Raw genomic sequence first — 115,343 nt, forward strand, 5'->3', positions numbered from 1 at the left:
GATCGAGCGTAACGACATCCTGCGCACCGGCATTCTGTGGGAAGGCCTGGATGAGCCGGTGCAAGTGGTGTTGCGCCAGGCGCCGCTGCACGTCGAGCGCCTCGACGTGCCGGCTGATGATGCGCTGGCGCAGCTGCAACAGCGCTTTGACCCACGCCATTTGCGCCTCGACCTGAGCCGCGCGTCGCTGATGCATTTCGGTTATGCGCAACAACAGGATGGCTTTGCAGGCATCCTGCTGCTGCACCATATCCTGCTCGACCACACCGCCCTGCAGGTGTTGGTGGAGGAGATGAGCGCCAGCCTGGCCGGCCACAGCGCGCAACTGCCGCCGGCGGTGCAATACCGCAATTACGTGGCCCAGGCGCGTTTGGGCGTGACCCAGGCGCAACACGAAGCCTTTTTCAGCGACATGCTGGGTGATATTGACGAGCCCACGCTGGCGTTCGGTTTGCAGGATGTCAACGGCGACGGCAGCGGCATCGTCGAGGCGCATTTGCCGCTGGCCCCGGCGCTCAGCCAGGGCCTGCGCGAACAGGCGCGACAGCTGGGTGTCAGCAGCGCGAGCCTGGTGCACCTGGCCTGGGCGCAGGTGCTGGCCCAGGTCTCCGGCCAGCAGGATGTGGTGTTTGGTACCGTACTGCTGGGGCGCATGCAAGGCGGCGAGGGCGCCGACCGGGCGCTGGGAATGTTCATCAACACCTTGCCGCTGCGCGTCAGCCTGGGCGCCACCAGCGTGCAGGCCGGCGTGCGCGCCACCCATGCGCGCCTGGCGCAGTTGCTTGGGCACGAGCACGCTTCGCTGTCCCTGGCCCAGCGTTGCAGTGGTGTACCGGGTTCGTTGCCGCTGTTCAGTACCTTGCTCAACTTCCGTCACAGCGCCCCGGACGAGGCACCGGGAGACAGCCCGTTTGCCACCCACGGTATCGAGATTCTCAGTTCCCAGGAGCGCAGCAACTACCCGTTGGTGCTCAACGTCGATGACCTCGGCACCGGCTTTGCGCTGACCGTACAAGGCGTGGCCAGCCTGGATGTGCAGCGCGTGGGCGACTACATGCTCACCGCGCTCAGCCACCTGGTGACCGCGCTGCAACAAGCGCCGACCACCGCGTTGCAGGCGGTGTCGATTTTGCCGGCGGCCGAGCGTCACCAACTGTTGGTCGAGTTCAACGCCACCGCGCGCCAATACCCGTCGCAGTTCACTGTGCACCAGCTGTTCGAAGCTCAGGCACTGGCGCGGCCCGAAGCCGTGGCGGCGGTGCAGGGTGCGTTGTCCTTGAGCTATCGTGACCTCAACCGCCGTGCCAACCGCCTGGCCCATCACCTGATCAACCAGGGCGTGCAACCGGGTGAGTGCGTGGCGATTGCGTTGCCACGCTCGCTGGATTTGCTGGTGAGCCAACTGGCGATCCTAAAGTGCGCAGCGGTGTATGTGCCGCTGGACATCAACGCGCCGCTCGAACGCCAGGCCTTTATGGTGCAGGACAGCGGAGCGCGGCATGTACTCCATACCCTGGCCGACCTGAACCTGGATAGCCTGTCGCCGCGCAACCCGGAGCTTGCGCAGTCTTCGGACGAGGTGGCGTACATCATGTACACCTCCGGTTCCACTGGCGCGCCCAAAGGCGTGCAAGTGCCGCACCGCGCCGTCTCGCGGCTGGTACTCAACAACGGCTATGCCGATTTCAACGAGCGCGACCGCGTGGCCTTCGCCTCCAACCCGGCGTTCGACGCCAGCACCCTGGATGTGTGGGCGCCGTTGCTCAATGGCGGTTGCGTGGTGGTGGTCGAGCATGCGGTGCTGCTGTCCCAGGCCGCATTTGCCGAGCTGTTGCAGGAACAGGCCGTGAGCGTGCTGTGGATGACGGCAGGCTTGTTCCATCAATACGCCGACGCGTTGCTGCCGGTGCTGCGCCAGTTGCGCTACCTGATCGTCGGCGGCGATGTGCTTGACCCGCTGGTGATCGGCCGGGTGCTCAAGCACGGCAAGCCGCAACACCTGTTAAACGGCTACGGGCCGACCGAAGCCACCACCTTCTCGACCACGTTTGAAATCACCACGCCGGGCGCGGGCGCTGTGCCTATCGGCCGACCTATCGCAAATGCACAGGCCTATGTGCTGGATGCGCGCCAGCAGCCGCTGGCGTTGGGTGTGGTCGGCGAGCTGTACATCGGCGGTGCAGGCGTGGCCAAGGGGTACTTGAACCAGCCGCAACTGACGGCCGAAAAATTCATCCCCAACCCGTTCGGCGAAGGCCTGCTGTACCGCACCGGCGACCTTGCCAGCTGGCAGGCCGACGGCACCTTGCTGTACCAGGGGCGCAATGACTTGCAGGTGAAGATTCGTGGTTTCCGCATCGAGCCCGGCGAAATCGAGAGCTGCCTGGCGACCTTCCCAGACGTGCGCGACGTTGTGGTAGTGGCCCGCGAAGAAGAGCCCGGCGACAAACGCCTGGTGGCGTACTACACCGCCTCGGCAGCGTTGCCAATCGAAGCCCTGCGCGGCCATCTGCAAGGCCAGCTACCGGATTACATGGTGCCGTCGGCTTATGTGTGGCTTGAGCTGTTACCGCTTACCGCCAATGGCAAGCTGGACCGCAAGGGCCTGCCGGTGCCGGATCAGAGTGCGCTGCTCAGCCGTGGCTACGAAGCCCCGGAAGGTGAAGTGGAAACCGTGCTGGCGCAGATCTGGCAGGACGTGCTCAAGCTTGAACGCGTCGGGCGCCATGATCATTTCTTCGAGTTGGGCGGGCACTCGTTGCTGGCGGTCAGCCTGATCGAACGCATGCGCCAGGTCGGCCTGAGCGCGGACGTGCGCGTGCTGTTCAGCCAGCCGAGCCTGGCGGCACTCGCGGCGGCAGTCGGCAGTGGGCGTGAAATTGTGGTGCCGGCCAATGGCATTGTGCCGGGTTGCACACAGATCACGCCGTCGATGCTGACCCTGGTGCAGCTTGATCAACCGGCAATCGAGCGCATCGTCGCCAACGTGCCCGGTGGTGCGGCCAATGTGCAGGATATCTACCCGCTGGCGCCGTTGCAGGAAGGCATTCTTTATCACCATATCAGCGCCGAACAGGGCGACCCATACCTGCTGCAATCGCGCATGGCGTTCGATAGCCTGGAGCGTTTGCACGGCTTTATGGGCGCGCTGCAACAGGTAGTAGCGCGTCACGACATCCTGCGCACCGGCGTGGTCTGGGAAGGGTTGGACAGCCCCGTGCAAGTGGTCTGGCGCGACGCGCAACTGAGTGTGCAGGAGGTGATCCTGGACCCGGCCGAGGGCGGCATCATCGAGCAATTGCACGCACGTTTCGATGCTCGTCACTACCGCCTGGACATTACCCAGGCGCCATTGCTGCGCATGGTTTACGCCCAGGACCCGGCGAATAACCGAGTCGCAGCGATCCTGCTGTTCCACCACCTGGCGCTGGACCACACGGCCATGGAAGTGGTGGGCCAGGAGATGCGCGCGTTTCTGTTCAACCAGGCGGACGCGCTGCCCGTGGCGGCGCCGTTTCGCAACTACGTGGCCCAGGCACGCCTGGGCGTGAGCGTGGCCGAGCATGAACAGTTCTTCGGCGCCATGCTCGCCGATGTGGACGAACCGACCTTGCCGTTTGGCGTGCAGGACGTGCAGGGTGATGGCCGTGATATCGAAGAGGCCGAGCAGCACCTGGACGCGGCGCTGGCCATGCGCGTGCGTGAGCAGGCGCGCCTGTTGGGCGTAAGTGCGGCGAGCCTGATGCACCTGGCCTGGGCGCAAGTGCTGGGCCTGGTGTCCGGGCGTGATGACGTGGTGTTTGGCACTGTATTGATGGGGCGCATGCAGGCAGGTGAGGGCGCCGATCGGGCGCTGGGCATGTTTATCAACACCTTGCCGCTGCGGGTGAATGTCGCGGCGGGCGCCGCCGTGGCGGTCAAGGCCACCCATTCGCGCTTGAGCGCCTTGCTCGGGCACGAACACGCGTCCCTGGCGCTGGCCCAGCGTTGCAGCGGCGTGCCGACCAGCGTGCCGCTGTTCAGCGCCTTGCTCAATTTCCGCCACAGCCGCCCCGACGAAATGGCCCGCGATGGCCACGGCATCTGGGAAGGCGTGCAACTGCTGGGCGGTGAAGAGCGCAGCAACTACCCGCTGACCTTGAGCGTGGATGATTTTGGCGCAGGCTTTGGCCTCAGCGTGCTGGCGCTGCCGCAGATCGGCGCCCAGCGCCTGTGCGGCTATATGCATAACGCCGTGGAGCAACTGGTCGAGGCCTTGGAAAACGCCGCCGATACCGCGCTCAACCGCCTGCCGATACTGCCGTCGGCCGAACGCGACACCCTGCTGCGTGAATTCAACACGACGGCTGCAGATTTCCCCACCGGGCACACCCTGCACGGTGCCTTTGAAGCCCAGGTCGAGCGCCAGCCCCACGCAATTGCGGTGCAGCAGGGCGAACGGTCGCTGACCTACCAGCAACTCAATCAACGCGCCAACCAACTGGCCCATCACCTGCTCGCGCTCGGCGTACGGCCCGACGATCGCGTGGCGATCTGCTGCCGTCGTGGCCCGCAGATGCTCATCGGGCTGCTGGGCATACTCAAGGCCGGCGCCGGTTATGTGCCGATCGACCCGGCCTATCCCGCCGAGCGTATCGCCTATCTGTTGCAGGACAGTGCGCCGGTGGCCGTGCTGGCCGAGCCCAGTACGCAAGCGTTGCTGGGGGCGTTCGCCACAGTCGACCTGCTGGGCGAAAGCTGGCAGCACCACGCCGTCAGCAATCCGCAGCTCGCAGCGCTGACCCCGGCGCACCTGGCCTATGTGATCTACACCTCCGGCTCCACCGGCCAGCCCAAAGGCGTGATGGTGGAGCACCGCAATGTGGAAAACCTGGTGCACTGGCACTGCGAAGCCTTCGGCCTGGATGCGCGCAGCCATACCAGCAGTGTCGCCGGTTTTGGCTTCGACGCCATGGCCTGGGAAGTCTGGCCGGCGCTGTGTGCCGGTGCGACCCTGCATTTGCCGCCTGTCACGGTGGGCAATGAAAACGTCGACGAACTGCTGGCCTGGTGGCTGGCGCAGCCGCTGGACGTCAGCTTCCTGCCCACGCCAGTGGCCGAATACGCCTTCAGCCAGCACCTGCAACACCCGACCTTGCGCATCCTGCTGATTGGCGGCGACCGCCTGCGGCAGTTCACCCAGGAGCGACGTTTTGCGCTGATCAACAACTACGGACCGACCGAGGCCACGGTGGTCGCCACCTCCGGCCGTGTCCGCGCCGGGCAGGCGCTGCATATCGGCCGGCCGGTGGCGAATGCCAGCACCTACTTGCTCGATGCACAGCTGCGCCCGGTGCCGGTGGGCGTGGCCGGTGAGCTGTATGTGGGCGGCAGCGGCGTGGCGCGCGGTTACCTGAACCGTGCGGACCTGACCGCCGAACGCTTCCTGCAAGACCCGTTCAACCCGGGGCGCATGTACCGCACCGGCGACCTGGCGCGCTGGTTGCCCGACGGTAATATCGAGTACCTGGGCCGCAATGATGATCAGGTCAAAGTGCGTGGCGTACGCGTGGAGCTGGGCGAGATCGAAAGTCGCCTGGCGGCAGTGGAAGGCGTTGGCGAGGCCGTGGTGCTGGTGCGCGAAGGCCGTTTGCTGGCCTGGTTCACGGAAAACTACCCGCTGGCGATTGAAACCCTGCGTTCGCAGCTACAAGCACAACTGCCCGACGCGCTGGTGCCGGTGGCCTACATCAAGCTCGACGCATTGCCCCTGACCGCCAACGGCAAGCTGGATCGCAAGGCCTTGCCGGAACCTGACCAGGCGGCATTGCTCAGCCGCGACTTTGAAGCGCCCCAGGGCGCAGTGGAAACCACCCTGGCGCGGATCTGGGCCGAGGTGTTGCAGGTCGAACAGGTCGGCCGTCATGACCACTTCTTCGAGCTCGGCGGCCATTCGTTGCTGGCCGTGAGCCTGATCGAACGCATGCGTCAAGCGGACCTCAGCGCGGATGTCCGTGTGCTGTTCAGCCAGCCGACCCTGGCCGCGCTGGCGGCTGCCGTGGGCAGTGGCCGCGAAGTGCAGGTGCCGGCGAACCGGATCGCAGCCGATTGCCTGCGCATCACGCCGGACATGCTGCCCCTGGTTGATATCGACCAGTCGACCCTCGATCACGCCGTCAGCCGCATCCCCGGTGGCGCCGCCAATGTGCAGGATATCTACCCGCTGGCGCCGTTGCAGGAGGGCATTCTTTACCACTACCTCACCGCCGAACAGGGCGACCCGTACCTGCTGCAATCGCACCTGGCCTTCGACAGCCTCGAGCGCCTGCAGGCCTTCGCCCATGCGCTGCAACAGGTGATCGACCGCCATGACATCCTGCGCACGGGTGTGGTCTGGGAAGGCCTTGCGCAACCGCTGCAAGTGGTGTGGCGCCAGGCCCGATTGCCGCTTGAAGAGCTGCAGTTGCAGGGCGATGTACTCGCCGGCCTGCACGCGCGTTTTGATGCGCGGCGTTATCGCCTGGACATCAGCCAGGCGCCGCTTATCTGCCTCAAGTACGCCAAGGACCCGGCCAACCAGCGCGTGGTGGTGGTGTTGCTCTATCACCATATTGCGCTGGACCACACCGCGTTCGACGTGGTGCTGCGTGAAATGCAAGGGCATTTGTTGGGGCACGCCGCCCCGACGGCGGCGCCGATGCCGTACCGCAACTACGTGGCCCAGGCGCGATTGGGCGTCAGTGAGCAGGAGCACGAGGCGTTCTTTCGCGAGATGCTCGCCGATGTCGATGAACCGACCTTGCCGTTCGGCTTGCAGGACGTGCGCGGCGACGGCAGCGCGATTGAGGAACACAGCCTGCACCTGGACAGCGACCTCAACCGCCGCCTGCGGGCCCAGGCACGTTTACTCGGTGTGAGCACGGCGAGCCTGTTCCACCTGGCCTGGGGCCAGGTGTTGGCGGCCACTTCGGGGCGCCACAGCGTGGTGTTCGGCACCGTGCTGGTCGGCCGATTGCAAGGCGGTGAGGGCGCTGATCGTGCGCTCGGGGTGTTTATCAATACCTTGCCGCTGCGCCTGGATATCGACGCGCAAGGCGCACGCGATGCCGTGCGTGCCACCCACACGCGGCTCACCGCGTTGCTCGGCCATGAGCACGCGTCCCTGGCCCTGGCCCAGCGTTGCAGCGGGGTGGCGGCCCCGGCGCCGTTGTTCAGCTCGATGCTCAACTATCGCCATCGCGGCGCCGCGACGCGTTCTGCCGAGGCGCAACACGCCTGGGAAGGCATGCAGACGCTGGTCAACGATGGCCGCACCAACTACCCGCTGACCCTCAACGTGGATGACTTGGGCGATGGTTACGATATCACCGCCCTGGCGCAGGTTGACGCGCAACGGGTGTGTGGTTACCTGCAGAACGCCCTGGCCGGGCTGGTCGAAGCCTTGGAGCAGGCACCGCACCAGGCGCTCAATCGCCTGCCGATCCTGGGCGCCGAGGAACGCCAAAAACTGCTGGTAGCGTTCAACGCCACCGAGGTCGCTTACAACCTCGACCAGACCCTGCATGGCCTGTTCGAGGCTCAGGTCGAACGCACCCCTGATGCGGTGGCGGTCAAGGCCGGTGACCAGCAGTTGACCTACCGGGCACTCAACGAACGCGCCAACCGCCTGGCCCATCACCTGCGCGAGCTCGGCGTGCAGCCGGATTCGCGCGTGGGTATTTGCGTCGAGCGTGGCCTGGACATGGTGGTCGGCCTGTTCGCGATCCTTAAGGCGGGTGGCGGTTATGTGCCGCTGGACCCGGCGTATCCACTCGAACGCATCGCTTACATGCTGCAAGACAGCGCGCCGGTGGTGGTACTGGCGCAAGGCGCAACCCGCCAGTTGTTGGGTGACGTGCCGGTGCTGGACCTGGATCACCTCACCTGGCAACACCACAGCACGAGCAACCCGCTGGTGCCAGGCCTTACCGCCCGGCACCAGGCCTATGTGATCTACACCTCCGGCTCCACCGGCCAGCCCAAAGGCGTGATCAATGAACACGCCGGCGTGGTCAACCGCTTGCTGTGGATGCAGGACGCCTATGGCCTCAAGGCCCATGACGCGGTGTTGCAGAAAACCCCGTTCAGCTTCGACGTGTCGGTGTGGGAATTCTTCTGGCCGCTGTTTACCGGCGCACGGTTGGTGATGGCCCGCCCGGGTGGGCACAAAGAGCCGGAGTACCTGTGCCAGGTGATCGAGGCTGAGCAGATCACCACCTTGCATTTCGTGCCGTCGATGCTCGATGTGTTCCTGGCCCATGGTGATGTCAGCCAGGCCATAGGGCTGGCGCGGGTGATGTGCAGCGGCGAAGCCTTGCCGGGCAACCTGGTGCGGCGCTTCAAAGCGCAACTGCCGGGGGTTGGCCTGTACAACTTGTACGGCCCGACGGAAGCGGCGGTCGACGTCACCGCGTGGAACTGCGCACGGCCCGACGTGCCGGACAATACGCCGATCGGCAAGCCGATTGCCAATACACGCATGTACGTGCTGGACGCCCAGTTGCAGCCGGTGCCATTGGGGGTGGTGGGCGAGTTGTTCATCGGCGGCGTGCAAGTGGCGCGCGGGTATCTGAACCGCCCGGAACTGACCGCCGAACGCTTCCTCAAGGACCCGTTTACCGACGGGCGCATGTACCGCACCGGCGACGTTGGCCGTTACCTGCCCGACGGCAATATCGAGTACCTGGGCCGCAACGATGACCAGGTGAAGATCCGTGGCCTGCGCATCGAACTGGGCGAAATCCAGGCGCGCTTGCTGGAGCATCCGCAGGTCAACGAGGCCGCCGTGGTCGCCCGCGAGGACCGTCTGGTGGCGTACTACACCGGCGCACACACCGACATCGACCGCTTGCGCGCCCACCTGTTGCAGCACTTGCCGGACTTTATGGTGCCTGCGGTGTTTGTGCACCTCGACGCATTGCCACTGAGCCCCAACGGCAAACTCGACCGCAAGGCACTGCCGGTGCCGGGCATGGACGCGCTGAGTGTGCGCGAATACGCGGCGCCCGAAGGCGACACCGAAATCCTTATGGCAGCGCTGTGGGCTGAACTGCTCAACGTTGAGCGCGTTGGGCGCCATGACAACTTCTTTGAGCTGGGCGGGCACTCGCTGCTGGCCGTGAGCTTGATCGGACGCCTGCGCCAGGAAGGCCTGGAAGCCGATGTGCGGGCGCTGTTCGAACAGCCGAGCCTGGCCGGCTACGCCGCTATTACCGAACGAATGGAGATCGTCCTGTGAGCATTTCTGAGTTATTGAGCACGCTGAAAACCAAGGACGTGCAACTGGCGCTCAAGGGCGAGCAGTTGTCGGTGCAAGGCAACAAACAAGCGCTGAGTGACCCTTTGATCCTGGCGGCGTTGCGCGAGCACAAAGCGGCCTTGATCGAACTGATCAAGGCCGGTGAATACTCGGCCTCCAAGGCCGGCGAAGTGCAGGTGCCGGCCAATGGCATCCCGCTAGGTGCCGAGCACATCACCCCGGCCATGCTGACCCTGTCGATGTTAAGCCAGGACGAGATCGAGCGCATCGTGGCCACGGTCGACGGCGGTGTGGCGAATATCCAGGACATTTACCCGCTGGCGCCGTTGCAGGAAGGCATTCTGTTCCACCACGTCAGCGCCGAGCAGGGCGACCCGTACGTGATGCAGTCGCAGTTCGCGTTCGACAGCCTGGAGCGTTTCGAGGCCTTTGCCCAAGCGTTGCAGCGCGTGATGGACCGCCACGATATCCTGCGCACCGGGGTGGTCTGGGACGGTTTGCAGCAACCCTCGCAAGTGGTGTGGCGCCAGGCACGCCTGCCGGTGCAGGCGCTGCAATTGAACCCGGCCGACGGCGATATTGCCGCTCAACTGCACGGGCTGTTCGATGCCCGCCACTATCGCCTCGACGTGACCCGGGCGCCGCTGCTGCGCCTGGTGCGGGCCGACGACCGGCTGAACCAGCGCATCGTCGCCACCTTGCTGTTCCACCATATGGCCCTCGACCACAGCGCCCTCGAAGTGGTGTGCCATGAAATGCAGGCATGCCTGCTGGGGCAGGGCGCGGCGCTTGGCCAGGCCGTGCCGTTTCGCAATTATGTGGCGCAGGCACGCCTGGGTATCAGCGAGCCGGAACACGAAAATTTCTTCCGCCAGATGCTCGGCGATATCAGCGAGCCGACCCTGCCATACGGCTTGCAGGACGTGCAGGGCGATGCCCGTGGCATCAGCGAAGTCAGCCTGCCTTTGCCCGCAGCACTCAGCCGGCGGTTGCGCGCGCAAGCCCGGCAATTGGGCGTGAGTGCCGCCAGCCTGTTCCATATGGGCTGGGCGCAGGTGTTGGCGGTGCTGGCCGGTAAAGAGCAGGTGGTGTTCGGCACCGTATTGATGGGCCGCATGCAAGGCAGCCATGACACGGATCGGGCGCTGGGCATTTTCATCAACACCTTGCCGTTTCGCGTCGACGTGGACGCCCAGGACCTACGCACCGGGGTCAAGGCCACCCACGCGCGGCTCACCAGCTTGTTGCGCCATGAACACGCGCCGCTGGCCCTGGCCCAACGCTGCAGCGGGGTGGTGGCGCCGACGCCGCTGTTCAGCGCCTTGCTCAACTATCGCCACAGCGCCCCGGCCGCCAGCGCCGAAGCCGTGTCGGCCTGGCACGGGATCGCCGCGCTCAGCGCCGAAGAACGCACCAACTACCCGCTGACCCTGAGTGTGGATGACCTGGGTGAAGGCTTTGGCCTGAGCCTGCTGGCCAGCCAGCGGGTCGATCCGCAGCGCGTGTGCAGCTATCTGCAAACCGCCCTGGAGAACCTGGTGACGGCGCTGGAGCAAGCACCGCACACCGCGCTCAATCAGCTGTCGGTGCTGCCTGCCGCCGAGCAGCAACTGTTGCTTGAGCAGTTCAACGCCACCCACGCCGATTTCCCCCAGAGCAGTACCTTGCACGGCCGCGTCGAAGCCCAGGCCGCGCTCACGCCGGACGCGATCGCCGCCGTGCAGCAGGGCCGCCAACTGACTTACGCCGAACTCAACCAGCAAGCCAACCTGCTGGCCCATCACCTGTTGGCGCTGGGGGTCAAACCCGATGACCGCGTAGCCATCGTCGCGCGGCGTGGCCTGGACACCCTGGCCGGGTTGCTGGCCATCCTCAAGGCCGGTGCCTGCTACGTGCCGGTGGACCCATCGCACCCGGCCGAGCGCCTGAGCTACCTGCTGAGCGACAGCGCCCCGGTGGCGGTGCTGACCCAACAGGCACTGCTCGAGCGCTTGCCGGCGCTGGACGTGCCGGTGATCCAGCTGGACCGCTACACCTGGCAGCACCATTCAGCCAGCAATCCAAAAGCCGCCGTCAGCCCTTCGAACCTCGCCTATGTGATCTACACCTCCGGCTCCACCGGCCTGCCCAAAGGGGTGATGGTGGAGCACCACACGGTGGCCAACCTGGTGGACTGGCATTGCCGCGCCTTTGACTTGTGCGCCGGGCGCCACACCGCCAGTGTTGCCGGCTTTGGTTTTGATGCGATGGCCTGGGAAGTGTGGCCGGCGCTGTGTGTCGGCGCGACCCTGCACCTGCCGCCCGCCACGGACGGCGCCGAAGATATCGACGCGCTGCTGAGCTGGTGGTGCGCGCAGCCACTGGACGTGTGCTTCCTGCCCACGCCGGTGGCCGAATACGCGTTCAGCCAGCACATCGAACACCCTACATTGCGCACCTTGCTCATCGGCGGTGACCGCCTGCGCCAGTTTGCGCGGGCACAGCGATTTGAGCTGATCAACAACTACGGCCCCACCGAAGCCACGGTGGTTGCCACTTCCGGCAAGGTCGAAGCAGGCCAGCCGTTGCATATCGGCAAACCGGTGGCCAATGCCACGGTGTACCTGCTCGATGAACAACAACGGCCGGTGCCATTGGGGGTAGCCGGTGAGCTGTACGTGGGTGGCAAGGGCGTGGCGCGTGGTTACCTCAACCGCCCGGACCTGACCGCCGAGCGCTTCCTGCAAGACCCGTTCAACCCGGGGCGCATGTACCGCACCGGCGACCTGGCGCGTTGGTTGCCGGACGGTACGCTTGAATACCTGGGGCGCAACGATGATCAGGTGAAGATCCGTGGCATGCGTATCGAGCTTGGCGAGATTGAAACCCAGCTCGGCCAACTGCCTGGGATCCAGGAAACGGTGGTGCTGGTGCGCGAGGAGCGACTGGTCGCCTATTTCACCGAGAGCCCGCAACTCGACCCGCTGGCGGTCGGTGATATCCGCGCCCACCTGGTTGCGCATCTGCCGGACTACATGGTCCCGGTCGCCTATGTGAAGCTCGAGGCGTTGCCACTCACCGCCAACGGCAAGCTCGACCGCAAGGCCTTGCCAGCGCCGGACATGGCCGCGGTGTTTACCCGCGAATACGCAGCGCCCGAGGGCGAGATCGAAAGCGTGCTCGCGCAGATCTGGGCCGATGTGCTGCAGGTGCAGCGTGTCGGGCGGCACGACCATTTCTTCGAACTGGGCGGGCACTCGTTGCTGGCGATGCGCATGGTCTCGCAAGTGCGCCAGCGCCTGGGGGTGGAACTGGTGCTGGGCGACTTGTTTGCCAATGCGGAGCTGGCGGCGGTCGCCGCAGTGCTGGCGCAGTCAGGGCGCAGCACCTTGCCGGATATTCTGCCGGCCAATCGTGATGAGCTCGTGCCGTTGTCGTTCGCCCAGCAGCGCCTGTGGTTTCTGGCGCTGATGGAAGGCGCAAATACCGCCTATAACATTCCCATCGGCCTGCGTTTGCGTGGCCAGTTGCATGTCGAGGCGCTGCAACGGGCGCTGGCGCGCATTGTTGCGCGGCATGAAACCCTGCGCAGCCGCTTTGCCCAACAGGGCGACCAAGCCCAGGTACTGATCGTACCGGCTGAAGACATGCTGCCCCTGCAAGTGCAGGATTTGCGCCGCCACCCGCAACCGCAGCAGGCGCTGGATGCCTTGATTCAGGGCGAAGCCTCGGCACCGTTCGACCTGGAGCGCGGCCCGTTGCTGCGTGGGCGCCTGGTGGTGATGGCCGACGATCACCATGTGCTGCTGCTGACCCTGCACCATATCGTTTCCGATGGCTGGTCGATGGGCGTGCTCACCCGTGAGTTGATGGCGCTGTATCAAGCCTTCAGCCACGGCATGCCTGACCCATTGCCAAGCCTGCCGATTCAGTACGGCGACTTCGCCGTGTGGCAGCGTTTGTGGCTGAGCGGCGAAGTGCTGCAGCGCCAAAGTACCTATTGGCAACAGGCACTGGCCGGTGCGCCGGCCTTGCTCACGCTGCCTACCGATCGCCCACGCCCTGTGCAGCAGGACTACGCCGGCAACAGCGTCGAAGTGCGCCTGGACGAACGCCTGACCGCCGGGCTCAAGGCCTTGAGCCAACGCCATGGCACCACGCTGTACATGACCTTGATGACGGCCTGGGCCTCCCTGCTGGCGCGGCTGTCCGGGCAACACGACCTGGTGATCGGCACGCCAGTGGCCAACCGTACCCGCAGCGAGGTGGAAGGGCTGATCGGCCTGTTCGTCAACACCCTGGCGGTGCGCATCGACACCTCGGGCGAGCTGAGCACCGAGGCCTTGCTGGCACGGGTCAAGGCGCTGACGCTGGCGGCCCAGGCGCATCAGGACTTGCCATTTGAGCAGGTGGTGGAAATCACCCGGCCGGTGCGCAGCCTGGCCCACAGCCCGCTGTTCCAGACCCTGCTGAGCTGGCAGGACAGCAGCGCGCCGACCCTGGCGCTGGGCGACCTGGCCCTGGAAGGCATCGTCGAGAACAGCCACTTTGCCAAGTTCGACCTGTCGTTGAACCTGGGTGAAGTGCAGGGCAGCATTCTCGGCGCGCTTGAATTTGCCGTGGCGCTGTTTGATGAGTCGACCGTGCAGCGGTACGCCGGGTATTTCACCCGCACCTTGCAGGCCATGGTCGATAACGACCAGGCGGTGTTGGAACATGCGCCGTTGTTGGATGAGTGTGAGCGTCAGCACCTGCTGGTCGATCTCAACGCCACCGCGGTGGACTACAACCTCGACCAGACACTGCACGGGATGTTTGAAGCGCAGGTGGTGCGCACGCCGAACGCGATTGCGGTGAAGGCGGGTGAGCGGCAACTGACTTACGCCGAGCTGAATGCGCAGGCTAATCAGTTGGCCCATCACCTGCTGGCGCTGGGTGTACAGCCGGATTCGCGGGTGGCGATCTGCGTCGAGCGCAGCCTGGAGATGGTCATTGGCCTGTATGCGATCCTCAAGGCTGGCGCTGCGTATGTGCCGCTGGACCCGGCCTATCCGCAGGAGCGCCTGGCCTACATGCTGCAAGACAGCGCGCCGCTGGTGGTGCTGGCCCAAGGTGCGACCCGTGGCTTGCTCGGCGAGGTGGCGATGGTCGATCTGGACCAGCCAAGCTGGCAGCATCTGCCCGCAGGCAACCCTCACGTCCAGGGCGTGAGCGCCTATGTGATCTACACCTCAGGCTCCACCGGCCAGCCCAAAGGCGTGATCAACGACCACGCCGGGGTAGTCAACCGCCTGTTGTGGATGCAGGACGAATACGGCCTGAACGCGCAGGATTCGGTGCTGCAGAAAACCCCGTTCAGCTTTGACGTATCGGTGTGGGAATTCTTCTGGCCGCTGTTTACCGGCGCGCGTCTGGTGATGGCGCGCCCCGGCGGGCACAAAGAGCCCGAATACCTGTGCGACGTGATCGAGGCCGAACAGATCACTACCTTGCACTTTGTGCCGTCGATGCTCGATGTGTTCCTGGCCCACGGCGATGTCAGCCAGGCCATAGGGCTAGCGCGGGTGATGTGCAGCGGCGAAGCCTTGCCGGGCAGCCTGGTACGGCGCTTCAAGCAGCAACTGCCGGGCAGCCAATTGCATAACCTGTATGGGCCGACCGAAGCGGCGGTCGACGTCACCGCCTGGAACTGTGCCGGTCTGGTAACCCCGGACAACACGCCGATCGGCAAACCCATCGCCAACACCCGCATGTACCTGCTCGACAGCCAGTTGCAACCGGTGCCGCTGGGTGTGGTGGGCGAGTTGTTTATCGCGGGCGTACAAGTGGCGCGCGGGTATCTGAACCGGCCGGAACTGACCGCCGAGCGTTTCCTTGACGACCCCTTCAGGCAGGGGCGCATGTACCGCACCGGTGATGTCGGGCGTTACTTGCCGGACGGCAATATCGAGTACCTGGGGCGTAATGATGACCAGGTGAAGATCCGTGGTTTGCGCATCGAACTGGGTGAAATCCAGGCGCGGCTGCTCGAGTATCCGCAGGTTAACGAAGCCGCCGTGATCGCCCGTGAAGAGCGGCTGGTGGCTTACTACACCGGCACGCCGAGCGACATCGACGCGCTGCGCGGTCATCTGCTGCGGCATCTGCCGGAGTTCATGGTGCCGGCGATTTTCGTGCATCTGCAGGCGTTGCCGCTCAGCCCCAACGGCAAGCTCGACCGCAAGGCGCTGCCGGCGCCGGGCCTGGATTCGGTGGTGGTGCGCGAGTACGAAGCGCCCCGGGGCGATACCGAAATGGCCTTGGCCAGCCTGTGGGCCGAACTGCTCAATGTTGAGCGCGTGGGCCGTCACGACAACTTCTTTGAACTGGGCGGGCATTCGCTGCTGGCCGTCAGTCTGATGGGGCGCATGCGTCGCCTGGGCTTGTCGGCGGATGTGAAGGTGCTGTTCGGCCAGCCGACGCTCTCGGCGTTGGCGGCGGCGCTGGGCAGTGGGCGCGAAGTGGCGGTGCCGGCCAATGGCATCGCCGAAGGCTGCAGCCACATCACCCCGGCTATGTTGCCCTTGATCCAGATGGACCAGGCTGCCGTCGACCGCATCGTCGCGTGCATTCCCGGCGGTGCGGCGAATGTGCAGGATATCTACCCACTGGCGCCGTTGCAGGCCGGCATCCTGTATCACCATCGGGCTGTGCTTGAAGGCGATGCCTACCTGTTGCGGGCACAGTTTGCCTTCGATAGCCGTCTGCGCCTGGACGCCTTTGCCCATGCATTGCAGGCGGTGATCCAGCGGCATGACATCCTGCGTTCCTCCTTCCATTGGGAGGGCCTGGAAGAACCGGTGCAAGTGGTTTGGCGTGAGGCCTCGCTCAGCGTTGAAGCCGGTGCTGTGCCGCAGCGCCTGGACCTGACGCAAGCGCCGTTGATGCGGCTGGTCTATACCGAGGAGCCGCAGCGCGTGGTCGCCACGTTGTTGTTCCATCATTTGGTGATGGACCACGTCGCGCTGGACATCCTGCAGCATGAAATGCAGGCGTTCCTGCTCGGTAGTCAGCACACCCTGGGCGCGGCCGTGCCGTATCGCAACTATGTGGCCCAGACCCGCCTGGGCGTTGACAATCACGAAACCTTCTTGCGCGAAATGCTCGGTGAAATCGACGAGCCAACCGACGTCCAATACCTGGGCGCCGATGAACACGCGCATCTGGCCGTCGACCCGCAGTTGAGCCAGCGTCTGCGCACCCAGGCGCGCCAGGCTGGAGTGAGTGCCGCCAGCCTGATGCACCTGGCCTGGGCGCAGGTGCTGGGCAAGGTCAGTGGCCGCGAACAGGTGGTGTTCGGCACTGTAATGCTCGGCCGCCTGCAAGGCGGCGAAGGCGCCGAGCGCGCCATGGGCGTGTTTATCAACACCTTGCCGTTGCGCGTCGACCTGGGCGAACACTCGGTACGCACCGCACTGCGTGCCACCCATGCGCGCCTGACCCAATTGCTCAGCCATGAGCACGCGCCGCTGGCATTGGCCCAGCAGTGCAGCGGCGTCCCAGTGGGTACGCCGTTGTTCAACGTGCTGTTCAACTACCGCCACAGCGCGCCGCACAGTGGTGGCGTGGCTGAGGCATGGCAGGGGATTGCGCTGCTCAGTGCCGAGGAGCAGACCAATTACGGGGTGTCGGTGAGTGTCGATGACCTCGGCGAGGGTTTCAGCCTGACCGCCATGGGGCAGGGCGCCCGGCGTTTGTGTGATTACCTGAACATTGCCCTTGAGCAACTGGTTGAGGCGCTGGAGCACCACAGTGATAGGGGCATCAGCCGCTTGCCAATCCTGCCGGCGGCCGAGCGTCAACAGCTGGCAGGTTTCAATGCCACCACCCGTGTGTTCCCCCGCGAGCACACGGTGCAGCGCTTGTTCGAAGCCCAGGCCCACGCACGGCCTGACGCGGTGGCTGCGTTGCACGCTGACGCGGTAATGAGCTACGGCGAACTCAACACCCGCGCCAACCGCTTGGCCCATCACCTGATGAGCCTGGGCGTACGCCCGGCCGATAACGTCGCGATCCTGCTGCCGCGTTCCCTGGACCTGCTGGTCAGCCAGTTGGCGATCCTCAAGTGTGCAGCGGCCTATGTGCCGCTGGACATAAACGCACCCGCCGAACGCCAGGGCTTCATGTTGCAGGACAGCGGCGCGAGCTGGCTGGTGACCCGCAGTGACGCGGCGCTTGAGTTCCCGGCGCGGCGCATGGACCTGGACACCCTGACCCTGGACCCGCAACCGAGCCACAACCCTGACCTGTCGCAGTCCTCGGACAGCGTGGCGTACATCATGTACACCTCCGGCTCCACGGGCACACCGAAGGGCGTATTGGTGCCTCATCGCGGCATCACACGGCTGGTGCTCAACAACGGTTACGCCGACTTCAACGCCGCCGACCGCGTGGCGTTTGCCTCCAACCCGGCGTTCGACGCCAGCACCATGGATGTGTGGGGCGCGCTGCTCAACGGCGGCCAGGTGCAGGTGATCGACCATTCCACGTTGCTCGACCCCGCTGCATTCGGCCGTGCGCTGCACGGTGCGACGGTGTTGTTCGTGACCACCGCGTTGTTCAACCAGTACGTGCAGATGATCCCCGAAGCCCTGGCCGGCTTGCGCATTTTGCTCTGCGGCGGCGAGCGTGCCGACCCGGCGGCGTTCCGCAGCCTGCTGGCGCAGGCGCCGGGCTTGCGCCTGGTGCATTGCTACGGGCCGACTGAAACCACCACCTACGCCACCACTTACGAGGTGCAGGCGATCGCCGCCGATGCTGACAGCGTGGCGGTCGGTCGACCGATTTCCAACACGCAGATTCATGTGCTGGATGCGTACTTGCAGCCACTGCCGGTGGGCGTGATCGGCGAAATCTGCATCGGCGGTGACGGCGTGGCCAAGGGTTATTTGAACCGGCCGGAGCTGACCGCCGAGAAGTTTGTCGACGACCCGTTCAACCCAGGCGCCTTGATGTACCGCACCGGCGACCTTGGCCGCTGGACAGCGGACGGCTTGCTGGAGTGCATCGGGCGTAACGACGACCAAGTGAAGATCCGTGGTTTCCGCATCGAGTTGGGCGAGATCGAAGCGCGCCTGGCGACCTTGGCGAGCATCCAGGACGTAGTGGTGCTGGCCCGTGAGGACGTGCCCGGTGACAAGCGCCTGGTGGCGTATTTCACCTGGGCTGGCGAGCCCGTAGACGTCGACAGTGTGCGTGCGCACCTGCACGGCCAGTTGCCGGACTACATGCTGCCGTCGGCCTATGTGCCGCTGGCGCAGTTGCCGCTGACGGCCAATGGCAAGATCGATCGCAAAGCCTTGCCGGTTCCGGCGTTGGAGGCCTTGCTCAGCCGCGACTTCGAGGCGCCGGCCGATGCACTGGAGCAGTCGCTCGCCGGCCTGTGGGCCAAGGTGTTGAAACTGGAGCAGGTGGGGCGTCACGACAGCTTCTTTGAGCTGGGCGGGCATTCCTTGCTGGCGATTCGACTGGTCAACCTGATGGAGGCAGCGGGCTTGCAGGTGTCGCTGGCCGAGCTGTTCCAGCACGTCAGCGTGGCCTCGGTGGCGGCGATGTTGCGCCAGCGCACCGGCGAGCCGGTGCGCGACACCTCGCTGATTACCGTGCGCAGCAGCGGCTCGCAGCCGCCGTTGTTTCTGGTGCACGAGTTCAGTGGCATGGACGTGTATTTCCCGGCGCTGGGTCAGCACTTGCCCGGCGACTATCCGATCTACGGCCTGCCGGGCGCTGCACTGGGCGAGCCGCACCTGAACACCATGGAAGGCTTGGCGGCGCGCATGGTCGGCCTGATCCGCCAGGTTCAGCCACACGGGCCTTACCGCGTGGCGGGCTGGTCGTTTGGCGGCGTGCTGGCCTATGAAGTGGCGATGCAATTGCTGGGGCTGGATGAAGCGGTAGCGTTCCTCGGCCTGATCGACAGCTACGTGCCGCGCATGACCGACCAAGGCAAGGCGCGCTGGAGTGGGCCGGATGCGCTTAAGCGGCATTTGCTGTTGCAGTGCACGGCGTATTGGAAAGCACAGGGAGGTGTGGATGAACTGGCGAGCCTTGAACAGCTTGAGGCGGGCATTGGACAGCTGGACTTTGCGGGTTTGCTGCAACGCTGTCGCGATCAAGGTCTGCTATACGCGCAAATGGCAGCGGCTACGGACGCGGACCTCTTGAGTTTTATCGAGCGTGAAGTCGGCCACGGGCATGCGCTGGCGCACTACAGCCTGTTCCCGCTGCCGGTGCCGGTGCTTCTGTTCAGTGCCCGTGAACGGCCGACCGAGCTGTCGCGGCGCAGTGAGTCGCTGGGCTGGGAAGACGCTTTGGCGCCTGGTCAATTGCGCCGGGTCGAGGTGCCGGGCGATCACCAAAGCATGATGCAGGCGCCGCATATTCAAGGCTTGGGCGCGGCGATGGCTGAGGCCCTGGCCGCGAGTGCGCCGGTGACGGAAGCGGTGCATCAACCGGTGCTGCGCATTCAGAGTGGGCGTGCGGGGTTTGCGCCGGTGTTTTGTGTGCCGGGAGCGGGTGACAGCGTCACCGGGTTTGTGGGGTTGGGCGAGGCACTCGGGCGCGACTGGCCGCTGTTCGGTTTGCAGCCGCGCGGGCTGGATGGCGAGGCGGTGCCCCATAGCCAGGTGGAAGCGGCAGCGCAGTGTTACCTGGCGGCGCTGGCGCACGAGTGTCCGCGTGGGCCGGTGCATCTGGTCGGGCATTCATTTGGTGGCTGGGTCGCGCTGGAGATGGCGCTGCGCTTGCAGGCGATGGGCCGTGAGGTGGCCTCGTTGACGGTGATCGACAGTGAATCACCGGGCGGTGCGGGCAAGCCTTATTCGACCACGGCCGCGTTGTTGCGCTTGATTGAGGCCATGCAGTTGTCGGCGGGCAAGTCGCTGGGCATTGACCGGGTGGAGTTTGCCGGGCGCGATGAGGTGGCGCAGCAGCAATGGCTGCATGCGGGGATGGTGAGCGTGGGTTTGTTGCCGGGGCGTGCCAGTGTGGATGCGATGGCGGGGCCGGCGCGTACTTATGCGGCGGCGTTGCGCACGGTGTATCGGCCGGCGCAGCGGTTCAACGGGGTGGTGCGGTTGGTGCTGGCGCAGGATCCGGCGTTGGATGCGGTGGGTAATCAGCGTGAGCAGGGGTTGATGGTGGAAGGGTGGCGGCGCCAGGGGAACGGGTTGCAGGTTTGGTATGGCGCGGGGAATCACTTTACGTTGCTTAAGGCGCCGAATGTTTTGGGGTTGGCGCGGTGGTGGCTTGAGGGGGTGGTGGTTGGGGAGGTGGTGTCGTGAGGGGGGAATGCCGGGTACATATCCGTTGTTTTTGTGATGGCGACTTAGGGTTCCGCTCTTACAGCGGGTCACTTTTGGCAAACGCCCCAAAAGTAACCAAAAGGTCTGTGCCCCACCACTCGGTGCCTCGCCTAGGCTCGGCATGCCCGCACTCCGGCTTGAATCCGTGGGCCGCCGCGATGGGCCATCCTTGGCCCAGCGCGGCTAACCCGGCGTCCTGCCGGGTTACCCACGGATTCAAGCCTGCGTTCGGCCATCGTGGTTAACGGGGCGCCTCAGATCAAAATCAAGATCAAAAGCAGAGCACGGCGGCCTAGTAGCCGACCTGAGTGGTTAGATCAAAAGCGAAAAGCGGATTTGCATACACCTGGGATCTGCTTTTCTGTGGGAGCTGGCTTGCCTGCGATGCAGACACCTCGGTGTGTCAGGCACACCGAGTTGATGTTATCGCAGGCAAGCCAGCTCCCACACTGGACCGTGCCGTTGTAGGCCCTCTTCATCTTTTTATGGTCATTTATGGAAAAGTCAAAGTTTCGCAAAATTGGAATGCTCGCGGTATTGGCTGTTGCCATTGGCCTGGTGGTGTACACGGTGCAGGCACCCGCCGATGCGCCGCAGTACCTCACTGCCACGGCTGAGCGCGGTGATATTGAGAATGCTGTGTTGGCCACCGGTTTGCTTGAGGGCATCAAGCAGGTCGATGTTGGCGCGCAGGTGTCGGGGCAGTTGAAGTCGCTCAAGGTCAAGGTCGGCGACAAGGTGAAGAAGGGCCAGTGGTTGGCGGAGATCGACCCGCTGATTCTGCAAAACACCTTGCGTAAAGCCCAGGTGGATGAGGAAAACCTGCAGGCCCAGCGCCGCGCCACGGCGGCGCAGCTCAAGCAGGCCAAGTCGGTGTATGAGCGCTATAAGGGCTTGCAGGTGGATGAGTCGGTATCGCGCCAGGATTTTGAAGACGCCGAGTCCACTTTCCAGGTGCAACAAGCCAACCTGTTGTCGCTGGATGCGCAGATCAAAAGCGCGCATATCCAGATCGATACCGCCAAGGTCAATCTGGCGTACACGCGCATCGTCGCGCCCATTGACGGCGATGTAGTCGGCATCGTCACGCAGGAAGGCCAGACCGTGATCGCCAACCAGTTGGCGCCGGTGCTGCTCAAGCTGGCCGACCTGGACACCATGACCGTCAAGGCCCAGGTGTCGGAGGCCGATGTGATCCATATCAGCCCCGGCCAGCAGGTGTATTTCACCATCCTGGGTGAAGCCGACAAGCGCTACTACGCCAAGCTGCGTGGCACGGAGCCGGCGCCGCAGAACTTCCTCGAAACCCAGACCGCCGGTACGCCCAAGCAGAACACCGCGGTGTTTTACAACGCGCTGTTCGACGTGCCTAACCCGGACCATCGTCTGCGCATCGCCATGACCGCCCAGGTGCGTATTGTGCTCGACACTGCCCAGGCGGCCTTGATGGTGCCGGTGGCGGCGCTTGGTGCGCGCAATAACGACGGCACTTACCCGTTACGGGTGCTGGACGCCAAGGGCAAAGCGCTGTCGCGGGATGTGAAGACCGGCATCAATAACAACGTCAAGGTGCAGATCCTGGAGGGCCTGGCCGAGGGCGACAAAGTCGTGATCGGCGACGCCAGCCCAGCTGTGGCGGGGAACTGAGCCATGACCCAACCCCTGTTGGAGCTCAAGGGCATTACCCGCAGTTTCATGGCCGGCGAGCGCGAGTTCATCGCACTCAAGGGCATCGACCTGACGATTCATGCCGGCGAAATGGTCGCGATCATCGGTGCCTCGGGTTCCGGCAAATCCACCTTGATGAATATCCTCGGCGGCCTGGACTACGCCACCGCCGGCAGCTACAAGATCAACGGCATTGAGACCCGCTCGCTGGGCGATGAACAGTTGGCGGAACTGCGCCGGGATTACTTCGGGTTTATCTTCCAGCGCTACCATTTGCTCGCGCACTTGAGCGCCTTGCATAACGTGGAAATGCCGGCGATCTACGCCGGTACGCCCGAGAGCCAACGGCACAGCCGCGCGCGCGACCTGCTTACGCGCCTTGGCCTGGCGGGGCACACCACCCACCGCCCGAGCCAGCTCTCCGGTGGCCAGCAACAGCGCGTAAGTATCGCCCGGGCCTTGATGAATGGCGGTGAGGTGATCCTCGCCGACGAGCCCACCGGCGCCCTCGACACCCACAGCGGCAAGGAGGTGATGCGCATCCTCGCCGAGCTGCACGCGGCGGGGCACACGGTGATTATCGTCACCCACGACCCCAAGGTCGCGGCGAACGCCCAGCGGATTGTCGAGGTGTGTGATGGCGAGATAGTCAGCGACAAGGCCAATGACAGTGTGGGGCTGGAGTTGCCCAGCGAAGCGCCGATTGAGCCCAAGCGCAGCGGCGCTCGGCGCCTGGTGGCGAGCCTGGGGTTGTTCAAGGAGGCCTTCAATATGGCCTGGGTCGCGCTGATTTCCCATCGCATGCGCACCTTGCTGACCATGCTGGGTATTGTCATCGGCATTACCTCGGTGGTGTCGATTTCAGCGATCGGCGAGGGGGCCAAGCGTTATGTGCTCAAGGACATCCAGGCGATTGGCAGCAACACCATCGATATCTTTTCCGGCACCAGTTTCGGCGACAGTCGTGCGTCGGCCATCGAGACGTTGATGCCGTCGGATGTGGAGGCGTTGAATCAACTGTATTACGTCGACAGCGCCACGCCGGTGGTAGGGCGCAACCTGTTGCTGCGCTTTGGCAATATCGACCTGGATGCGCAGGTGAATGGCGTCAGTGATCGGTATTTCAAGGTGAAAGGGCTCAAGTTCGAAGCCGGGATTGCCTTCAGTGAAAGTGATGCGCGGCGTCAGGCGCAGGTGGTGGTGATTGACCACAACACTCGGCATCGCCTGTTCGGGCCGAACGTGGACCCACTGGGGCAGGTGATCCTGGTTGGGAACCTGCCGTGTACGGTGATCGGGGTGACGGCTGACAATAAAAACATGTTCGCTGCCAGTAAGGCGTTGAACGTGTGGGTACCTTATGAAACGGCGGCGGGGCGGCTGTTGGGGCAGCGGCATCTGGACAGCATTACCGTGCGTATCAAGGATGGGCAGCCGAGCAAGGTGGTGGAAGACAACGTTAACAAGCTGATGCTGCAGCGGCATGGGACCAAGGATTTTTTCACCAATAACCTTGATAGCATCATGCAGACGGTGCAGAAAACCAGCCGCTCCCTGGCGCTGCTGTTGTCGCTGATTGCGGTGATTTCGTTGTTGGTGGGTGGGATTGGGGTGATGAATATCATGCTGGTGTCGGTGACTGAGCGCACCCGTGAGATTGGGATTCGCATGGCGGTGGGGGCGCGGCAATCGGATATTCGCCAGCAGTTTCTGGTGGAGGCGGTGATGGTGTGTTTGATCGGCGGGGTTATTGGGATTTCGTTGTCTTACGCCATTGGGTATCTGTTTTCGCTGTTTGTGAAGGAGTGGGAGATGGTGTTTTCCGTGGGGTCGATTGTGACGGCGTTTGCGTGTTCGACGTTGATCGGGATTGTGTTTGGTTTTGTGCCGGCACGGAATGCGGCGCGGTTGGACCCGATTGAGGCACTGGCGCGGGATTGATTGGCTTTTGGTGGCGGTTTGTCGGCGTGTATATCCGTTATTTGGGTAACGGCGGCTTATGGTTCCGCTCTTACAGCGGGTCACTTTTGGCAAACGCCCCAAAAGTAACCAAAAGGTCTTCGCCCCACCACTCGGTGCCTCGCTTAGGCTCGGCATGCCCGCACTCCGGCTTGAATCCGTGGGCCGCCGCGATGGGCCATCCTTGGCCCAGCGCGGCTAACCCGGCGTCCTGCCGGGTTACCCACGGATTCAAGCCTGCATTCGGCCATCGTGGTTAACGGGGCGCCTCAGATCAAAAGCAGATCAAGATCAAGATCTACAGCACGGCGGCCTGAAAGCCGACCTGAGTGGTTAGATCAAAAGCGAAAAGCGGATTTGCATACACCTGGGATCTGCTTTTCTGTGGGAGCTGGCTTGCCTGCGATGCAGACACCTCGGTGCTTCAGGTACACCGAGTTGATGCCATCGCAGGCAAGCCAGCTCCCACCTTTGACCGAGTATGGCTCTGCTGTTGCTGTTGCTGTTGCTGTTGCTGTTGCTGTTGCTGTTGCTGTTGCTGTTGCTGTTGCTCTGGCTCTTACATCCTTTTCGATGACGAAGTCAGCGGTCTTTTGATCTGCGCTTTTGATCTTGATCTGAAATCGCCCCGTCAAACACGATGGCCGGAATCTGACAGGGATTTGGGGGGGTAAACCGGCAGGGATGCCGGTTTAGCGGCGCTGGGCCAAGGATGGCCCATTGCGGCGGCCCCCCAAATCACTGGCGGATTGCGGGCATGCCGAGCCACAGCGAGGCACCGAGTGTTGGGGCGAAGACTTTTTGGTTACTTTTGTGTCTCTCTCTACAAAAGTGACCCGCTGTAAGAGCGGAACCATAGGCAGCCGTTACCGCAGCAACGGATATGTACACCACCAAAAGACAACCCACAGCCTGATCTAGAGAGCCGCGGCTACCCCCTCATCACCCGCATACATCCACCGCAACAACGAATGCCGCCCGCTGATCCCAAGCTTGATCGCCGCCCGCTTGAGGTAGCTTTCAATAGTGTTGACCTTCAACGCCAACTGCTCCGCCAACTCCGGTGCAGTCCGCCCGGCCAGCAAACCCACACACACATCCAGTTCTCGATTGGACAAGGTCAACCCCGATTGCACCAGACGTTCTTCAATGCGCCGACGCAAGGTTTCAAGCCCTTGATTTTCCGCGACCACAGGCGATCCGCCCTGGCGACACGGCTGGATCGCAGTGATGTGTTTCTCGACCATGGGCAGAAGCAGCGTCGAAAAATCCTCCAGCATGCTGCGTTCCTGTGGCGAAAAACTTTCCGACTGATGCGAGCGATACACCGACAACACATAACGCACATCGTCCTTGCGGCGTGTGAGGTGCAATTGGGCAGCGGGTTGTGCTTCGCCCAGCGCCGTCACCGAGTCGGTGTAGACCGGGCTGATCCGGCGTCGGGTGTGCCCTTCGGCACTGACCTGCAGTTGGGTGATATGGGTAGCGTCCACTGCCAGCTGGGTCAGGATCAAGTCATGCAGCATGCGCGGGAAATGGCGGCTGCCGGTGCTGGCGATGACCTTGCCTATATGAGGGAACAGGTGTGAGTTCATCAGTTCGTCCATGAATGTTGAGTGCAGGTATTCATCCTTATAGCGACGGGGTTTAACAAGGTAACCAATGTGAATAACCTACAGTGATAATGCACCCGCCGAGCACCTATGCTAGTACAGCCAGGGAAATGCATGGGGATCCAATCGGCAAAAAAAACAGATTAAAAACGCATAACGGCGGTCGGACCAGTCCGACCACCGTCTGTAGGAAAGGATTACCTCAACCGTAGGCCCTATTTCACGGCGTGTTCTTCCACCACGGCCCGGCGCGGTGCCGCACGCGTGCATTTGGCCAGGGCCTGGTGGATATCGGCCAACAGGTCGGCAATGTCTTCAAGCCCGACCGACAAGCGCACCAGGCCTTCGCTGATACCGTGTTGTGCGCGTTCTTCGGGGGTGTAGGTGGAGTGGGTCATGCTCGCCGGGTGCTGGGCGAGCGACTCGGCGTCACCCAGGCTGACGGCGCGGGTGAACAGGTTGAGGGCATTCATGAAGCGCCGGCCGGTGTCGATGCCGCCCTTGAGTTCAAACGCGATCATGCCGCCGGACTGCTTCATCTGCCGCGCTGCCAGGGCGTATTGCGGGAAAGAGCGCAGGCCCGGGTAGGTGACCCACTGCACAGCAGGGTGTGCTTGCAACGCTTCGGCCACCGCCTGGGCGTTGCTGCAATGGCGGTCCATGCGCAGGGCCAGGGTCTTGAGGCCGCGCATCAGCAAGGATGCGTCCTGCGGCGACATCACCGCGCCGGTCAAGTCCTTGAGGCCTTGCAGGCGAATACGTTGTGCCAGCGCCTGGTTGCTCACGGCGATACCGGCGGTGATATCGCCATGGCCGCTGAGGTACTTGGTGGCCGAGTGCACCACCACATCGGCCCCCAGTTCCAGTGGCCTTTGCAGGTAGGGGGTGCAGTAGGTGTTGTCGACCACCACGGTGACATTTGGCTGTTGGTGCGCCAGCTCGGCCACGGCGGCGATGTCCACCAGACGCAGGTTGGGGTTGGCCGGGGTTTCGCAATAGACCATGCGGGTGGCAGGGGACAATGCCGCGCGCAGGGCGGCCAGGTCGGTGAGGTCGACGTGTCGCACCCGGATGCCGAACTCAGCAAGGCCATGGTGCAGCAGGGCAAAGGTGCAGCCATACAGGGTCTGGCTGACGATCACTTCATCGCCCGGGCGCAGCAGGGTCCAGAACGTTGCGGCAATCGCACCCATGCCGGAGCTGAAGGCCACGGCAGCTTCGCCGTTTTCCAGGGTTGCCATGCGTGATTCCAACAGTGCCAGGGTCGGGTTGGAAATGCGTGTGTAGAAGTGGCCGCTGACTTCCCCGGCAAAACAGGCAGCGCCATATTCGGCGGTGGGGAACGCGAAGGTGGCAGATAAATAGATCGGCGGTACGAGGGCGCCGTGATGGTCCTTGGGGTCGTAACCATGGTGGATGGCGCGGGTAGAAAAGCCGAATGTATTGTGTTTGTTGTTCATGTCGGACGCTCCTTATTTCCTACAATGCTATGCTCATAACTAGAGTTGAACATTGCAAAAAACCCAGGAAAATCCCGGATTTCGGGGCGAATAATCGACAAAAACAACAAATAGAGGCACGTTATGCCCGTGAGTCTGGACCGCACCGACAAAGCCCTTTTAAACGCCTTGCAAGGTAATGCCCGCTTGACCGTGGCCGAACTTGCCGACCGCGTCGCCCTGACCACCTCGCCGTGCTGGCGACGGGTGCGCAACCTGGAGGAGAGCGGGGTGATCAGCGGCTATCAGGCGATTCTGTCGCCCAAGGCGCTGGGGTATGGCGTGACGGCGTTTGTCAGCATCATGATGGAAAGCCACACCCAGGAAATCGCCCGGGCATTCGAGCAACGGCTGCTGGAGATTCCCGAAGTTGTCGCCTGCCACAACGTGTCGGGGCGCTATGACTTTTTGCTCGAGGTGGTGGCCAAAGACCTGGAGTCGTTTGGCGAGTTTGCGCGTGAGGTGTTGCAGACGTTGCCCTGTGTTAAAGAAATCTACTCAAGTTTTTCCTATAAGTCGGTGCGGCCTTTACGGGTGATTCCGCTACCGGGCTGAAGCGGCCTCATGCACGCCCTCAGTCGACTTTCAAATACCCGCGTGGCGTGCTGCCGGTCATGCTTTTGAAGAAGGCGATCAACGCGCTGTCGCTGGCAAAGCCCAACTCGAACGCGCAATAGCCCTGGTTGCGTCCGATGGCAAGCAGTTCGATGGCCCGCATCAGGCGCCACTGCTGGCGCCATTGCTGATAGCCAAGGCCGGTTTCCCGCAGGAAAATCCGGCCGATGGTCTTGGTGCTGGCACCTATCTGTTTTTCCAGGGCTTGCAGGGTCGGCGGTAACCTTTCCAGATCGGCGAGCAAGGGCGCCAGGCGTTTGTCCTGGGGCAAGGGCAGGAGCATCGGTTGTGCGGTGGCCGCCTGGATTTCATCCAGGCACAACGCCAGCAAATGCGCGTAGCGGCCCGTTTGCCAATCGGTGTCGAAGGGCGCCATCGCTATGGGTTCCAGGACTGCGCGAAGCAATGGGCTGACCTCGATCACCCCCACCTGTGCAGGCAATTGATCGGCCAGTGCCGGGCTCAGATACACCGAGCGATAGTCCACGGTTTTGTGCATCACCGCGCGATGCGGCACGCCGCACGGGATCCACGCGGCGCGCGAAGGCGGCAGCAGGCACAGTTGGTTGTCCAGGGTGATACGGGTGCAGCCTTGGCGCGTGAACAGCAGTTGCCCGCGCTGGTGGCGGTGCAGGCCGGAGTCGTGATCACCGAGCAGGGCGGCAATGCCGATGACCGGCGCTGCCAGGTGGTCGGGATCGAAAGTAGCGTCGGTGGCGAGCCAGGCCATAGGTTGTCCGATTTGATGGGTAAATTGTCAAAGTCTGGATAATACTCCAATCGACAGTCCTTACACTTCTTGCGCTGTTTCAAGCAAAGGAGTTGGGGATGAAGGTTAAATTTTTTTTGCCACTGACGGTCGCGTTGCTGATGTTCCCGCAACTGGCCCAAACGCTCTACAGCCCAGCGCTGGAAGATATCGGCCGGGCGTTTGCGGTGGGGCCGGAGCGGGCCGGGCAGACGTTGTCGGTGTATTTCCTGGCGTTCGCTTTTGGCGTGGTGGTGTGGGGCCGGCTGTGTGATCGTTGGGGGCGGCGGCCGGTGATGCTGGCCGGGTTGGCTCTGTACGTGGCTGCCTCGGTGCTGGCCTTGGGCATGACCAGCTTCAACGGTTTGCTGCTGGCTCAGGCGTTGGCGGCGTTTGGCGCGGCGGTCGGTTCGGTGGTGACGCAGACCGTGCTGCGTGACCGTTTCAAGGGCGTGCAATTGGCCCAGGTATTTTCGCTGATGGGCATTGCCCTGGCCGCCAGCCCGGCCGTGGGCCTGTTCACGGGCGCCAGCCTGGTGCAGTTCTTCGGTTATCGCGGTGTGCTCAGTGGTTTGTTGCTGCTCTCGCTGAGCTTATGGGCGTGGTGCGTGTGGGCGTTGCCCGAGACGCGTCCAGCCTCGATGCCGACGGCCGCGCTGGGCCAGACGTTGCGGTTGCTGCTCAGGGATGCCGGGATCTGGCGTTCGGTGGGGCTGGTGGCGGCGTTCAATATTGCGCTGTTCAGCTATTACAGCGTGGGGCCATTCATCTTTTCGCGGCTGGGTTTGTCTGCCGCCGACTTCGGCTACAGCGGCGTCTTGCTGGCGCTGGGCTCCGGGTGTGGTGCGTGGCTGAACAAGCGACTGCTCAAGCGTGGGGTAAACGGCGAGCGATTAGTGCTGATCGCCGCCGGTGTCGCAGTGCTGGGTGGCTTGCTGGTCGTGCTGCTGCAACACAGCGGGTTATTTGTCTGGCCGATGCTGCTGGTGGTACTGGCATTCGGCATGGCCATCCCCAATGTGCTGGGGGCCGCGCTGGTGGCCTACCAAGATCGTCTGGGCACTGCCGCCGCGCTGTTTGGTTTGTTGTATTACCTGGTGATCGGCGCTGGGTTGACCCTGGTCGCCTGGGCCCAGGACCTGGGTTGGAGTCTGTTGGTCTGTGGTTTGGCGGCGCTGTGGCTGGCAGCGCCGCGCAGGCTCAGAAGTTAACCGAAGCACTCAGGCGCGCGGTCAAGGGCGCGCCCTGGAACAGGTAGTCGTCGCCCAGGTATTCACCCGCATCGCGCCAGTAGCGTTTGTCGAACAGGTTATCGACGCTGAGGCGGAACACGGTCTCATAGCCGTCGATTTTGGTGGTGTAGCGGCTGCCGACATTCACTACGGCGTAGTCGCCCACTTGCACATTGCCGGTGCGGTCGGCGTACTTCTTGGCGCTGTATTGCACGCCGCCCAACACGGCCAGCCCATTCATCCATGGCAGGGCGTAATCGGCATACAGGCTGGCGCGCAGTTTGGGGACGTTGAGCGCCTGGTGGCCTTCGTAGTCTGGCGTGCCGCTGTTGTTCACGCGGGCACGAATCGCCGCGACGCTGGTGGCGATCTGCAGGCGGTCGGTGGCCCAGCCGTTGGCGGAGAGTTCCAGGCCGGTGTTTTTTTGTTCGCCTTGTTGGACGTAGATAAACTCGAGGCCTTCGGGTTTTGCGTATTGATAGGCCTGGCGGGTCTGGAATACGGCGGCGGCGAAGCTGATGCGGTGCCAGTCGTATTTCACGCCGGCTTCGATTTGCCGGGACACGGTTGGGGCCAGGGTTTCATCGGGAATTCGGGCAAACCACGGTGCCGTGCCGCCCAATGACAAGCCCTTGCTGTAGCTGGTGTACAGCGAGATATTTTCCACGGGTTTATAGATCAACGAAGCTTGAGGCAGGAATACGTATTGCTGGGTGTGGCGCGCCTGGTTGCCTTGGTCATCGTAGGCTTTTTCATCCAGACGCACTTCGCGCCCACCAATGATGGTTTGCCATTGCTCGTTGAAGCGGATGCGGTCGGTGACGAACAGGCCGTACTGACGGCTGTCGAGGTTGCGATGGCTTGGGTTCAGCGGCTTATCAGTAGGCTCGAAGGTCGGTGCGTCTTGGTTGATATTACCGCTGCCGATGTATTCGTTGACGGACTTGCGCTTGTCGATCACCCGGCGAAACGCGCTGGTGCCGAAAGTCAGTTCATGGCCCAGGCTGCCGGTGTCGAACAGGCCTGTTATTGCCGCCTGTACTTCATCATCACGGCGGGTGTCGTCGGGGCTGCGGTAGTCGTAGACGTCGTAGTCGCCTTCCGGGCTGAAGGTGTTGGCGTTGCAGCTACCGACGTAGTAACAGCCCCAGGCAAACGAGCTGTAATCATCAATCACCACTTTGCTGTGGGCGGCACTGAGGCTGCCTTTCCACTGATCACTGAAGCGGTATTCAAACTTGCCATTGAGGTTCAGCGAATCGATGCCGACCTGATGGGAACCACTCTGGTGCCCCAGCAATTTCTTCGGTGACGCGTCATGGGGCACTTCGGTGCCGCCCAGCAGTTGATAACCCGGCACGGAGCGCTGTTGCTTGTTCTGGTATTCCGCGTCCAGTTGCAGCACCGCGTCGGGGCTGATGTTCCAGTCGAAGGCCAGAGACACAAAATCGCGCTGGCCATCGGCGTGCTCGACATACGAATTGAGGTCTTCGTGGGCGACGTTGGCGCGCAGGCCGAATTGCTGCTCGCTGCCAAACCAGCCACCCACGTCGGTGGCTATGTAACCGCTGCCTCGGTCATCGGTGGACACGGTAACCGAGCGCACATCTTCCGGGCGTTTTGTCACGTAGTTGATCACGCCGCTGGGTTCGGAAATACCGCTTTGCAAACCCGCCAGGCCCTTGAGCACTTCGACCTGCTGCTTGTTTTCCAGGGCGACGTTTTGCTCGCCAGTGATGGTGCGGCCGTTGATTTTGTAGCTGCTCGCGGCGTTCAGTGAGAAGCCGCGGATCACGAAGTTTTCGTAGTAGCCGATGGGGGCGTAGCTGTCGCCTACCGAGGCGTCGTTGCGTAGCACTTCGCTGAGCAGCCGCGCCTGCTGGTCTTTGATCAGTTCGGCGTTGATCACGGTGATTGATGCCGGAGTGTCCAGCAACGGCGCTTCGTTGAAGCCGCCGACCGAGGCGCTGTTGGTGCGATAGCCGGAGTCTTCCTGGCCCTGGACGTTTACCGCCGGTAGTTCGATTTCAGCGGCCATGCTGTTGCCCAGGCTGCCGCTGAGTAGCAGGCCAAGGGCGAAACGTGAGGTAACGACGGGACGAAAACGCACAACCATGGGGGTAGGGCCTTAAAGCGCAGGGCGGGGGGCGCATAAGCTAGGGGGATGTGCTGGGATTTACAAGTTATTGAGAATGGTTGTGTTGTGTACATATCCGTTGCTGCGGTAACGGCTGAGTAGGGTTCCGCTCTTACAGCGGGTCACTTTTGGCAAACGCCCGGAATGCCGGCCCAGCCAAAAGTAACCAAAAGGTCTTCGCCCCACCACTCGGTGCCTCGCTTAGGCTCGGTGTGCCAGAACGAAGGCTTGAATCCGTGGTTAACGGGGCGCCTCAGATCAAGATCAAAATCTACAGCACGGCGGCCTAGTAGCCGACCTGAGTGGTTGAATCAAAAGCGAAAGGCGGATTTGCATACACTGAAGAGCTGCTTTTCTGTGGGAGCTGGCTTGCCTGCGATGCAGACACCTCGGTACATCAGGTACACCGAGTTGACGCTATCGCAGGCAAGCCAGCTCCCACCTTTGACCGAGTATGGCTCTGCTGTTGCTGCGGCTCTTACATCCTTTGGCCCCCAGGTCAGTACCAAAAACACCCGTCAACCCAAACGCCTGAGCGTCTCACTGGGCAACTCCCGAAACAACGCCCGATAACTCTGGGAAAACCGCCCCAAGTGCCAGAACGACCAGTTCATCGCCACCTCAGCCACCGTGGCCCGAGTCGAGCTCAACAACTCACGCCGCGCCCCGTTCAACCGGCGCAAGCGCAACCACTGCGCCGGGCTCATTCCGGTGTAGGTCTTAAAGCCTTGCTGCAATTGGCGTAACGGCACACCGGCGATCTGCGCCAGTTCCAGCAGGTTGGCGGTTTCATCCGGCGCATCCGCCGCCCATTCACCGATACGCGCCATCAACAGGCGCTCGTCGCTGCGCCGCTGCAACGAGCTGCGGTCCAGGCACACACAAGCGTTGTCGAGAATAAACAGGCAGTCATCAAGCAATTGCTGGGTGAGGGCATCACGGCTGATAGGGTCAGTCAGCGCAGACAGCCGTGTCAGCGTGCCACTGAGCCATCGGGTGAACAGCGCGTTCTGCTGGCACGTCAGCGGTGCCATGAACAACCCCTCAAGTTTCGCCACATCCAAACCATGGCGCTGCACGAACTGCGGGCCGAATACCACCGCGACTTCGCGGTAGTTTTCCGGGGTGATCCAGGTGTTGCGGCTCTCGCCATTGAGCATGTACAGCGCGTTGTCGCTGCCATCGAAACAGAACGCCAGGGAGCCCGGTGGCGCATTGAAATGCTGCTCCACGCGAGTGTTCATGCACTCTTCGTAAACCTCGACGCCGTGCAGGTCGAGGTAGCGGATCTGCCCGGCAAAATGCCCTGGGGACATCTGCTGGTACTGCTGCACCCAACCGGGTGTCGCACTGCATTGAGCGGCCACATCACCGGTGGTGAAGGCCTGTACGCGCAAAGCTGTTGCCTGTGTCATGGGTAACCTGGGCGCACTCTATTGGTGCGTTATGGTTCGTGCAAAGTGGATAGATGCCGTTTGAAGGCTGGCCCAAGATAGACCTCAATGCGCCGGGAGTACAAGTCGGCGCGTGCAACCAACCCATGACGAGGTCCTTATGAACGCCCCCTTCGATCAGCTGTCCGCCTGGCTGAAAGAACACAAGATTACCGAAGTCGAGTGCGTGATCAGTGATTTGACTGGCATCGCACGCGGCAAAATTGCGCCCACCAACAAGTTCCTGCATGAGCGAGGCATGCGCCTGCCGGAGAGTGTGCTGCTGCAAACGGTGACCGGGGACTTTGTCGACGACGATATCTACTACGACCTGCTCGACCCTGCCGACATCGACATGATCTGCCGGCCGGTGTCCAACGCCACTTACGTGGTGCCGTGGGCGATCGAACCCACCGCCATCGTGATCCATGACACCTTCGACAAGCAGGGCAACCCCATCGAGTTGTCGCCGCGTAACGTGTTGAAAAAAGTCCTGCAACTGTACACCGACAAAGGTTGGCAGCCGATTGTCGCGCCAGAAATGGAGTTCTACCTGACCCAGCGCTGCGAAGACCCGGACCTGCCGCTGAAAACCCCGGTGGGCCGTTCGGGCCGGGCCGAAACCGGGCGCCAGTCGTTTTCCATCGACGCCGCCAACGAATTCGACCCGCTGTTCGAAGACGTCTATGACTGGTGTGAACTGCAGGGTCTGGACCTTGACACGCTGATCCACGAAGACGGCCCGGCGCAGATGGAAATCAACTTCCGCCATGGCGATGCCCTCGACCTGGCCGACCAGATCACCGTGTTCAAACGCACCCTGCGTGAAGCCGCGCTCAAGCACAACGTGGCCGCGACCTTTATGGCCAAGCCAGTGGCCGACGAACCGGGCAGCGCCATGCACCTGCACCAGAGCGTGGTGGAGATCGCCACCGGCAAGCCGGTGTTCGTCGACGCCGACGGCAAGATGAGCCAGCTGTTCTTGCATCACATCGGCGGCTTGCAAAAGTACATTCCCAAACTGCTGCCGATGTTCGCGCCGAACGTGAACTCGTTCCGCCGCTTTTTGCCGGACACCTCGGCGCCGGTCAACGTGGAGTGGGGCGAAGAAAACCGCACCGTCGGCCTGCGTGTGCCGACCTCCAGCCCCGACGCGATGCGCGTGGAAAACCGCCTGCCGGGCGCGGATGCCAACCCCTACCTGGCGATTGCCGCGAGCTTGCTGTGCGGCTACCTGGGCATGATCGAGCAAATTGAGCCGAGCGCGCCGGTGGAAGGCCGCGCCTATGAGCGCCGCAACCTGCGCTTGCCGTTCACCCTCGAAGATGCCTTGGCGCGCATGGAGGACTGCGACACGGTCAAGCAGTACCTGGGCGATAAGTTCGTGCGTGGCTATGTGGCGGTCAAGCGCGCCGAGCACGAGAATTTCAAGCGAGTGATCAGTTCCTGGGAGCGTGAGTTCCTGCTGTTGAGCGTCTAAAAAACCAATAAAGGGGTGTCGATATGCGTCTTGTGAAAAAGCTTCTCCCGCTGGCTCTTGTCGCGGCGTTCAGCAGCAGCGGCCAGGCCGCCCAGACGGTCAGCGTCTATAACTGGACCGACTACATAGGCGAGACCACCTTGGCCGATTTCCAGGCCAAGACCGGGATCAAGGTGATCTATGACGTGTTCGACTCCAACGAAACCCTGGAAGGCAAGTTGCTCGCCGGGCGCACCGGCTATGACGTGGTGGTGCCGTCCAACCACTTCCTGGCACGCCAGGTAAAAGCCGGTGCGTTCTTGAAACTCGACCGCTCGCAGTTGCCCAACTTCAAGAACCTCGACCCCAAACTGCTCAAGCTGCTGGAGAAAAACGACCCCGGCAACGCGCACTCGGTGCCGTACCTGTGGGGCACCAACGGCATCGGCTACAACGTCGACAAGGTCAAGCAAGTGCTGGGGATCGACCACATCGACTCATGGGCGGTGCTGTTTGAGCCCGAGAACATCAAGAAGCTGCACGAGTGCGGCGTGGCTTTTCTCGATTCAGCCGATGAGCTGTTCCCGGCGATTCTCAATTACATGGGCAAAGACCCGCGCAGCGAAAACCCCGAGGACTACAAACAGGCCGAAGCCAAGCTGCTGACGTTGCGCCCGTACATCACCTACTTCCATTCGTCCAAGTACATCTCGGACCTGGCCAACGGCGATATCTGCGTGGCCTTCGGCTATTCAGGCGACGTATTTCAAGCCGCCAACCGCGCCAAGGAAGCCAGGAACGGCGTGAACATCGCCTACTCGATTCCCAAGGAAGGCTCCAACCTGTGGTTCGACTTGCTGGCGATTCCTGCCGACGCCGGGAACCCGAAAGAGGCCCACGCCTTCATCAATTATTTGCTCGACCCAGAGGTGATCGCCAAGGTCAGTGCCGCGGTCGGTTATGCCAACGCCAACCCGGCGGCCAAGCCCTTTATGGCGCCGGAGCTGGTCAACAACCCTGAGGTGTACCCGTCCCAGGAAGTGCTCGACAAACTCTATATTTCCACCACGCCGACCCCGGCGACCATGCGCCTGATGACCCGCGCCTGGAGCAAAGTGAAGACCAACAAATGATCCCGTCCAATGACCACGCCCGGTCCTACTACCGGGCTTCGGCCAATACCATGCCGGAGCGCCCGTCACTGGGCGCCGACCTGAGCGCCGATGTGTGCGTGATCGGCGGCGGGTTCACTGGCGTCAACACCGCCATCGAACTGGCCCAGCGCGGGCTCTCGGTGATCCTGCTGGAGGCCCGGCGCATCGGCTGGGGCGCCAGTGGGCGTAATGGCGGGCAACTGATTCGTGGTATCGGCCATGATGTGTCGGGGTTCGCCAAGTATGTGGGTGAGGAGGGCGTGCGTTACCTGCAGCACGCCGGGATCGACTCGGTGGCGCTGGTGGGCGAGCGTATCGCCCAGCACAACATTGACTGCGATTTGCGTTGGGGCTTTTGCGAACTGGCCAACACCCCGGCGCAGTTTGCCGCGTTCAAGGGCGAGCAGGCCGGCCTGGCAGCGCTGGGTTATGCCCCTGAAACCCGCCTGGTCGGCCCGCAAGACATGGCGCAGGTGGTGGGCTCCAGCGTCTACGCTGGCGGCCTGGTGGACATGGGCTCCGGGCACTTGCACCCGTTGAACCTGGTGCTGGGCGAGGCGCAGGTGGCCGAGTCGCTCGGGGTGAAGATTTTCGAACAGACCCAGGTGCTGGAGCTTGTACACGGCGATACGGTGCAGGTGCGTTGCGCCGGCGGCACGGTGCGCGCGGCTAATCTGGTACTGGCTTGTAACGCGCACTTGGAGGAACTGGAACCGCGCTTGAGCGGTAAGGTACTGCCGGCGGGCAGCTACATCATCGCCACCGAGCCGCTGTCGGTCGAATTGGCCCAGCAGTTGATTCCGCAAAACCTCGCCCTGTGCGATCAGAAAGTCGGGCTCGATTACTACCGGCTCTCGGCTGACCGGCGCCTGCTGTTCGGCGGCGCCTGCCATTACTCGGGGCGTGACCCTGCGGATATTGCCGCGTATATGCAGCCCAAGTTGCTCAAGGTGTTCCCGCAGTTGGCAGGCACCGCCATCGAGTTCCAGTGGGGCGGCAAGATCGGCATCACCGCCAACCGCTTTCCCCAGGTCGGGCGCCTCAAGCACTACCCGAATGTGTTCTATGCCCAGGGCTATTCCGGGCATGGCCTGAACGTGACGCACTGGTGCGCGCGCCTGCTTGCCGAAGGCATTCACGCCGGTGCAAGCCACGGCCTGGATATCTTCAGCCAAGTGCCGCACATGACCTTCCCCGGCGGCAAGGCCCTGCGCTCGCCGCTGCTGGCGTTGGGGATGCTGTGGTATCGGTTGCGAGAAATGCTCTGACTGGCAGCCGCGTTTAACCGGATGAGCCTGAGGGGGAAAGATTGAGGTAAGGGCGTGAGTGGCTGACATTGGACCGAGTATGTCCGGGGCGATGAGGTTACCCGTTGCCCTGGCCTTCACAGGCTTTCAGTCAGCACCTTCCTGAACGTTTCCACCAAAGGCCGCAAATTAACCCGGTGCCATGCCGCCCACAGCGGCGTGGTGTAGGTCAGCCATGGCAATTCACGCAACACCACCCCAGGCGGCGCATTCCGGCTCAGCCCCTTTTGCACCATCGCCACACCCAAACCCGAGGCCACCAACCCCAGGGCGGTAAACGGCTCACTGGCTTCCATAGGGATTTGCGGCGTAAAACCAGCACGAATGCACGCAGCCACAAAGTCATCCGCCGGGTTGGCGCCAGGCTTGCGTTGCACGCCGATCCACTCCTGATCAGCCAGATGCTCGGGTAACAACTCGCTGTGGCGCGCCAATGCATGATGTTCCGGCAGCGCCAGCAGCATCGGGTCGTCCAGCACCTGCAGCGCCGTCAGGTCCGGGTCATCGGTGGCCGGTGGCTCGCCGACCAGGGCAATGTCGAGGCTGCGTTGACGCAAGCCTTCGAGCTGTTCCAGCGACGGCAAGTTGTACAGCTTGATATGCACGGTAGGTCGGTCATCCCTCAATACGCGCAACGCATTGGGCAGCACGCCGGCATGCATGGCGTTTTCGATGTAGCCGATGCACAAACCGCCTTCTTCGCCGCGTCCCAGGCGTTTGCCGAGGGATTCCAAGCGATTGGCGTGGGTCAACAGCGCCTTGGTTTCCGCCAGGAACGTCTGGCCATCGCGGGTCAGGCGGATGCGCTGCTGGCTGCGTTCGAACAAGGTCAGGCCCAGGCGCTCTTCAAGCTGGGCGATCTGGCGGCTCAGCGGTGACTGCGAGATATGCAGGCGCTCGGCGGCACGGCCGACGTGTTCTTCTTCCGCGACCACTTCGAAGTAGCGCAGTTGGCGAAGATCAATCATGTGTAAGACCTTTCAGGACTCAAGTTGGTCGCAGTATGTCTTGGACGGTCCGATCTATGCAATCTAGGATCTGCTCAACGGTCACAGCGACCCACAACCGATTGAGGACCCACCATGAGCTTGAAAGACAAATTGCCCGGCCCGCTGGGCTTCGGCACCGCACCGCTGGGCAATATGTTCCGCGCAATTGCCGAAGACGAAGCCCAGGCCACCGTCGAGGCTGCCTGGAACCACGGCGTGCGTTACTTCGACACCGCTCCCTTCTACGGCTCGGGCCTGTCGGAAATCCGCCTGGGCCAGGCGCTGTCGCAGTACAAGCGCGATGACTTCGTGCTCAGCACCAAAGTTGGCCGGGTGATTCTCGATGAAGTCGAAGAAAGCGCCCGCGACCTCGGCGAAAAAAGCGGCGTGTTCGAACACGGCCGCCCCAACAAGATGCTCAATGACTACAGTGCCGACGCCACCTTGCGTTCCATCGAAGACAGCCTCGAGCGTCTGCAAACCGACCGCCTGGACATCGTGTGGATTCACGACATCGCCCAGGACTTTTACGGCGACCAATGGCTGGACTACTTCAACCAGGCCCGCACCGGCGCCTTCAAGGTGCTGACCCGCCTGCGCGAAGAAGGCGTGATCAAGGCCTGGGGCCTGGGCGTCAACCGCGTTGAACCCTGCGAGTTGACCCTTGACCTCAGCGAAGCCCGGCCCGATGGCTTCCTGCTGGCCGGCCGCTACACTTTGCTGGACCACGAACGTGCCTTGCAGCGTTTGATGGACGCAGCCTTGGCGCAGAATGTCGAGATCGTCGTCGGCGGGCCTTACAGCTCCGGCATTCTGGCCGGTGGCGCGCACTTCGAATACCAGCAGGCGAGCCCCGCGATCATCGATAAAGTCGAGCAGATCAAGGCGATTGCCCAGGCGTTTGGGGTAAGTATAAAAGCCGCAGCCCTGCAATTTTCCCTGGCGCATCCGGCCGTGGCGGCGGTGATTCCAGGTGCCAGTCGTCCGGGGCGGATTGCCGAAGACGTTGCGGCGTTGTCAGAGAAGATCCCGGCAGCCTTCTGGCAGGCGCTGCGCGAGGCCCGGTTGATTTCGGCCCGTGCGCCTCTGCCGCTCTAACTTCAGGAGTACCACCGATGAACATTGATGTAAGCGGCAAAGTAGCTATCGTCAGCGGCAGCACCGCCGGTATTGGCCTGGGCATCAGCCAGGCGCTGGCCGCCTGCGGTGCCACCGTGGTGGTGATCGGGCGCGAATCGGGCAAGGTCGACGATGCGCTGGCAAGCATTCGCCAGGCGGTGCCGGGCGCTGATCTGCGCGGGCTGGTGGCGGATCTTGGCACCGCCGAAGGCGCCGCGAAACTGTTCGCCGCCGAACCGCGTGCCGACATCCTGGTCAACAACCTCGGCATCTTCAACGATGTGGATTTCTTTGATGCGCCCGACAGCGAGTGGACCCGCTTCTATGAGGTCAATGTGATTTCCGGCGTGCGCCTGGCACGGCATTACACGCCCGGCATGGTCGAGCAGGGCTGGGGGCGGGTGATCTTCGTGTCGTCGGAGTCCGGCGTGGCCACACCGGCCGACATGATCAACTACGGCGTGACCAAAAGCGCCAACCTCGCGGTTTCCCATGGCCTGGCCAAGCGCTTGGCGGGCACCGGCGTGACGGTTAACGCAGTGCTGCCGGGGCCGACCTTTACCGACGGCCTGGAGCAGATGCTCAAGGACGCCACACAAAAGTCCGGGCGCAGTGCGCGGGACGAGGCCGACGTATTTGTACGTAACGCACGGCCGACCTCGATCATCCAGCGCGCGGCGAATGTGGATGAAGTGGCGAACCTGGTGGCGTACATTGCTTCACCGCTGTCCTCTGCAACCACAGGCGCTGCGCTGCGGGTCGACGGTGGTGTGGTCGACAGCATGGCGATCTGAAGTCTTATTTTTCCTGGAGTATTTAGTGTGGCGACAGCTTCTTCTGTAATTGAAATCCCGGTTTCGGCCGATCAGGTCTGGCAATTGGTCGGTGGCTTCAACGCGCTACCGGATTGGCTGCCGTTTATCGTCAAGAGCGAGCCGAGCGAGGGCGGGCGCGTGCGCCACCTGCAAACCGCAGATGGCGGTGTGGTAGTCGAGCGTTTGCAGCGTTTTGATAACGTGGCACGCAACTACAGCTACACCATCGAGCAATCGCCGTTTCCGGTGAGTGCTTACCTGGCGACCTTGCAGGTTGAGGCGCTCACCGACAGCTCGGCGAAAGTGACCTGGTCCGGCGTGTTCACCCCGGCAGCCGGGACCACGGACGCGGCGGTGGAAGAGTTGTTCACCGGTGTTTACAGCGGCGGCCTCGAAGCGCTGCGCGCCAACTTCTAACTAACCGGCAAAGCCGTTCCAATGTGGGAGCTGGCTTGCCTGCGATAGCGGAGTGTCAGGCAATGCAAATTTGCCGGGTACATCGTCATCGCAGGCAAGCCAGCTCCCACACGGTTTTGTAGCGCCTGGAGATGATCGTTCCCACGCTCTGCGTGGGAATGCCTCTTGTGACGCTCCGCGTCACGCTGTGGGACGCGGAGCGTCCTGGGCTGCATTCCCACGCGGAGCGTGGGAACGATCAGGCTTCGGGCATCAACTGCTGCCGACACTCCAGCACCAACCGCGCACCGCCACGCTGGCTGCTGCCAACCTCCAGCTTGAACCCGTGCAAGTTGATGATCGCCGCCACAATCGACAGGCCCAAACCGAAGCCGCCTTGCTGGTCGCTTTCATCCACGCGATAAAAACGCTGGAACACCGCATCACGTTCCGCCGCCGGAATACCCGGCCCGGAGTCGTGCACTTCGATGCGCGTGCTGCCGCCGTCATTCACACCACGCAAGATCACCTCGCCACCGGCGGGCGAGAACTTGATCGAGTTGCTCAGCAGGTTGGCCAACGCTTCGAATAACAGCGCACGGTCGCCGGTGATCCACGGCAGCGCTTCGGGCACTTCGAGGCGCAACTGCAATTCGCCTTCCTCGGCCAACGGCAGATAAAAGTCATGCAGCTCGCGCAGCAGTGGCAACGGGTCCATTACCAGGAAACCCGAGCGGCGCTGGTGGTCTTCCAGCTCCGAGATGCGCAATAGCCCGCGAAAGCGCGCCATCAGGGTGTCGGTCTCGGCGATGGCGTCGTCGAGCTTCACCGCGTACACCGAGTTTTCCTCGGCTTCCTGCTTGATGCGGTAAAGCTGCGCGCGCAAGCGTGTCAGCGGAGTGCGCAGGTCGTGGGCAATGTTGTCGCACACGCCCTTGACCTCGTTCATCAGCTTCTCGATGCGGTCGAGCATGGCGTTGACGATGGCCGCGAGCATGTCCAGTTCGTCACGCCGATTCGACAGCGGCAAACGGTGGGTCAGGTCGCCGGCGACGATAGCCTCGGCGCTGGCCTGGATCCCGCGAATACGCCGCAGCGGGCGGCGGCGCAACAAATGCCAGCCGGCCGCGCCGGGAATAATCGTCAACGACAGCGCCCACAGCAGCGCATGCCAGATGATCCGGGTGACGCCGAACAGCGAACCGTTGGCTCGCACCAGCACCAGCCAGCGGCCGTCTTCGGTGTGGGTGGCGACGGCGTCGCAGCTGTCTTTGGGCAGTTTGGGGTCGTCGGACTCGACGCAATTGGCCAGCGCGTGGATCTTGCCGTCCAGCGGCAAGTCCGGTGGCACGGCGCGAATCGGCCCGCTCAGGGGGCGAAATTGCTCATCGAACAGGCCATAGGCGTCCACGCCCTTCATGTCGAAAGTCATGCTGGTGGTCAGGGCTTCCACCAGTTCTTCGCCGTCGAAACGCTGAAACAAGTGCTGACGCTGCATCAACGAGTGGCGGGACAGGTCGCCCAGGTAACCCGACACTTCGAAATACAGCACCCCCATAAGGATGCAACTCCAGGCCACAAACAACGAACTGTAGAGCGCCAGCAAGCGGCTGCTGGAGGAGCGCCAGCCCTTAGAGGGGTTCAGCAATGACATAACCGGAACCTCGTACCGTGCGGATCAGCGGTGTGAGGCCCGGTGGATCGATTTTCTTGCGCAGGCGACCGATATGCACATCGATCAGGTTGGTGCCCGGGTCGAAGTGATAACCCCAGACTTCCTCGAAGATCATCATCCGCGACAGGATCTGCCCGGTGTTGCGCATCAGAAACTCAAGCAGTTTGTATTCGGTGGGCAGCAGGCTCAGCGGCTGCTCGGCACGGCTGGCTTCGCGGCTGATCAGGTTCAGTTCCAGGTCGGCCACGCGCAGGGCGGTTTCGAACTCCTTGACCGTGCTTTTGCGCCGCAGCAGCACTTCGACACGGGCAGCCATTTCGTCGGAGGCGAACGGCTTGGTCAAGTAGTCATCACCACCGGCCCGCAGGCCGCGCACGCGTTCGTCGACATCGGAGAGGGCGCTGATCATCAAGATCGGCGTCGACACCCCGATGGTGCGCAGGGTCGTGACGATGGCCAAGCCATCCAGCTCCGGCAGCATCCGGTCGAGGGTGATCAGATCGTAATCACCACTCACGGCGCGGACCAGGCCTTCGCGGCCGTTGTCCACCCAATCCACGTCCAGTCCATGGCTACTCAGCTCGGCGACGATCTCGCGGGCCGTTACGGCGTCATCCTCGATGGTCAAAATACGGGTCATAGGATTACCTGGTGAGCGATTCACACTAGAAGTGGGGTCATTTTGCCAAGAAGTAGCTGAATGTTTCCTAAATTAAACTTCATCTTGGCAAAACCACCACAAATATCCGGGTTGCACACAATCATTGTGGGAGCTGGCTTGCCTGCGATAGCGGTGTGTCAGAGACAAAATATCAACCTGGAAGACCGCTATCGCAGGCAAGCCAGCTCCCACAGCGAGCGGGTTTGCAGGGAGATTGCATAAAGCACGCCCGCCACTGCTGTTTCTTGCAAGTTGCACGGTCTTGCGAAGTTCAAATTACTTAACTCGTTGAAATAACATGATTTTAATTTTTTGCCCGGCTGGCACGCTGCCTGCACTGTCCCTTTTGAGACTTGTAACACTATTTTTCCTGCCGGGAGCAAAACAACAATGATCACATCGTCATCCACGCTGCAAGAGTCAAGCGCGCGCTCTGGGGTTTCCTGGGGCGCAATCTTTGCCGGGGCCGCTGCGGCGGCTGCACTGTCGCTTATCCTGGTGCTGTTGGGCTTCGGCCTGGGCTTTTCGGCGGTGTCGCCGTGGGCCGACAGCGGCATGAGCGCCAAGGGGCTGGGTATTTCCACGATTATCTGGCTGGCATTCACCCAAATCGTCGCTTCGGGCCTGGGCGGTTACATTGCCGGCCGGTTGCGTGTGAAGTGGGCGAATATGCATGGCGATGAAGTGTACTTTCGCGATACTGCCCATGGTTTCCTCGCCTGGGCCGTCGCCACTTTGGTCACCGCGGTACTGGTGGTCGGTTCGGTCAGCAGCGTGGTCAGTGGCGGCGTGAAAGCCGGTGCCAGTGTGGCGGCAGGTGCCGCCAGCGGCATCAGCCAGGCCGCCGGTAGCGCAGCCAAGGGCGCCAACAGCGGCGACTTCGACTACTACGTCGACAGCCTGTTCCGCGATGACCGCCCAGCTGCCGTCAGCGATGACGCGGTACACGGCGTGGTCGCACGCATCCTCACCCGCACCCTGAGCAACGACGGCCAATTGGCACCGGAGGACCGTACCTACCTGGCCCAGTTGATCAGCCAGCGCACCAACCTCAGCCAGGCCGACGCCGAAGCGCGTATCGACAAGGTCTACGGCGAAGCCCGTAAAGCCATTGACGATGCCAAGCTCAAAGCCAAGCAAGCGGCCGATACTGCCGCCAAAGTCGCTGCCTACACCTCGCTGTGGACCTTTGTGGCCCTGTTGATCGGCGCGTTCTTTGCCAGCTTCGCAGCAACCTTCGGCGGTCGTCGTCGGGATGCTGTGGTGTACGTCGAAACCGAAAACTACGTTCGTTAATTCAAGGAGAACATCATGCGCTCATTACTACTGTGGTTCCTCGGCGTGCCGATTCCGGTGATCATCCTGATCGCGATTTTCATGCACTGATTCAGGTTAACTGTGGGAGCGGCGGTGCGACGACTCGACTTGCCCGCGATGACGGAGTGTCAGTTGATGGTTTATCTGACTGACACACCGCTATCGCGGGCAAGTCGAGTCGTCGCACCGCCGCTCCCACATTGGGTTTTTTGCAGTGTCAGCCAGCTTGTGATAAGAAGCGCGCTCGCCGCTGCGGTCATGATCACCAAGGGCAGTGAAGTGCCATCCGACAACAACCCCGTCACCCAGCTGCTCACCGCCGTCAGGATCATCTGGATAAAAAAGAACAACCCCGACGCCGTCCCCGCAATCGCGCCATAGGGCTGCAGCACCGACAGCTGGCAGGCCGGAATCACCATCCCCACCGACACCATGATCACCACCATCGGCAGCACAATCGCCAGCCATTCTCCCGGCAGCGCGAGGGTCGCCATCGCCAGCAAAACGCTGCCCAGCACATTCAGGCCGATCCCAGCGTTGATCAAGTGGTCGGGCTCGAAGCGCAATACCAAACGGCGAAACAGGTTCGCCCCGAGCATGTAGCCGCTGATCGTCGCGGCGAATACCAGCGCGTATTCCGTGGCCGTCAGTTGGTAGCCGCGCTGCAACAGCGAAGACGACTCGCTGATAAACGGAAAATACGTGCTGTACACACAGCCGATGGCCAAGGCGTACCGCAGGAAATAGCGGTCGCGCAGCAGTTGGCCATACACGCGCAGCAGGTTGCTCGGCGGCGCAGCGGCAACTTCGGTCGGGCGGGTTTCCGGCAGGCGGCGGTAAACCACCAGGCACAGCACGGCGCCGATCACGGCCAGCAGCACAAACAAGCCACGCCAGTTGATCAAGGGCAGCATCAGGCTGCCAAGCACTGGCGCGGCCATCGGCGAGATGGCCATGGCCATGGAGATCAGGCCGAGCAGACGCGCTTGTTCGTGGCGGTCGAAGTAATCGCGCACGATCACCCGACCGATCACCGTGGTACAGCAACCGCCTAGGGCCTGGAACAGCCGGGCGATCACCAGCACGCCGAGGCTGTTGGCCTGGGCGCAGGTCACCGTCGCCACCACGTACAGCAGCAGCCCGGCCAGCAAGACCGGGCGCCGGCCGAAGCGGTCGGTCAACGGGCCGCTGACCAGCAGGGAAATCGCCGAGCCCAGGGTGTACAGCGTGAGGGTCAGTTGCAGTTGGCTGTCGCTGCTGTGGAAGTAGTCGGCCATGGCGGGCAAGGCTGGCAGATGCAGGTCGAGCGTGAGGCGGGGCAGGGCGATCAGCACGGTCAGCAGGACCAGCCAGAACCCGGTGGAGAGGGCGCGTTGAGTCATGGGAAGCTTCTTTGCTAACGAGTAGAGCCTGAACTCTAACGACTTTGTGGTTTAATTCTTTGAGCCGCTTATGGCTTAAAACACTGGACCACTTATGCGCCGAGGAAAAACCGCCGCCATCTTGGACTTGCCGCGCCCGGATACGCTGGACGCCAGCAAGCAGCAGGGCGCCTATGACGCGTTGCGCGCCGCCATCCTCAATCGCCAGTTGCCGGTGGGCAGCCGCTTGCCCTCGACCCGCAGCCTGGCCGAGCGTTGGTTGGTGTCGCGTGGCACCCTGGAGGCGGCGTTCGAGCGCTTGCACAGCGAGGGGTATGTCGAGCGCGTGGCGGGCTCCGGCACGCGGGTGAGTGCAGTGATCCCCGAGGAGTTTATCGCGGCCCCGGCGCCGAGCAGCAAACCGCGCCGCCTGGCCGTGCCTGATCAGCCCGACGCCGGCGTGCAAAGCCACGTGCCTTTTGTGGCCCGGCGCCCGGATGCCAGTCTGTTCGACTTGAAAACCTGGGCACGCTGTATTTCCCGTGGCTTACTGTCGGCGGGGCCGGGTGCGCTGGAGGCCGCGCACCCGGCCGGGTTACCGGCATTGCGCGAGCAAATCGCCGACTACCTGCGCAGTTACCGCGGCATGCACTGCGAGGCGGATGAGGTGATTGTCACCACGGGCATTCGTCACGCCCTCGACCTGATCGCGCGCACGCTGCTCAAACCCGGCGACACGGCATGCGTCGAAGACCCAGGCTATAAGCCTGCGCGGCGCCTGTTCAGCCTGGCTGGCGCGCAGGTTCAATCGATCCCGGTCACGGCCGAAGGCCTCGACACCGACCAACTCCCAGCCACGGCGCGGTTGGCTTACGTGTCGCCTGCCCACCAGGCGCCATTGGGCATGACCTTGTCGGTCTCGCGCCGCCTGGCATTGCTGGACTGGGCCGCACGCGCTGACGCCTGGGTGGTCGAAGACGATTACGACAGCGAATACAACTACAACAGCGCGCCGCTGGCCGCGCTCAAATCCCTCGATTCCGGCGACCGGGTAATCTATTGCGGCAGCTTCAACAAGAACCTGTTTCCCGGCTTGCGTGTGGGTTTCATGGTGGTGCCCAGGGCGCTGCGGCCCGCGTTATTGCACACTTCACAATTGACCGGGCATTCGGTGGGCGCCACGGATCAATTGGGCTTGGTCGAATTCCTGGGCAGTGGGGCGTTTGTGCGTCATTTGCGCGCTTCACGCCAGGCTTATCAGGCGCGCCGCGATGCATTGCTCGCCTGTCTGCCGGAGGGCTGCAGGGTTAGCGGCCAGCAGGCCGGGTTGCATTTTGTGCTGTGGTTGCCGGCAGGCGTCTGCGAGGCGGATTTTTGTAGCCGCGCTGCCGCCGTCGGCCTGACTTTGCAGCCGTTGGGCAAGTTCTGTGACGAGGCCAGCCTGTCGCCTGCGGTGATCATCGGCTACACCGCGCTGACCCTGGCGCAGATTCGTTTTCACGGCCGAGTTCTCACGAAATTGTTAATGGCGGCTTAACCGCCCCTTGGCTAGACTCGCGCCCCATGAGCCGCCTCCTGCGTTTAATCCTGGTCATGCTGTTAAGCCTCACGCTTCCCCTGACCGGGATGGCGGGAGTGCCGTCGAGCACCGAGCCGTGCCCGATGAAGATGGCAGACATGCAGGTGATGACCGACATGAGCCCCGACTGCTGCCAGGACGGCTCTGATCACGGCAAAGTCTGCAAGCCGGGCCAGGAATGCAAGACCGGCGGCCTGCTGCAATTGTCCCTGGCGGTGCTCAAGGCACCGCTGGCACGCGCTCATCCTTTGGCCATCGGCCACACATCTGATTTTATCCCCGACCGCACGCCCTCCGGCGTCTGGCGCCCGCCGCGTAGCTGATTCCTGTTGCATCTGAACATCCATCCCCACTGCGGGATGGCCTTGCTGTGGGCCGCATAACGCGGCGAGCAGTGGAACAGATCAGGAATCTTTACGATGAATTCCCTCTATGTGCGCGCCCTGGTGGTGGGCGTGCTGGTGTGGCCGGCGCTCGCCTCGGCGCTGACCCTGGATGAGGCCCTGCGCCTGGCGCAGAACAACGCGCCTTCGCTGGTGGCTGAATCCGCCAAGCTGCAAGCCGCGACACACGCGGCGATTCCGGCCGGCGAATTGCCCGACCCGAAACTGCTGGTGGGCCTGCAGAATTTTCCCATCGGCGGGCCGAATCGCGGCACGTTGTATGGCGATGACATGACGCAACAAATGATCGGCCTGCAGCAACAGGTGCCCAGCCGCGACAAGCGCAAAGCCCGGGTCGAGCTGGCTGATGCAACCATAGAACGCACCGCCGCCGAAGGGCGCATTGAGCGCCTTAACGTGCGCCAGGCCACCGCCCAGGCGTGGATCCGTGCTTACGCGGTGGAGCGCAAAGAGGCCTTGTTCAAAGACTTCTATCAGCAGAACCGCCTGCTGCAAGACAGCGTGCGCGCGCAGTTGGCCGGCGGGCGCGGCCAGGCGTCCGATGCGGTGATTCCCAAACAGGAAGCCGCCGAATTGGCGGGCCGTGAGGACGAGCTGACCCAGCAACGTGCCCAGGCCCGCGCCGCCCTCAAGCGCTGGATCGGCGCCGCCGCCAATCAAGCCCCCAGCGGCCAGTTACCCAATTGGAGCATCGACAGCCACGGCTACAGCCACAACCTGCATCAACACCCCGAACTGCAAGCCTTCGTGCCGCGCACCCGCGAGGCTCAGGCGCGCGTGCAGGAGGCCAAGGCGCAAAAGACCTCGGACTGGAGCTGGGAAGTCGACTACGGGCACCGCAGCCGTGAGTACGGCGACATGGTCACGCTGCAATTGAGTTTTGACCTGCCGATCTTTCCCGGTCGCCGACAAAACCCAGGCATCGCGGCCAAGCAGGCCGAGTTGGACCAACTCGACGCCGAACGCGAAGCCGCCACCCGCGAACACACGCAGATGCTCGACGACGACCTGGCGGTTTACCAGCGCCTGGACCGCGCCGTGCAGCGCAGTCAGGACAGCCTGGTGCCGCTGGCCGAAGAAAAAGTCACCCTCAGCCTGGCCGGTTATCGCGCCGGCAAGGGCGATTTGCTCACGGTGGTCGGCGCTCGCCGTGAGCTTGTCGAGGCCCGCTTCAAACAGATTGATGCCATCGAACAGCGCGCCCTGATCGGCGCCCAGCTGTATTTCGCTTACGGGGAACCCAGCCATGAATAATCCAATTGTCGCAGCACTGGTGCTGCTGGGTCTGGGCGCGGGCTATGGGCTGGCGCAATTTCACTCGGTGGCGTCTGTTGCACCCAAGGACGACAAACCGGCGCTGTACTGGTACGACCCGATGTACCCGCAGCAGAAGTTCGATAAACCCGGCAAGTCACCGTTTATGGACATGCAACTGGTGCCGCGTTATGCCGAAGGCACGGCGGCTGCGAATACGCCGGCAGTGCAGATTGACCCACGGCAAACCCAGAACATCGGCGTGCGCCTGGCGAGCGTCAGCCGGGGTGTGCTGACGTCGACCCTGGAGCTGTCGGGCATCCTCGCGTTTAACGACCGTGATGTGGCGGTGGTGCAGGCGCGGGCTGCCGGGTTCGTCGAGCGCGTCTATGCGCGGGCACCGGGTGATGTGCTCAAGGCCGGCGCGCCGTTGGCAGACCTGTTGATCCCCGAATGGGCGACGGCCCAGGAAGAATTTCTGAGCCTGCGCCACAGCGGCGACAGTGGGTTGATCGCGGCAGCCCGGCAACGGTTGCGTCTGAGCGGCATGCCGACCGGGTTGATCCAGCAGATGGAGCGCAGCGGCCGGGTGCAGTCGGTGTTGACCGTCACCAGCCCGTTGAGCGGCGCCCTGCAAAGTTTGGAGGTGCGCGAAGGCATGACGCTGGCGGCAGGGCAGACCCTGGCGCGTATCAATGGCCTGGATCAGGTGTGGCTGCAGGTTGCCGTGCCCGAAGCCCAAGGCTCGACCTTGGCCGTGGGGCAAACCGTGCAGAGCCGTTTTGTCGGTTTGCCGGGCAAAACCGTCGACGGCACCATCAGCGCGATTTTGCCGGCCACCGCCATGGACAGCCGTACTGTGCAAGTGCGTGTCGAGTTGCCCAACCCCGACGGCAACCTGCGTCCCGGCATGACCGCGCAGGTGCGCCTGGCGCAAACCAGCGGGCAAGCGGTGTTGCAAGTGCCCAGCGAAGCCTTGATCCGCACCGGCAAGCGCGTGCTGGTGATGCTGGCCGAGGAGGGCGGGCGCTATCGCCCGGTAGAGGTTGAAGTGGGCGTAGAAAATCAGGACCAAACCGTGATCCTCGGCGGCTTGCAAGAAGGCCAGCAGGTGGTCGCCTCCGGCCAATTCCTGCTCGATTCCGAAGCCAGTTTAAGCGGCATAACCGCGCCAACATCCGACATGTCGGGCATGAGCATGCAGCCAGGAGCCCAGCCATGATCGCCTTGCTGATTCGCTGGTCGGTGGCCAACCGGTTTCTGGTGCTGCTCGCGACCTTGTTCATCACCGCGTGGGGCGTGTGGGCGGTGCAAAATACGCCGGTGGATGCCTTGCCGGACCTCTCGGATGTGCAGGTGATCATCCGCACGCCGTACCCGGGCCAGGCGCCGCAAATTGTCGAAAACCAGGTCACTTACCCGATGACCACCACCATGCTGTCGGTACCGGGCGCCAAGACCGTGCGCGGTTTTTCGTTCTTCGGCGACAGCTATGTGTACGTGCTGTTCGACGAAGGCACTGACCTGTATTGGGCGCGCTCGCGGGTGCTGGAATACCTCAGCCAATTGCAGGCGCGGCTGCCCGCATCGGCCAAGCCATCGTTGGGGCCGGACGCCACCGGGGTGGGCTGGATCTACCAGTACGCCTTGGTGGACCGCAGCGGCCAGCAGGACTTGGCGCAACTGCGTGCGCTGCAGGACTGGTTCCTCAAGTTCGAACTCAAGACCCTGCCGAATGTGGCCGAAGTGGCGACCATCGGCGGCCAAGTCAAGCAGTACCAGGTACAGCTCGACCCGCTGGCCATGGCGAGTCGCGGCGTTACCCAGGCGCAGGTCAAAGAGGCTATCGACAAGGCCAACCAGGAAACCGGCGGCTCGGTGCTGAACATGGGCGAGTCCGAATACGTGGTGCGCGCCTCCGGCTACCTGAAAACCCTGGCGGATTTTCGCGCGATTCCCCTGCGGCTCGGCACCAACAACGTGCCGGTGAGCCTTGGCGACGTGGCAAACATTCAACTTGGCCCGGACCTGCGTCGGGGCATCAGTGAGCTGGACGGCGAGGGCGAAGCCGTCGGCGGCGTGGTGATCCTGCGCAGCGGCAAAAATGCGCGTGAGGCCATTGCAGCGGTCAAGACCAAGCTGGAACAACTGAAAAGCAGCCTGCCGCCCGGCGTGGATATTGTCACCACCTACGATCGCAGCAAGTTGATCGACCGCGCCGTGGATAACCTCAGCCACAAGCTGTTGGAGGAGTTTTTGGTGGTGGCGCTGGTGTGCGGGATTTTTCTCTGGCACCTGCGTTCATCTCTGGTGGCGATTATTTCGCTGCCGGTGGGCGTATTGATCGCCTTTATCGTCATGCGCTTTCAGGGCATCAACGCCAACATCATGTCGCTCGGCGGCATCGCGATTGCCATCGGCGCAATGGTGGATGCGGCGGTGGTGATGATTGAAAACGCCCACAAGAAAATCGAGGCCTGGCACCACGCCAATCCTGGCCGGGAACTGAAAGGTGAGGACCACTGGAGGGTCATGACCGACGCGGCGGTGGAAGTAGGGCCTGCGCTGTTTTTCTGCCTGCTGATCATCACGTTGTCGTTTATTCCGGTGTTCACGTTGCAAGCCCAGGAAGGCCGGCTGTTCGGCCCGTTGGCTTACACCAAGACCTACGCCATGGCGGCAGCGGCCGGGTTGTCGGTGACCTTGGTCCCGGTGTTGATGGGCTACTGGATTCGCGGGCGCATTCCCGATGAGCAGCGCAACCCGCTCAATCGTGGCTTGATCAAACTCTACCAGCCGGCCCTCGATGCGGTGCTGCGCTGGCCGCGTCTGACCTTGCTGGTGGCGCTGCTGATGGTGGCGAGCGCGCTGTGGCCGGTGACGAAACTTGGTGGTGAGTTCCTGCCGCCGCTGGACGAGGGCGACTTGCTCTACATGCCGTCGGCGCTGCCGGGGCTGTCGACGCAAACCGCCGGTGAGTTGCTGCAACGTACTGACCGGCTGATCAAGACCGTACCGGAAGTGGCGCACGTGTTCGGCAAGGCCGGTCGCGCCGAAACCGCCACCGACCCGGCACCGCTGGAGATGTTTGAAACCACGATTGAGTTCAAGCCCAAGGACCAATGGCGCCCCGGCATGACCCCGGAAAAACTGGTGAAGGAGCTGGACCGTGTGGTGCAGGTGCCGGGCCTGACCAATATCTGGATCCCGCCGATCCGCAACCGCATCGACATGCTCGCCACCGGCGTCAAAAGCCCGATTGGTGTGAAGGTCGCGGGCGCCAGCCTGATGCAGATCGACGCGGTGACCCAGGCTGTGGAGAAGGTTGCCAGGACCGTGCCCGGTGTGAGTTCGGCACTGGCTGAGCGGTTGACCGGCGGGCGCTATATCGACGTGGATATCGACCGTTCGGCCGCTGCGCAATATGGGCTGAATATCGCCGATGTGCAGTCGATTGTGGCGGGCGCGATTGGCGGTGAAACCATTGGCGAAACGGTCGAAGGCCTGGCGCGGTTCCCCATCAGCCTGCGTTACCCCAAGGCGTGGCGCGACTCGCTGCAGGCGCTGGGCAGCCTGCCGATCTACACGCCGCAGGGCAGCCAGATCACCCTCGGCACGGTGGCCAGGCTCAAGATCAGTGACGGCCCGCCGATGCTCAAAAGCGAAAACGCACGGCCTTCCGGCTGGGTGTATATCGACGTGCGTGACCGTGACCTGGCTTCAGTGGTGAAGGACTTGCGTGCGGCGATTGAGCAGCAGGTGCACTTGCAGCCGGGCATGAGCCTCAGTTATTCGGGGCAGTTCGAGTTTCTGGAGCGGGCCAATGAGCGCCTGAAGCTGGTGGTGCCGGCTACCTTGCTGATCATCTTTGTGCTGCTGTACCTGACCTTTCGCCGCGTGGATGAGGCGGTGCTGATTCTGGGCACCTTACCGTTCGCACTGACTGGCGGTGTGTGGTTGCTCTACTGGCTGGGCTTCAATTTGTCGGTGGCCACGGGCGTGGGGTTTATTGCGCTGGCGGGGGTGTCGGCTGAGTTTGGGGTGATCATGCTGTTGTACCTGAAAAACGCCTGGGCTGAGCGTAAGGATGGTGATTTGCTGGCGGCCATTACTGAGGGGGCGGTGTTGCGGGTGAGGCCCAAGGCGATGACCGTGGCCGTTATCATCGCCGGGTTGTTGCCGATTCTGCTTGGAGGTGGGACTGGCAGCGAAGTCATGAGCCGCATTGCTGCGCCGATGATTGGTGGGATGTTGACGGCGCCGTTGCTGTCGCTGTTTGTGATTCCGGCAGCCTACCAACTGATGCGCCGCCCAAAAGCCAAGCGCTGAACAAAATGTGGGAGCTGGCTTGCCTGCGATAGCATCACCTCGATGTATCAGACACACCGAGTGTGATCGTTCCCACGCTCTGCGTGGGAATGCAGCCCTGGACGCTCCGCGTCTGCTTTGAAGAGTCGTGACGCGGAGCGTCACAGGAGGCATTTCCACGCGGAGCGTGGGAACGAACGTTCAGTATCGGCACGTCAGTCGTCAAACCCGACCTGTTCATGAATCTCATCCACCTTCAATTCCAACCGATACGCCACGGCAATAAACAACGCCTGGCACAGGCACAACGTGGCGCTCAAGGAGCGGAAGGCAAACGACGAACCCTCATTCACCAACAACACCGCGTTCGCCCGTTTGGCCAGGGGCGACAGGTTGCTGTCGGTGATGATCAAGGTCTTGGCCTGATGATGCTGGGCGATGCGCAGGCAATGCTGGGTCTCTTTGCCGTAGGGCGTAAAGCTGATCGCAATCACCAGGTCGTTGGCCCGCACGCTGCGCATCTGTTCGCGATAACTGCCGCCCAGGCCCGAGATCAGGTGGATGCGCTTGTTGGTGTGCTGCAGGTTGTAGACCAGGTAATCGGCCACGGCAAACGAGCGGCGCACGCCGACCACGTAGATATTGTCGGCGTTGACCACCAGGTCCACCGCCTTCTCAAACGCCACATCATCCAGTTCCAGCCCCAGGCGCTCGATGCCGGAGAGGGTGGCATTCACGCACTCACGCGCCAGGTCGCCGCCGCTGGCCTTCTGCGACTTGTTGGCGATCATGCTGCGGATGCGCTGCTGGTAGTTTTGCACCGGCGTGGTTTTGTGGGTGTAGGCCTCGCGAAACAGCGCCTGCATCTCGCTGAACCCACTGAAACCGAAGCGCTGGGAAAACCGCACGATGGCCGAAGGGTGTACTTCGCATTCGCGGGCGATGTCGCTGATGCGGTCGACCATGATGCGGTCGCTCTGCTGGCTCATGTAGCTGGCAATGCGTTTGAGCTGGCGCGGCAGGCTTTCGTATTCGTCCGTGATCAGCTGCAACAGGCGTTCGGCATTGATCGGAGGGCTGGCGATCGTATCTTCCAGGGTGGTCTCGGGATCGGTGCGGGACATGGGCAATCCTTCTGGCGTGTTCGTCTGATGCGCTGATGGGTGACGCAAGTCTACAGGGTAGGCGCAAAAAAATACCTCGGCATCACGGCGTCCGTGGGCTGCTGAAACGATGCACGGCGGCTGGCATGCCATTATGCTGGCTTATTGGAAAAAATATTCCACAAAAAATAATTATGGAATAAATATTGATTGCCGCCGCTGGACGTTCTAGTCTGCTTGCACCAAGAGCGTGTGCCGTCACCACGGCGGCACCACGCAGGCTGATAAAAATAACAGGAGCCAGCATGGGCCAGACTCGTTTTGCCAGTGGGCGTCAATTGGATCTGATTTGCCTCGGGCGCCTGGGCGTCGACCTCTATGCACAGCAAGTCGGTGCGCGGCTTGAGGACGTGTCCAGCTTTGCCAAGTACCTCGGCGGTTCCTCCGCCAACATCGCCTTCGGCACGGCGCGGCTGGGCCTCAAGTCGGCGATGTTGAGCCGCGTGGGCGATGACCATATGGGCCGGTTCCTGCTCGAGTCCCTGGCCCGTGAAGGCTGCGACGTGAGCGGTATCAAGGTCGACCCGGAGCGCCTCACGGCCCTGGTATTGCTGGGGCTTAAAGACCGTGAAACCTTCCCGCTGGTGTTCTACCGCGAAAACTGCGCCGACATGGCACTGCGCGCCGAAGACATCAGCGAAGCCTTTATCGCCTCCAGCAAAGCCTTGCTGATCACCGGCACACATTTCTCCACCGATGGTGTGTACAAGGCCAGCATCCAGGCGCTGGATTACGCCGCCAAGCACAACGTCAAGCGTGTGCTGGATATCGACTATCGCCCGGTGCTGTGGGGCCTGGCGGGCAAGGCGGATGGCGAAACGCGGTTTGTCGCCGACCAGAACGTCAGCCAGCATGTGCAGAGCATCCTGCCGCGTTTCGACCTGATCGTCGGCACGGAAGAAGAGTTCTTGATCGCCGGTGGCAGTGAAGACCTGCTGACCGCGCTGCGCACCGTGCGTGAACTAACCCCGGCGACCCTGGTGGTCAAGCTCGGCCCGCAAGGTTGCACGGTGATTCACGGCGTCGTCCCGGCGCGCCTGGAAGACGGCGCGATTTACCCCGGCGTGCGGGTTGAAGTGCTCAATGTACTGGGTGCTGGTGACGCCTTCATGTCCGGCTTCCTCAGCGGCTGGCTCAATGACGCCAGCGATGAGCGTTGCAGCCAGTTGGCCAACGCCTGCGGCGGCCTGGTCGTGTCCCGCCACGCTTGCGCGCCGGCCATGCCCACGCCCGCCGAACTGGATTACCTGTTCAACAGCCCGGTGCCCATCACCCGGCCGGACCAGGACGTAACCCTGCAACGCCTGCACCGCGTCACGGTGCCACGCAAAACCTGGAAGCAGCTGTTTGTGTTTGCCTTCGACCATCGCTGGCAACTGGTGGACCTGGCGCAAAAAGGTGGTCAGGACCTGAGCCGTATCAGTGATATCAAGCAGCTGTTTATCCAGGCCATCGAACGTGTGGAAACCAAGCTGGCGCAGCAGGGCATCGACGCCGATGTGGGCCTGCTGGCCGACCAGCGCTTCGGCCAGGACGCATTGAATGCCGCCAGCGGCCGTGGCTGGTGGATCGCCCGCCCGGTGGAGGTGCAGAACTCACGGCCACTGGCGTTTGAACACGGCCGCTCGGTGGGCAGCAACCTGATTGCCTGGCCCCAGGAGCAAATCATCAAGTGCCTGGTGCAGTTCCACCCGGACGACGAGCCGATGCTGCGCCTGGAGCAGGAGGCGCAACTCAAGGCGGTGTACGAGGCGTCCCTGGTCAGCGGCCATGAACTGCTGCTGGAAGTCGTGCCGCCCAAGGATCACCCGTCGACCTATCCCGATGTGCTCTATCGCAGCCTCAAGCGCCTGTACAACCTGGGCATATATCCTGCGTGGTGGAAGATCGAGGCGCAGTCGGCTGAAGACTGGAAAAAGCTCGACGAACTGATCCACGAGCGTGACCCGTACTGCCGTGGTGTGGTGCTGCTGGGCTTGAATGCTTCGGCGCAGTTTCTGGCCGATGGCTTTCAGCAAGCCAGCCAAAGCACCACCTGCCGTGGGTTCGCGGTGGGCCGCACAATCTTCCAGGAGCCAAGCCGTGCGTGGATGGCGGGGGAGATTGATGATGAAGGGTTGATTGAGCAGGTGCAGCAGACGTTCGAGCAGCTCATCAATGCCTGGCGCAGTTCCAGAAATTAAACACGGTCAAATGTGGGAGCCGCTTGTGTGGGAGCCGGGCTTGCCCGCGATGGTATCGCCTCGGTCTAGCAAAGAAACCGAGGTGATGCCATCGCAGGCAAGCCAGCTCCCACACAAGCCAGCTCCCACATAAAGCAGATCTCAGTGCTATCTGAAAACAATAAAAGGTGCAGCCATGCCCGCAATCCGAATTGGCATCAACCCGATCTCCTGGAGCAACGACGACCTGCCGGCCCTCGGCGGTGAAACGCCGCTGAGCACCGCGCTCAGCGAAGGCAAGGAGATCGGCTACGAAGGTTTCGAACTCAACGGCAAGTTCCCCAAGGACGCCAAATGCGTTGGTGATGTGCTGCGCCCCTATGACCTGGCGCTGGTCTCCGGCTGGTACTCCAGCCGCCTGGCGCGCCGTTCGGTGGCCGAAGAAATCCAAGCCATCGCCGGCCATGTCGAGCTGCTTAAACTCAATGGCGCTGACGTGCTGGTATACGGCGAAGTCGCTGACTCGATCCAGGGCTCGAAGGTGCGCCTGATCGAACGCCCGCGTTTTCACAGCGAGCACGCATGGCAGGAATACGCCGACAAGCTCACGGAGCTGGCGCGTTTCACCCTGTCCCAAGGCGTGCGCCTGGCGTATCACCACCATATGGGCGCCTACGTCGAATCCCCTGAAGACATTGACCAGCTGATGAAACGAACAGGCCCGGAAGTCGGCCTGCTGTTCGATTCGGGCCATTGCTACATGGGTGGCGGCGAACCCCTCGAGGTCCTGCGCAAACACATCGACCGCGTCTGCCACGTGCATTTCAAGGACGTGCGCAAGCCGGTGGTGCAACTGGCGCGCAACCAGATGTGGAGCTTCCCTGACTGCATCGTCAACGGCACGTTCACCGTGCCCGGCGATGGCGACATCGATTTTGCCGAGTTGCTCGATGTGCTGCTGGCTGCCCACTACAAGGGCTGGCTGGTGGTCGAAGCGGAGCAGGATCCGGCCGTGGCGCCCAGCTATATCTATGCCAAAAAAGGCTACGACACCTTGCGTGCGCTGCTCAACGAGAGGACTAAGTGATGAGCTTGTTGGTCAAAAGCAGCAAACGCGGGCAAACCATGGTGGCCCTCGAAGACGGGCGCCTGGAGTACGTGGGTTTTGCCGCGTATCGCTTGAGCCTGGGCGAAACCCTGCCGGTCAGCGCCGGCGATAAAGAGCTGTGCCTGGTGCTGCTCAGCGGGCGCGTCAATATAGAAGGCGAAGGCTTCAATTGGCAGAACCTTGGCGACCGCCAGTCGGTGTTCGAAGACAAATCCCCCTTCGCCGCGTACCTGCCGCCCGGCACCGATGCGCAGATTACCGCCTTGAGCGACGTGCAGATTGCCGTCTGTGCCGCGCCCGGCGCGCCTGGCTTTGAACCGCGCCTGATTCGCCCCGAGCAGTGCAAGCGCAGCGTGCGCGGCAAAGGCGCCAACACCCGCTACGTGTGCGACATCCTGCCTGACAGCGAGCCGGCCCATTCGCTGCTGGTGGTGGAAGTACGCACGCCGTCCGGGCACTCGTCGAGCTACCCGCCGCACAAGCACGACACCGACGACCTGCCGCACCAGAGCTTTCTGGAAGAAACCTATTACCACCAGATCAACCCGCCGCAAGGCTTTGTGTTCCAGCGCGTGTACACCGACGATCGCAGCATCGACCAGGCCATGGCCGTGGAGAACAGCGACCTGGTGGTGGTGCCCAAGGGGTATCACCCGGTCAGCGTGCCGTATGGCTACGAATCGTATTACCTCAACGTGATGGCCGGGCCAAAACGCGCCTGGCATTTCCATAACGACCCGCAGCACAGCTGGCTGCTGGACCTTTAAACGGTTTTGGACGGAGAACAACAACAATGAAGTCGCCGCTACGTTTTGCCCTTAACCGCATGGTCGCCCCCAACCTGTCCCTGCCGGACTTTATCCAGCTGGCCGCGGCCCTCAAGTGCGATGCCATCGAGATTCGCAACGACCTTAAAGGCCATGAAATCGAATACGGCACCCCGGCCAGCCGCGTGCGTGAATTGTGCGCGGTGCAGGGCATCACGGTGCTGTCGATCAATGCGCTGTACCCCTTTGATGTGTGGAATGACGAGCGCCGGGCCCAGGCCATCAAGCTCGCCACTTACGCCCGTGAATGCGGCGCGCAGGGCCTGGTGATGTGCCCGTTGAATGAGCGCGGCGATACGCGCAACGAAGCCCAGCGTGCCGCCGGTTTGCGCACGGCGCTGAGCGAGCTGGCGCCGATATTGCGCGAGTACGGCATCCTCGGGTTTATCGAGCCGCTGGGCTTTGAAGAATGTGCCCTGCGCCGCAAGCGCGTGGCGGTGGACGCGATTCAGTCGATTGGCGGCCTGGATGTGTTCCGCCTGGTGCATGACACCTTCCACCACCACCTGGCGAGCGAGCAGGAGTTCTTCCCGCAACTGACCGGCCTGGTGCATATCTCCGGGGTAGAAGACGCCGAAGCGCCGCTCAATTCGATTCGTGACGGCCACCGCGTGCTGGTGGGCGAGGGCGATATCCTCGGCAACGCCGCGCAGATCGACACCTTGCTCAGCAGCGGGTACGGCGGTTACCTGTCGTTTGAGCCGTTTGCCGAAAGCGTGCATGGGTTGGCGGATATCCAGCAGGCCATTGGGGCCAGTATCGCCCACCTGCAAAACCCCCGAACCTGACGCCGGTTAACCTGTGGGAGCAAGCCAGCCAGCTCCCACATTGAAGCAGTGTTAATCAACCCAATTGCATTCACACAAGGTGCAAGTGATGACCACAACAAGACTGACCATGGCTCAGGCCCTGGTGAAGTTCCTGGATAACCAATACATCGAAGTCGATGGCGTGCAGAGCAAGTTTGTCGCCGGTGTGTTCACGATTTTCGGCCACGGCAATGTGCTGGGCCTGGGCCAGGCGCTGGAGCAGGACAGCGGCGACCTGGTGGTGCATCAGGGTCGTAACGAGCAGGGCATGGCCCATGCCGCCATCGGTTTCGCCAAGCAGCATTTGCGTCGCAAGATCTACGCATGCACCGCCTCGGTAGGCCCCGGCGCGGCGAATATGCTCACCGCGGCGGCGACCGCCACGGCCAACCGGATCCCGCTGCTGCTGTTGCCCGGTGATGTGTACGCCAGCCGCCAGCCGGACCCGGTGTTGCAACAGATCGAGCAATTCCACGACCTGAGCATCAGCACCAACGATGCCTTCCGCTCGGTGAGCAAATACTGGGACCGTATCAACCGCCCTGAGCAACTGATGACGGCGGCGATCCATGCCATGCGCGTGCTCACAGACCCTGCGGAAACCGGCGCCGTGACCCTGGCGCTGCCGCAGGATGTGCAGGCCGAAGCCTGGGACTACCCGGATTATTTCCTGCAAAAACGCGTGCACCGTATTGAGCGGCGTCCGGCCACTGCGGCAATGATCGGCGATGCGCTGGCAGCCTTCCGGGGCAAGCGCAAGCCGCTGATCATCTGTGGCGGCGGTGTGAAGTATTCCGGCGCGAATGCGGCCCTGCAAGCGTTTGCCGAGCGTTTTGAGATTCCCTTCGCCGAAACCCAGGCGGGCAAGAGTGCGGTGGTGTCCAGCCACCCGCTGAACCTGGGTGGCATCGGTGAAACCGGCTGTCTGGCGGCGAACCTGTTGGCGCCCGAGGCGGACCTGATCATCGGCATCGGCACGCGTTATACCGATTTCACCACCTCGTCCAAGTCGCTGTTCAAGCATGCCGAGGTGAAGTTTCTTAACCTCAATATCAGCCCGTGCGACGCGTTGAAGCTTGACGGCGTGCAAGTGCTGGCCGATGCGCAAGTGGCCCTTGAGGCGTTGGCTGACGCCTTGGGCGACTACCGCGCCGGCTGGGGCGAGCAGGTCCGCGATGCCAAGGCGCAGTTGGACGCGGAAGTGGAACGCGTGCACCAGGTGCAATACCACGGCGACGATTTTGTGCCGGAGGTGGATGACCACCTGGACCGCGCCGTATTGCGCGAATTTATCGAGCTGACCGGGTCGTGCCTGACCCAGAGCCGTGTACTCGGCGTGTTGAACGACACCCTGGCAGACGATGCGATCATCGTCGCCGCCGCCGGCAGCCTGCCCGGCGACTTGCAACGCGCCTGGCGCAGCAAGGGCGTCAACACCTACCACGTCGAATACGGCTATTCATGCATGGGCTACGAGATCAACGCCGCCCTCGGTGTGAAGCTGGCCGAGCCGAGCAAGGAGGTGTATGCGCTGGTCGGCGATGGCTCTTACATGATGCTGCACTCGGAGCTGGCCACCTCGATCCAGGAGCGGCGCAAGATCAACGTGGTGCTGCTCGACAACATGGCCTTCGGCTGCATCAACAACCTGCAAATCGGCAACGGCATGGACAGCTTCGGCACCGAGTTCCGCTTTCGTAACCCCGAAAGCGGCAAGCTCGACGGCGGCCTAGTGCCGGTGGATTTCGCCATGAGCGCGGCGGCCTATGGCTGCAAGACCTACAAGGTCAGCAGCGTGGAACAGCTTCAGGCGGCGCTGGCCGATGCGCGCACGCAAACGGTGTCCACGCTGATTGATATCAAGGTACTGCCCAAAACCATGGTCCACGGCTACCTGTCGTGGTGGCGGGTGGGCGTGGCGCAAGTGTCCACCAGTGAACGCACGAATGCCGCCGCGAAAAAACTCAACGAACAGCTGGCCAAGGCCCGGCAGTACTAATAACAAGAGGAGTTGTGTATGTCGTTAAAGCTTGGAGTGATTGGCACCGGCGCTATCGGCCGTGACCATATCCGTCGTTGCAGCCAGACCTTGCTCAATAGCCAGGTGGTGGCGGTAACCGACATCAACCTTGAGCAAGCCGCGAAGGTCGTCGCTGATTTGAAGCTTGCCGCCGAGGTCTACGCCGATGGCCATGCGCTGATCAACTCGCCACAGGTCGAAGCCATTCTCGTCACGTCCTGGGGGCCGAGCCACGAAGAGTTCGTGCTGGCCGCCATCGCCGCCGGCAAGCCGGTGTTTTGCGAAAAACCGTTGGCGGTGACGGCGCAAGGCTGCCGCAAGATCGTCGACGCCGAAGTGGCCTACGGCAAGCGCCTGGTGCAAGTGGGCTTTATGCGCCCGTATGACGAAGGTTATCGCGCCCTCAAGGCCGTGATCGACAGCGGCCAGATCGGCGAGCCGCTGATGCTGCATTGCGCACACCGCAACCCGACGGTGGGCGAGAACTACAAGACGGATATGGCGATCACTGACACCTTGATCCACGAGCTGGATGTGCTGCGTTGGTTGCTCAATGATGACTATGTGTCGGTGCAGGTGGTGTTCCCGCGCAAGTCGAGCAAAGCCCTGGCCCACCTGCGCGACCCGCAGATCGTGCTGTTGGAAACCGCCAAGGGCACGCGCATCGACGTGGAAGTGTTCGTGAACTGCCAGTACGGCTACGACATCCAGTGTGAAGTGGTGGGGGAGACCGGCATCGCCAAACTGCCGGAGCCTTCGCAGGTGCAAATGCGCAGTGGCGCGAAGCTGTCGAATGCCATTTTGATGGACTGGAAGGACCGCTTTATCGGAGCTTACGACGTGGAATTGCAGGCGTTTATCGACAGCGTGCGTGCGGGCCAAATCGGCGGGCCGTCGGCCTGGGACGGTTTTGCAGCGGCGGTGGCGGCGGATGCATGCATCGAGGCGCAGAACAGTGAGCAGATCGTGAAGGTGAGCTTGCCGGAGCGTCCGCACTTTTACGGCTAATCACAATCTGCCAGGTGGAATGCAGTCAGTGTGGGAGCTGGCTTGCCTGCTCCCACACTTGATTGGGTTTGCAATTCAACAAGGAAACAACTTATGCGAATCGGACTAGTCGGCTACGGCCACGGAGGGCGTTTCTTTCATGCACCGCTGATTGCAACCTTGCCCGGTGCGACCTTTGTTGGCGTGGTGACCCGTTCAGCGGAGCGCCGCCAACAGTTGAACGCCGACCTTCCGGGCGTAAAGGCCTTTGACAGCATCGGCCAGATCGTCGAGGCCGGTGTCGACGCGCTGGTGATCTCCACCACCCTCAAAGGCCGCCCGGCGCTGGTGCTGGAAGCCATCGAGCACGGCGTGGCGGTGGTCAGCGACAAACCCTTCGCCAGCAACGCCGAACAGGCCCAGGCGCTGATCACCGCCGCCGAGCGCCAGGGCTCGCTGCTCAGCGTCTACCAGAACCGGCGCTGGGATTCGGATTACCTGACCCTGCGCAAGCTGATCGACGCCGGTGCCTTGGGTGAGATCACACGCTTTGAATCCCGCGTCGAACGCTACAGCCCGCAAGCGGTGGGCAATGCCAGTGGCGGCGGCTGGCTGCGTGACCTGGGCAGCCATCTAGTGGACCAGGCGTTGCAATTGTTCGGCCCGGTGGACCGGGTGTTTGCGCAATTGCAGTTCACGCCGCAACACCCCACCCTTGATCACGGTTTTTTCGTCTCCCTGACCCACACCAATGGCGTGATTTCGCACCTGTGGGGCAGCGCCCTGCAAAACAGCCAGGCACCGCGTTTTCGGGTCAGTGGCACCCTGGGTTGTTACACCGTCGATGGGCTGGACGGCCAGGAAGACGCGCTGATGGCCGGCAAGTCGCCAAAAACCGAAGGCGAGCACTGGGGTGCCGAGGAGCATCGACGCTGGGGTTGGTTCGAGCAAGGCGAGGATCGCGAGCGGGTGCCGTCCGAGAAGGGCTGCTGGACGCAGTTCTATCGCCAGTTGCAACTGGCCGTGCAAGGGCAGGGGCCATTGCCGGTAAGCGCCTATGACGCGCTGGAAACCACCCGTATATTGGACGCCGCACGCCTCAGCGCCGAGCGCCAGCAGGTGGTTTCGACAAAAATAGAATAAAATTCTAAAACATGTTGATATGGAAATTATTTTCTAATACAGTCTTTTCCAGGTTGCATAAAGTACGTTCGAACTCGATTCGCGCGGCTCAACAAAAACAAGATCAAAAACAACCAGGTACCGTCAGATGAAAATCTTCAACGCTGTACTGCGAGTTTTACGCCCTGCCTCAGCGCCACGCGGTCTGCCCCGCGCCCGGCCGTTTTACTTCTCCTTCCTTAATGTGCTGTGTGTCGAAAACCACGGCGCGCTGGTCTGCTGCATCCCGGGGGCACCGGTGGTTCGATTGCCCGCCGAGCGCTGATAAACGCAACGTCCAAAAAACCAACAAGAAAGTGGAGACAGACCGTTCATGAAGACCCCGATCCGTTTTACCGCGCTGGCCCTGTCCATGTTGCTGGCCAGTGGTGTTGCCTCGGCCGCCGACCTGAAGATTGGCGTGACCATGTCCGCCTTTGATGACACCTTCCTGACCTACCTGCGTGAAGACATGGACAAGCAAGCCAAGTCCTATCCCAAGGGCGATGGTGTGCAATTGCAGTTTGAAGACGCTCGGGCCGATGTGGTCAAGCAACTGAGCCAGGTCGAGAACTTCATCAGCCAGAAGGTCGACGCGATTATCGTCAACCCGGTGGACACCGCCTCGACCGCCAACATCATCAAGGCCGCCACCGCTGCGAAAATCCCGCTGGTGTTCGTCAACCGCCGCCCGGATAGCCCAACCCTGGCCCCAGGCGTGGCAGCGGTGGTGTCCGATGACGTCGAGGCCGGCAAACTGCAAATGCAATACATCGCCGACAAACTCGGCGGCAAGGGCAACATTGTGATTCTGTTGGGCGACCTGGCGAACAACTCCACCACTAACCGTACCAAGGGCGTGAAGGAAGTCCTGACCAAGTACCCCGGCATCAAGATCGAACAGGAACAGACCGGTATCTGGTTGCGTGACAAGGGCATGACCCTGGTTAACGACTGGCTGACCCAGGGTCGCGATTTTGACGCGGTACTGGCCAACAATGACGAGATGGCCATTGGTGCATCCATGGCGCTGAAGTCGGCAGGCAAAAAAGGCGTGTTGATCGCCGGTGTCGACGGCACGCCGGACGGCCTTAATGCGATCACCAAGGGCGACATGACCGTGTCGGCCTTCCAGGATGCCAAGGGCCAGGCCGACAAGTCGGTGGAGACTGCGCGCAAGATGGCTAAAAACGAGCCCATCGAGCAGAACGTGGTGATCCCGTTCAAGCTGATCACGCCGGATAACGTCAAAGACTTCAAGTAGCCCTTCATAACAACAATAAGCAAGCAGGGCGGCCACGGTCGCTCTGCTGATGGAGTACCCGATATGCTTGCTCAAGCCACTGTCTCGCAGCCTCCCGGTCTCCAGCCCGCGCTGCTGGAAGAACCCTACCTGCTGGAAATCGTCAACATCAGCAAAGGCTTTCCCGGCGTTGTGGCCCTGGCCGATGTGCAACTGCGCGTGCGCCCAGGCTCGGTACTGGCGCTGATGGGCGAGAACGGTGCGGGCAAGTCGACGTTGATGAAAATCATCGCCGGCATCTACCAGCCCGACGCCGGGGAAATTCGTCTGCGCGGCAAGCCGATTGTGTTTGAAACACCGCTGGCGGCGCAGAAGGCCGGGATCGCGATGATCCACCAGGAACTCAACCTGATGCCACACATGAGCATCGCCGAGAATATCTGGATCGGCCGCGAGCAGCTCAATAGCCTGCACATGGTCAACCACCGCGAAATGCACCGCTGCACCGCCGAGTTACTGGCCCGTTTGCGTATCAACCTGGACCCGGAAGAACAGGTCGGCAACCTGAGCATCGCCGAGCGGCAGATGGTCGAGATTGCCAAGGCGGTGTCCTATGACTCCGACATCCTGATCATGGATGAACCGACTTCAGCCATTACCGAAAAGGAAGTGGCCCACCTATTTTCGATCATTGCCGACCTCAAGTCCCAGGGTAAAGGCATCGTCTACATCACGCACAAAATGAACGAAGTGTTTGCCATCGCCGATGAAGTGGCGGTGTTTCGTGACGGCCAGTACATCGGCCTGCAGCGCGCCGACAGCATGAACAGCGACAGCCTGATCTCGATGATGGTCGGCCGCGAGCTGAGCCAGTTGTTCCCGGTGCGCGAGACACCCATCGGCGACTTGCTGCTGTCGGTGCGCGACTTGAGCCTGGACGGCGTGTTCAAGGACGTGTCGTTCGACCTGCATGCCGGTGAAATTCTCGGCATCGCCGGGCTGATGGGCTCGGGGCGCACCAACGTGGCAGAGACCATTTTCGGCATCACTCCAAGTTCCAGCGGCCAGATCACCCTTGACGGCAAAGCGGTGCGCATCACCGACCCGCACATGGCTATCGAGAAAGGCTTTGCGCTGTTGACCGAGGACCGCAAGCTCAGTGGCCTGTTCCCGTGCCTGTCGGTGCTGGAGAACATGGAGATGGCGGTGCTGCCGCATTACTCGGGTAACGGCTTTATCCAGCAAAAAGCCCTGCGCGTGCTGTGCGAAGACATGTGCAAGAAGCTGCGGGTGAAAACCCCGTCACTGGAGCAGTGCATCGACACTCTGTCCGGCGGCAACCAGCAAAAAGCCCTGTTGGCGCGCTGGTTGATGACCAACCCGCGCTTGCTGATCCTCGATGAGCCGACCCGTGGCATTGACGTTGGCGCCAAGGCCGAGATCTATCGCTTGATTTCCTTCCTCGCCAGCGAAGGCATGGCGGTGATCATGATTTCCTCCGAACTGCCGGAAGTGCTGGGCATGAGCGACCGGGTGATGGTGATGCATGAAGGCGAACTGATGGGCACCCTGGATCGCGCCGACGCGACCCAGGAAAAAGTCATGCAGCTGGCTTCCGGTATGACCGTAGTCCACTGACGAACCGCACAGAATAAGAAGGTAATTGGCTATGAACGCAATAACAGACAACAAGCCTGCCACGGCACCGGTCAAGCACCGTCGGCGTTTACCCACCGAGCTGAGTATCTTCCTGGTGTTGATCGGCATCGGCCTGGTGTTTGAGCTATTCGGCTGGATCGTGCGCGACCAGAGCTTCCTGATGAACTCCCAGCGCCTGGTGCTGATGATTCTGCAAGTGTCGATCATCGGCCTGCTGGCGATTGGCGTGACGCAGGTGATCATCACCACCGGTATCGATCTGTCTTCAGGCTCGGTGTTGGCGTTATCGGCGATGATTGCCGCCAGTTTGGCGCAAACCTCGGATTTTTCCCGGGCAGTGTTTCCCAGCCTGACCGACTTACCGGTGTGGATTCCGGTGGCGATGGGCCTGGGTGTGGGGCTGCTGGCGGGGGCAATTAACGGCAGTATCATCGCGGTGACCGGCATTCCGCCGTTTATTGCGACCCTGGGCATGATGGTCTCGGCCCGTGGCCTGGCACGCTACTACACCGAAGGCCAGCCGGTGAGCATGCTCTCGGATTCGTACACCGCCATCGGCCATGGTGCGATGCCGGTGATTATCTTCCTGGTGGTGGCGGTGATCTTCCATATCGCCCTGCGCTACACCAAGTACGGCAAGTACACCTACGCCATCGGCGGCAACATGCAGGCGGCGCGCACCTCGGGCATCAACGTCAAGCGTCACCTGATCATCGTCTACAGCATCGCCGGTCTGCTGGCGGGCCTGGCCGGTGTGGTGGCCTCGGCGCGTGCCGCCACCGGCCAGGCCGGCATGGGCATGTCCTATGAGCTGGATGCGATTGCGGCGGCGGTGATCGGCGGCACCAGCCTGGCGGGCGGAGTAGGGCGCATCACCGGCACCGTGATCGGTGCGCTGATTCTCGGCGTGATGGCCAGCGGGTTTACCTTTGTGGGGGTGGATGCGTATATCCAGGACATCATCAAGGGGCTGATCATTGTGATTGCGGTGGTGATCGACCAGTATCGCAACAAGCGCAAGCTCAAGCGCTGATACCGATTAACGGGCAACACCTATCCAATGTGGGAGCTGGCTTGTTGTGGCGAGCAAGCTTGCTTGCGCTGGGGTGCGAAGCGCCCCTAAAAAGCCTGCTCCAGCCGCGCTGTCGAACGGGAGCAAGCTCCCTCGCCACAGCAAGCCAGCTCCCACAGCGAGTCTTTATCAGACCGTTCTAACCGTTTGTCTTCTATATAGCTCCACAGCACTGAATTTCTTGCTATAAACGCACTCCGATGACCGTTCGCCAAGCCCGTCCTGGTGCCTTTGGGGGTTAATTGGGAAAAAATGCCTGTCTTTTCAGTTGCTGAGCCTTCCAGTCGGCCTTAGACTGCCGCCCCTCGTAAATTGAGTGCCGGGTGGCGCTTGAAATGGACGGCGCCCTTCCGAGGCCTGCGAAGGTCTGCCGGAACGCTCCCTTATTCGCCTTAATGCACGTATTTTTTATAGAGAAATCAATGACAAAGGAAAAGTTGCTGGCCATGCCGGCGGATGACTACATGAATGCCGAACAGCACGCTTTTTTCGAGAAGTTGCTGCAAGACATGAAAGTGGAACACCACGAGCGCATTGAGCAGAACCGCATCGCCATCGAAAGCCTGGACACCCCGGCGGACCCGGCTGACGCTGCCTCTGTGGAAGAAGAGCGCACCTGGCTGGTAAACGCCATCGACCGCGACCAGCGCATGCTGCCGCAGCTTGAGCGTGCCCTGGAACGTATCAAGGAAGATTCTTTTGGCTGGTGCGATGACAGCGGCGAGCCTATCGGCCTCAAGCGCCTGCTGATCAGCCCGACCACCAAATACTGTATCGAAGCGCAAGAGCGTCACGAGCAGATCGACAAGCACCAGCGCCAGGCCTGATGCGCTGAAGTCGGGCATCGCAGCTGTGATGCCCGAAGAAACACCGGTTACGTCCCTGTCTATTGATCTGCTGCAAGCACCCCACGAAAGGCCCATGGATAATGGCCCAATAGTGGCGTTTAATGCAGCAACAATAACGACAAACAGAGGGGTAACGACGATGGCTGGAGACGGATCTCTGATGGGCGCAGCAGCGCCACCGCAAACGGTGGTGCGCGTGCTGCCCGGCTGGCTGACGCCGCTTATGCAGAGCACCGCGCTGGTGCTGGTCCTGCTGGGCCTGTCGTTTGCCGGCTTGCCGCTGTACCTGTGCCTGCCACTGGCCTTGCTGGTGATCTGGCTGCCTGCGCTCAAGGCCCGAGTGCCGCGTGTAGCGCCTGCCCAGGCGATTGATACGCTGGGTGAGCTGACTCGCGATCTTTCCTACACCACCAGTCATAACGCACTTTCCGCTGCCGGCGTGGCCTATTCGGTCAAGCAACTGGCCGCGCGCGTGCAATCGCAATTAGGCGCCGCCAAGCAAATTGTCAGCAGCGCCGAAGTGATGATCGGCACCGAGCAAGTCACCTCTCAACTCAGCCGGCAGGCCTTGGGCGCGGCCAGCCAGGCGCACCAGCGCAGTACTGAAGGGCGCGAAGTGTTGGCTCAATCGATCACTCGCATGCACCAACTGCGCCTGCGCGCCAATGCCAGCCGAGAGTTGATCGAGGCGCTGAGCCAGCGCAGTGAAGAGATTCAGCGCGTGACCCTGGTGATCCAGTCCATTGCCAGCCAGACCAACCTGCTCGCGCTGAACGCCGCCATTGAAGCGGCGCGCGCCGGCGAGCACGGGCGCGGCTTTGCCGTAGTGGCCGATGAAGTGCGTGGCCTGGCCGGGCGTACGGCCACGGCGACGGATGAGGTCGGCGTGATGGTCGCCGATATTCAACAACGCACCGCCCAGGTGGTGGAACAGATTCGCCAACTGTCCGCCGACTTGCACATCGGCGTCGAGCAGGTGGAGCAGGCGGGTGAGCAACTGGAAAATATCGCCAGCCTGGCAGCCGACGTAGAAGGGCAGGTCAATGAGATCGCCCAAGGCACCGACACCAACCGCGCGCAACTCGACAGCCTGTTCCACGCGGTAGAGCAGATGCGCAGCGATTTAACGGTGAGCGACCAGCAGACGCGGCAACTGGCCGAGGTCGCTGTGCAGATGGAAGGACAGGCTGAAACCATCAGTGAGCGCCTGGCTGAAGTCGGGCTGGATGACTATCACCAGCGCATCTACGACCTGGCTCGCGAAGGGGCGAGCCGTATTGGTGAGCAGTTCGAGGCTGACATCGTGCAAAACCGCATCAGCCTGGAAGACTTGTTCGACCGCAGCTACACGCCGATCCCCAACACCCGGCCGAGCAAATACCACACGCGCTTTGATGGCTACACCGACCAAGTGCTGCCGACGATCCAGGAGGCATTGCTGCCGCGCCATGAGGGGCTGGTGTTCGCGATTGCCTGCACACCGCAGGGCTATGTGCCCACACACAACAAGGCGTTCTCCCACGCCCTGACCGGCGATGCACAGGTTGACGCCGTGCAGAACCGTACCAAACGCAAGTTCGACGACCGTACCGGCATTCGTTGTGGCAGCCATCAACAAGCAGTGCTGTTGCAGACCTATACCCGCGATACTGGCGAACTGATGCACGATTTGTCGGTGCCGATCATGGTTAAGGGGCGGCATTGGGGTGGCTTGCGCCTGGGCTATAAACCGGAAGGGGCCAAGGCTGGGCGTTAGGATTGTTACTGTTTATGCAATGGAGCTATTCCGGAGATAGCTTTTTCCACGTGGAATAAAACCGTAGCATGGTCAATATTGTTAGGTAGCTAACTAATGTGGCGGAGAAGCTCCATGCAGAACAAGGTCGATGTCGCCGTGATGATCGGCAGTGGTGTTCCCGAAACCCTGCGTGCGCTGGGCCAGAAAGCCTGTTGGGTGGTGTTGCTCAATGGCGAGCAACGCGGTACGGCATTCGCCAGCCGCAGTGAAGCCGAGGAGTGCAGAGCCGCCTGGCAGGCACTGATGCACCTGGAACAATCAGACAGCCTGCATTGAGGCGTGTTATTTAGACTGGTGCAGGCGCTGGTTCAGCTCATCCACCGGTATTGCCCATTCGGCGTCTTCGCGCAGTTCTTCTTTAAGAAACGCCGCTTGTTGCGCAGACCAGAAGGGTGCGTCGATCAGCTTCACGTCTTCAGGTAGCGGATGCGCGACGATAAAAGCATCGATGGCTTCAGGTGTTGAATCCAGACCGAGTTGATCAAACAGGGTTTCCAGCGTTGGGATTGGCGCGTCCATGGTGGGTTCTCCATGCAAGGTGAGGGATGTTGTGCATGTGAGGCCGGGGACGCGACAGAGTTCAGGATTTGCACAGGTCAGGAATTGAGTGCACCTGAATCCACCGCGGATTTCAGCGCCCTGGCGGCATCTTTGCCGGCAATGGCCGCAGCGTCGACGGTTTTGAACCAACGATCTTTTTCTACCTGATGCGTGGTGACCGTGGTCAGCGGTGGTTTGGCCCGCATAATGATCACCGCTTGAAACTCGCCATCTACTTCTCGCGCATCGCCATGGATGAAAAATTCGCCAATATCAAATTCCGTCACGTATAGCCTTCCCTTCAAGTTAACTGCATCAAGGTCACTGCACTGATGAACGCCGACACGCAAGGGGCAAACTTCAATGGACGGGCCAGTATGGCAGTTGTTGAAGGGCGACGGCGCAGTAAAGTCAGGCGGGTGACGAAACGATCGCAGCGTGAACCGCTTGCAGGTTGGCTTCAAGTTGTTGGGCCAATTCGCAAGCCTTGGAATGCGTGCTGCGAAAGCCTTTGATCCTGCCGCTGGTCACTTCAAGGATATGAAAGAAATTGCGTCCGGCCGGTACCACTTGGTAAAGAACGTAATTGGAGTACCCGTTGGGGTTATGTAAGCAGTAGTATTGGCGCTCGTCTGGACATGATGAACGAGTGCGCGATGACATAACGGCGTGTTGACGTGGTTGCATGCTCAGCTCCTGTCGATCGACCTTGTGGACTTACCAGCAGCGTTTCGAGTGGTTTTGAACCGGGTTGCTGTTTTAGTATTGTCGTCGGCAGCCGATGCCTGGTTCCATTCCGGGTGTTATGTAATGTGTAGGCTGTCGGAAATCGCGTTTTTAACCGGGTTATTCTCTGAAGTGGGTCGGTCCGAGTTCTCGGGCTGCTGAACCTGTGATTTGCTGTGTCGCCTGATGACCTTGCATAAGGTCCATCGTGCATCTGTGTACTAGTCTTATGGCGTGGCAGCAGGTTTCTTCAGTTTTTTTACGAATGTGTGATCGAGCCGTAACGGCCGTTTTTTTGTGCTGTCCGCTCTGGCGGTCAGCGCCTTTTTTGATGTGGGGGCGTTTCCTTGGCAGTCAGTAATCTGGATATGCACGCGTTATTCGTGCTGGGTGATTTGCGCGCAAAGTTGGTCAAGCAGTTTCAATCCCGTTTCGTTTACATCACTGAACAGACGCCGGAAGGCATTTACATCGCCGAGATCGATACTGAATCGGCGCTGGTCGTGGATGACAAACCGCGCCTGGAACTCAAGGTCGGCGACCATTTTCGTGCCGCCGTGTTGCCGAGCCGTGAAGGCGGCAAGTTCGAACTGAAGTTTCGCGACATCAAGTTGACGGTGTATGGCTTGGGCGATTACGCCTTTGTTTCGTCGACCGAAGGCCAGGGCATCGTGTTCAAGGAAGGCCACAGCGTGATGCTGGTGTTTGCCGCCAATGAACAATTGCAGGAAGGCTTGACCAAAACCCTCAAGGCCGTGACCGGCAAGGCCGCCAAGTGGCGCAAGGGTGAACTGGTGACGTTCAAGGCCAGTGAGTAACTGCTAAACGCCAGGTGTATTCTTGCGCCTCCGGAACCTCTACTACAGTTGAGTTGACTTAACTATTCAGAGGCTTCGCGCATCCGCAGCAAAGCCGCCCGCTATGGCTGTGAAAATGCGAGGTGCAAAGGCATGAAAGGATTGAGAACCCTGGTGGTTGCGGCTGCGGCTGCGGCGTTGACGACCATGAGTCTGTCGTTGCCGGTATCGGCTGCGCAAACGCCGGTGCACTTTGCCGACCTGAACTGGGAAAGCGGTAGCCTGATCACCGAAGTGCTGCGCTTTATTGTCGAAAAGGGCTATGACCTGCCCACTGATACGTTGCCCGGTACCACCATTACGCTGGAAACCGCCCTGGCGAAAAACGATATCCAGGTGATCGGCGAAGAATGGGCCGGCCGCAGCCCGGTGTGGATCAAGGCCGAAGCCGAAGGCAAAGTCATCGGCCTGGGCGATACGGTCAAAGGCGCCACCGAAGGTTGGTGGGTGCCGGAATACGTGGTCAAGGGCGACCCGGCCAAAGGCCTCAAGCCGCTGGCGCCGGACCTCAAGACCGTGCAGGACCTGGCGCGTTACAAGGACGTGTTCAAAGACCCGGAGTCGCCCGGCAAAGGGCGTTTTCTTAACAGCCCGATCGGCTGGACCTCGGAAGTGGTCAACGCGCAGAAGCTCAAGGCGTATGGCCTGAACGACAGCTATGTGAACTTTCGCAGCGGCTCGGGTGCGGCGCTGGATGCGGAGATCGCGTCGTCGATCCGTCGTGGCAAGCCGGTGCTGTTCTACTACTGGTCGCCAACGCCCTTGATGGGCCGTTACAAGCTGATCCAGCTGGAAGAACCGCCATTTGACGCCGATGCCTGGAAGACCCTGACCGATGCAGACAACCCCAACCCACGGCCGACGCGCTCGTTGGCGTCCAAGCTGAGCATCGGTGTGTCGACACCGTTCCAGCAAGCGCAGCCGCAGATTGCCGAGTTCTTTACCAAGGTGCAGTTTCCGATTGAGCCATTGAATAAAGCCTTGGCGGCGATGAGCGAAAATCACACGGCGCCGCGTGACGTGGCGCAAGTGTTCCTCAAGGAACACCCTGAAGTGTGGAAGGCGTGGTTGACGCCGCAGGTGGCGCAGAAGGTTGAGGCGAGCCTGAAGTAACCTCCAATGTGGGAGCCGGGCTTGCCCGCGATGGCGGCGTGACAGTCAACTTATACAGGACTGACACACCGCCATCGCGGGCAAGCCCGGCTCCCACATTTGGTTCTCTATTCCAGGTTTAGAATCGGGTTTGTACCGCCAACTCAAACGTCCGTGGCGCGCCCAAATAGTAAGCCGGCGACACATGCGCAAACTCTGCATACACCTCATTAGTCAGGTTACGTACCCGCCCGGTCACCGAGGTATGTGAATCCACTTTGTAACGCAGGAACGTGCCGAATAGCGTGTAGGCCGGGACCGTCTGGGTATTGGCATTATCGGCATACACCTGGGCCACATACCGCGCATCCACACCGCCTTGCCAGTCCTCGGCAACGTCATACGTCAGCCATACGTTGCCCACGCGCTTGGGCACGTTGGTGGGCGTATTGCCCTTGCGCGATACCACTGCGCCGCTGGCGATTTTCTCGTTGAAGTCATCGTACTCGGCGTCCACCCAGGCAAAGTTGCCTTCGGCCAGCAGCCGTGGCGTGATGCGTAACGAACTGGCCAACTCGATGCCCTTGGAGGTCTGCGCACCCACCGGAATGCTGTTGTTCGGGTCCAGCGGGTCGGTGACGGCAAAGTCCTTGCGCTCGATCCTGTAGGCGGCGACGGTGGCCGAACCGCGACCGTCGAGGTAGTCGAACTTGCTGCCGACTTCCCACTGTTTGCCGGTCGACACGTCGAACACTTGAGTGGTGGTGGAAGGTTGCTCCGCTGCGGTGCTGTATTGCACATACACATTGGCCGATGGGATGAACTGATACGTCAGGCCTACGCGGCCGGTGACCGGCTCCCAACTGCGCTTGAAGTGCCGTGGGTTGGTGGCGGTGATCACGCGATGGTTAGTCACATCCAGGTCGATGGCGTCGTAACGCAGTCCTGTGAGCAGCGAGAGTTTATCAGTGAGGCCCAAGCGGTTTTCCACAAACAAGGCTTTGGTGGTGACCTCGTTGGTCTTGTCTTTGATAAAACCTGGCTTGGTGCCCGGAATATCGTAGAAGTGCCCGGGGTTGTAGGCGTTCGGGTCCACCGTGCTGTTACCTGGCACATTCAGCGGGTTGTTGGTGGTGCTGTTGACCTTGTACTCGAAGCCGCCGGACCAGGTGGTTGACAGGCCGAACACACTGTCGTCATGGCGCAGCTCGAACTGGTTGCCGTGCTGTTCGCCCTGATGGCGTACCTGGTAGGCGGTCGAGCGGTTCACCGCGCTGTTGTCGGCGTTGTACTGGTAGGTTTCCAGGTTGCGGTAGTCACGCTGGCTGTCCAGGTGATACAGCGTGTTTTTCAGTGTGGTGCTGTCGTTGATCCGGTAGTCGATGATCGAACGCATCCAGATCGTGCGTTGCTCGTAACGACCATCGGCGACGTTGTAGTTGTTGAAGCGGTTGTGCTTGTCGATTTTCAACTCACCAGCCTTGGGGTTGAGCACCGGCGTGCCCCAATACGGGCTGTCCTCATGTTCATCCTGGTATTCCAGGGCCAGGGTGTGGGACAGGTTGGGGGTGAGGTCACTGAGCAAGGAGAACGCCATACTCCAGGCATCGCGCTGGTCGCGGTCGATGTAACTGTGGTTGGTGTTGCGGCTGACATCCAGGCGCGCGTAGTGCTGCACCTCGGCGCCGGGTTCGGTCAGGGCATGGTTGAGGCCAAAGGCCATGCCGGCAGTGTCGTAGCTGCCATAGCTGAGCTGGCCTTCGGCGGCTTGTTCCTCACGGGTGGCCAGCTTGGTCACGTAGTTCAGCGAGCCGCCCACTGAGCCGGCGCCGTTGATCAGGGAGGAGGGGCCGCCGACCAGCTCAACCCGGTCATAGATCCACGCATCCACCGGCCGCGCCAGGCCGGTGGCGACGTTGATGCCGTTGAACATCTGGGTGATCTGGCTGCTGGTAAAACCACGATAGGACACAAACCCGCCAAACCCCGGCGGCGCACTGGCGTTGACGCCGGGCAAGGTGTTGGCCGCATCGCGGAAGGTCTTGGCGCCATGGCGCTCAATGTCGTTGCGGTTGGCAATGGCCACCGACGCCGGGGTTTCGCGCACGCTTAAACCCAGGCGTGACGCCGTGCCGCTGGATTGGTCCAGGGCCAGGCCCGGTTCGCTGGTTTGTTCGCCATCAATGGTGGTGGGGGCCAGCTCGAGCGCCCAGCCACAGACAGGCAGGCAGCCGAACAGGCCCGCCAACAAGGGTAAATGTTTCATGGTTGAATCCTGAAAATCTTGGCTTGAAAACAACGCACAGTCCTCCGCAGTCCTAAAGGGAGCGGTGGTCGATGCAGATCAGAAAGCGCAGGGATCAGGCGAAAACGGGAGGCGCACGCGGGTTGGCCGTGGGCCAGGTGAAGCGGGCAGGAATATCAGCGGCAAGCACCACCGCTGGCGGCGGCGCGTGCGGTTGGGGCAACACCGCCACATTGAGGCTGGAACTGAGTGCCGGGCCCATGCCGCCGGTCGAACACAACGGGCAGCCGAACGCCTTGGACAGCGTTGGCAGCTTCTCGTCGGTGGAGTTGTTCTGTGCCGGCGCCTGGGTGCGCGGGTCTACCGTACAAAACTGGCCGCCGATGCCGTTGAGCTGCATGCCCAGCATCTGCCCATGTCCAATACTGCACGCGAACACATTGAACAGGACGCAGCAATACAGCATCCAGGCAATGAGTGAGCGGTCGGCACGGGCGATTTTCATGGGGCGGCACTTTACCATCAGCCGCCGACGAAATGCCTACAAAAAATCTCAGGCCGACTATCCTCATTCGCACATTTAAGGGAGCGCCTGCCATGAGCTTTTTCGTCGCACGCTGGATCGTCGCGATTTTTACCTGCATCAGCATGGTGCATCTGTACTGGGCCGCCGGCGGCAAGCTCGGCAGCCTGGCCGCCATCCCCGAATTGCCCGGCGAGTTCGCCCAGGGGCCACGGCCTGCGTTCAAACCGTCGGCACTGGGCACGTTTCTGGTGGCGATGGGCTTGGTGGCGATTGCGTTGCTGGTGTGCCTGCGGGCCGGGTTGTATTTTTCGCCGGTGTCCCACGGCGCGCTGCAATGGGGCATCAGTGCGATTGCCTTGGTGATGTTCGCCAGGGCGATTGGCGATTCGGAACTGGTGGGTTTTTTCAAGAAAGTGAGCGGGTCACGATTTGCCCGTTTGGACACCTATTTTTATTCACCCTTGTGCCTGGTATTGGGCGCGGGTTTATTGATCGTGGCGTGGAACTGATAACAAAGCACACAAAAACCACATAGCCAACAAAACCCACTTGACACGCCCCCAGGCTCGGGCGTTTATTGACGTACCCACCGGACTCATGTGCAGACGGCCCAGGATACTCAATGAACACAGACCTCTTGATGCCCACTGTGATCGACGCTGCCGAGGCCATTCGCGCGGGCACGCTGTCTGCGGTACACCTGGTCGAGCAAAGCCTGCACGCAATCGAAACCCACAATCCCACACTCAATGCGTTTGGCGACGTGTACGCCGACTCGGCATTGGCGCAAGCGCAGATGCTGACCGAAGAAGCCCGGGCAGGGCAGTTGCGTGGCCCGCTGCACGGCGTGCCTTTTGGTATCAAGGACCTGTTTTCCACCGCCGGCCTGCGCACCACCCGAGGCTCGTTGACCGGCCTTGAGCATGTGCCCAGCCAGGATGCGCCGATCATTCGCCGCCTCAAGGACGCCGGTGCAATCATCCTCGGCAAAACCGCCACCACTGAATTCGGCTGGACCGGCGCCAGTACCTCGCGTGTGTTCGGCAACGGGCGCAATCCCTGGAACCCACAGCTCACCAGCGGTGGTTCCAGCTCCGGCTCGGCGATTGCCGTGGCGGCACGCATGGCGCCGGGCACGCTGGGTTCCGATGGCGGTGGGTCGGTGCGCATTCCGGCGGCGTTCTGCGGGGCGTTCGCCATGAAAGGCTCCCTGGGCCGCATTCCGACCTGGCCTTGGTCTGCCACCGAAATGCTCAGCCATGCCGGGCCGATCACGCGCACGGTGCGCGACAGCGCTTTGTTGTTCGACATCCTTTCCGGGCCGGATCCGTTGGATCATCAGGCCTTGCCCGCATTGACCGAATCCTGCCTGGCGCGCTGCGACCAGCCACTGGGGCCGCTGCGGGTGGCGTATTGCCCGACATTGTTCAACACCCCGGTCGACCCGGTCATTGCCGCTAGCGTCGAAGCCGCCGTGTACAACCTGGCGGAACGCTTGCCGGTCACCGTGACCACCTTGACGCTGGACTGGCAGGACCCACTCGCCACATTCGAAACCTTGTGGGTCGGCGGACGCGGCATTGCCTACGGCAAAGCCCTGGCGGATCGCCTCGACCAACTGGACCCAGGCTTTGCCGCGCTGATCCAGCGCGCGGGCGATTACGACCTCGGTGACTACCTCAAGGCCGTGCAACAACGGGCGCACTTCGCCAACCAGGTGCACGCGCTGTTCAACGACTATGACGTGTTGCTGCTGCCCACCCTGCCAACCCTGCCGTTCGCCGCCGACCAGGTTGCGCCCGACGGCTGGCCGGGCGCGGACGGCGCGGTGCCCTGGGCACGTTGGACGCCCTTTACCTACCCGTTCAATATCACCGGCAACCCCGCTGCGAGCCTGCCTTGCGGCTTCAGCCCGAGCGGCTTGCCGATTGGGTTGCAAGTGGTCGGCCCGCGCTTTGCCGACGCCCAGGTGTTGCAGTTCTGCGCCGCAGTAGAAGCCATTGCGCCTTGGGACCAGCACCTGCCGCCGCTGTTGTTGTAGTGCCTGATTGCCCCGTGGAGCCGGCTCGTTAGAGGCCTGCCCTGGACAGATCCTTTTGTAGTGTTTCTGCCCTTTCACACCCCGATGAGTGAGAGGTAAACGTGACCCGATCAACCGCCGTCAATCGTCCTTTGCCCCCCGCCGGACCGGTGCACGCCGCGTACCGTGGTGGGCGCAAAGCGCGCGATACTGGCGGCTCGAATTTGCCTTGGAATGCTCCCTTTATGCTCAATCAGCCACGTCTCGACGAAATCATGCTCATGCTCACCCAACATCAGCGCGTCAAGGCGTCGGACCTGGCGCAAGCGCTGTTCGTCAGCGAAGAAACCATTCGCCGCGACTTCAAATACCTGGAGGAGGCCGGCAAGTTGCGTCGCATCCATGGCGGCGCGATCTTGCCCAGGCTGAACGAAGAACAACCGCTGCAAGTGCGCACCCGCATCAAGGCCCAGGCCAAGACCCGCATGGCAGTCTGTGCTGCCAAACTGGTCAGCGAGGGCATGGTGCTGTTTCTCGATACCGGCACCTCGACCCTGGCCCTGGCCCAGCAATTGATTGGTTTCAGCCAACTGCGCATCATCACCAACTCGCTGGACATCGCGCAGTTGATCACCCAGCAAAGCAGTAATCAGGTGCTGGTGGTGCCCGGCGATGTGCGCCGTAATGACAATGCGCTGATCGGCGCCCACACCCTGGAATTTGTCCGGCAGTTTCACTACGACATCGCCTTCATGGGCATCGGCGCGGTGGACTTGCAGCTGGGCTTCATGGACTACCAGGAGCCCGAGGCGCTGCTGCGCCGCACCCTGACCCAACATTGCCTGCGCAGCGTCATCCTCGCGGACGACGCCAAGTTCGGCCATCGCACGTTCATCAACACTCTGCCGTTCAGCGCCATCACCACTTTGGTCACCAATCGCCCTCCGTCTGCGGAGTTTGCGACCTGCCTGGAGCACGCCCATGTCGACATCCTTTACCCCTGAGTGGCTGTCTCCCAGTGAGGCGGACGTCGAGGCCTTCGAGACGCTGTTTCGCGACAGCTCAGCCATCGGTGCGACACCGGCAGGTGGTTTGCACCGCCTGGCCGCATCGGCCGAAGACGGTGCGGTGCGCGACCTGTTCAGCGCGTGGCTGCGTGAACGCGGTTTCGAAGTGCACGTAGACGCCATCGGCAATCTGTTCGGGCTGATCACCTTCAACCCGGACGCCCCCTATGTGCTGTGCGGCTCGCACTTGGACAGCCAGCCCAGCGCGGGGCGTTTCGACGGTATCTATGGGGTGTTGGCCGGCGCAGTCGCCATCGCCAGCCTGGCGCGCCAACTGCACGAGCGCGGCGAAACCCCGGCGTGCAACCTGGCGGTGGTGAACTGGACCAACGAAGAAGGCGCGCGCTTTCAACCCAGCCTGATCGGCAGCAGCGTGTTTACCGGCGACCTGGCCCTGCACGAAGCCTGGGAATGCCGCGATGGCGACGGCATTCGCCTCAAGGATGCGCTGCAAGCGATCGGCTATCTGGGGGACGGCCTGGTTGAACTGGATGTGGCCGGTTATGTGGAAATCCACGTTGAACAAAGCGACGGTCTGGAAAGCCAAGGCCTGGACATCGGCGTAGTGCGTGAAACCTGGGCGGCGCTCAAGCAGCGTATCCGTTTCGACGGCGAACAGAACCACACCGGCCCAACCCCGATGGCCGCCCGCAAAGATGCCTTGCTCGCGGCGGCGCATGCGATAACCACCGTGCGCGCCGAAGCGGACGTGCACGGGCTGCAGTTTCACAGCTCGGTAGGGCGCCTGGAAATTTACCCCAACTCGCCGAACGTGGTGCCCTCGCGCGTCACCTTGCATGTGGAATACCGCTCGCCGGACACGGCATTGCTGGCGGTTGCCGGTTATCGGCTGGATGCCAGCCTCAAGGCCGTCGCTGCATCGACCGCCACCACATACGAAGTCGAAAGCCGCGCCCTGCGTGCGCCCATCGCGTTACACCATGGTTTTGCCGAATTGGCCTACGGCGTCGGTCAACAACTGGGGCTGGCGGTCGGCAACACTGTCACGGTTTCCGGCCACGACGCCATCAGCCTCGGCCGGCATTACCCGGCATGCCTGTTGTTCATTCCGAGCAGCAACGGCGTGTCCCATAACGAGGCGGAACTCACCCATGACCGCGACATGCGCACCGGCCTGCAGATGCTGACCGCGCTGCTGCATTGCGCCTGTACTTCCCCCAACGCTTACCGGTGAGGGATGACATGTCCAACTGTTCCTACGCACTGTCGCGCCTGATGGGCGCCCTGGAGTCCGCCGGCCTGTCTGCCCATGTCGAGGTCTCGGACGGCACTGCCGGTATCGCCTCGCCGATACGCCTGGCCACCGAGTGGACCGGCTTTCACCTCACGGCGCCCTGGGGCCAGTGCTACGCCAAAGTGCTGCACGACGATATGCGTGCGCTGATCGACATAGAGCGCACCGGCCGCGCCACCCAACTGGCGGCTGACTGTGACGTGACCCCCGGCGTGCGCCTGGTGGATGTGGCTGCCGGCGTGCTGCTGCTGGATGCCTTGCCGGCCCACGAGTGGCGTTGGGCACGGCTCGATGAGTTACTGCAACCCCAGCGCCTGCAAGCGCTGTGGGCCTTGAAGCGGCAGTTGCACGTCGGCACCTCACCGGGCTTCAACCGTTCGCCGTTGCAGGATATCCAGCACCTGCGTGAGCTGTGCAGCCGTGACGGCGTGGGCCTGCCCGCTGATCATGGGTGGATTGAAACCTGCATCGATCTGGCCTGGACCGCGCTGCAATTGAGCCCTGGCACCTGCGTGCCCTTGCACGGCGACGGGCTGGCGAGCAATGTGATGATCGGCCCCGGCGGCGCGCTGCAATTGATCGACTTCGACTACGCTGGTTGCTTTGACCCGTGGTACGACGTGGCCGTCAGCCTCAACGAGTTGTATGCCTTTGAAAGCCAGTGGCGTGACGGCATCAAGGCCTGGGCCGGTGAGTGTCGCGAGTGCGATTACGCCCGCTGCCGCCTCTATGCGCTGATCAATGATTGGTATTGGACGCTGTGGGGCTTGTGGGTCGGCGCGACCTCAACGCGGCCCCTGGAGTTCTCCAAGGTGGGGCAGTGGACCTTGCTGCGCTGCCGGCAGAGCTTGCAAGACCCGCGATTTGAAAGTTGGTTACGGCAGGTACAGGAGGGGCAGGCATGAAAGCAATGGGTGAGGCCTGTACGCCTCAAGAATGCCAACTGGAGGCGGCAGTGCGCGGCGTACGCGATTGGAGCGGTTCGGGCATTCGTTACGAGCCGGTCAGCGGCGGGATCTCCAACAGCAACTGGCGGGTCGAGGTCAGCGGGCTCAACACCGCCTACTTCTTCAAAGTGCCCGGCGCCGGCACCGAGATGTTTATCGACCGGCGCACCGCCCATGACGCCAGCGTCAAGGCCGCGCAAACCGGCTATGGTGCGCCGGTGTTTGCCTTCCTCGAAGAGTTTGGCGTTGAAGTTTTCGAGTTTATGGAAGGCTGGCGCGCCTCTTCGAATCAGGACTTTCTCGACCGCGATGTGCGCCATAACGCCCTGCATGCGCTGAAAGCGTTCAACGACCAGTCGCCGCTGTGCCAGACCAAAACCGTGTTCGACATGATTGCCGAGCATCAGCGCCAGGTCGAAGAACTGCAGGGCTGCACGCCCAGCGATGATGCCTGGCTGCGTCGCCAATGTGACCGGGCGCGTGGCGCGTTGCAAGCGTCGGGCATCGACCTGGCGCCGTGCATGAACGACACGCTGGCGGGTAATTTCATGCTCAATGACCGCCGCCAGATTCGCCTGGTGGACTTTGAGTACGCCTCCAATAACGACCGTCATTACGAGCTGGCGCTGTGGTTTGGCGAGATGTTCTTCACCGACGAAATGGAACTGGCGCTGATCGAAGATTATTTCGGCCAGGTCACCCCGCAACGGCTGGCGCGGATCAAGTTGCACAAGGCCCTGGCCGACATCAAATGGTCGACCTGGGCGATGGTCCAGCACGCGGTGTCGCAGTTGGATTTCGACTTCTACAAATACGGTGCCTGGAAGCACATGCGCGCACGTAGCGTGATCAATGATTCGCAATGGGAAACCTGGCTAAGACAGGCCTGAGCCTGCGCCAGCACAATAACGACGCGTCACCCTGTAGCTCCTTTGGCGCTGGTTTGCGCTGACGTTTCACTGCTTGATTTTTTGATTGATCACACAACAAACCGATCCAGAAATTCAAGGAGCACCCTCCATCATGAAACCCGCAAGCGCGTCACCCGCACGCCTGAGAAACCAGATCTTCGGCGGCTACTTTTTCCTGTTGTTGATGCTGGCGTTATTCCCGCCGTTTTATTTGAGCGTGAGTGGCAGTCGCGCCTTGGTGGTAGGCATCCCGCTGCCGATTTTCTATTGGATCGCCATTGCCGTACTCGCCGCCCTTGGGGTGTGGGGGTTGTATCTGGCCGAGCTCAAGGCCGGTGATATTCCTGACGAGGAGGGCGTGTGATGATCAGCACCAGCAGCGATGCCCACTTGTTCATTACCTTCGGTGTGATCGGCCTGTTCCTGGCCGGGATGATCGCCGTGCTCTATGCCACCAACCGCGAAAGCACCAGTTTTTCCGACTACGCCGTTGGCGGGCGCTCCTATGGGCCGTGGTATATCGCCATGTGCTACACCAACTCCTGGTGGCCGGGCTCGACCTTCACCGCGTTTTTTGCCCTGAGCGTCGGCGGCGCCCTGGGTTTCTACGGCATGGTCTATGCGACCCTGGGCGTGACCGCGATGTACCTGATGGCCAGCCGCGCCTGGACCTGGGGCAAACGCTTCAACCTGCGCACCCAGCCGGACCTGCTGGGCATGCGCTTCGACAGCCCGGCGGTAAAACGGGTCGCCTCGATTATCGGCATCATCTCGGTGTTTCCATGGGTGGTGATGGGCATCCAGGCCCTGGCGATGCTGTTCCAGTTCGCCAGCTTCGGCCGTTGGGGCGTCACCACCTGCCTGTTTGCAGGCGTGGCGGTGGTACTGATCCGTCAGTACTGGACCGTGAGCATGGGCATGCGCGGGTTGATCATGACCGACATGTTCCAGGGCCTGATCGCCTACGTGGTGTGCGCCGGGGTCTGCGTGTTCCTGCTTTTCGGCGATCAGGCCGCGTTTTCCAACCTCGCGCAATTACCGGAAAAAATGCTGCAAATTCCCGGCGCCGCCGGCACCGGTTATGGCCCGATGTACATGTTCAGCCTGATCTTCACCGGCGTGATCGGCTCGATGTGCTGGCCGATGAGCTTCCAGCGCATCTACACCGCCAGCGGCGTGCGCGCGGTGAAAAAGGGCACACTGTATACCATGCTGCTGGTGGGCGGGTTCTACGGCATCCTCATGCTGTTCGCCGCCGCCATCAGCCAGGATCCCAACGTGCTGGCCCACCCGCAACAAGGCTGGTTCCTCTCGCTGTTCGACATTGGCGGGCCATGGCTGCTGGCGCTGGCCATCGTCATCGTACTGGCCGCCAGCATCGGCCACGTCGACGGCTGCGTGCAGGTCTGCGGCACCCAGTTTGCCAACGACCTGGCCACCTGGAACACCCCACGCACCGACCGCCAACTCACCTTACTGGCCAAGGCCGGCATGGTGGTGTTTATCGTCGCCGCCTCGGTGCTGGCCTACCTGACCTTTGATTATTCGCGCCTGCAATTACTGGCGCAGATCTCCTACCAGGGCATCATTCAACTGGCCGTGCCGCTGTTCTTCGGCATTTTCAGTCGCCGTGGCAACAAACAGGGCGCGATTGCCGGCATGTTGGCGGGGATTATGGTGGCGATTGTACTGACCACGCTGTACCCGGATGACATTCCAGCGCTTGGGTCGTTGACCAGCGGGATTGTGGGGCTGGTGGTGAATGCTGCGATTTTTGTGGTGTGCGCGCTGATGATCAAGCCGAGCGCGGTGGAGCAAGCGCGGGTGGAGGGGTTGTTTGAGATGGCCGCGAGTGGGCGTGGGGTGCAGGTGGGGGCTGCGCCGGTTATGAGTTGAAAATGGATCGGGGCTGCGGGTTGTGGCCCCGGTTTGAGCGTTTGACTTAGGTGGACTCAAATATGTGTTGGGTAAAGTTGAATTGCGGTAGCGCTGAGTTCAACAAATCCTGATTTCTGAGGTATGGGACCATCCAACTCAATTAGGATTATTGAATCACCGAGCTTTAATGCTACACATCCTTCTTCGTCAGCTTGGACCAGCTCGGCGGTTATTTGGATGAGGCTGTTCTCCATTTTGATTTTTGAAGATTTTTCAGCGGTTGGCTTCACGTTTATATTCCATGAGAAAGCCTCCTCAAAATCAAACTCAACGTCGATAATTTCACCGATTTTTGGCGCAGTATCGCTCCATAGTGCAGTGCCATCTCCGAAGGATGAATGGAATTTTACGTGCAATACGTTCAGATAGGAAAATGTATCGATCACTACAATTTTCATGTTTTTTCCGAGTGGGAGATTGCCGGTTTTCGTGTGAGTGTTTTGGTAATGATTCGATTTTCTTGCATTCGGCATCAACCCTGTCTGTTTAGCACTGTAGTCGTTTGCAATTACGATAAAAATGGGTTCGTCATAAAAATAAAGCTGTTACTGGCGCTGTTTGCAGCTTGGTTGTGCTGCTACCTGTGCCAATACATGTGATGGTTTAAAAAAAGAAATACAGCCCGGTGTTGTTGTCAATTGCCAGTTTGTTGAGTTTGATTATTTTTCTTGCCAGCTCTTGGTTTTCGGGTATTGAATGATTTTCTAGTATATATAGTGATTTTTTGAGGTCTTCATTGGTGTTGATGCTCTCGTCTTCATAATCGTCGATCATCTTTCCAAGCGAATTGTTGATTTTGTCGATAACCCCTGATCCCATTAACTGCTGATATTCTGTATGGGTCAGGGGGCAATTCGCCAATAACGAGATTGGGCATTCGTCAGTGTCTAATAGAATCATCGCTTCTTTAGTCAAAGGCGTGCAGATAAGTTTCACTTTTCTATACTCTTGTTGAAGTGAGTGGCTTCGTTGTATTCACTCTGTGTTCTGCCCATTTGCTTTCCCGAAGGGGATAATTTGTTGTTTGGTACTATGCCTTCCAGACTGAGATAACGTCTTGATCCCGGGAGTGAAGGGTCGTGTATTCTAAAGTATCCACCACTTAAATCTTCTACTATTTCAATGCCGTCAGATGGGTTTTTATATATTTTTTTACCTTTGTGCGTCGTTGTAGTAACTGGGTTTGAGCCCGCAAATTTGATGATACTTTCATTTAGATCGGCCGTTTTCCAGTTGCCTGAGTATTTGGCCGCCCGTTGTGCGCCCCCTGTTTGGGGTAGTTCAACATCTCCTTCGTCTGTTTTGGCGAACTTGGGTGGACTGCTAGCTGCAACAGCTGGATCACAGTTGCCTGCGCCAGGGCAAGTATTTAGCCCCAGCGGATCCACCCACCCCGTAGGGTTGGGCACATACTGGTACGCGTTAATCCCACCCGCCAGCTTCACAGGGTCCGGCGTCAGGTAACGACCAATATCCGGATTGTAGTAGCGATGACGATTGTAGTGCAGCCCGCTTTCGGCATCAAAATATTGGCCCTGGAAGCGCAGCGGGTTTTCGATTTTTCTGACGTCTAGGCGGGCGATTTCACCGTAGGCGCGGTAGTGCGCGGACCAGACGATTTCGCCTTCGGGGTTTGTCAGTTCCTGTGGCGTGCCGAGGTGGTCGAGTTGGTAGTGAAAGGGCTTTGTTTCTTGTGGGCCAAAGCCTTCCAGCAGTACCAACGGGCGAAAACTGTCTGGCTCGTAGAGGTAACTGCGATGGCAGTCCGCGTGGTGTTCGGCTACCAGCTTGTCGCCTTGCCAGAAAAACTCCGTGGTTATGTCGTTAACGGTTTTGCTGATCCGCCGTCCAAACGGGTCATAGCGATAGCTGGCGGTTTGCCCATTGGGTTGGGTAATACCAATCAACCGATGCTGGCAGTCGTAGCGGTACTCGGTGACGAGCTGATGACCCTTGCCACGCCGCTGGCGGATCAGATTGCCGAAGGCGTCGTAGTCGTAGTGATGATCGCCCTGAATCATCAACCGGTTCCCCGCCACGATGTCCGGGCCGGGGCGGTCTTGCATGAGCAGGTTGCCGGCCGGGTCGTGGCCGAAGCGTTCCTGCACGTCTTGCGAGTGGTCGGCGCGGGTCAGGCGGGCGAGGGGGTCGTAGTGGTAGTGGTGTTCGCCTTTGCGGGTATCTAGCAGGCGGGTGAGGTTGCCGGTTTTGTCGTAGTCGTATTGGCGTTGGTATAGCGTGTGTTGCTGTTGGCTGACGGCGTGGGCGTGCAGGCGGTTTTGGTCGTCGTAGTGGTAGTGGCTGAGGAGCTGGCCCTGCTGGCGTTGGTGTTCGCGGCCGGTTTTGAACAGGTGGGAGGTGAGGGTTTCGCCATTCAGCTCGACGGTGGAAAGGTGGCCGCCTTTGTCGTGGTTGAAGGTGAGGCGGTTATTGTCTGGCAGGCGCAGTTTGTGCAGTTGGCCGCAGGCGTCATAGCCGTAGCGCAAGGTGCCCCAGCCTTGGTGTTCGGCGGTGAGGCGGTTTTGTGGATCGTACTCGTAGGCCAGCGCCCAGTGGCCGTCGTCGACGCTTAGGAGGTTGCCTTGGCGGTCGTAGGTATAGTCGACAATATTGCCGTCTGGCAGGGTTTTTCTTACGAGGCGCCCGGCGTGGTCTCGCTTATAGCGTGTAACGAGCTGGCTGCCGTCGTCGCCGTGTTCGGTTTTTTCCGCCAGGTTGCCGTTGAGGTCATACACGTAAGCCGTGCGCTGGCCGTCAAAGCCGATTTCCTGCTGGATCAGGCCATTGGGGTGGTAATCGAGTTGGTAGGTTTCGCCTGCCTCGTTTTCGATCGAGGTCAGCAGCAAACGCGCATTGTCGTAGCGATACTTAACGTGGGTGCCATCGGCGTTGATTCGGCGGCTGATCAGGTGCAGGCCGTTGGCATATTCGTAACGGGTGACGTGGCCGAGTTCGTCGTGTTCGGCGGTGATTTTTCCGTAGGCGTTGTAGCTGTATTCGCGCGTCGCGCCGCCTGGAAGGGTCAGTTTTCGCAGGCGCCCGGCAGCGTCCCGTTGGTACTGTGTGAGCTTGCCGTGCTCATCTTCCCGCGTGATCTGACGACCAAGATCGTCATAGCGATAACGCTTGCTACCCCCATTGGGCAGCAACTCCTCAAGCAACTGCCCACGCTCATTCCAGACCAGCCGATGGCAACTGTTATCGGTAAACCAAACCCCCGTCAGCTGCCCATATTTGTTGTAGCTGTAGTCCGTGATATTGCCGTCAGGATCCGTCTTGCGCGTGACGTCGCCCTGATCATTGCGCTCGTATTTCCAAACTGCCTCACCACGGCGCACAACGCGCACGAACCCGTTGTCATGCTCGTAGGACGTCGGCTCATCGTCCCCCGGAAACAACGCCACCAAGCGTCCGGCTTCGTCGTACTGATACGCCGTCACCGCCCCAAGCGGGTCCTGCTCTACGGTCAGCCGGCCTTTGTCGTCATAGGACTTGAAGTGTTCAGCGCCGTCCGGATCAATGCACTGCACCAGACGTGCGCGGTCATCGTGGACATACACTTCCCGGCTGCCATCAGCGTTATGCACCGTGACACGGCCGTCATCGCCCCAGGCATACCGCGTATCCATCTGCGAAAAGCTGGCCCAGTGCCGTACACACCGAGCGGCCTTGCCAGCCCGTTCCCACTCCCAAAAAAAGCTCGCGCCACCGGCCAACCCACGTTCAAGAATGACGTGCTGCTCGTCGTAGCGATAAACCTCGCTTTCACCCACAGCATTGGTCGCAGAAACCAGTCGGCCAAGGTCGTCATAGGCGTAGGAAACAATGCTCTGCTCGGTCACCCACTCAAACGGCTCATGCCCTTTGGCCCGATGAATCTGATAGTCCACCGCCACAATGCGGCCAAATTCATAACGCAGAAACAGCGAGCGACCTACACCATTATCCAGCCGTTCAACCCGCCCCAAACGATCGCGGAAAACTCGCAGTCGGTTGTCATACGCATCGCTGATCGCGGTCAGCGTACCGTCGCGAAAGTGATAAAAACGCGACGCCTGGGCCAGCACCAGTTCATCGGGCAGGTCACCCAAATAGATCGCCGCTTCAGCCAAGCTATTGGTAATCGCCGGTCGAGCCGCGGAGGGCAGCACAAACTCGGTACGACGATTCTCATGATCCGTCCACACCACCGAATCACCGGAAACACAAAGCCGCTGCGCCAGCGAATGGCTCCAGCCAAACCCCAACCCGCCATCCACTTCCACCGCACTGGTGCGATACAGCCGTGTCCACTCAAACGGCAAAACCCCATCCAGCGTGCCGTCTGTGAGCGTCAGCAATTCCTCGCCGGTGACCATCGACACCGGGCAGCCGTTGGTAACGGTTCTGTCGGCCGGAGCCGCCGCATCGCCATTAAGGTTCTTGCCCGAAGCAGGCACGTCATCAACGTGTTCTTTTTGCTTAACCACCGCGTTTTGCCGCGCCCGTCAGCGCATCTGCAGCGTGCCTTGCTTCAACCCGCCAACCACTCCGCGAACCGCCACCGCCTTGTAACGGTCCACCGCCTGCATGAATTTGGTCAGCATCCCGAGCAGGCTCCTGACAAAACCCACAGCGGCATCCAAAATCCGCGCGCCATACTTGGCCAGCCGCAAGCCGAGATAAGCCACGCCCGCCGCCGGCAACGCGATGGTCAGTACTGCGCCGATCACCAGATCAATCAGCAGCGACACTACAAAGCCCGCCGCCGTCTCGGCTATCTCGCCGGGTGGCAGTGCGTCCAGCCAGAGCATCGCGGTGCGCAGCATCAGGTACAGCGCGGCCTCGTCGCTGGCCAATAACATGGCCTGTTCCAGGACCTTGGGCGCATCGGTGGCCAACTGCGCCAACCTGGCGGCCTCGGCGCCGAGTTGCTCAGTGAATTTCAGCGGGTCTTCAAGAATCGCCTGAACCAGCTTGATGCTGCCCCATACATCGCGGATTGCCGCCCAACTGCCCGCCAGCACGCCGCTGCCAATCGCGCTGGCGGTCGATTGTTGCCAGTACGGTTTGAAATCTTTCCACTGCTCGCGCAGCCAGTGCTCCAGGTCGGCCGTCAGCCCTGCGTAAGAGGCAAACAGCGCGTCCACTTGCTGCGCAGAAACGCCGCCCTGCACCCGCACCTGATAGCGCCCGCCAGCGGCGCAAAAATGCGAACCCTTGCCATGTTCATCGAGCATGACAAGCGTGGAACTGCCGTCATCCAGCCCGACAACCTCCACCGGGATATCGCCGATCGGCACGTCATACACTGATTCGAACAAGCTCTGGATTTTAAGCTCGCCGCCCGCCGGGCACAGGGCCACGGTGGAAAATCCCATGTCAGTAATACTCACGGACTGTTGCGCATCGCCAACCCGCAGCACACGGTCCATCCCCAACAGCGACGGCATGTCGGCAGCATGGCTGAGCGTATCCAACGCCCGCGCATACCAGGCGTCCATCTGCTGGCGATACTCCGCCAGGCTCCGATGAAAGCCGTTGAGCTCATGTTCGATAAAGGCGATGTGGGCGGCGTTGGTCATCCGTGACGTCTCGGCAAAAAATGGCAAGGCGTCGGAGTCTGCTGCAGGAAAAAGCCGCTGGACGAATGGTTGGAAAAATCAGAATGGGATGACGCAGGACGGGTAAAAACCGCGAAAAACTATCCCGAAGGACTACGCAAAAAAGCGACCCGGCTCATTGCAATAAAGTCATGCAAATAAAAATTACTCTCATCCTTGCCCGATTTGGCGACATGGCCGTCATGGTTAATAGAACCTCCATTACGCAGGATTTCCCATGTCGCGCCTTGCTCGTCCCTTGCACCCACTGGCCCTGTCGGTGGCGATGGCTTTTGCCGCTGTGCCGTTGTTCGTCGTCCAGCCATTGTTTGCCGAAGAAACCGGCAGCGCGTTGCGCCGTTTTTCGGTTCCCGCGGGTGATTTGAGCCAATCCCTCAATCGTCTCGCCGAGCAGGCCGGGCTGGTACTGGCGTTTGATGCAGGCTTGACGCGCGGCAAGCACAGCAACGGTGTGAGCGGGCAATACGACACCGACGTGGCATTGGCGCAATTGCTCGCCGGCAGTGGCTTGCAGGCCATCAAGATCTCCGCCGACCGCTATCGCCTCGAAGCGCTCCCGAACGATGGCGGCGCCATGCAGTTGCAGGCCACCACCATCAGCGGCGCCTACCAGAGCGAAAGCCCCACTGGGCCGGTGGCGGGTTATGTCGCCACCCGCAGCCTGTCGGGCACCAAGACCGATACCGCGCTGATCGAGACGCCGCAGTCGATTTCGGTGGTCACCAAGGACCAGATGCGTGCGCAAAACGCCGAAAGCCTCAACCAGATCCTGCGCTACAGCGCCGCCGTGGTGCCGGAGACCCGTGGGGCCACGGCTTCGCGCCTCGACCAACTGACTATCCGTGGCTTCGCCCCGGCAACCTACCTCGACGGCCTGCGTATGCCATCGAGCCGAGATGCCTTGCCGCAAAAAGACGCCTTCGACCTGGAGCGCGTCGAAGTGCTGCGCGGGCCGGCCTCGGTGCTGTACGGGCAGGGCACGCCAAGCGGGGTGATCAACATGGTCACCAAACGCCCGCTGGACACGCCGTTTCATGAAGTCGGCGTGGAATACGGCACCTTCAACAAGAAGCGCACTACCTTTGATTTAAGCGGCCCGATTGATGATCAGGGTGTGTATGCCTATCGCGTGGCGGGGTTGTTCGATGACGCAGATGGCCAGGTCGACCACACCGAAACCCGCCGCCAGTCGCTGTCCAGTGCCTTCACCTGGCGCCCGGACGATGCTACCTCGCTGACCTTGCTTGGGCATTTTCAGAAAGACCCGAAGGGCGCGTCCTACGGGTCGGTGCCAGCCTGGGGCTCGGTGCTGCGCAGCCCTACCGGACGCAAGATCGATGTGGACTTCTATGACGGTGAAAAGAGCTTCGAGAAAAGCGACCGCGAGCATTACTCCATCGGTTACGCCTTCGAACACCACTTTAACGATGTTTGGACGGTGCGCCAGAACGCCCGTTACCTGCGCGCCGAAGGCGTCTACCGTAGCATTTACAACAGCAACCTGATGGGCGATTACCGCACCTCCAAACGCTCCACCATCGCCGCCGATGTGGACATGGATGCTTACACTATCGATAACCAGGTGCAGGCCAAATTCGACACTGGTTCGTTGCAGCACACGCTGTTGATGGGGCTCGATTACCAGAACACCCGCACCGACACCAAGACCGGTTATGGCAGTGGCCCGAACCTGGATATCTTCGATCCGGTCTACGGCGCGCCGGTCACCACACCCGCGTTCATCACCGACGCGACCTCGCGCAGCGAGCAGACCGGTGTTTATCTGCAAGAGCAAATGAAGTGGGACCAATGGGTGTTGTTGCTGGGTGGTCGCTATGACTGGGCCAGCACCGACAGCACCACCAAAACCATCAGCTCCGGCACCAAGAGCAAGTCGTCGCTGGACAGCAAGGCGTTTACCGGACGGGTCGGCCTGGTTTACCTGTTCGATAACGGCCTGGCGCCGTACGCGAGCTACGCGGAGTCGTTCAACCCGCAATCGGGCACGGGTTACGGCGGTTCGGTGTTCAAGCCGACCGAAGGCAAACAGTATGAAATCGGCATCAAGTACCAGCCGCCAGGCAGCAACAGCTTCATTACGGCGGCGATTTTCGACTTGCGCCAATCCAACGTGCCGACCATGGATCCGGACCCGACGCACCTGTGCGGCAGTGGCCGCTGCCAGATCCAGGACGGCGAGCAACAGTCCCGTGGCTTTGAACTGGAAGGCAAGGCCAGCCTCAACGACAACCTGAACATTACCGCGGCTTACGCCTATCTGGACAACCGCGCGAGCAAATCCAACAGTACCGTTCGCTACGCGCCGATCAGCGATGTCGGCACTGGGCCGGCGATTGCCGTTGAGGGCACCACCACCTACGGCGTGCCACGCCATACGGCCTCGGCGTGGGCCGACTACACCTTCCACGACGGCCTGCTCAAGGGCTTCGGCGTGGGGGCGGGCGCGCGGTATGTGGGCTCGTCCTGGGGCGATACCGCCAACACCCTGAAGGTACCGGGCTACACCTTGATGGATGCGGCGCTGCACTACGACATCCCGAATATCGCCAACCCCAAAGACAACCTGCGCCTGGCGCTGAACGCGACCAACCTGGCAAACAAAGAATACGTGGCCTCGTGCTACTCCTATTCGTGGTGCTGGTATGGCTCGCAGCGCACCGTGCAGGCGAGTGCCACTTACCAGTGGTAATCGGCACCCTTTAGGGTGATCCGTTTTTTGTGGCGAGCGAGCTTGCTCGCGCTGGGCTGCGCAGCAGCCCCAAAACCTGACACTTGGGTACACCTGAAGTACACGGTCATCCGGTCAAGGGGCCGCTGCGCGCCCCAGCGCGAGCAAGCTCGCTCGCCACAGTCGCTCGCCACAGGGTTTGCCAACATTTATTAGGTAAATGTTTACCCAGGAAGGCAATTTAATGGCCCCTTTGTAACAAAATCCCCGCCAAAATCACTTTTATTTTCAGGTGGTTAGATGGGGATGCAAATGCGCACTGTTGGAATGATGCTGATCGCCTGTTCCCTGGCTGGCGGCGCGGCGAGCGTGCAGGCCCGAGAGTTGCGCGAGGGTGACAAGTACATGTGCAGTTGGGGTGCAGGCACCGCCGCCAGGGCGCAGGAACTCAAGCTGTCGGGTGTGTCGCTGTATGCCGCGCGGCAGAAGATCCAGACCATCAAGTTCAGCAAATCGTGGATGCGCATGATGGCCATGGGCATCACCGAGCAGACCTACGACAGCCGCTCACGGCTCAAGCCCGACGTCATCCGCCAGAGTTTTTACCAGGACTGCCTGCGCTACAAAGTGGCGCGTAAATGATCCAGGGCTGTTTTGCACCGGTCAGTGCAAAATCTGCGTAAGCCTGTCCAACTTTGCCTCGGCGCTGCTGGCCATACTGGCGCCAGGTAAACCAAGAGGCACAAGGCCATGACTGATTACGTATTCCCCCCCGCGCCAACCCCATCCCTGGCCGTACAGGGCAGCGACGCACGTTTCCCGCTGCGCCGCGTGTTCTGCGTGGGCCGCAACTACAGCGAACACGCCCGCGAAATGGGGCATGACCCGGATCGCGAACCGCCATTTTTCTTTATGAAACCGGCGGATGCGGTGGTGCCGGCCGAAGGCGTGATCGCCTACCCGCCACTGACCGCCGACCTGCACCACGAGGTGGAGCTGGTGGTGGCCATCGGCAAGGGCGGGGTGGATATCAGCCCTGAAGCCGCTTTGTCTCACGTATGGGGATATGGCGTCGGTATCGACTTGACCCGTCGCGACCTGCAGGCCGAGGCGAAAAAGCTCGCGCGTCCGTGGGATTGGGGCAAGTCGTTCGATGAATCGGCGCCTAGCACCGCCTTGCAACCTGCGAGCGTTATCGGGCACCCCGCCAGCGGCAAGATCTGGCTCAAGGTCAATGGTCAGCAGCGTCAGGTCGGCGACTTGGCTGACCTGATCTGGTCGGTGAGTGAAATCATCAGCTACGCCTCAAAATCCGTAGCACTCAAGGCCGGTGACCTGATCTTTACCGGCACCCCGGCAGGCGTCGGCGCGTTGCAGCGTGGGGATGCGGTTACCGCTGGCATCAAGGGCATCGGCGAGTTGAGTTTCACCCTCAGCCAGGGTTGAGGCTAAAGTGGTGCCCAGGCCCTTCGAGAGACTGTTATGCCAGGCACCCGCGTCACCACCTATGGCATGGAACAACGCAGCGACCGCCCCGACTTCTATATCCGCGACAAGCGCGGGCGGGCGGCGCTGACCAGCCCGCATCGGCATGAATACTTCCAGATCCAGATCAACCTGGGCGGCGACACCGTGCAACATATCGGCGGCGCGGTGCGTCCGTTCCCGCACAAAGCCATGGCGTTTATCCTGCCCCATCGCCTGCATGTGATTCCCCACCCGCAAGACGGCGAGTTCATGCTGATCAACTTCAGCCAGGCGTTCTTCCTGCCGCAGTTGACCTGCGACCCGCTGGACCTGGAAGACATCCCCATCAGCCAGGCGCCGGAGCTGTCACCGTTCCGTTTTCAGGAGCACCTGGACTTCATCCTTGACGACGCCGACTTTGAACAAGTGCACATCTGGCTCGGCCATATGCGCACCCTGGACGCCCAGCGCACTTTCGGCGCACGTGAGCGCTTGAAGGGCTACTTGTTCCAACTGATCGGCCTGGTTTGCCAGCAGTACGCCGAACCCTTGCAGGCGTTTGCCGCCAATAACACCACCCGACGCGGACGCAAAGACGCCTTGGCACGGGTGCACGGCTATATCCGCGAGCATCTGCACGAGCCGGGCCTCAATCTTACTGACGCTGCGGCCGCTGCGTTCCTGTCACCCAACTACCTCACCCATTTGCTGCGCAAAGAAACCGGCAAACCCTTTTCTCAGTGGGTGCTCGACCGCCGAATGCAATTGGCGCGCACCTTATTGCTCAACACTGCGCAATTGATAGGTGCAGTTGCCCTGCGTTGCGGGTTTACCGACGAGGCGTACTTTTCCCGCTGCTTTCGCAAGGCCCATGGCCTGGCGCCGGGGCAGTTTCGGCGTCAACAACAGGCAAAACCCCTGTAGTCGAGCGCCTTCTCTTACAAATCCACGACAATCTGTGTGTTTCTATTTACATACAATTGCGTGCATCCACGGAGGAGGATCTATGCAAAACCCTATTCGGCTGGCGACGCTGGCGGATATCGACACGTTGTTCGCCATTCGCACGGCCGTGGTGCAGAACCACTTGAGCCGTGAGCAGATGGCGGATCTGGGCATTACGCCACAGGTGCTGGCGGACAGCATCCGTGAAGCGCCGTGCGTGTGGCTGGCAGAAGTGGAGGGCCAGCCGGCGGCTTTTTCGATGGTCAACTTTGACAGCGGCGAGGTATTTGCGATGTTCGTATTGCCCGCCTACGAAGGCCGGGGTTTGGGCCGCCAACTGATGGCGGTGGCTGAAGCCGCACTGTTTGAGCACCACCCGACGCTGTACCTGATCACCGACGGGCGCGGTGAAATCCGCGCCAACGGGTTTTACCAACGGCTGGGCTGGACGCAGGTGGGCCGGGTCGAGGGCGATGATGTGCGGTATGAAAAGAGCAGGGCACCTTAAATCATGAACCCGGCAGAACCCCCGTCCACCAACGGCCTTCGCTATGCGACGATCGGGGTTGCGTGCGTCGCGGTGCTGCTCGGCATCTTGTTTATGCGCTTCAATGCTCAGGTTGACCTGGAACGGGAAGAGGCCGCCGAACGCTTGGCGCTGTGCCAACATCTTGAAAGTGTGGCCCGTGCCACTTCGACTACCAGCCTGGAATCGCTTGAAGCCTGTAAGCAACTCAGAAAGCGTTACAGCGAGAGTGCCGCGCCGTGATAAGCAATAACCCTATTTGAACAATGGATATATAGCCACTAAGTGATAAGGGCTATATCGGTTTATTGCACCAAAAAGTGGCACTTGTTGACTTGGCTACCTTAAAAAACATGTGGTTATTGAATGACTTACGCGGCTTTTAATCCGACGAAAGGAATAAAATAATCTTGTTGCAGGTTTTGACAATCGTTACTATAGCCGGGCGTTCACCTCCCACGGTTTATGCATTTTTAAATCCCAAGTTTCCATCAGCTACTTGGGATTTTTTTTGCCTGGAGTTTGACCTCGGCATCACACTTCGCTATCAGCGAACTCTGCACGCATGCGTCCATTGCGTTTGGCCTGATACAGCAACTTGTCGACCGACTCGACGAACGCCAGCAGGTCGCTGTTGGGCGTCACGGTATGCGTGCCCACCCCCAGGCTCAGGCTCAGCAACTTGGAAACCGGCGAAACGGCGTGTTCGATCTGCTGCTGGCAAATCAAGTGCAGGCAGCGCTGCGCCACTTGCCTGGCTGAGGCTGCGTCGGTTTCGGGCAGCAACCACACAAATTCCTCGCCGCCGATACGCGCAATAAAATCCCGTGGCCGGTTGGCCGCCTGCGACAAAGTGCGGGCCACCTGGCGCAAGGCTTCATCGCCCTTGATATGGCCGTAGTGGTCGTTGTACTGCTTGAAAAAGTCTATATCCAGAATAATCAACGACAGCGGCAATTGGCTGCGCAGGGCACTGGCCCATTCGCGTTCGAGCACGGTGTCGAACATGCGGCGGTTGGCGATGCCGGTGAGGCCGTCCTGGAAGGAGTATTCCTCCAGTTGTTTTTGCAGGCGGATCAAGTGCTCTTCGGTCTTCTTGCGCTCGCTGATATCGAACATAAAGCCGATCAAGGCTTCGACTTCGCCGTCCTTGCGCACCACATGCACCACATCGCGGATCCACACATACTCGCCGTTGGCCGTCAGTGCGCGGTAGTCGGCTTCGTGGTCCACGCCGGCACGCGATTGCGACACGCAAAAGTTCACCACGTATTCACGGTCGTCCGGGTGCATGCGTTCGACCCAATCATCCACGCTCACCCAGCTTTGCGGGCTCCAGCCCAGCAGCGTTTCGATCTGCGGGCCGATGTAGCTGAAGGTCATGCTCTGCCAGTCGATGCGCCAAGGGATGGCCTTGGTCGACTCCAGCAGGGTTTTGTACACGTCGCTGTCGGGCTGGCTCGGGGGAACGATGCTCATGGCGGGCGGCTCAGGGTGATGGCGAAAAGCCAAGAGCGTCTTTTGATACAGGTTGTGAGTCAAGCCCTTGCCAAAGCAGCAGACGAGAGGTCGTGTGTTGGGTTTCTGGCGCCAGTGCACCAGCGTTTACAGGGCGAAATGTGGCACAGCTATCACTTTTGAATTAATTGTTCAGTAGCAGGCAAAACCTTATCTATGCTGGTTGCATCACACCCACAGGGTCGAACCCAGGGATGGGGGCTCAGCATGATTGCGCTCGACGAACTCAATAAGATCATGGCCGCGGGCTTCCTGCCGCTGGCCTGTGATTGCAGCCTCAACAGCGACGGCTCGCTGCGCATCAGGGTGTTCGAGCCAGCGTCGGGTCGCGTCGATCTGCTGTTGACCCGGGTCTCGCCCCAAGGCCTGGACAGCATCCGTTCCATCTCAAACCTTATTGGCGAACTGCGCACCGAGATCAAGGCCGGGCGGCGTGGCTTTGCGGCAGTCGGTTAACTGTTGACGCTGCTGGTGGGGGCGGTGTCAGCGCCATAGTAGCGCCAGCAGCAATGCCGATGCTCCGGCAGGATTACGCAGCCGCTGAGGCTGACGATCAACAGGGCGGCAACCAGCATAGAGAGTCGACGGGGCATGATATTTCCTCATTGTGTGTTTTGCGTTACCTGTTGAACGCCACCACCTGCACAAATCCGTCGCGATGCTTTCAAACATTTCATCCAGCGTTTTCTTCCCTTGAGCAATACTCCCATCGTCGAGAAACAATTCACCGTTCTCGCGACGGATTTTCCTGTGCCCAGCGTTCAACCCATCAGATGCGAACATTTTCGTCCGCCGTATGAAGGAGTTGCCATGAACCCTCTGGCCAAATTGCGCTATGCCTTGTTGGTCCCGCTGGCCTTCGCCGCGCTTGTCAGCACCCCGACCTTTGCCCAGACCGAAGTGATCATTCGCCAGGCCCCACCGGCCGAACGCGTTGAAGTGATCCCGGCTGAGCGCCCGGGCTTTGTCTGGGACCGTGGCCACTGGCAATGGGAACGTGGCGCGTATGCCTGGGTGCCGGGCCACTGGCAGGAAGTAGTGCGTAACGCACGCTGGGAGCCTGGGCACTGGGAATCCCGTGGCCCCAACTGGTACTGGCGCAAAGGGCACTGGATTCGCTGAAACCTCTTAGCCCCCGGACCGAGTATTACCTGATTGAAAGACACTGATCCGGACGTTGAGCTACTGGCACGTATCGGCAACAACGAACCTGCGGCCGTCAACGAAATGGTGACGCGCAAGCTGCCGCGCCTGCTTGCGCTTGCCGGGCGGCTGCTGGGGGATGCCGACGAAGCCAAGGACGTGGCCCAGGAAAGCTTCCTGCGCATCTGGCGCCAGGCGGCCAACTGGCGCCCCGGCGAAGCGCGTTTTGACACTTGGCTGCACCGCGTGGCGCTCAACCTGTGCCATGACCGCTTGCGCCGGCGCAAGGAACGCCCGTTGAACGAGGATGAAGCGCTGGAACTGGCAGACAGCGCACCCTCGCCAGATGAACAGTTGGAAACGGCGGACCGCAGTGCAAGGATGGCCGCCGCCCTGGCGGCCTTGCCCGAGCGCCAGCGTGAAGCCATTGTGCTGCAGTACTACCAGGAGCTGTCGAACATCGACGCCGCGGCCCTGATGAACATCAGCGTCGAGGCACTGGAGAGCCTGCTGTCGCGGGCCCGACGCCAGTTGCGCAGCCAACTTGCCGACACACCCGGGCTCGCCCGCCCAGGAAGGGGAAAACCATGACACCTGAACGCTTTGCGCACTTGGCTGACGCCTACGGCGCCAGCCTGCATCGCTGGCCCAGCGCCGAACAAGCCGCTGCCCAGGCACTGCTCGACAGCGGCAACCCACGCGCGCGCGAGGCGTTGCGCGAGGTCGGTTGGCTCGACGCCCAGTTGGACAGCCATCAGCTGGTGTTCAACGAACCGGCGCTTGCGCGACAGATTCGCGAGTCTGCACCACTACGGCCGTCGTTCTGGGCACGCTATGCCAACTGGCTGTCGCCTGCCGGGTTGGTGGGCGTGGGCATTGCCGGCATTGCCGCCGGGGTACTGGTGGCGTCACTGAGTGTGCCGTTGCCAATGCTGTCATCCGACGTGCTGCCCAGCGTCTTCGATCAGGGCGACGCCGATGTCGTCTTCACCGTCAACGCCGAGGAAACCGAGCAATGACCCCAACATCCCTTAAACCCTGGCTGGTTTTCTCGGTATTACTCAATGTGTTTTTGATCGGTGGCGTGGGCGGCGGCCTCTATCACTGGATGGCTACCGCCAAGCCCGCCGAAGCGGTGGTCAACCAGCACGGTCTGCGCCAGGCGATGATCAAGTTGCCGATGGAGCGGCGCAAGGAATTGCGCCAGTTGTTGCGCCACAACCGCGCCGACAGCCAGCCGCTGATCATGGCCGGTCGCGAAGCACGCCTGGGGGTGATCAAGCAGTTGGAAGCGCCGACGCTGGATCGCGATGCGCTGGTCACTGAACTGGCCAAGGCCCGCGAGGCAGATGCGGCGCTCCGGGCATTGGTGGACGCAACGCTGGCGCAGTTTGCGAGCAATTTGCCCCAGGATGAACGGCAAAAACTGGTCGAGGCGCTGTACCAGCGCGGGCAGGCCAAAAACCGCGAGAAACTGCCGCAGGTGGCGGGGACTAGACCGCGTTCCTGAGCGGTTGCTCACATCCAGCTGATGCCATGCGATCCAAGTGTGGGAGCTGGCTTGTCGGGTCGCCGCATCGCTGCCTGCGTATCGAGTGCGCCGACGGAGTATTGCCACGAGCGTGTTGGCCTTGCGTCTCGACTCGCTGCAAGCGCTTGGGTACCTTGAGCACGGCGGCGTGTTGCCGTTTGTGATCCGTTAGACTGTGCAACGGACCCGTCAAGGAGCGCTCGATGATTGACCCGCAAGTACTGCAACAGTTGGCCCCGGATGGCGTACTGCGCGCCGCTATTAACCTTGGTAACCCGGTGCTGGCGCAGCGCGGCGCCGACGGCGAGCCGCAGGGTGTGTCGGTGGCACTCGCACGCGCGCTGGCCGAGGAGCTGGGCGCCAGCCTGGAGCTGATCACCTTTGACGCCGCCGGCAAGGTCTTTGCCGCCTTGGCCGAAGACGTGTGGCGCGTGGCGTTCCTGGCGATCGAGCCGGTGCGTGAGCAGCAAATCGCCTTCAGCGCACCGTATGTGGCGATCAAGGGCACGTACCTGGTGGCGGCTGATTCGGCGCTGACCCAGGTGGCGCAACTGGATGCGCCGGGCAAGCGTATCGCCGTGGGACAGGGCGCGGCCTACGACCTGTACCTGAGCCGAACCGTGCAGCACGCCGAACTGGTGCGTGCGCCCACTTCTGCGGCGGCGGTGGACTGGTTTATCGAGCAAGGCCTGGATGCGGCGGCGGGGGTGCGGGATTTTCTGCAAACCCGTGTGTCTGCGCACTGGCGCCTGCTTGACGATAACTTCATGACCATTCACCAGGCCATGGCCGTTCCAGTGGCGCATGCAGCCGCTGCCGCGTTCGTCAAATCCTTTGTCGAACGGCAGAAAGCCAAGGGTGGAGTCAAGCGCGGTTTGCTGGACAGCGGGCAGAGTGCGGACTTACAGGCGTCGTAGGAACGACTTGACGATGTGGCGGGTGGCGTCGGTGGTGTCCAGTTCGTCCATGGCGCCGTAAGCGTGCCACCGGCAGTCAATGATCTCGTTGCAAGGGCGCGCCTCGCTGATGTTCACCACCGAGGCCTCGAACACGTGATGCACGGTGTCGCGGGCCTTCAGCTCCTGCAAGTACAACAAACCATCCACATTCAACCCGGTTTCTTCTTCCAGCTCGCGTGCGGCGGCGCCGACCGGGCGCTCGTCACGCTCGACCTTGCCGCCCGGCAAGGCCCATTTCGAGCGGGCCTTGCGCACGAAGAGGATATGCCCCTGGTGTTCACAAATTACGGTTGCACGGATTTTCAATGTCTACACCTGCCTGGCTCAGTGGCTGTCATGAAAGTGTAATGCAATTGTCATGCTGATTCAGGCTGGCAAGCACCAGCGGTGATGTGGATACTGCCCCCTTGATGAAAACGGACGAGGACAACTGATGAATACCGTACGTTGGGGCATGATTGGCTGTGGCAGTGTCACTGAATTAAAGAGTGGACCCGCCTTCTACAAAGCGCCAGGTTCGGCGCTGGTGGCCGTGATGGGGCGCCGTGAAGAAGCCGTGCGTGATTATGCGGCACGCCACGGCATTGCCCGTTTCTATACCGACGCCCAGGCCTTGATCGACGACCCCGAAGTGGACGCGGTGTACATCGCCACACCGCCCGACAGCCACCTCGAATACAGCCTGATGGTGGCGGCAGCCGGCAAGCATTGCTGCGTCGAAAAGCCCATGTCGCTGAATGCCGAGCAGAGCGCCTTGATGCAGCGCACCTTCGAGCGGGCCGGGCTGCACTTGTTTGTCTCTTACTACCGCCGTTCGTTGCCGCGCTTCCAGCAAGTACGCGACTGGCTGCAGGCAGGGCGCATTGGCGAGTTGCGCCACGTGACCTGGAGCCTGTGCAAGCCACCGGCGGCCGCTGATGCCAGCGCTGCCAACTGGCGCACCGACCCGACTATTGCCGGCGGCGGCTACTTTGCCGACCTGGCGAGCCATGGGTTTGATTTGTTCCAGTACCTGGCCGGCGATATCGTCGAGGTCACCGGGTTTACCGCGCGCCAGGCTGGCAATTACGTGGCTGAAGATGCGGTAACGGCTTGCTGGACTTTCGCAAATGGCGCGCTGGGCATGGGTTGCTGGAATTTTGTCGCAGACCGGCGCGAAGACCGCGTGGAGCTGATCGGCAGCCGCGGCCGCATCACCTTTGCCGTGTTTGAAGACCAGCCGTTACGCCTGGAAGGTGAGGTGAATGAGGTGCTGGAAATACCCTGCCATGCACATATCCAGTGGCATCACGTACTGGCCATGAATGCGCATATTTGTGGCGAAGCCGAACATCCGTCACTGGCGATCGAGGCGCTGAAGACCGACCGGATCCTCGATAAGGTGTTACTCCGTAACCCTAATTTGCCGGGTTAATCGGGATATACCTGTTTTTTCTCTCAGGAATAGGCAAATGAAATATTGGATGCTGTTGTGGCTGTTACTGGCCACCAATGTGCTGGCGGCCCCACGTAGCCAAGGGACGCCTGGGGAGTTTGATTTTTATGTGTTGTCGCTGTCATGGTCGCCGACGTTCTGCCTGACGCACCCTGGCAACGAGCAATGCACGGGCAAAGGCTACGGGTTTGTGTTGCACGGGCTTTGGCCGCAGTACGCCAAGGGCGGCTGGCCCGCGTCGTGCGATACGCAATCGCGATTGTCGGCGGCGGACCTGGCCAAAGGTGCGCTGATCTTCCCCACGCAGGCGTTGCTCAAGCACGAGTGGGCCAAACACGGCACCTGCAGCGGGCTGGACGCTTCGCGTTACCTGGAGGCCACCGATACGGCCTTGGCCAACGTGCAGATTCCGCAGCAGTTGCAGCCGTTCAATGTGCCCAATTACATGGATGCACAAGCGATCGAGAGCCTGTTCCGCCAGAGCAACCCGGCCATGGGCAACCATGGCATGGCGGTCATTTGCAAAGGCAAGGTGCTGTCTGAAGTACGCGTGTGCCTGAGCAAAGAGCTGCGTTTTGCCGGCTGCCCGCGCAGTGTTAAGAGCCAATGCAGGGGCGGCGATATCCGCATTCCGGTTCAGCGTTGATCAACGGTCGGGGTGCAAGGCGATGGCGCCAACCGCCGTTGCACTCGACGCGCCGGCGCGATCCGCCAGGTAACGCGCCGGGGGCTGGCCCACGGCTTTACGGAACATGGTGATAAAGCCGCTGGCGTTCTCATAACCCAGGTCCAGCGCTACCCGTTGCACACTTTCACCCTTGGCCAGGCGTTGCAGTGACAGAATCACATGTAACTGCCGACGCCAGCGGCCGAAACTCAAACCCAGCTCCTCCAGCAGCAGGCGCGTCATGCTGCGCTCGCTCATGCCGATGCGCTGTGCCCATTGTTCGAGCGTGGACTTGTCGCTGGGGTCTGCCAGCAAACTGTCGGCAAGGCGCCGCAGTCGCAGGTCCTGGGGCATGGGCAGGTGCAAGTCTTCAATGGGGGCTTGGGCCAGTTCGTCCAACAGTGTGTTGATCAAGCGTCCCTGCGCACCGGTTTCCTCGTACAAGTGCGGAAAACTCACCGCCTTGCTGATCAACTCATGCAACAGCCCGGACACGGCTAACGTGCAGCCTTGGGTGGGCAGAGCGCCGGCGGCGTCCGGGTCGATCAGCAGGCAATACACCTCAGCCTCCCCGGCACCCCGCGCGGCATGGGCCAGGCCGCCGGGAATCCAGAGTGCGCACTGGGGCGGCACGATCCAGATGCCGGCCTCGATCTGGCAATGAATCACCCCGCGCAGGGTGTACATCAACTGGCCTTTGCGGTGCGAGTGCGGCGTATGTTCCCAACGCTCGGACGTGCTGGTGGCGCCCACGGCGACCACTGCGCGCGGGATCAGGTCGGCGTCCCTGGACCTGGACAGGTCGCGTTCTTCAAGGCGGTGGCGTTGCATGGCGGATTCGCTATTTGGCCGAACTGCGAAATATTCTGGCTATTCTGTGCAATGCCGTCCAGTCGCAAGATCTCTATAGTGAGAGCCACTCTCATTCAGGAGCTTTGCCATGCGACTCGACAGTTCAACCTTTCCCGTGGTGAAAATCGTGTTTGACGCGCCTAACGAAGGCGGCCCGGAGGATGCTTTTGCGGTGTTCGAAAGCCTGCTGGCTCGCCAGCAAGCGTTTGTGCTGCTGCACGAAAAAGCCGTCGACGAAAACAACCACGAGCACTCTCACGAGGAGCGCAAACACGCCTCGATCTGGATGAAAAAAAACAAACAGGCGTTGCGCACTTACGTCAAAGGCATGATCCAGGTGGAACCCAGCGCCGCGCAACGCCTGGCCCTCAAGCCATTTGCGCTGATGTTCGGCAAGGCCTGGGGCTACCCGCTGCTGGTGGTGGAATCCAGGGACCGCGCCTGGGCGCTGGCGCGGGATGTACTCGATGAGCAGGTGTCGGATGTGGCGCATTTTTGAAGTGCCCGATCGTTGCGCTATCGTTCCCATGCTCCGCGTGGGCATGCATCCTGTGACGCTCCGCGTCACGACTTCAGGTGCGGGACGCGGAGCGTCCGAGGCGGCATTCCCACATTGGTTGAATGGTGTGCTTGCGGACGCATTAAAGTATCCTCCGCGCCCCGCTTATCACTGATTCAATAAGAATGACCGGACAAGACATGCAGGCACTGCTGGAATCGATCCTGAGCGAAGTTCGCCCCCTGATCGGCCAGGGCAAAGTCGCCGACTACATTCCCGCACTCGCCGATGTACCCGCCAATCAGCTTGGCATCGCCGTGTACGGCAACGATGGCTCGGCCTATTGCGCAGGCGATGCCGACACGCTGTTCTCGGTACAGAGCATCTCCAAGGTGTTCAGCCTGGTGCAGGCCATCGACCATGGCGGCGAAACCATCTGGGAGCGCCTGGGCCACGAGCCTTCGGGGCAACCGTTCAATTCCATGGTGCAGCTGGAGTTCGAACGCGGCCGCCCGCGCAATCCCTTCATCAATGCCGGCGCCCTGGTGATCTGCGACATCAACCAGTCACGCTTCGCCGTGCCGATTTTGTCGATGCGTGACTTTGTGCGGCGCCTGTCGGGTAACCCGCAAATCCTGGTCAACAGCGTCGTCGCCGACTCCGAGGCCCAGCACGGCGCGCGCAACGCGGCCATGGCCTATTTGATGAAGTCCTTCGGCAACTTCCACAACGACGTCGACGCGGTGCTGCACAGTTACTTCAACTACTGCGCGCTGCAAATGAGCTGCCTGGATTTGGCCCGGGCATTCAGCTTCCTGGCCAACGAGGGCGTAAGTGCCCACAGTGGCGAGCAGATTTTGACCGCGCGCCAGACCAAGCAGGTCAACTCGATCATGGCCACCAGCGGGCTGTATGACGAGGCGGGCAACTTTGCCTACCGTGTGGGTTTGCCGGGCAAGAGTGGCGTCGGCGGCGGAATTGTCGCCGTGGTGCCGGGGCAGTTTACGGTGTGCGTGTGGTCGCCGGAATTGAATGCGGCGGGGAACTCGCTGGCGGGGATGAAGGCGTTGGAGTTGCTGAGCGAGCGGATTGGGTGGTCGGTGTTTTGAGTGCCTGGGGATTCACGCTGATGCATGAATCCCCTTGCTGATCAGGACTTACGAGGCTTCACGAACAGATCAAGCATCAAAAACAATGCCCCGGCTGTAATTGCGATATCGGCAATATTGAACACGCCGGTATGTGTTGGCCCCACGTTCAGCACCATGTAATCCACGACATGCCCGTCGCGAAACACACGGTCGATCAAGTTGGCGATACCGCCCAAGGCAATTGCGTAAAGCGGCAAGACTTTACGCAGCGGCTGGCTCCAGTTGGAAAGCGACCACCACATGGCCCACGTCACCACGACGGCTACGCCAACGATAAAGATCAGCTGTTTGACCTGCGGCGGCAATGCGGCGCCCAGGCTGAGGAAGGCGCCTGGGTTGAGGCTCAGTTCCAGCGCAAGGTTGAGAGGGCTGGAGCCAATTTTGAAGCTGCTGGCTTGCAGCGAAACCAGGGCCAGCAGTTTGACTAGCTGGTCCACGGCAATAAAGGCAATGCCGGCGAGGAGGGCGAAGGTGCGGCTTCGTAGAAGGGGCGAGGTACTCAAGCGGTAACTTCCTGTTCCGGTCTGTCGATAGAGCGCCCGAAGATAGCTCAGGCGCTCTACCTCGTCCATCTTCAGGCGGCTGGGTGGGCCACGTTCAGGGCTTTGTCCACCAGCAACTGCACACCTTCGAGCATGCGGCAGATGCCCAGCGCGACATTGCGTTGGGAGCCGTCGATTTCAAACGCCAGGTGGTTGGCGATATCGCTGATGGACGCCAAGTCCTGGGAAGCGTTGACCAGCAGGGTTTCGGTGCCCAGGTCGGCGCGCACGGTGAAGATGCCTTCACTGGGTTCGGGAATGGGTTTGCCGGGGTTGAGGTAGTGGGCGATCGCACGGTAGGCCACTTCGTGCAGGGTGCTGGTGTCGTAGTCTGGCTGGCCTGGGGGATTTGGGCTGTCTTTGATCATGGTGAAGCTCCTTTATAAATGGAGCTGCCACGATTCGCGGTCAAACGAATTAGGGTGGCAGCTATACGCGGGTTGACCGACCGGCTAAAGAAGCAAATCCGGCATACCCGAAGGTATCCCGCGTACAGCTGCCGCGACACGATACATCAGGCGTAAAAAAAACGCCCAGGATCGGTGTGGGTGCAGTTGCTCTTTAAAGTCGGACGGTCAAATCCGGCCGCTGAATTGGCAGCGACGGCACAGAGATTAGTCAGCCCACTTCCGACCGACAACCTGAAACCACTGTGGGAAATATCTGAACGCACACGATCTCCTGTGGGAGCTGGCTTGCCTGCGATAGCCATAGGTATCTACACAACCGGTTAACACGAAGTCTGTGGCAGGTGGGCTGTTGTGGCGAGCAGGACAAGCCTGCTCGCCACAGGAGAAATAGGCTGCTTTTAAAAGTTGTGTAGATACCTATGCTGCGATAGCAGTGTGTCAGTCAACCCATGCGGTACTGAAAGGCCGTCATCGCAGGCAAGCCAGCTCCCACCTATTGATCTTCATCGGTTTTGAGGTTGATCGTTCACAACGCGTGGAAACGATCTTCAGGCGGCTGGGTGCGCTACGTTCAGAGCTTTGTCCACCAGCAGTTGCACACCTTCGAGCATGCGGCAGATGCCCAGCGCGACATTGCGTTGGGAGCCGTCGATTTCAAACGCCAGGTGGTTGGCGATATCGCTGATGGACGCCAAGTCCTGGGAAGCGTTGACCAGCAGGGTTTCGGTGCCCAGGTCGGCTCGCACGGTGAAGATGCCTTCACTGGGTTCGGGAATGGGTTTGCCGGGGTTGAGGTAGTGGGCGATCGCACGGTAGGCCACTTCGTGCAGAGTGCTGGTGTCGTAGTCTGGCTGGCCTGGGGGATTTGGGCTGTCTTTGATCATGGTGAAGGTCCTAAGATTAAGTGGAGCTGCCAACGTTCGCGGTCAAGCGAAGAGGGTGGCAGCTGTACACGGGTTGACCGACCGGCAATCAAAGGAAATCCGGCATACCCGAAGGTATCCCGCATACAGCCACCGCAACACGATACCTCAGGCGTGAAAAAAACACCTGAAATAGGTTAGAGCCAAGCTGTACTTTAATTAATCGGACGGTCAAATCCGGCCGCTGAATTGGCAGCGACGGCACAGAGATTAGTCAGCCCACTTCCGACCGACAACCTGAAACCACTGTGGGAATTATCTGAACGCACGCGATCTCCTGTGGGAGCTGGCTTGCCTGCGATAGCAGTGTGTCAGTCAACCCATCCGGCACTGAAAGGCCGCTATCGCAGGCAAGCCAGCTCCCACAGGTTGATCTTCATCGCTCGTTGATGGCGAGTGTCATACCTGCGAGCTATGAACCAGGCGCAAACCAGCGTATCCAGCCCGCCCATAACAGCATGAGCACGCCGACACACAGCAGTACGGCGTACACCGGCCGTACGCGGCGGACGCGGTCTTGCAGTGCGCCAAGGGTGCAGAGTGCAATGAGCAGCGCGAACACCCAGCGGGGCAGGTGGGCGGTGATGCCTAAACGGTTTCGTGCCCGTGGCTTGATCGGCGAAGTGTTGCGGGTTGCGGGTTTTGGCCGGTTCATGGACGAGTCCTTTCGCTCATGATGAATGGGTGAGCCAATCGATGATTGCGCTCTCGACTGGCTAAGCTAGCGCAGTTTGTGGGAGGCGTAACCTGTGAGAATTGACAGTTTTTTGAACTGTTTTGGCATTCACCGGAGATTCAATGTGGGAGCTGGCTTGCCTGCGATAGCAGTGTGTCTGCCAACCCATGCGGTACTGGAAGATCGCTATCGCAGGCAAGCCAGCTCCCACAGGTTGATCTTCATTGGGGTGGAGATTTGTGTTTGTTCCAAACAAAAAATGCGCCCCAGAGGGCGCATTTTTTTGTTCGGTCAGCAATCACCTAATCAAGCAATCGCATCCCAAGCCCGATCACCGTGCTCGTCTTTAATCCGAGTCGGCAAGCCCATCACGTCCAGCGCCTTCAGGAACGGCTCAGCCGGCAGTTCCTCGACGTTGGCCATGTGTTTCACGTCCCACTCGCCACGCGCCACCAGCAGCGCAGCGGCTACCGGAGGCACGCCTGCGGTGTAGGAGATGCCTTGGCTGTCGGTCTCGGCAAAGGCTTCTTCATGGCAGGCCACGTTGTAGATGAACATCTCACGTGGCTGGCCGCCTTTGGTGCCTTTGACCAGGTCACCGATGCAGGTTTTGCCGGTGTAGCCGGGGGCGAGCGAAGATGGGTCGGGCAGCACGGCCTTGACCAGTTTAAGCGGTACGACTTCCAGGCCTTCGGCGGTGGTGACCGGTTTTTCGGAGAGCAGGCCGAGGTTTTTCAATACGGTGAACACGTTGATGTAGTGTTCGCCGAAGCTCATCCAGAACCGCACGTTGGGCACGTCGAGGTTTTTCGACAGCGAGTGCACTTCATCGTGGCCGGTAAGGTAGAGGTTCTGCGAACCGACGACCGGCAGGTCGTCGGTGCGTTTGACTTCGAACATGGTGTTGCTGGTCCACTGGCTGTTCTGCCAGCTCCACACCTGCCCGGTGAACTCGCGGAAGTTGATTTCCGGGTCGAAGTTGGTGGCGAAGTATTTGCCATGGCTGCCGGCATTGACGTCGAGAATATCGATTGAATCAATGCGGTCGAAATGCTGTTGCTGCGCCAGCGCGGCATACGCGTTGACGACACCCGGGTCGAAGCCCACGCCAAGGATGGCGGTGATGTTCTTCTGTTTGCACTCTTCCAGGTGGTTCCATTCATAGTTGCCGTACCACGGCGGGGTCTCGCAGACCTTGCCCGGCTCTTCGTGAATGGCGGTGTCCAGGTACGCAACGCCCGTGTCGATGCAGGCACGCAGTACCGACATGTTGAGGAACGCGGAACCCACGTTGATAACGATCTGCGACTCGGTCTCGCGGATCAGGGCCTTGGTCGCTTCCACGTCCAAAGCGTTCAGCGCAAAGGCCTGGATGTCGGCGGGCACCTTGAGGCTACCCTTGGCCTTGACGCTGTCGATGATGGCCTGGCATTTGGAGATGTTGCGCGACGCGATAGCAATACGACCGAGTTCGTCGTTGTGCTGCGCGCACTTGTGGGCCACCACCTTGGCGACACCTCCTGCACCAATGATAAGAACGTTCTTTTTCAATTGCTTTATCTCTCCTTTATCCGCCAGCTTACGAAAGGCTGGACAGGTAGTCGTCGTAACCAAATTCACGAACCACCTCGACTGTACCGTCGAGTTGTTTCACTACGATGGACGGCATTTTCAGGCCGTTGAACCAGTTTTTCTTGACCATGGTGTAGCCTGCGGTGTCGATGAACGACAGCCGATCGCCGATGGCCAGCGGACGATCAAATTGATACTCGCCGAAGATGTCCCCGGCCAGGCAGGATTTGCCGCACACCATCACGGTGTGTTCGCCGTCGCTCGGCGCTAATTTGGCGTTGAGGCGGTAGATCAGCAAGTCCAGCAGGTGAGCTTCGATGGAGCTGTCGACCACGGCGAGGTTCTTGCCGTTGTAGAGGGTGTCGAGCACGGTGACTTCCAGCGAGGCGCTGTTGGTGATCGCTGCTTCACCCGGTTCCAGATACACCTGCACGCCGTACTGCTCGGAGAATGCTTTCAAGCGCGCGCAGAACGCGTCCACGGCATAGTCTTCACCGGTGAAGTGGATGCCGCCGCCAAGGCTGACCCACTCGACCTTGTGCAGCAGCGCGCCGAAGCGTTCTTCGATGGTGCCGAGCATTTTGTCGAACAGGCTGAAGTCGCCGTTCTCACAGTTGTTGTGAAACATGAAGCCCGAGATTTGATCAATCACGCCTTCGATCTTCACCGGGTCCCATTCGCCCAGGCGGCTGAACGGGCGCGCCGGGTCGGCGAGCAAATAGTCGGAGCTGCTCACCTGCGGGTTGACGCGCAGGCCGCGGGTCTTGCCTTCGCTGCGTTCGGCAAAACGTTGCAGTTGGCTGATGGAGTTGAAGATGATCTTGTCGCAGTTCTCCAGCATCTCTTCGATTTCGTCATCGGCCCAGGCCACGCTGTAGGCGTGCGCTTCACCTTCGAACTTCTGGCGACCGAGCTTCAATTCATACAGCGACGACGAGGTGGTGCCGTCCATGTATTGCTGCATCAGGTCAAACACCGACCAGGTGGCGAAGCACTTGAGCGCCAGCAGCGCCTTGGCGCCGGACTGCTCGCGCACGTAAGCAATCTTCTGCATGTTGACCAGAAGCTTCTGTTTATCGATGAGGTAGTACGGCGTTTTGATCATTTTTGAGAGCCTGCGGCGGTGCCTGCCAAAAAAGGACACGCATTGTGCCCGCACTTGGATCAGATCGAAAGGTTAGCGGGCGGATTTGCTGAACCCTACGTCGCAATAAAGACATTCTCGTGAACCCTGGCTGCCATTAAACCGTCATCTCCCTGGCACCGTCCTGCCACATTCCCCCGTTACTGTCCTCGCCAATGAGATCGATCTCAAGCGAGTGACAATGACTGATTTGAAAGACGTTGCGCAGTTGGCCGGTGTATCCCGCGCCACTGCCGCCCGCACCTTCGCCTCCCCGGAGCAGGTGCGCGAGGCCACCCGTGAGCAGGTGTTCGCTGCTGCCCGTGAGCTGGGTTTTCGGCCCAACTTGCTCGGCCGCCAGTTGCGCCTGCAAACCACCCATCTGATCGGTGTGGTGGTGCCCAACCTGCTCAACCCGGTGTTTGCCGAACAGTTCCAGGCCATGGAGCGCGCAGCGCGGCTGCGTGGCTACAGCTTGTTGCTGGCGACCACCGATTACAGCTGCGAGCGCGAAAGCGTGGTGGTCGAAGAGCTGCTGCGCCAGCGTGTGGATGGCTTGGTGCTGACCGTCACCGACGCCGAGAGCAGCAGCGTGCTGAACAGCCTGGCTATGGAGCAAACCCCGTTTGTGCTGGCTTACCACCAGCCGAGCAACCCCGGCTACAGCGCGGTGTCGGTTGATAACCGCGCGGGCATGGCGCTGGCCACGCGGTATTTGCTTGAGGCCGGGCACCGACGCATCAGCATGGTCGCCGGGCCTGCCTTGCAATCGGACCGTGCGCGACTGCGCTACGCCGGGTATTGCGATGCGATGAAAGCGTATGGCCTTCAACCGCGCGCCGTGATCGAAATGCCGGCGCACACCCAGGCCGAATTTGCCGCGATCCAGCCGTATCTGCAAGGCCCGGACGCGCCCACGGCGTTGGTGTGCTCTAACGATTTCCTGGCCATCAGCCTGATCGCCGAACTGCGCCGCAATGCCTGGAATGTGCCCGAGCAACTGTCGGTGATGGGCTTTGACGGTATCTCCCTTGGTACCCAGATGCACCCGACCCTGTGCAGCGTGGTGCAGCCCATTGCACTGCTGGCCAGCACGGTGATTGACCAACTGCTGGCGCAAATCGCCGGTAACGCCCCGATTTCCCATTGCTTGCCTTGCCATATCCGGCCGGGCGAAAGCACTCAACCCCATGAGGAGCCCCTCGATGCGCGCATTCAGTAAAACCCTGGCCGCTGTGTTGCTGTGCGGTGTGGCCAGCCTGGCCCAGGCCGCCGAAACCGCGATTTGCTACAACTGCCCGCCGGACTGGGCCGACTGGGGCACGCAGCTCAAGGCCATCGCCGCCAGCACTGGCGTACAGGTGCCGCTGGACAACAAGAACTCCGGCCAGTCGCTGGCGCAACTGGTGGCGGAAAAGGCCGCCCCGGTCGCTGACGTCGTGTACTACGGCGTGACGTTCGGTTTACAAGCGCAAAAAGCCGGGGTGGTGGAGGGTTACAAACCCAAGGGCTGGGAGCAGATTCCCGCAGGCTTGAAAGACCCCGAGGGCCGATGGTTCGCCATCCATTCGGGCACCCTGGGCATCATGGTCAACGTCGACGCGCTCGGCGGTTTGCCGGTGCCGCAGAGCTGGGCCGACCTGCTCAAGCCGCAATACAAAGGCATGGTCGGCTACCTCGACCCCTCCAGCGCATTCGTCGGCTACGTGTCTGCCGTGGCCATCAACCGTGCCTTGGGCGGCGACCTGGATAATTTCGCCCCGGCCATCGACTATTTCCAGAAACTGGCGAAAAACGCGCCCATCGTGCCCAAGCAAACTGCCTATGCACGGGTGCTGTCCGGTGAATTGCCGATCCTGGTGGATTACGACTTCAACGCCTACCGTGCCCGCTACAAGGACAACGCCAACGTTGCCTTTGTGATCCCGCAAGAGGGCAGCATCAGCGTGCCGTATGTGATGAGCCAAGTGGCCAATGCGCCGCATCGCGCCAACGCCGAGAAGGTGCTCGACTTCGTGCTCTCGGACCAGGGCCAGGCGCTGTGGGCCAAGGCGTACCTGCGCCCGGTGCGCCCGGTGAAAATGCCGGCCGAGGTCGCCGCACAGTTCTTGCCCGACAGCGATTACGCCCGCGCGGGTGTCGTGGACTACCAGAAAATGGCCGCGGTGCAGGAAGCCTTCGCCGCCCGCTACCTCAACGAGGTCAAGTAAGTGGCAACTTCGACCCGACACGCGGCCTGGGCGCTGGCCCCGGCTTTTGCGGTGCTGCTCGCCTTTTGGCTGTTGCCGTTGGCGCACCTGGTGGTGTTGGGCGCCGAGAGCCGTGACAGCAACGGCAGCGGCTATTGGCAGGTGCTGAGCAGCGCGCAATACCTGGGCAGCCTTGGGCAAACCCTGATGCTTGCGATGGTGGTGACGCTGGTCGCGCTGTTGATCGGTGGCATCAGCGGTGTGTTTCTGGCACGCCAGCAGTTTTTCGGGCGTTCGGCGTTGGTGGCGCTGCTCACGTTTCCCTTGGCACTTCCTGGCGTGGTGGTGGGCTTCCTGGTGATTCTGTTGGCGGGGCGTCAAGGCTTGTTTGCGGCGCTGGGGATGCACTTGGCCGGTGAGCGCTGGATCTTTGCCTATTCGTTGGCGGGGTTGTTTGTCGGCTACCTGTACTTTTCGATCCCACGGGTGATTCTCACGGTGATGGCTGCGTGCGAAAGCCTCGATCGCAGCCTCGAGGAGGCCGCGCATTCGTTGGGCGCGGGGCATTGGCGCGTAGTGTGTGACGTGATCGTGCCGGGCTTGGCGCCGGCGCTGGCTTCTTGCGGGGCCATCTGCTTTGCCACCTCCATGGGCGCTTTCGGCACGGCCTTCACCCTGGGTACACGCCTGAATGTCACACCGGTGGCGATCTACAACGTGTTCACCAATTACGCCAACTTTGCCGTGGCAGCCGCGCTGTCGGTGGTGCTCGGCGCGGTAACCTGGGCGGTGCTGTTGCTGACACGACGCCTGGTTAAAAACGCGGGGACTGTCCTGTGAAGCGCTCATCGCTGTTTGTGATTCAACTGCTGTTCACCCTGCTGGTGTGCGCTTTCATGCTGGTGCCGGTGTTGATGTCGTTGTTGGCTGGGTTGACGCGCAATTTCTTTGTCGGCCTGTCCAGCGGCTTGACCTTCGATTGGCTGATCCAGGTGTGGCAGGCCTACTCGCCGACGGTGTGGCTGTCGCTGCAATTGGCGCTGGCCTGCGCGGTGTGCGTCTGTGTGTTGGGTGTGCCCGCAGCGTATGCGTTAGTGCGCATGAACAACCGCTTCAGCCGTGCGTTCGAGGAACTGATGGTTCTGCCGGTAGCGATGCCGGGGCTCGCCAGTGCGTTGGCGTTACTGCTGACCTACGGCCAGTTCGGCACCTTTCGCAGCAGTTGGCTGTTCATTCTTGTCGGTCACGTACTGTTCACGCTGCCGTTTCTGGTACGCCCGGTGATGGCGGTGATGCAACGCCAGCACCTGCCAGTGCTGGAAGAGGCCGCCGCGAGCCTGGGGGCCGGGCCGATCAAGCGTTTTTTCAGTGTGGTGGTACCCAACTGCCGGGCGGGGATTCTGGCGGGCGTACTGATGGTGGTCACCCTGAGCCTGGGTGAGTTCAACCTGACGTGGATGCTTCACACGCCGATGACCAAAACCTTGCCGGTCGGTCTGGCCGACAGCTATGCCTCGGCGCGCCTGGAAATCGCCAGCGCCTACACCCTTATCTTTTTGCTGATGATCGTGCCGCTGCTGATTGCGTTGCAGGCCATCAGTGCTCGTTTGTCCCGTGGAGAGCGTCGATGACTGCTATCACTATCCGCCTGAAGGGCTGTCGCAAGGCGTTCGCCGACGGCACCGTGGCCGTGCATGACTTGAACCTGACCGTCGAAGGCGGTGAAACCCTGGCGATTCTCGGCCCGTCCGGCTGCGGCAAAACTACCACCCTGCGGCTGATCGCCGGGCTGGAACGCCCGGACGTGGGGCAGGTGTTTTTCGGCGGCCAGGACGTCACCCGCCTGCCGATCGAGCGCCGCGATGTGGGCATGGTGTTCCAGAATTACGCGCTGTTTCCCAACCTGGATGTGGCCGGGAACATCGTCTATGGCTTGAAGATTCGCGGCCTGTCGCCCGTTGCGCGCAACAAGCGTTGTGAAGAACTGCTGGAACTGGTGGGTTTGCAGAACCACGGCAAACGCAGCATCCACGAATTGTCCGGGGGCCAGCGCCAACGCGTGGCCCTGGCGCGAGCCTTGGCGCCGCGCCCCAAAGTGCTGTTGCTGGACGAGCCGTTGGCAGCCCTGGATGCGCAATTACGCGAGCGTTTGCGCAGTGAGTTGGATGAGCTGTTGCGTGGGTTGGGCATCACCTCGGTATTTGTCACCCACGACCAAGGCGAAGCCATGGCCCTGGGCGATCGCATCCTGGTCATGGAGCGGGGCCGTGTTGCGCAACTGGCCAGCCCGCGTGAGATCTACCAGCAACCGGCCAATGCGTTCGTCGCAGGCTTTGTCGGCAACCTCAATGCCTTTGTGGTGCTTGATCGCACCGCCCACGGCCTGAAAGTCTGCGGCGGCGAGTTGCCGTGGCACAGGGCTGACTCGCCGAGCACCGTCTATTGCCGGCCCGAACACTTGCGGGTGATGGAAGACGAAGGGCACGTGCACGGCCATCTTGTGGCGCAATTCTTCCAGGGTGCACAAAGCCGCCTGCTGGTGGATGTCGGTGGCGCCCAACCGCTGCTGGTGGACAGCAGCGACAACCTATTGCACAGCGTCGGCGCACCGATTGCCCTGGCGATTGCGCCACACAAGTTAT

At 61.4% G+C, this 115,343-nt stretch carries 91 protein-coding genes and 1 pseudogene (2 of these 92 running past the window's edge); 63 read left to right on the forward strand and 29 right to left on the reverse strand.

Features of this window, described 5'->3' with window-relative positions; genetic code table 11:
- The 4 genes from HBO41_RS21860 to HBO41_RS21875 all read left to right on the forward strand — a co-directional run.
- On the forward strand, positions 1–9,256 hold the 3' portion of the coding sequence (locus HBO41_RS21860) for a non-ribosomal peptide synthetase (RefSeq protein WP_169987690.1). It extends 3,650 nt beyond the left edge of the window; 9,256 of the gene's 12,906 nt are visible here — the last part of the coding sequence; the start codon falls outside the window, past its left edge; it ends in the stop codon at positions 9,254–9,256.
- Positions 9,253–20,577: a non-ribosomal peptide synthetase gene (locus tag HBO41_RS21865; RefSeq protein WP_169987691.1), complete on the forward strand. Its 11,325-nt coding sequence runs from the start codon at positions 9,253–9,255 to the stop codon at positions 20,575–20,577. The genes HBO41_RS21860 and HBO41_RS21865 overlap by 4 nt, the downstream gene beginning before the upstream one ends.
- A gap of 516 nt (positions 20,578–21,093) precedes the next feature.
- Positions 21,094–22,245 (forward strand): macrolide transporter subunit MacA, encoded by a 1,152-nt coding sequence (gene macA / locus HBO41_RS21870; RefSeq protein WP_169987694.1) that lies wholly within the window; start codon positions 21,094–21,096, stop codon positions 22,243–22,245.
- 3 nt (positions 22,246–22,248) lie between these two features.
- Positions 22,249–24,207 carry a MacB family efflux pump subunit gene (locus tag HBO41_RS21875; protein WP_169987696.1) on the forward strand — a complete coding sequence of 653 codons (1,959 nt, stop codon included), beginning with the start codon at positions 22,249–22,251 and terminating at the stop codon, positions 24,205–24,207.
- 935 nt (positions 24,208–25,142) lie between these two features.
- Here the strand turns inward: HBO41_RS21875 and HBO41_RS21880 are convergent.
- On the reverse strand, positions 25,143–25,820 hold the full coding sequence (locus tag HBO41_RS21880; RefSeq protein WP_169987698.1) for a LuxR C-terminal-related transcriptional regulator: 678 nt from the start codon (positions 25,818–25,820) through the stop codon (positions 25,143–25,145).
- A 233-nt stretch (positions 25,821–26,053) separates the two neighbouring features.
- Complete coding sequence (locus tag HBO41_RS21885) at positions 26,054–27,298, reverse strand: methionine gamma-lyase (protein ID WP_169987699.1); 1,245 nt, start codon at positions 27,296–27,298, stop codon at positions 26,054–26,056.
- A gap of 123 nt (positions 27,299–27,421) precedes the next feature.
- Here HBO41_RS21885 and HBO41_RS21890 point away from each other — a divergent pair, with 123 nt between their 5' ends.
- Positions 27,422–27,892, forward strand: a complete 471-nt coding sequence (locus HBO41_RS21890) for an Lrp/AsnC family transcriptional regulator (RefSeq protein ID WP_017136655.1) — start codon at positions 27,422–27,424, stop codon at positions 27,890–27,892.
- Positions 27,893–27,911: 19 nt separating this feature from the next.
- On the opposite strand, the gene HBO41_RS21895 is transcribed toward HBO41_RS21890, so the two are convergent.
- A complete protein-coding gene (locus HBO41_RS21895; RefSeq protein WP_169987701.1) occupies positions 27,912–28,682 on the reverse strand; it encodes a helix-turn-helix transcriptional regulator in 771 nt (256 codons plus the stop codon).
- Positions 28,683–28,780: 98 nt separating this feature from the next.
- Between HBO41_RS21895 and HBO41_RS21900 the strand changes: the two genes are divergently transcribed.
- Entirely contained in the window at positions 28,781–29,911 is a 1,131-nt protein-coding gene (locus tag HBO41_RS21900) for an MFS transporter (RefSeq protein ID WP_138453900.1), read from the forward strand.
- Here the strand turns inward: HBO41_RS21900 and HBO41_RS21905 are convergent.
- Both HBO41_RS21905 and HBO41_RS21910 read right to left on the reverse strand, forming a co-directional pair.
- The gene (locus HBO41_RS21905) at positions 29,901–32,048 is read right to left on the reverse strand and encodes a TonB-dependent siderophore receptor (RefSeq protein ID WP_169987703.1); all 2,148 of its coding nucleotides are present in this window, start codon (positions 32,046–32,048) and stop codon (positions 29,901–29,903) included. The genes HBO41_RS21900 and HBO41_RS21905 overlap by 11 nt on opposite strands.
- Positions 32,049–32,587: 539 nt before the next feature.
- A complete protein-coding gene (locus HBO41_RS21910) occupies positions 32,588–33,484 on the reverse strand; it encodes a helix-turn-helix domain-containing protein (protein ID WP_099550140.1) in 897 nt (298 codons plus the stop codon).
- 139 nt (positions 33,485–33,623) lie between these two features.
- On the opposite strand from HBO41_RS21910, the gene HBO41_RS21915 reads away from it, so the two are divergent.
- Genes HBO41_RS21915 through HBO41_RS21925 form a run of 3 tightly spaced genes read left to right on the forward strand, consistent with a single transcriptional unit; the run spans position 33,624 to position 37,383 of the window.
- Complete coding sequence (locus tag HBO41_RS21915; RefSeq protein WP_017135352.1) at positions 33,624–34,982, forward strand: glutamine synthetase family protein; 1,359 nt, start codon at positions 33,624–33,626, stop codon at positions 34,980–34,982.
- A 23-nt stretch (positions 34,983–35,005) separates the two neighbouring features.
- Positions 35,006–36,094 (forward strand): polyamine ABC transporter substrate-binding protein, encoded by a 1,089-nt coding sequence (locus tag HBO41_RS21920; RefSeq protein ID WP_169987705.1) that lies wholly within the window; start codon positions 35,006–35,008, stop codon positions 36,092–36,094.
- Positions 36,091–37,383 (forward strand): FAD-binding oxidoreductase, encoded by a 1,293-nt coding sequence (locus HBO41_RS21925; protein WP_017135353.1) that lies wholly within the window; start codon positions 36,091–36,093, stop codon positions 37,381–37,383. The genes HBO41_RS21920 and HBO41_RS21925 overlap by 4 nt, the downstream gene beginning before the upstream one ends.
- 116 nt (positions 37,384–37,499) lie before the next feature.
- On the opposite strand, the gene HBO41_RS21930 is transcribed toward HBO41_RS21925, so the two are convergent.
- The gene (locus HBO41_RS21930) at positions 37,500–38,390 is read right to left on the reverse strand and encodes a LysR substrate-binding domain-containing protein (RefSeq protein ID WP_017135354.1); all 891 of its coding nucleotides are present in this window, start codon (positions 38,388–38,390) and stop codon (positions 37,500–37,502) included.
- Positions 38,391–38,504: 114 nt separating this feature from the next.
- Between HBO41_RS21930 and HBO41_RS21935 the strand changes: the two genes are divergently transcribed.
- Genes HBO41_RS21935 through HBO41_RS21945 form a run of 3 tightly spaced genes read left to right on the forward strand, consistent with a single transcriptional unit; the run spans position 38,505 to position 40,762 of the window.
- The gene (locus tag HBO41_RS21935; RefSeq protein WP_169987707.1) at positions 38,505–39,509 is read left to right on the forward strand and encodes an aldo/keto reductase; all 1,005 of its coding nucleotides are present in this window, start codon (positions 38,505–38,507) and stop codon (positions 39,507–39,509) included.
- Positions 39,510–39,526: 17 nt separating this feature from the next.
- Positions 39,527–40,324, forward strand: a complete 798-nt coding sequence (locus HBO41_RS21940) for an SDR family NAD(P)-dependent oxidoreductase (RefSeq protein ID WP_017135356.1) — start codon at positions 39,527–39,529, stop codon at positions 40,322–40,324.
- Positions 40,325–40,351: 27 nt separating this feature from the next.
- Complete coding sequence (locus tag HBO41_RS21945) at positions 40,352–40,762, forward strand: SRPBCC family protein (RefSeq protein WP_017135357.1); 411 nt, start codon at positions 40,352–40,354, stop codon at positions 40,760–40,762.
- Positions 40,763–41,000: 238 nt separating this feature from the next.
- On the opposite strand, the gene HBO41_RS21950 is transcribed toward HBO41_RS21945, so the two are convergent.
- Both HBO41_RS21950 and HBO41_RS21955 read right to left on the reverse strand, forming a co-directional pair.
- Positions 41,001–42,395, reverse strand: coding sequence for a HAMP domain-containing sensor histidine kinase (locus HBO41_RS21950; RefSeq protein ID WP_099550136.1), 1,395 nt, complete (start codon positions 42,393–42,395; stop codon positions 41,001–41,003).
- Positions 42,373–43,056, reverse strand: coding sequence for a response regulator transcription factor (locus HBO41_RS21955; protein WP_003219726.1), 684 nt, complete (start codon positions 43,054–43,056; stop codon positions 42,373–42,375). Before HBO41_RS21955 ends, HBO41_RS21950 begins: the two co-directional genes overlap by 23 nt.
- Positions 43,057–43,467: 411 nt before the next feature.
- Here HBO41_RS21955 and HBO41_RS21960 point away from each other — a divergent pair, with 411 nt between their 5' ends.
- Positions 43,468–44,373, forward strand: coding sequence for a hypothetical protein (locus HBO41_RS21960; RefSeq protein WP_017136412.1), 906 nt, complete (start codon positions 43,468–43,470; stop codon positions 44,371–44,373).
- A gap of 161 nt (positions 44,374–44,534) precedes the next feature.
- Here the strand turns inward: HBO41_RS21960 and HBO41_RS21965 are convergent, their stop codons facing one another.
- On the reverse strand, positions 44,535–45,776 hold the full coding sequence (locus tag HBO41_RS21965; RefSeq protein WP_169987709.1) for a multidrug effflux MFS transporter: 1,242 nt from the start codon (positions 45,774–45,776) through the stop codon (positions 44,535–44,537).
- 94 nt (positions 45,777–45,870) lie between these two features.
- On the opposite strand from HBO41_RS21965, the gene HBO41_RS21970 reads away from it, so the two are divergent.
- The 5 genes from HBO41_RS21970 to HBO41_RS21990 all read left to right on the forward strand — a co-directional run bounded on the left by HBO41_RS21970 (position 45,871) and on the right by HBO41_RS21990 (position 53,321).
- Complete coding sequence (locus HBO41_RS21970; protein WP_169987711.1) at positions 45,871–47,292, forward strand: PLP-dependent aminotransferase family protein; 1,422 nt, start codon at positions 45,871–45,873, stop codon at positions 47,290–47,292.
- 26 nt (positions 47,293–47,318) lie between these two features.
- A complete protein-coding gene (locus HBO41_RS21975) occupies positions 47,319–47,657 on the forward strand; it encodes a hypothetical protein (RefSeq protein WP_017136414.1) in 339 nt (112 codons plus the stop codon).
- Positions 47,658–47,753: 96 nt separating this feature from the next.
- The gene (locus tag HBO41_RS21980; RefSeq protein ID WP_169987713.1) at positions 47,754–48,992 is read left to right on the forward strand and encodes a TolC family protein; all 1,239 of its coding nucleotides are present in this window, start codon (positions 47,754–47,756) and stop codon (positions 48,990–48,992) included.
- A complete protein-coding gene (locus tag HBO41_RS21985; protein ID WP_017136416.1) occupies positions 48,985–50,214 on the forward strand; it encodes an efflux RND transporter periplasmic adaptor subunit in 1,230 nt (409 codons plus the stop codon). Before HBO41_RS21980 ends, HBO41_RS21985 begins: the two co-directional genes overlap by 8 nt.
- Entirely contained in the window at positions 50,211–53,321 is a 3,111-nt protein-coding gene (locus HBO41_RS21990; protein WP_017136417.1) for an efflux RND transporter permease subunit, read from the forward strand. The genes HBO41_RS21985 and HBO41_RS21990 overlap by 4 nt, the downstream gene beginning before the upstream one ends.
- A gap of 194 nt (positions 53,322–53,515) precedes the next feature.
- On the opposite strand, the gene HBO41_RS21995 is transcribed toward HBO41_RS21990, so the two are convergent.
- Together HBO41_RS21995 and HBO41_RS22000 are read right to left on the reverse strand one after the other, a co-directional pair.
- A complete protein-coding gene (locus tag HBO41_RS21995) occupies positions 53,516–54,424 on the reverse strand; it encodes a MurR/RpiR family transcriptional regulator (protein ID WP_017136418.1) in 909 nt (302 codons plus the stop codon).
- A gap of 82 nt (positions 54,425–54,506) precedes the next feature.
- Positions 54,507–54,710 carry a hypothetical protein gene (locus tag HBO41_RS22000; RefSeq protein ID WP_169987715.1) on the reverse strand — a complete coding sequence of 68 codons (204 nt, stop codon included), beginning with the start codon at positions 54,708–54,710 and terminating at the stop codon, positions 54,507–54,509.
- Here HBO41_RS22000 and iolC point away from each other — a divergent pair.
- The 14 genes from iolC (at position 54,709) to HBO41_RS22070 (ending at position 70,433) form a co-directional block, all read left to right on the forward strand.
- Positions 54,709–56,646, forward strand: a complete 1,938-nt coding sequence (gene iolC, locus HBO41_RS22005) for a 5-dehydro-2-deoxygluconokinase (RefSeq protein ID WP_169987717.1) — start codon at positions 54,709–54,711, stop codon at positions 56,644–56,646. The two genes, HBO41_RS22000 and iolC, sit on opposite strands and share 2 nt — an antisense overlap.
- Positions 56,647–56,821: 175 nt before the next feature.
- On the forward strand, positions 56,822–57,712 hold the full coding sequence (gene iolE / locus HBO41_RS22010; protein WP_169987719.1) for a myo-inosose-2 dehydratase: 891 nt from the start codon (positions 56,822–56,824) through the stop codon (positions 57,710–57,712).
- Entirely contained in the window at positions 57,712–58,500 is a 789-nt protein-coding gene (iolB, locus tag HBO41_RS22015) for a 5-deoxy-glucuronate isomerase (protein WP_099550127.1), read from the forward strand. The genes iolE and iolB overlap by 1 nt, the downstream gene beginning before the upstream one ends.
- Before the next feature lie 26 nt (positions 58,501–58,526).
- Positions 58,527–59,348, forward strand: a complete 822-nt coding sequence (locus tag HBO41_RS22020; RefSeq protein WP_058421811.1) for a TIM barrel protein — start codon at positions 58,527–58,529, stop codon at positions 59,346–59,348.
- Positions 59,349–59,436: 88 nt separating this feature from the next.
- Positions 59,437–61,368: a 3D-(3,5/4)-trihydroxycyclohexane-1,2-dione acylhydrolase (decyclizing) gene (gene iolD / locus HBO41_RS22025; protein ID WP_169987721.1), complete on the forward strand. Its 1,932-nt coding sequence runs from the start codon at positions 59,437–59,439 to the stop codon at positions 61,366–61,368.
- Positions 61,369–61,386: 18 nt separating this feature from the next.
- Complete coding sequence (locus HBO41_RS22030) at positions 61,387–62,397, forward strand: Gfo/Idh/MocA family protein (protein WP_169987723.1); 1,011 nt, start codon at positions 61,387–61,389, stop codon at positions 62,395–62,397.
- 93 nt (positions 62,398–62,490) lie between these two features.
- Positions 62,491–63,519, forward strand: a complete 1,029-nt coding sequence (locus HBO41_RS22035) for a Gfo/Idh/MocA family oxidoreductase (RefSeq protein WP_017136424.1) — start codon at positions 62,491–62,493, stop codon at positions 63,517–63,519.
- A gap of 127 nt (positions 63,520–63,646) precedes the next feature.
- Positions 63,647–63,823 (forward strand): hypothetical protein, encoded by a 177-nt coding sequence (locus tag HBO41_RS22040; RefSeq protein WP_163005443.1) that lies wholly within the window; start codon positions 63,647–63,649, stop codon positions 63,821–63,823.
- A 48-nt stretch (positions 63,824–63,871) separates the two neighbouring features.
- Complete coding sequence (locus HBO41_RS22045) at positions 63,872–64,801, forward strand: sugar ABC transporter substrate-binding protein (RefSeq protein WP_099550124.1); 930 nt, start codon at positions 63,872–63,874, stop codon at positions 64,799–64,801.
- A 63-nt stretch (positions 64,802–64,864) separates the two neighbouring features.
- A complete protein-coding gene (locus tag HBO41_RS22050) occupies positions 64,865–66,418 on the forward strand; it encodes a sugar ABC transporter ATP-binding protein (protein ID WP_169987725.1) in 1,554 nt (517 codons plus the stop codon).
- Positions 66,419–66,449: 31 nt separating this feature from the next.
- On the forward strand, positions 66,450–67,472 hold the full coding sequence (locus HBO41_RS22055) for an ABC transporter permease (protein ID WP_026013640.1): 1,023 nt from the start codon (positions 66,450–66,452) through the stop codon (positions 67,470–67,472).
- Between the two features lie 461 nt (positions 67,473–67,933).
- Positions 67,934–68,338 (forward strand): TraR/DksA C4-type zinc finger protein, encoded by a 405-nt coding sequence (locus HBO41_RS22060; RefSeq protein ID WP_003191666.1) that lies wholly within the window; start codon positions 67,934–67,936, stop codon positions 68,336–68,338.
- Positions 68,339–68,882: 544 nt separating this feature from the next.
- Complete coding sequence (locus HBO41_RS22065) at positions 68,883–70,115, forward strand: methyl-accepting chemotaxis protein (protein WP_370589445.1); 1,233 nt, start codon at positions 68,883–68,885, stop codon at positions 70,113–70,115.
- Between the two features lie 114 nt (positions 70,116–70,229).
- Complete coding sequence (locus HBO41_RS22070) at positions 70,230–70,433, forward strand: hypothetical protein (protein ID WP_017136429.1); 204 nt, start codon at positions 70,230–70,232, stop codon at positions 70,431–70,433.
- Positions 70,434–70,439: 6 nt separating this feature from the next.
- Here the strand turns inward: HBO41_RS22070 and HBO41_RS22075 are convergent, their stop codons facing one another.
- From HBO41_RS22075 to HBO41_RS22085, 3 genes are all read right to left on the reverse strand, one after another.
- Entirely contained in the window at positions 70,440–70,676 is a 237-nt protein-coding gene (locus tag HBO41_RS22075; RefSeq protein ID WP_017136430.1) for a DUF2789 domain-containing protein, read from the reverse strand.
- Between the two features lie 77 nt (positions 70,677–70,753).
- Positions 70,754–70,984, reverse strand: a complete 231-nt coding sequence (locus HBO41_RS22080) for a hypothetical protein (protein ID WP_026013642.1) — start codon at positions 70,982–70,984, stop codon at positions 70,754–70,756.
- Between the two features lie 124 nt (positions 70,985–71,108).
- Complete coding sequence (locus HBO41_RS22085; RefSeq protein ID WP_017136432.1) at positions 71,109–71,384, reverse strand: hypothetical protein; 276 nt, start codon at positions 71,382–71,384, stop codon at positions 71,109–71,111.
- 407 nt (positions 71,385–71,791) lie between these two features.
- Between HBO41_RS22085 and HBO41_RS22090 the strand changes: the two genes are divergently transcribed.
- Positions 71,792–72,241, forward strand: coding sequence for a hypothetical protein (locus tag HBO41_RS22090; RefSeq protein WP_050547738.1), 450 nt, complete (start codon positions 71,792–71,794; stop codon positions 72,239–72,241).
- A 132-nt stretch (positions 72,242–72,373) separates the two neighbouring features.
- Complete coding sequence (locus tag HBO41_RS22095; protein ID WP_017136434.1) at positions 72,374–73,393, forward strand: ABC transporter substrate-binding protein; 1,020 nt, start codon at positions 72,374–72,376, stop codon at positions 73,391–73,393.
- Between the two features lie 118 nt (positions 73,394–73,511).
- Here the strand turns inward: HBO41_RS22095 and HBO41_RS22100 are convergent, their stop codons facing one another.
- Both HBO41_RS22100 and HBO41_RS22105 read right to left on the reverse strand, forming a co-directional pair.
- Positions 73,512–75,638, reverse strand: coding sequence for a TonB-dependent siderophore receptor (locus HBO41_RS22100; protein WP_169987727.1), 2,127 nt, complete (start codon positions 75,636–75,638; stop codon positions 73,512–73,514).
- A gap of 94 nt (positions 75,639–75,732) precedes the next feature.
- Entirely contained in the window at positions 75,733–76,122 is a 390-nt protein-coding gene (locus tag HBO41_RS22105; RefSeq protein WP_169987729.1) for a DUF2946 domain-containing protein, read from the reverse strand.
- Between the two features lie 92 nt (positions 76,123–76,214).
- On the opposite strand from HBO41_RS22105, the gene HBO41_RS22110 reads away from it, so the two are divergent.
- From HBO41_RS22110 to HBO41_RS22145, 8 genes are all read left to right on the forward strand, one after another.
- Positions 76,215–76,652 (forward strand): DUF3995 domain-containing protein, encoded by a 438-nt coding sequence (locus tag HBO41_RS22110; RefSeq protein ID WP_017134614.1) that lies wholly within the window; start codon positions 76,215–76,217, stop codon positions 76,650–76,652.
- A gap of 131 nt (positions 76,653–76,783) precedes the next feature.
- Entirely contained in the window at positions 76,784–78,184 is a 1,401-nt protein-coding gene (locus HBO41_RS22115) for an amidase (RefSeq protein WP_169987824.1), read from the forward strand.
- A gap of 224 nt (positions 78,185–78,408) precedes the next feature.
- Entirely contained in the window at positions 78,409–79,167 is a 759-nt protein-coding gene (locus HBO41_RS22120; protein WP_017134612.1) for a DeoR/GlpR family DNA-binding transcription regulator, read from the forward strand.
- Positions 79,145–80,425: a M20 family metallo-hydrolase gene (locus HBO41_RS22125; protein WP_169987731.1), complete on the forward strand. Its 1,281-nt coding sequence runs from the start codon at positions 79,145–79,147 to the stop codon at positions 80,423–80,425. Before HBO41_RS22120 ends, HBO41_RS22125 begins: the two co-directional genes overlap by 23 nt.
- 8 nt (positions 80,426–80,433) lie before the next feature.
- Positions 80,434–81,390 (forward strand): phosphotransferase family protein, encoded by a 957-nt coding sequence (locus HBO41_RS22130; RefSeq protein ID WP_017134610.1) that lies wholly within the window; start codon positions 80,434–80,436, stop codon positions 81,388–81,390.
- Positions 81,387–82,322, forward strand: coding sequence for a choline kinase family protein (locus HBO41_RS22135; protein WP_099550118.1), 936 nt, complete (start codon positions 81,387–81,389; stop codon positions 82,320–82,322). The genes HBO41_RS22130 and HBO41_RS22135 overlap by 4 nt, the downstream gene beginning before the upstream one ends.
- Before the next feature lie 133 nt (positions 82,323–82,455).
- Positions 82,456–82,707: a hypothetical protein gene (locus tag HBO41_RS22140; RefSeq protein WP_065931763.1), complete on the forward strand. Its 252-nt coding sequence runs from the start codon at positions 82,456–82,458 to the stop codon at positions 82,705–82,707.
- Positions 82,707–84,239 carry a sodium:solute symporter gene (locus tag HBO41_RS22145; protein WP_169987733.1) on the forward strand — a complete coding sequence of 511 codons (1,533 nt, stop codon included), beginning with the start codon at positions 82,707–82,709 and terminating at the stop codon, positions 84,237–84,239. Before HBO41_RS22140 ends, HBO41_RS22145 begins: the two co-directional genes overlap by 1 nt.
- Before the next feature lie 56 nt (positions 84,240–84,295).
- Here HBO41_RS22145 and HBO41_RS22150 read toward each other — a convergent pair whose 3' ends face one another.
- From HBO41_RS22150 to HBO41_RS29915, 4 genes and pseudogenes are all read right to left on the reverse strand, one after another.
- Positions 84,296–84,679 carry a hypothetical protein gene (locus HBO41_RS22150; RefSeq protein ID WP_099550116.1) on the reverse strand — a complete coding sequence of 128 codons (384 nt, stop codon included), beginning with the start codon at positions 84,677–84,679 and terminating at the stop codon, positions 84,296–84,298.
- A gap of 205 nt (positions 84,680–84,884) precedes the next feature.
- The gene (locus tag HBO41_RS22155; protein ID WP_017134605.1) at positions 84,885–85,217 is read right to left on the reverse strand and encodes a hypothetical protein; all 333 of its coding nucleotides are present in this window, start codon (positions 85,215–85,217) and stop codon (positions 84,885–84,887) included.
- Positions 85,214–88,735, reverse strand: a pseudogene (locus HBO41_RS22160) (RHS repeat-associated core domain-containing protein); the annotation flags it as partial. The pseudogene HBO41_RS22160 and the gene HBO41_RS22155, both read right to left, overlap by 4 nt.
- A 33-nt stretch (positions 88,736–88,768) precedes the next feature.
- Positions 88,769–89,845 carry a hypothetical protein gene (locus HBO41_RS29915; protein WP_407073968.1) on the reverse strand — a complete coding sequence of 359 codons (1,077 nt, stop codon included), beginning with the start codon at positions 89,843–89,845 and terminating at the stop codon, positions 88,769–88,771.
- 256 nt (positions 89,846–90,101) lie between these two features.
- On the opposite strand from HBO41_RS29915, the gene HBO41_RS22165 reads away from it, so the two are divergent.
- The 6 genes from HBO41_RS22165 to HBO41_RS22190 all read left to right on the forward strand — a co-directional run bounded on the left by HBO41_RS22165 (position 90,102) and on the right by HBO41_RS22190 (position 95,754).
- Positions 90,102–92,594 (forward strand): TonB-dependent siderophore receptor, encoded by a 2,493-nt coding sequence (locus HBO41_RS22165; protein WP_169987735.1) that lies wholly within the window; start codon positions 90,102–90,104, stop codon positions 92,592–92,594.
- 291 nt (positions 92,595–92,885) lie between these two features.
- Positions 92,886–93,215, forward strand: coding sequence for a hypothetical protein (locus HBO41_RS22170; RefSeq protein WP_026013691.1), 330 nt, complete (start codon positions 92,886–92,888; stop codon positions 93,213–93,215).
- Positions 93,216–93,323: 108 nt separating this feature from the next.
- Entirely contained in the window at positions 93,324–94,019 is a 696-nt protein-coding gene (locus HBO41_RS22175) for a fumarylacetoacetate hydrolase family protein (RefSeq protein ID WP_169987737.1), read from the forward strand.
- Between the two features lie 36 nt (positions 94,020–94,055).
- Positions 94,056–94,964 (forward strand): AraC family transcriptional regulator, encoded by a 909-nt coding sequence (locus HBO41_RS22180; RefSeq protein WP_017136887.1) that lies wholly within the window; start codon positions 94,056–94,058, stop codon positions 94,962–94,964.
- An 82-nt stretch (positions 94,965–95,046) separates the two neighbouring features.
- Positions 95,047–95,493: a GNAT family N-acetyltransferase gene (locus tag HBO41_RS22185; RefSeq protein WP_017136886.1), complete on the forward strand. Its 447-nt coding sequence runs from the start codon at positions 95,047–95,049 to the stop codon at positions 95,491–95,493.
- A 3-nt stretch (positions 95,494–95,496) separates the two neighbouring features.
- On the forward strand, positions 95,497–95,754 hold the full coding sequence (locus HBO41_RS22190; RefSeq protein ID WP_169987739.1) for a hypothetical protein: 258 nt from the start codon (positions 95,497–95,499) through the stop codon (positions 95,752–95,754).
- A 291-nt stretch (positions 95,755–96,045) separates the two neighbouring features.
- Here HBO41_RS22190 and HBO41_RS22195 read toward each other — a convergent pair whose 3' ends face one another.
- The gene (locus HBO41_RS22195; protein WP_017136884.1) at positions 96,046–96,990 is read right to left on the reverse strand and encodes a sensor domain-containing diguanylate cyclase; all 945 of its coding nucleotides are present in this window, start codon (positions 96,988–96,990) and stop codon (positions 96,046–96,048) included.
- A gap of 246 nt (positions 96,991–97,236) precedes the next feature.
- Here HBO41_RS22195 and HBO41_RS22200 point away from each other — a divergent pair, with 246 nt between their 5' ends.
- Entirely contained in the window at positions 97,237–97,485 is a 249-nt protein-coding gene (locus HBO41_RS22200; protein ID WP_017136883.1) for a DUF1652 domain-containing protein, read from the forward strand.
- On the opposite strand, the gene HBO41_RS22205 is transcribed toward HBO41_RS22200, so the two are convergent.
- Positions 97,482–97,622, reverse strand: coding sequence for a hypothetical protein (locus HBO41_RS22205; protein WP_017136882.1), 141 nt, complete (start codon positions 97,620–97,622; stop codon positions 97,482–97,484). The genes HBO41_RS22200 and HBO41_RS22205 overlap by 4 nt on opposite strands.
- Positions 97,623–97,839: 217 nt before the next feature.
- Between HBO41_RS22205 and HBO41_RS22210 the strand changes: the two genes are divergently transcribed.
- The 5 genes from HBO41_RS22210 (at position 97,840) to HBO41_RS22230 (ending at position 100,620) form a co-directional block, all read left to right on the forward strand.
- The gene (locus HBO41_RS22210; RefSeq protein ID WP_017136881.1) at positions 97,840–98,151 is read left to right on the forward strand and encodes a YXWGXW repeat-containing protein; all 312 of its coding nucleotides are present in this window, start codon (positions 97,840–97,842) and stop codon (positions 98,149–98,151) included.
- A 33-nt stretch (positions 98,152–98,184) separates the two neighbouring features.
- Positions 98,185–98,763: an RNA polymerase sigma factor gene (locus tag HBO41_RS22215; protein WP_017136880.1), complete on the forward strand. Its 579-nt coding sequence runs from the start codon at positions 98,185–98,187 to the stop codon at positions 98,761–98,763.
- Entirely contained in the window at positions 98,760–99,191 is a 432-nt protein-coding gene (locus HBO41_RS22220; protein ID WP_169987741.1) for a hypothetical protein, read from the forward strand. The genes HBO41_RS22215 and HBO41_RS22220 overlap by 4 nt, the downstream gene beginning before the upstream one ends.
- Positions 99,188–99,682 carry a periplasmic heavy metal sensor gene (locus HBO41_RS22225; protein ID WP_017136878.1) on the forward strand — a complete coding sequence of 165 codons (495 nt, stop codon included), beginning with the start codon at positions 99,188–99,190 and terminating at the stop codon, positions 99,680–99,682. The genes HBO41_RS22220 and HBO41_RS22225 overlap by 4 nt, the downstream gene beginning before the upstream one ends.
- A 224-nt stretch (positions 99,683–99,906) precedes the next feature.
- Entirely contained in the window at positions 99,907–100,620 is a 714-nt protein-coding gene (locus tag HBO41_RS22230; protein ID WP_017136877.1) for a transporter substrate-binding domain-containing protein, read from the forward strand.
- Here HBO41_RS22230 and HBO41_RS22235 read toward each other — a convergent pair.
- Entirely contained in the window at positions 100,606–100,968 is a 363-nt protein-coding gene (locus HBO41_RS22235; protein ID WP_017136876.1) for an NUDIX hydrolase, read from the reverse strand. The genes HBO41_RS22230 and HBO41_RS22235 overlap by 15 nt on opposite strands.
- Before the next feature lie 127 nt (positions 100,969–101,095).
- Between HBO41_RS22235 and HBO41_RS22240 the strand changes: the two genes are divergently transcribed.
- A complete protein-coding gene (locus HBO41_RS22240) occupies positions 101,096–102,076 on the forward strand; it encodes a Gfo/Idh/MocA family protein (protein ID WP_169987743.1) in 981 nt (326 codons plus the stop codon).
- Positions 102,077–102,113: 37 nt separating this feature from the next.
- Positions 102,114–102,743 (forward strand): ribonuclease T2 family protein, encoded by a 630-nt coding sequence (locus tag HBO41_RS22245; RefSeq protein ID WP_099547790.1) that lies wholly within the window; start codon positions 102,114–102,116, stop codon positions 102,741–102,743.
- Here HBO41_RS22245 and HBO41_RS22250 read toward each other — a convergent pair whose 3' ends face one another.
- Positions 102,744–103,595: a helix-turn-helix domain-containing protein gene (locus HBO41_RS22250; protein ID WP_169987745.1), complete on the reverse strand. Its 852-nt coding sequence runs from the start codon at positions 103,593–103,595 to the stop codon at positions 102,744–102,746.
- Between the two features lie 109 nt (positions 103,596–103,704).
- On the opposite strand from HBO41_RS22250, the gene HBO41_RS22255 reads away from it, so the two are divergent.
- Both HBO41_RS22255 and glsB read left to right on the forward strand, forming a co-directional pair.
- Positions 103,705–104,115, forward strand: coding sequence for a hypothetical protein (locus HBO41_RS22255; protein WP_017136873.1), 411 nt, complete (start codon positions 103,705–103,707; stop codon positions 104,113–104,115).
- A 200-nt stretch (positions 104,116–104,315) separates the two neighbouring features.
- Complete coding sequence (glsB, locus tag HBO41_RS22260) at positions 104,316–105,224, forward strand: glutaminase B (protein WP_017136872.1); 909 nt, start codon at positions 104,316–104,318, stop codon at positions 105,222–105,224.
- 41 nt (positions 105,225–105,265) lie between these two features.
- Here the strand turns inward: glsB and HBO41_RS22265 are convergent, their stop codons facing one another.
- The 5 genes from HBO41_RS22265 to HBO41_RS22285 form a co-directional block, all read right to left on the reverse strand.
- Positions 105,266–105,769: a signal peptidase II gene (locus HBO41_RS22265; protein ID WP_169987747.1), complete on the reverse strand. Its 504-nt coding sequence runs from the start codon at positions 105,767–105,769 to the stop codon at positions 105,266–105,268.
- Between the two features lie 71 nt (positions 105,770–105,840).
- Positions 105,841–106,176 (reverse strand): DUF6124 family protein, encoded by a 336-nt coding sequence (locus HBO41_RS22270; protein ID WP_017136868.1) that lies wholly within the window; start codon positions 106,174–106,176, stop codon positions 105,841–105,843.
- Between the two features lie 590 nt (positions 106,177–106,766).
- Positions 106,767–107,102: a DUF6124 family protein gene (locus HBO41_RS22275; protein WP_017136868.1), complete on the reverse strand. Its 336-nt coding sequence runs from the start codon at positions 107,100–107,102 to the stop codon at positions 106,767–106,769.
- Between the two features lie 1,021 nt (positions 107,103–108,123).
- Positions 108,124–109,368 carry a saccharopine dehydrogenase family protein gene (locus tag HBO41_RS22280; protein ID WP_017136866.1) on the reverse strand — a complete coding sequence of 415 codons (1,245 nt, stop codon included), beginning with the start codon at positions 109,366–109,368 and terminating at the stop codon, positions 108,124–108,126.
- Between the two features lie 28 nt (positions 109,369–109,396).
- On the reverse strand, positions 109,397–110,494 hold the full coding sequence (locus HBO41_RS22285; protein WP_017136865.1) for a carboxynorspermidine decarboxylase: 1,098 nt from the start codon (positions 110,492–110,494) through the stop codon (positions 109,397–109,399).
- A 220-nt stretch (positions 110,495–110,714) separates the two neighbouring features.
- Here HBO41_RS22285 and HBO41_RS22290 point away from each other — a divergent pair, with 220 nt between their 5' ends.
- The 5 genes in view from HBO41_RS22290 to HBO41_RS22310 are tightly spaced (each overlapping or abutting the next) and all read left to right on the forward strand, a layout consistent with a single transcriptional unit that may run on beyond the window.
- The gene (locus HBO41_RS22290) at positions 110,715–111,734 is read left to right on the forward strand and encodes a LacI family DNA-binding transcriptional regulator (RefSeq protein ID WP_017136864.1); all 1,020 of its coding nucleotides are present in this window, start codon (positions 110,715–110,717) and stop codon (positions 111,732–111,734) included.
- Positions 111,718–112,722: an ABC transporter substrate-binding protein gene (locus HBO41_RS22295; RefSeq protein ID WP_169987749.1), complete on the forward strand. Its 1,005-nt coding sequence runs from the start codon at positions 111,718–111,720 to the stop codon at positions 112,720–112,722. Before HBO41_RS22290 ends, HBO41_RS22295 begins: the two co-directional genes overlap by 17 nt.
- The gene (locus tag HBO41_RS22300; RefSeq protein WP_169987751.1) at positions 112,723–113,541 is read left to right on the forward strand and encodes an ABC transporter permease; all 819 of its coding nucleotides are present in this window, start codon (positions 112,723–112,725) and stop codon (positions 113,539–113,541) included.
- Positions 113,538–114,332 carry an ABC transporter permease gene (locus tag HBO41_RS22305; RefSeq protein WP_017136861.1) on the forward strand — a complete coding sequence of 265 codons (795 nt, stop codon included), beginning with the start codon at positions 113,538–113,540 and terminating at the stop codon, positions 114,330–114,332. The genes HBO41_RS22300 and HBO41_RS22305 overlap by 4 nt, the downstream gene beginning before the upstream one ends.
- Positions 114,329–115,343: the 5' portion of an ABC transporter ATP-binding protein gene (locus tag HBO41_RS22310; RefSeq protein WP_169987753.1), read on the forward strand. It continues 17 nt past the right edge of the window; only the first 1,015 of its 1,032 coding nucleotides appear in the window; its start codon is at positions 114,329–114,331; its stop codon lies beyond the right edge, outside the window. Before HBO41_RS22305 ends, HBO41_RS22310 begins: the two co-directional genes overlap by 4 nt.

It is taken from the genome of Pseudomonas sp. WS 5146, assembly GCF_012985495.1.
Classification (GTDB): domain Bacteria; phylum Pseudomonadota; class Gammaproteobacteria; order Pseudomonadales; family Pseudomonadaceae; genus Aquipseudomonas; species Aquipseudomonas edaphica.

Coding starts and splice junctions, on each gene's coding strand:
- macA (WP_169987694.1), top strand. CDS start 21,094: ATGGAAAAGTCAAAGTTTCGCAAAATTGGAATGCTCGCGGTATTGGCT.
- HBO41_RS21875 (WP_169987696.1), top strand. CDS start 22,249: ATGACCCAACCCCTGTTGGAGCTCAAGGGCATTACCCGCAGTTTCATG.
- HBO41_RS21880 (WP_169987698.1), bottom strand. CDS start 25,820: ATGAACTCACACCTGTTCCCTCATATAGGCAAGGTCATCGCCAGCACC.
- HBO41_RS21885 (WP_169987699.1), bottom strand. CDS start 27,298: ATGAACAACAAACACAATACATTCGGCTTTTCTACCCGCGCCATCCAC.
- HBO41_RS21890 (WP_017136655.1), top strand. CDS start 27,422: ATGCCCGTGAGTCTGGACCGCACCGACAAAGCCCTTTTAAACGCCTTG.
- HBO41_RS21895 (WP_169987701.1), bottom strand. CDS start 28,682: ATGGCCTGGCTCGCCACCGACGCTACTTTCGATCCCGACCACCTGGCA.
- HBO41_RS21900 (WP_138453900.1), top strand. CDS start 28,781: ATGAAGGTTAAATTTTTTTTGCCACTGACGGTCGCGTTGCTGATGTTC.
- HBO41_RS21905 (WP_169987703.1), bottom strand. CDS start 32,048: ATGGTTGTGCGTTTTCGTCCCGTCGTTACCTCACGTTTCGCCCTTGGC.
- HBO41_RS21910 (WP_099550140.1), bottom strand. CDS start 33,484: ATGACACAGGCAACAGCTTTGCGCGTACAGGCCTTCACCACCGGTGAT.
- HBO41_RS21915 (WP_017135352.1), top strand. CDS start 33,624: ATGAACGCCCCCTTCGATCAGCTGTCCGCCTGGCTGAAAGAACACAAG.
- HBO41_RS21920 (WP_169987705.1), top strand. CDS start 35,006: ATGCGTCTTGTGAAAAAGCTTCTCCCGCTGGCTCTTGTCGCGGCGTTC.
- HBO41_RS21925 (WP_017135353.1), top strand. CDS start 36,091: ATGATCCCGTCCAATGACCACGCCCGGTCCTACTACCGGGCTTCGGCC.
- HBO41_RS21930 (WP_017135354.1), bottom strand. CDS start 38,390: ATGATTGATCTTCGCCAACTGCGCTACTTCGAAGTGGTCGCGGAAGAA.
- HBO41_RS21935 (WP_169987707.1), top strand. CDS start 38,505: ATGAGCTTGAAAGACAAATTGCCCGGCCCGCTGGGCTTCGGCACCGCA.
- HBO41_RS21940 (WP_017135356.1), top strand. CDS start 39,527: ATGAACATTGATGTAAGCGGCAAAGTAGCTATCGTCAGCGGCAGCACC.
- HBO41_RS21950 (WP_099550136.1), bottom strand. CDS start 42,395: ATGTCATTGCTGAACCCCTCTAAGGGCTGGCGCTCCTCCAGCAGCCGC.
- HBO41_RS21955 (WP_003219726.1), bottom strand. CDS start 43,056: ATGACCCGTATTTTGACCATCGAGGATGACGCCGTAACGGCCCGCGAG.
- HBO41_RS21960 (WP_017136412.1), top strand. CDS start 43,468: ATGATCACATCGTCATCCACGCTGCAAGAGTCAAGCGCGCGCTCTGGG.
- HBO41_RS21965 (WP_169987709.1), bottom strand. CDS start 45,776: ATGACTCAACGCGCCCTCTCCACCGGGTTCTGGCTGGTCCTGCTGACC.
- HBO41_RS21970 (WP_169987711.1), top strand. CDS start 45,871: ATGCGCCGAGGAAAAACCGCCGCCATCTTGGACTTGCCGCGCCCGGAT.
- HBO41_RS21975 (WP_017136414.1), top strand. CDS start 47,319: ATGAGCCGCCTCCTGCGTTTAATCCTGGTCATGCTGTTAAGCCTCACG.
- HBO41_RS21980 (WP_169987713.1), top strand. CDS start 47,754: ATGAATTCCCTCTATGTGCGCGCCCTGGTGGTGGGCGTGCTGGTGTGG.
- HBO41_RS21985 (WP_017136416.1), top strand. CDS start 48,985: ATGAATAATCCAATTGTCGCAGCACTGGTGCTGCTGGGTCTGGGCGCG.
- HBO41_RS21990 (WP_017136417.1), top strand. CDS start 50,211: ATGATCGCCTTGCTGATTCGCTGGTCGGTGGCCAACCGGTTTCTGGTG.
- HBO41_RS21995 (WP_017136418.1), bottom strand. CDS start 54,424: ATGTCCCGCACCGATCCCGAGACCACCCTGGAAGATACGATCGCCAGC.
- iolC (WP_169987717.1), top strand. CDS start 54,709: ATGGGCCAGACTCGTTTTGCCAGTGGGCGTCAATTGGATCTGATTTGC.
- HBO41_RS22000 (WP_169987715.1), bottom strand. CDS start 54,710: ATGCTGGCTCCTGTTATTTTTATCAGCCTGCGTGGTGCCGCCGTGGTG.
- iolE (WP_169987719.1), top strand. CDS start 56,822: ATGCCCGCAATCCGAATTGGCATCAACCCGATCTCCTGGAGCAACGAC.
- iolB (WP_099550127.1), top strand. CDS start 57,712: ATGAGCTTGTTGGTCAAAAGCAGCAAACGCGGGCAAACCATGGTGGCC.
- HBO41_RS22020 (WP_058421811.1), top strand. CDS start 58,527: ATGAAGTCGCCGCTACGTTTTGCCCTTAACCGCATGGTCGCCCCCAAC.
- iolD (WP_169987721.1), top strand. CDS start 59,437: ATGACCACAACAAGACTGACCATGGCTCAGGCCCTGGTGAAGTTCCTG.
- HBO41_RS22030 (WP_169987723.1), top strand. CDS start 61,387: ATGTCGTTAAAGCTTGGAGTGATTGGCACCGGCGCTATCGGCCGTGAC.
- HBO41_RS22035 (WP_017136424.1), top strand. CDS start 62,491: ATGCGAATCGGACTAGTCGGCTACGGCCACGGAGGGCGTTTCTTTCAT.
- HBO41_RS22040 (WP_163005443.1), top strand. CDS start 63,647: ATGAAAATCTTCAACGCTGTACTGCGAGTTTTACGCCCTGCCTCAGCG.
- HBO41_RS22045 (WP_099550124.1), top strand. CDS start 63,872: ATGAAGACCCCGATCCGTTTTACCGCGCTGGCCCTGTCCATGTTGCTG.
- HBO41_RS22050 (WP_169987725.1), top strand. CDS start 64,865: ATGCTTGCTCAAGCCACTGTCTCGCAGCCTCCCGGTCTCCAGCCCGCG.
- HBO41_RS22055 (WP_026013640.1), top strand. CDS start 66,450: ATGAACGCAATAACAGACAACAAGCCTGCCACGGCACCGGTCAAGCAC.
- HBO41_RS22060 (WP_003191666.1), top strand. CDS start 67,934: ATGACAAAGGAAAAGTTGCTGGCCATGCCGGCGGATGACTACATGAAT.
- HBO41_RS22065 (WP_370589445.1), top strand. CDS start 68,883: ATGATCGGCACCGAGCAAGTCACCTCTCAACTCAGCCGGCAGGCCTTG.
- HBO41_RS22070 (WP_017136429.1), top strand. CDS start 70,230: ATGCAGAACAAGGTCGATGTCGCCGTGATGATCGGCAGTGGTGTTCCC.
- HBO41_RS22075 (WP_017136430.1), bottom strand. CDS start 70,676: ATGGACGCGCCAATCCCAACGCTGGAAACCCTGTTTGATCAACTCGGT.
- HBO41_RS22085 (WP_017136432.1), bottom strand. CDS start 71,384: ATGCAACCACGTCAACACGCCGTTATGTCATCGCGCACTCGTTCATCA.
- HBO41_RS22090 (WP_050547738.1), top strand. CDS start 71,792: ATGCACGCGTTATTCGTGCTGGGTGATTTGCGCGCAAAGTTGGTCAAG.
- HBO41_RS22095 (WP_017136434.1), top strand. CDS start 72,374: ATGAAAGGATTGAGAACCCTGGTGGTTGCGGCTGCGGCTGCGGCGTTG.
- HBO41_RS22100 (WP_169987727.1), bottom strand. CDS start 75,638: ATGAAACATTTACCCTTGTTGGCGGGCCTGTTCGGCTGCCTGCCTGTC.
- HBO41_RS22105 (WP_169987729.1), bottom strand. CDS start 76,122: ATGAAAATCGCCCGTGCCGACCGCTCACTCATTGCCTGGATGCTGTAT.
- HBO41_RS22110 (WP_017134614.1), top strand. CDS start 76,215: ATGAGCTTTTTCGTCGCACGCTGGATCGTCGCGATTTTTACCTGCATC.
- HBO41_RS22115 (WP_169987824.1), top strand. CDS start 76,784: ATGCCCACTGTGATCGACGCTGCCGAGGCCATTCGCGCGGGCACGCTG.
- HBO41_RS22120 (WP_017134612.1), top strand. CDS start 78,409: ATGCTCAATCAGCCACGTCTCGACGAAATCATGCTCATGCTCACCCAA.
- HBO41_RS22125 (WP_169987731.1), top strand. CDS start 79,145: ATGTCGACATCCTTTACCCCTGAGTGGCTGTCTCCCAGTGAGGCGGAC.
- HBO41_RS22130 (WP_017134610.1), top strand. CDS start 80,434: ATGTCCAACTGTTCCTACGCACTGTCGCGCCTGATGGGCGCCCTGGAG.
- HBO41_RS22135 (WP_099550118.1), top strand. CDS start 81,387: ATGAAAGCAATGGGTGAGGCCTGTACGCCTCAAGAATGCCAACTGGAG.
- HBO41_RS22140 (WP_065931763.1), top strand. CDS start 82,456: ATGAAACCCGCAAGCGCGTCACCCGCACGCCTGAGAAACCAGATCTTC.
- HBO41_RS22145 (WP_169987733.1), top strand. CDS start 82,707: ATGATCAGCACCAGCAGCGATGCCCACTTGTTCATTACCTTCGGTGTG.
- HBO41_RS22150 (WP_099550116.1), bottom strand. CDS start 84,679: ATGAAAATTGTAGTGATCGATACATTTTCCTATCTGAACGTATTGCAC.
- HBO41_RS29915 (WP_407073968.1), bottom strand. CDS start 89,845: ATGACCAACGCCGCCCACATCGCCTTTATCGAACATGAGCTCAACGGC.
- HBO41_RS22165 (WP_169987735.1), top strand. CDS start 90,102: ATGTCGCGCCTTGCTCGTCCCTTGCACCCACTGGCCCTGTCGGTGGCG.
- HBO41_RS22170 (WP_026013691.1), top strand. CDS start 92,886: ATGCGCACTGTTGGAATGATGCTGATCGCCTGTTCCCTGGCTGGCGGC.
- HBO41_RS22175 (WP_169987737.1), top strand. CDS start 93,324: ATGACTGATTACGTATTCCCCCCCGCGCCAACCCCATCCCTGGCCGTA.
- HBO41_RS22180 (WP_017136887.1), top strand. CDS start 94,056: ATGCCAGGCACCCGCGTCACCACCTATGGCATGGAACAACGCAGCGAC.
- HBO41_RS22185 (WP_017136886.1), top strand. CDS start 95,047: ATGCAAAACCCTATTCGGCTGGCGACGCTGGCGGATATCGACACGTTG.
- HBO41_RS22190 (WP_169987739.1), top strand. CDS start 95,497: ATGAACCCGGCAGAACCCCCGTCCACCAACGGCCTTCGCTATGCGACG.
- HBO41_RS22195 (WP_017136884.1), bottom strand. CDS start 96,990: ATGAGCATCGTTCCCCCGAGCCAGCCCGACAGCGACGTGTACAAAACC.
- HBO41_RS22200 (WP_017136883.1), top strand. CDS start 97,237: ATGATTGCGCTCGACGAACTCAATAAGATCATGGCCGCGGGCTTCCTG.
- HBO41_RS22205 (WP_017136882.1), bottom strand. CDS start 97,622: ATGCCCCGTCGACTCTCTATGCTGGTTGCCGCCCTGTTGATCGTCAGC.
- HBO41_RS22210 (WP_017136881.1), top strand. CDS start 97,840: ATGAACCCTCTGGCCAAATTGCGCTATGCCTTGTTGGTCCCGCTGGCC.
- HBO41_RS22220 (WP_169987741.1), top strand. CDS start 98,760: ATGACACCTGAACGCTTTGCGCACTTGGCTGACGCCTACGGCGCCAGC.
- HBO41_RS22225 (WP_017136878.1), top strand. CDS start 99,188: ATGACCCCAACATCCCTTAAACCCTGGCTGGTTTTCTCGGTATTACTC.
- HBO41_RS22230 (WP_017136877.1), top strand. CDS start 99,907: ATGATTGACCCGCAAGTACTGCAACAGTTGGCCCCGGATGGCGTACTG.
- HBO41_RS22240 (WP_169987743.1), top strand. CDS start 101,096: ATGAATACCGTACGTTGGGGCATGATTGGCTGTGGCAGTGTCACTGAA.
- HBO41_RS22245 (WP_099547790.1), top strand. CDS start 102,114: ATGAAATATTGGATGCTGTTGTGGCTGTTACTGGCCACCAATGTGCTG.
- HBO41_RS22250 (WP_169987745.1), bottom strand. CDS start 103,595: ATGCAACGCCACCGCCTTGAAGAACGCGACCTGTCCAGGTCCAGGGAC.
- HBO41_RS22255 (WP_017136873.1), top strand. CDS start 103,705: ATGCGACTCGACAGTTCAACCTTTCCCGTGGTGAAAATCGTGTTTGAC.
- glsB (WP_017136872.1), top strand. CDS start 104,316: ATGCAGGCACTGCTGGAATCGATCCTGAGCGAAGTTCGCCCCCTGATC.
- HBO41_RS22270 (WP_017136868.1), bottom strand. CDS start 106,176: ATGATCAAAGACAGCCCAAATCCCCCAGGCCAGCCAGACTACGACACC.
- HBO41_RS22275 (WP_017136868.1), bottom strand. CDS start 107,102: ATGATCAAAGACAGCCCAAATCCCCCAGGCCAGCCAGACTACGACACC.
- HBO41_RS22285 (WP_017136865.1), bottom strand. CDS start 110,494: ATGATCAAAACGCCGTACTACCTCATCGATAAACAGAAGCTTCTGGTC.
- HBO41_RS22290 (WP_017136864.1), top strand. CDS start 110,715: ATGACTGATTTGAAAGACGTTGCGCAGTTGGCCGGTGTATCCCGCGCC.
- HBO41_RS22295 (WP_169987749.1), top strand. CDS start 111,718: ATGCGCGCATTCAGTAAAACCCTGGCCGCTGTGTTGCTGTGCGGTGTG.